Origin of the sequence: Alloscardovia theropitheci (assembly GCF_004332295.1) — a bacterium.
Classification (GTDB): domain Bacteria; phylum Actinomycetota; class Actinomycetes; order Actinomycetales; family Bifidobacteriaceae; genus Alloscardovia; species Alloscardovia theropitheci.
On record NZ_RXLP01000021.1, the window covers coordinates 1 to 115,343 of the forward strand.

At 44.2% G+C, this 115,343-nt stretch carries 94 protein-coding genes and 6 tRNA genes (1 of these 100 running past the window's edge); 35 read left to right on the forward strand and 65 right to left on the reverse strand.

From position 1 onward, the window contains the following. Window positions 1–41: 41 nt before the first annotated feature. The 15 genes from EJ419_RS05015 to rpmE all read right to left on the reverse strand — a co-directional run bounded on the left by EJ419_RS05015 (window position 42) and on the right by rpmE (window position 13,625). Complete coding sequence (locus EJ419_RS05015) at window positions 42–1,049, reverse strand: hypothetical protein (protein ID WP_131284263.1); 1,008 nt, start codon at window positions 1,047–1,049, stop codon at window positions 42–44. Beyond that, on the reverse strand, window positions 1,024–1,383 hold the full coding sequence (locus EJ419_RS05020; RefSeq protein ID WP_131284265.1) for a WXG100 family type VII secretion target: 360 nt from the start codon (window positions 1,381–1,383) through the stop codon (window positions 1,024–1,026). The genes EJ419_RS05015 and EJ419_RS05020 overlap by 26 nt, the downstream gene beginning before the upstream one ends. Before the next feature lie 2 nt (window positions 1,384–1,385). Continuing rightward, entirely contained in the window at window positions 1,386–1,988 is a 603-nt protein-coding gene (locus tag EJ419_RS05025) for a hypothetical protein (protein ID WP_131284267.1), read from the reverse strand. Between the two features lie 3 nt (window positions 1,989–1,991). Next, complete coding sequence (locus tag EJ419_RS05030) at window positions 1,992–2,285, reverse strand: hypothetical protein (protein WP_131284269.1); 294 nt, start codon at window positions 2,283–2,285, stop codon at window positions 1,992–1,994. A 527-nt stretch (window positions 2,286–2,812) separates the two neighbouring features. Beyond that, a complete protein-coding gene (locus EJ419_RS05035; RefSeq protein WP_131284271.1) occupies window positions 2,813–4,093 on the reverse strand; it encodes an ABC transporter ATP-binding protein in 1,281 nt (426 codons plus the stop codon). Further along, the gene (locus tag EJ419_RS05040; RefSeq protein ID WP_165496241.1) at window positions 4,093–4,929 is read right to left on the reverse strand and encodes an ABC transporter permease; all 837 of its coding nucleotides are present in this window, start codon (window positions 4,927–4,929) and stop codon (window positions 4,093–4,095) included. Before EJ419_RS05040 ends, EJ419_RS05035 begins: the two co-directional genes overlap by 1 nt. Window positions 4,930–5,185: 256 nt before the next feature. Continuing rightward, window positions 5,186–6,712 (reverse strand): IMP dehydrogenase, encoded by a 1,527-nt coding sequence (guaB, locus tag EJ419_RS05045; RefSeq protein WP_131284273.1) that lies wholly within the window; start codon window positions 6,710–6,712, stop codon window positions 5,186–5,188. Window positions 6,713–6,823: 111 nt separating this feature from the next. Further along, a complete protein-coding gene (locus EJ419_RS05050; protein WP_131284275.1) occupies window positions 6,824–7,237 on the reverse strand; it encodes a hypothetical protein in 414 nt (137 codons plus the stop codon). Continuing rightward, entirely contained in the window at window positions 7,234–8,439 is a 1,206-nt protein-coding gene (locus EJ419_RS05055; RefSeq protein ID WP_131284277.1) for a glycosyltransferase family 4 protein, read from the reverse strand. Before EJ419_RS05055 ends, EJ419_RS05050 begins: the two co-directional genes overlap by 4 nt. A gap of 7 nt (window positions 8,440–8,446) precedes the next feature. Further along, window positions 8,447–9,139 (reverse strand): L-threonylcarbamoyladenylate synthase, encoded by a 693-nt coding sequence (locus EJ419_RS05060; protein WP_131284279.1) that lies wholly within the window; start codon window positions 9,137–9,139, stop codon window positions 8,447–8,449. 96 nt (window positions 9,140–9,235) lie between these two features. Next, on the reverse strand, window positions 9,236–10,114 hold the full coding sequence (locus tag EJ419_RS05065; protein ID WP_131284281.1) for a hypothetical protein: 879 nt from the start codon (window positions 10,112–10,114) through the stop codon (window positions 9,236–9,238). Between the two features lie 55 nt (window positions 10,115–10,169). Beyond that, window positions 10,170–11,030, reverse strand: a complete 861-nt coding sequence (locus EJ419_RS05070) for an HAD family hydrolase (RefSeq protein WP_165496242.1) — start codon at window positions 11,028–11,030, stop codon at window positions 10,170–10,172. Between the two features lie 143 nt (window positions 11,031–11,173). Then, window positions 11,174–12,121 carry a peptide chain release factor N(5)-glutamine methyltransferase gene (prmC, locus tag EJ419_RS05075; protein WP_240680346.1) on the reverse strand — a complete coding sequence of 316 codons (948 nt, stop codon included), beginning with the start codon at window positions 12,119–12,121 and terminating at the stop codon, window positions 11,174–11,176. Further along, a complete protein-coding gene (gene prfA, locus EJ419_RS05080; RefSeq protein WP_131284477.1) occupies window positions 12,122–13,189 on the reverse strand; it encodes a peptide chain release factor 1 in 1,068 nt (355 codons plus the stop codon). A 226-nt stretch (window positions 13,190–13,415) separates the two neighbouring features. Beyond that, window positions 13,416–13,625: a 50S ribosomal protein L31 gene (gene rpmE, locus EJ419_RS05085; RefSeq protein WP_131284285.1), complete on the reverse strand. Its 210-nt coding sequence runs from the start codon at window positions 13,623–13,625 to the stop codon at window positions 13,416–13,418. A gap of 350 nt (window positions 13,626–13,975) precedes the next feature. On the opposite strand from rpmE, the gene EJ419_RS05090 reads away from it, so the two are divergent. Beyond that, a complete protein-coding gene (locus EJ419_RS05090; RefSeq protein ID WP_131284287.1) occupies window positions 13,976–14,449 on the forward strand; it encodes a hypothetical protein in 474 nt (157 codons plus the stop codon). 54 nt (window positions 14,450–14,503) lie between these two features. Here EJ419_RS05090 and EJ419_RS05095 read toward each other — a convergent pair. Further along, window positions 14,504–14,580, reverse strand: a tRNA-Met gene (locus EJ419_RS05095). 215 nt (window positions 14,581–14,795) lie between these two features. Next, window positions 14,796–16,454 (reverse strand): peptide ABC transporter substrate-binding protein, encoded by a 1,659-nt coding sequence (locus EJ419_RS05100; protein ID WP_131284289.1) that lies wholly within the window; start codon window positions 16,452–16,454, stop codon window positions 14,796–14,798. Between the two features lie 502 nt (window positions 16,455–16,956). Here EJ419_RS05100 and ettA point away from each other — a divergent pair. Beyond that, complete coding sequence (gene ettA / locus EJ419_RS05105; RefSeq protein ID WP_131284291.1) at window positions 16,957–18,636, forward strand: energy-dependent translational throttle protein EttA; 1,680 nt, start codon at window positions 16,957–16,959, stop codon at window positions 18,634–18,636. A 134-nt stretch (window positions 18,637–18,770) separates the two neighbouring features. On the opposite strand, the gene EJ419_RS05110 is transcribed toward ettA, so the two are convergent. From EJ419_RS05110 to EJ419_RS05130, 5 genes are all read right to left on the reverse strand, one after another. Further along, complete coding sequence (locus EJ419_RS05110) at window positions 18,771–21,896, reverse strand: glycoside hydrolase family 3 N-terminal domain-containing protein (protein ID WP_131284293.1); 3,126 nt, start codon at window positions 21,894–21,896, stop codon at window positions 18,771–18,773. A 79-nt stretch (window positions 21,897–21,975) separates the two neighbouring features. Further along, window positions 21,976–23,373, reverse strand: a complete 1,398-nt coding sequence (locus tag EJ419_RS05115) for a sensor histidine kinase (protein WP_131284295.1) — start codon at window positions 23,371–23,373, stop codon at window positions 21,976–21,978. An 11-nt stretch (window positions 23,374–23,384) separates the two neighbouring features. After that, a complete protein-coding gene (locus EJ419_RS05120) occupies window positions 23,385–24,200 on the reverse strand; it encodes a LytR/AlgR family response regulator transcription factor (protein WP_131284297.1) in 816 nt (271 codons plus the stop codon). A gap of 2 nt (window positions 24,201–24,202) precedes the next feature. Then, complete coding sequence (locus EJ419_RS05125; protein ID WP_131284299.1) at window positions 24,203–25,681, reverse strand: sensor histidine kinase; 1,479 nt, start codon at window positions 25,679–25,681, stop codon at window positions 24,203–24,205. Between the two features lie 40 nt (window positions 25,682–25,721). Next, a complete protein-coding gene (locus EJ419_RS05130; protein WP_131284301.1) occupies window positions 25,722–26,447 on the reverse strand; it encodes a LytR/AlgR family response regulator transcription factor in 726 nt (241 codons plus the stop codon). A 399-nt stretch (window positions 26,448–26,846) separates the two neighbouring features. Between EJ419_RS05130 and EJ419_RS05135 the strand changes: the two genes are divergently transcribed. The 3 genes from EJ419_RS05135 to EJ419_RS05145 all read left to right on the forward strand — a co-directional run bounded on the left by EJ419_RS05135 (window position 26,847) and on the right by EJ419_RS05145 (window position 32,986). Further along, the gene (locus EJ419_RS05135) at window positions 26,847–29,891 is read left to right on the forward strand and encodes a beta-glucosidase (protein ID WP_240680347.1); all 3,045 of its coding nucleotides are present in this window, start codon (window positions 26,847–26,849) and stop codon (window positions 29,889–29,891) included. Window positions 29,892–30,352: 461 nt separating this feature from the next. Beyond that, the gene (locus tag EJ419_RS05140; RefSeq protein ID WP_131284304.1) at window positions 30,353–31,294 is read left to right on the forward strand and encodes an acyl-CoA thioesterase; all 942 of its coding nucleotides are present in this window, start codon (window positions 30,353–30,355) and stop codon (window positions 31,292–31,294) included. Between the two features lie 171 nt (window positions 31,295–31,465). Further along, a complete protein-coding gene (locus tag EJ419_RS05145; protein WP_131284307.1) occupies window positions 31,466–32,986 on the forward strand; it encodes an alpha-N-arabinofuranosidase in 1,521 nt (506 codons plus the stop codon). A gap of 110 nt (window positions 32,987–33,096) precedes the next feature. On the opposite strand, the gene EJ419_RS05150 is transcribed toward EJ419_RS05145, so the two are convergent. From EJ419_RS05150 to EJ419_RS05200, 11 genes are all read right to left on the reverse strand, one after another. Then, window positions 33,097–34,020: a hypothetical protein gene (locus EJ419_RS05150; protein WP_131284311.1), complete on the reverse strand. Its 924-nt coding sequence runs from the start codon at window positions 34,018–34,020 to the stop codon at window positions 33,097–33,099. Beyond that, window positions 34,020–34,478: a DUF3180 domain-containing protein gene (locus EJ419_RS05155; protein ID WP_240680350.1), complete on the reverse strand. Its 459-nt coding sequence runs from the start codon at window positions 34,476–34,478 to the stop codon at window positions 34,020–34,022. The genes EJ419_RS05150 and EJ419_RS05155 overlap by 1 nt, the downstream gene beginning before the upstream one ends. Continuing rightward, complete coding sequence (folK, locus tag EJ419_RS05160; RefSeq protein WP_131284315.1) at window positions 34,478–35,503, reverse strand: 2-amino-4-hydroxy-6-hydroxymethyldihydropteridine diphosphokinase; 1,026 nt, start codon at window positions 35,501–35,503, stop codon at window positions 34,478–34,480. The genes EJ419_RS05155 and folK overlap by 1 nt, the downstream gene beginning before the upstream one ends. 3 nt (window positions 35,504–35,506) lie before the next feature. Then, window positions 35,507–36,469: a dihydropteroate synthase gene (gene folP / locus EJ419_RS05165; RefSeq protein ID WP_131284317.1), complete on the reverse strand. Its 963-nt coding sequence runs from the start codon at window positions 36,467–36,469 to the stop codon at window positions 35,507–35,509. Between the two features lie 89 nt (window positions 36,470–36,558). Next, the gene (gene folE, locus EJ419_RS05170) at window positions 36,559–37,137 is read right to left on the reverse strand and encodes a GTP cyclohydrolase I FolE (RefSeq protein WP_131284319.1); all 579 of its coding nucleotides are present in this window, start codon (window positions 37,135–37,137) and stop codon (window positions 36,559–36,561) included. 5 nt (window positions 37,138–37,142) lie between these two features. Next, the gene (gene ftsH, locus EJ419_RS05175) at window positions 37,143–39,419 is read right to left on the reverse strand and encodes an ATP-dependent zinc metalloprotease FtsH (RefSeq protein WP_131284321.1); all 2,277 of its coding nucleotides are present in this window, start codon (window positions 39,417–39,419) and stop codon (window positions 37,143–37,145) included. Between the two features lie 9 nt (window positions 39,420–39,428). Next, window positions 39,429–39,986, reverse strand: a complete 558-nt coding sequence (gene hpt / locus EJ419_RS05180; protein ID WP_131284323.1) for a hypoxanthine phosphoribosyltransferase — start codon at window positions 39,984–39,986, stop codon at window positions 39,429–39,431. Further along, window positions 39,973–41,073 carry a tRNA lysidine(34) synthetase TilS gene (gene tilS / locus EJ419_RS05185; protein ID WP_131284325.1) on the reverse strand — a complete coding sequence of 367 codons (1,101 nt, stop codon included), beginning with the start codon at window positions 41,071–41,073 and terminating at the stop codon, window positions 39,973–39,975. Before tilS ends, hpt begins: the two co-directional genes overlap by 14 nt. Continuing rightward, window positions 41,074–42,519 carry a D-alanyl-D-alanine carboxypeptidase/D-alanyl-D-alanine endopeptidase gene (gene dacB, locus EJ419_RS05190; protein WP_131284327.1) on the reverse strand — a complete coding sequence of 482 codons (1,446 nt, stop codon included), beginning with the start codon at window positions 42,517–42,519 and terminating at the stop codon, window positions 41,074–41,076. A 180-nt stretch (window positions 42,520–42,699) separates the two neighbouring features. Continuing rightward, window positions 42,700–43,983 carry a glycosyltransferase family 2 protein gene (locus tag EJ419_RS05195; RefSeq protein WP_131284329.1) on the reverse strand — a complete coding sequence of 428 codons (1,284 nt, stop codon included), beginning with the start codon at window positions 43,981–43,983 and terminating at the stop codon, window positions 42,700–42,702. A gap of 13 nt (window positions 43,984–43,996) precedes the next feature. Beyond that, window positions 43,997–45,589: an AI-2E family transporter gene (locus tag EJ419_RS05200; RefSeq protein ID WP_165496245.1), complete on the reverse strand. Its 1,593-nt coding sequence runs from the start codon at window positions 45,587–45,589 to the stop codon at window positions 43,997–43,999. Window positions 45,590–45,720: 131 nt separating this feature from the next. Between EJ419_RS05200 and EJ419_RS05205 the strand changes: the two genes are divergently transcribed. Together EJ419_RS05205 and EJ419_RS05210 are read left to right on the forward strand one after the other, a co-directional pair. Beyond that, window positions 45,721–46,581, forward strand: coding sequence for a glycosyltransferase family 2 protein (locus tag EJ419_RS05205; RefSeq protein ID WP_131284333.1), 861 nt, complete (start codon window positions 45,721–45,723; stop codon window positions 46,579–46,581). Between the two features lie 68 nt (window positions 46,582–46,649). Further along, on the forward strand, window positions 46,650–47,810 hold the full coding sequence (locus EJ419_RS05210; RefSeq protein WP_131284335.1) for a hypothetical protein: 1,161 nt from the start codon (window positions 46,650–46,652) through the stop codon (window positions 47,808–47,810). 144 nt (window positions 47,811–47,954) lie between these two features. Here EJ419_RS05210 and EJ419_RS05215 read toward each other — a convergent pair. Both EJ419_RS05215 and trmB read right to left on the reverse strand, forming a co-directional pair. After that, window positions 47,955–48,026 (reverse strand) — tRNA-Glu (locus tag EJ419_RS05215). A gap of 122 nt (window positions 48,027–48,148) precedes the next feature. Then, window positions 48,149–49,054, reverse strand: coding sequence for a tRNA (guanosine(46)-N7)-methyltransferase TrmB (trmB, locus tag EJ419_RS05220; protein ID WP_131284337.1), 906 nt, complete (start codon window positions 49,052–49,054; stop codon window positions 48,149–48,151). A gap of 152 nt (window positions 49,055–49,206) precedes the next feature. Between trmB and galE the strand changes: the two genes are divergently transcribed. The 4 genes from galE to EJ419_RS05240 all read left to right on the forward strand — a co-directional run bounded on the left by galE (window position 49,207) and on the right by EJ419_RS05240 (window position 52,271). Next, window positions 49,207–50,217 (forward strand): UDP-glucose 4-epimerase GalE, encoded by a 1,011-nt coding sequence (gene galE / locus EJ419_RS05225; RefSeq protein ID WP_131284339.1) that lies wholly within the window; start codon window positions 49,207–49,209, stop codon window positions 50,215–50,217. A gap of 278 nt (window positions 50,218–50,495) precedes the next feature. Further along, window positions 50,496–50,569: transfer RNA gene (locus EJ419_RS05230), tRNA-Asp, on the forward strand. A gap of 48 nt (window positions 50,570–50,617) precedes the next feature. Then, window positions 50,618–50,693 (forward strand) — tRNA-Phe (locus EJ419_RS05235). A 426-nt stretch (window positions 50,694–51,119) separates the two neighbouring features. Continuing rightward, on the forward strand, window positions 51,120–52,271 hold the full coding sequence (locus tag EJ419_RS05240) for a substrate-binding domain-containing protein (protein WP_131284341.1): 1,152 nt from the start codon (window positions 51,120–51,122) through the stop codon (window positions 52,269–52,271). Window positions 52,272–52,407: 136 nt separating this feature from the next. On the opposite strand, the gene EJ419_RS05245 is transcribed toward EJ419_RS05240, so the two are convergent. The 3 genes from EJ419_RS05245 to EJ419_RS05255 form a co-directional block, all read right to left on the reverse strand. Further along, window positions 52,408–52,911 (reverse strand): low molecular weight protein-tyrosine-phosphatase, encoded by a 504-nt coding sequence (locus tag EJ419_RS05245; protein WP_131284344.1) that lies wholly within the window; start codon window positions 52,909–52,911, stop codon window positions 52,408–52,410. Then, complete coding sequence (locus EJ419_RS05250) at window positions 52,911–53,606, reverse strand: dihydrofolate reductase (RefSeq protein WP_131284345.1); 696 nt, start codon at window positions 53,604–53,606, stop codon at window positions 52,911–52,913. Before EJ419_RS05250 ends, EJ419_RS05245 begins: the two co-directional genes overlap by 1 nt. Window positions 53,607–53,737: 131 nt before the next feature. Then, window positions 53,738–54,610 (reverse strand): thymidylate synthase, encoded by an 873-nt coding sequence (locus EJ419_RS05255; protein ID WP_131284347.1) that lies wholly within the window; start codon window positions 54,608–54,610, stop codon window positions 53,738–53,740. A gap of 411 nt (window positions 54,611–55,021) precedes the next feature. On the opposite strand from EJ419_RS05255, the gene EJ419_RS05260 reads away from it, so the two are divergent. Beyond that, on the forward strand, window positions 55,022–55,441 hold the full coding sequence (locus EJ419_RS05260; protein WP_131284349.1) for an OsmC family protein: 420 nt from the start codon (window positions 55,022–55,024) through the stop codon (window positions 55,439–55,441). A 211-nt stretch (window positions 55,442–55,652) separates the two neighbouring features. On the opposite strand, the gene EJ419_RS05265 is transcribed toward EJ419_RS05260, so the two are convergent. Both EJ419_RS05265 and EJ419_RS05270 read right to left on the reverse strand, forming a co-directional pair. Further along, window positions 55,653–56,693 (reverse strand): universal stress protein, encoded by a 1,041-nt coding sequence (locus tag EJ419_RS05265; protein ID WP_131284351.1) that lies wholly within the window; start codon window positions 56,691–56,693, stop codon window positions 55,653–55,655. Window positions 56,694–56,881: 188 nt separating this feature from the next. Continuing rightward, window positions 56,882–57,727 carry a CHAP domain-containing protein gene (locus EJ419_RS05270; protein WP_131284353.1) on the reverse strand — a complete coding sequence of 282 codons (846 nt, stop codon included), beginning with the start codon at window positions 57,725–57,727 and terminating at the stop codon, window positions 56,882–56,884. Window positions 57,728–58,074: 347 nt separating this feature from the next. Here EJ419_RS05270 and serC point away from each other — a divergent pair, with 347 nt between their 5' ends. Next, complete coding sequence (serC, locus tag EJ419_RS05275; RefSeq protein WP_131284355.1) at window positions 58,075–59,244, forward strand: phosphoserine transaminase; 1,170 nt, start codon at window positions 58,075–58,077, stop codon at window positions 59,242–59,244. 67 nt (window positions 59,245–59,311) lie between these two features. After that, window positions 59,312–59,575 (forward strand): DUF2530 domain-containing protein, encoded by a 264-nt coding sequence (locus EJ419_RS05280; protein ID WP_131284357.1) that lies wholly within the window; start codon window positions 59,312–59,314, stop codon window positions 59,573–59,575. Window positions 59,576–59,869: 294 nt separating this feature from the next. On the opposite strand, the gene EJ419_RS05285 is transcribed toward EJ419_RS05280, so the two are convergent. Continuing rightward, window positions 59,870–61,192 (reverse strand): sensor histidine kinase, encoded by a 1,323-nt coding sequence (locus EJ419_RS05285; protein ID WP_131284359.1) that lies wholly within the window; start codon window positions 61,190–61,192, stop codon window positions 59,870–59,872. A 148-nt stretch (window positions 61,193–61,340) separates the two neighbouring features. Between EJ419_RS05285 and phoU the strand changes: the two genes are divergently transcribed. After that, window positions 61,341–62,027 (forward strand): phosphate signaling complex protein PhoU, encoded by a 687-nt coding sequence (phoU, locus tag EJ419_RS05290; protein ID WP_131284361.1) that lies wholly within the window; start codon window positions 61,341–61,343, stop codon window positions 62,025–62,027. 426 nt (window positions 62,028–62,453) lie between these two features. On the opposite strand, the gene EJ419_RS05295 is transcribed toward phoU, so the two are convergent. Then, window positions 62,454–64,193, reverse strand: coding sequence for a DEAD/DEAH box helicase (locus tag EJ419_RS05295; protein ID WP_131284363.1), 1,740 nt, complete (start codon window positions 64,191–64,193; stop codon window positions 62,454–62,456). Window positions 64,194–64,792: 599 nt separating this feature from the next. Between EJ419_RS05295 and EJ419_RS05300 the strand changes: the two genes are divergently transcribed. The 3 genes from EJ419_RS05300 to EJ419_RS05310 all read left to right on the forward strand — a co-directional run bounded on the left by EJ419_RS05300 (window position 64,793) and on the right by EJ419_RS05310 (window position 69,724). Further along, window positions 64,793–66,466, forward strand: coding sequence for a hypothetical protein (locus EJ419_RS05300; RefSeq protein WP_131284365.1), 1,674 nt, complete (start codon window positions 64,793–64,795; stop codon window positions 66,464–66,466). Between the two features lie 301 nt (window positions 66,467–66,767). Beyond that, window positions 66,768–67,472 carry a hypothetical protein gene (locus EJ419_RS05305; RefSeq protein WP_131284367.1) on the forward strand — a complete coding sequence of 235 codons (705 nt, stop codon included), beginning with the start codon at window positions 66,768–66,770 and terminating at the stop codon, window positions 67,470–67,472. 68 nt (window positions 67,473–67,540) lie between these two features. Further along, a complete protein-coding gene (locus tag EJ419_RS05310; protein ID WP_131284369.1) occupies window positions 67,541–69,724 on the forward strand; it encodes a MucBP domain-containing protein in 2,184 nt (727 codons plus the stop codon). Window positions 69,725–70,085: 361 nt separating this feature from the next. Here the strand turns inward: EJ419_RS05310 and EJ419_RS05315 are convergent, their stop codons facing one another. The 4 genes from EJ419_RS05315 to EJ419_RS05330 all read right to left on the reverse strand — a co-directional run bounded on the left by EJ419_RS05315 (window position 70,086) and on the right by EJ419_RS05330 (window position 73,944). Next, a complete protein-coding gene (locus tag EJ419_RS05315) occupies window positions 70,086–70,823 on the reverse strand; it encodes a phosphoglyceromutase (RefSeq protein WP_131284371.1) in 738 nt (245 codons plus the stop codon). Between the two features lie 10 nt (window positions 70,824–70,833). Next, window positions 70,834–71,787 carry a 1,4-dihydroxy-2-naphthoate octaprenyltransferase gene (menA, locus tag EJ419_RS05320; protein ID WP_131284373.1) on the reverse strand — a complete coding sequence of 318 codons (954 nt, stop codon included), beginning with the start codon at window positions 71,785–71,787 and terminating at the stop codon, window positions 70,834–70,836. Window positions 71,788–71,933: 146 nt separating this feature from the next. Further along, a complete protein-coding gene (gene lysS, locus EJ419_RS05325; RefSeq protein WP_131284375.1) occupies window positions 71,934–73,598 on the reverse strand; it encodes a lysine--tRNA ligase in 1,665 nt (554 codons plus the stop codon). Between the two features lie 272 nt (window positions 73,599–73,870). After that, window positions 73,871–73,944 (reverse strand) — tRNA-Arg (locus EJ419_RS05330). Window positions 73,945–74,281: 337 nt separating this feature from the next. Here EJ419_RS05330 and EJ419_RS05335 point away from each other — a divergent pair. Further along, complete coding sequence (locus EJ419_RS05335) at window positions 74,282–74,917, forward strand: CYTH domain-containing protein (RefSeq protein WP_131284377.1); 636 nt, start codon at window positions 74,282–74,284, stop codon at window positions 74,915–74,917. A gap of 235 nt (window positions 74,918–75,152) precedes the next feature. Here EJ419_RS05335 and EJ419_RS05340 read toward each other — a convergent pair whose 3' ends face one another. The 3 genes from EJ419_RS05340 to EJ419_RS05350 all read right to left on the reverse strand — a co-directional run bounded on the left by EJ419_RS05340 (window position 75,153) and on the right by EJ419_RS05350 (window position 78,619). After that, complete coding sequence (locus EJ419_RS05340) at window positions 75,153–76,118, reverse strand: co-chaperone YbbN (RefSeq protein WP_131284379.1); 966 nt, start codon at window positions 76,116–76,118, stop codon at window positions 75,153–75,155. 127 nt (window positions 76,119–76,245) lie between these two features. Continuing rightward, on the reverse strand, window positions 76,246–77,244 hold the full coding sequence (locus EJ419_RS05345; RefSeq protein WP_131284381.1) for a DUF8094 domain-containing protein: 999 nt from the start codon (window positions 77,242–77,244) through the stop codon (window positions 76,246–76,248). A gap of 4 nt (window positions 77,245–77,248) precedes the next feature. Next, on the reverse strand, window positions 77,249–78,619 hold the full coding sequence (locus EJ419_RS05350) for a hypothetical protein (RefSeq protein ID WP_131284383.1): 1,371 nt from the start codon (window positions 78,617–78,619) through the stop codon (window positions 77,249–77,251). A gap of 71 nt (window positions 78,620–78,690) precedes the next feature. Here EJ419_RS05350 and EJ419_RS05355 point away from each other — a divergent pair, with 71 nt between their 5' ends. Then, window positions 78,691–79,677 carry an FKBP-type peptidyl-prolyl cis-trans isomerase gene (locus tag EJ419_RS05355; RefSeq protein WP_131284385.1) on the forward strand — a complete coding sequence of 329 codons (987 nt, stop codon included), beginning with the start codon at window positions 78,691–78,693 and terminating at the stop codon, window positions 79,675–79,677. A 199-nt stretch (window positions 79,678–79,876) separates the two neighbouring features. On the opposite strand, the gene nrdH is transcribed toward EJ419_RS05355, so the two are convergent. Together nrdH and nucS are read right to left on the reverse strand one after the other, a co-directional pair. Next, complete coding sequence (gene nrdH / locus EJ419_RS05360) at window positions 79,877–80,110, reverse strand: glutaredoxin-like protein NrdH (protein ID WP_131284387.1); 234 nt, start codon at window positions 80,108–80,110, stop codon at window positions 79,877–79,879. A gap of 234 nt (window positions 80,111–80,344) precedes the next feature. Further along, a complete protein-coding gene (nucS, locus tag EJ419_RS05365) occupies window positions 80,345–81,064 on the reverse strand; it encodes an endonuclease NucS (RefSeq protein ID WP_131284389.1) in 720 nt (239 codons plus the stop codon). Window positions 81,065–81,416: 352 nt separating this feature from the next. Between nucS and EJ419_RS05370 the strand changes: the two genes are divergently transcribed. After that, a complete protein-coding gene (locus EJ419_RS05370; RefSeq protein WP_131284391.1) occupies window positions 81,417–82,586 on the forward strand; it encodes a hypothetical protein in 1,170 nt (389 codons plus the stop codon). Between the two features lie 495 nt (window positions 82,587–83,081). Here the strand turns inward: EJ419_RS05370 and EJ419_RS05375 are convergent, their stop codons facing one another. From EJ419_RS05375 to EJ419_RS05415, 9 genes are all read right to left on the reverse strand, one after another. Beyond that, complete coding sequence (locus tag EJ419_RS05375) at window positions 83,082–83,372, reverse strand: F0F1 ATP synthase subunit epsilon (protein WP_131284393.1); 291 nt, start codon at window positions 83,370–83,372, stop codon at window positions 83,082–83,084. Then, window positions 83,372–84,826, reverse strand: a complete 1,455-nt coding sequence (gene atpD, locus EJ419_RS05380; RefSeq protein WP_131284395.1) for a F0F1 ATP synthase subunit beta — start codon at window positions 84,824–84,826, stop codon at window positions 83,372–83,374. Before atpD ends, EJ419_RS05375 begins: the two co-directional genes overlap by 1 nt. An 11-nt stretch (window positions 84,827–84,837) precedes the next feature. Continuing rightward, entirely contained in the window at window positions 84,838–85,785 is a 948-nt protein-coding gene (locus tag EJ419_RS05385; protein ID WP_131284398.1) for a F0F1 ATP synthase subunit gamma, read from the reverse strand. Next, window positions 85,785–87,431: a F0F1 ATP synthase subunit alpha gene (gene atpA, locus EJ419_RS05390; protein ID WP_131284401.1), complete on the reverse strand. Its 1,647-nt coding sequence runs from the start codon at window positions 87,429–87,431 to the stop codon at window positions 85,785–85,787. Before atpA ends, EJ419_RS05385 begins: the two co-directional genes overlap by 1 nt. 123 nt (window positions 87,432–87,554) lie before the next feature. Next, a complete protein-coding gene (locus EJ419_RS05395) occupies window positions 87,555–88,373 on the reverse strand; it encodes a F0F1 ATP synthase subunit delta (RefSeq protein WP_131284403.1) in 819 nt (272 codons plus the stop codon). A gap of 12 nt (window positions 88,374–88,385) precedes the next feature. Next, entirely contained in the window at window positions 88,386–88,904 is a 519-nt protein-coding gene (locus tag EJ419_RS05400; RefSeq protein WP_131284405.1) for a F0F1 ATP synthase subunit B, read from the reverse strand. Between the two features lie 91 nt (window positions 88,905–88,995). Continuing rightward, window positions 88,996–89,226 (reverse strand): ATP synthase F0 subunit C, encoded by a 231-nt coding sequence (atpE, locus tag EJ419_RS05405; protein ID WP_131284407.1) that lies wholly within the window; start codon window positions 89,224–89,226, stop codon window positions 88,996–88,998. A 104-nt stretch (window positions 89,227–89,330) separates the two neighbouring features. Then, window positions 89,331–90,176 carry a F0F1 ATP synthase subunit A gene (gene atpB / locus EJ419_RS05410; RefSeq protein ID WP_131284409.1) on the reverse strand — a complete coding sequence of 282 codons (846 nt, stop codon included), beginning with the start codon at window positions 90,174–90,176 and terminating at the stop codon, window positions 89,331–89,333. A gap of 322 nt (window positions 90,177–90,498) precedes the next feature. Continuing rightward, window positions 90,499–91,536, reverse strand: a complete 1,038-nt coding sequence (locus EJ419_RS05415) for a homoserine O-succinyltransferase (protein ID WP_131284411.1) — start codon at window positions 91,534–91,536, stop codon at window positions 90,499–90,501. Between the two features lie 977 nt (window positions 91,537–92,513). Here EJ419_RS05415 and EJ419_RS05420 point away from each other — a divergent pair. The 4 genes from EJ419_RS05420 (at window position 92,514) to EJ419_RS05435 (ending at window position 97,205) form a co-directional block, all read left to right on the forward strand. Continuing rightward, window positions 92,514–93,797 (forward strand): ABC transporter substrate-binding protein, encoded by a 1,284-nt coding sequence (locus EJ419_RS05420; protein ID WP_205668829.1) that lies wholly within the window; start codon window positions 92,514–92,516, stop codon window positions 93,795–93,797. A 6-nt stretch (window positions 93,798–93,803) separates the two neighbouring features. Next, the gene (locus EJ419_RS05425) at window positions 93,804–94,751 is read left to right on the forward strand and encodes a carbohydrate ABC transporter permease (RefSeq protein ID WP_131284413.1); all 948 of its coding nucleotides are present in this window, start codon (window positions 93,804–93,806) and stop codon (window positions 94,749–94,751) included. Beyond that, window positions 94,751–95,701, forward strand: coding sequence for a carbohydrate ABC transporter permease (locus EJ419_RS05430; protein ID WP_131284415.1), 951 nt, complete (start codon window positions 94,751–94,753; stop codon window positions 95,699–95,701). Before EJ419_RS05425 ends, EJ419_RS05430 begins: the two co-directional genes overlap by 1 nt. Before the next feature lie 292 nt (window positions 95,702–95,993). Next, the gene (locus EJ419_RS05435; protein ID WP_165496246.1) at window positions 95,994–97,205 is read left to right on the forward strand and encodes a Fic family protein; all 1,212 of its coding nucleotides are present in this window, start codon (window positions 95,994–95,996) and stop codon (window positions 97,203–97,205) included. Window positions 97,206–97,288: 83 nt separating this feature from the next. On the opposite strand, the gene EJ419_RS05440 is transcribed toward EJ419_RS05435, so the two are convergent. The 4 genes from EJ419_RS05440 to EJ419_RS05455 all read right to left on the reverse strand — a co-directional run bounded on the left by EJ419_RS05440 (window position 97,289) and on the right by EJ419_RS05455 (window position 103,340). After that, entirely contained in the window at window positions 97,289–98,206 is a 918-nt protein-coding gene (locus tag EJ419_RS05440; RefSeq protein ID WP_131284419.1) for an ROK family protein, read from the reverse strand. 451 nt (window positions 98,207–98,657) lie between these two features. Continuing rightward, the gene (locus EJ419_RS05445) at window positions 98,658–101,111 is read right to left on the reverse strand and encodes a glycoside hydrolase family 2 protein (RefSeq protein ID WP_131284421.1); all 2,454 of its coding nucleotides are present in this window, start codon (window positions 101,109–101,111) and stop codon (window positions 98,658–98,660) included. A 48-nt stretch (window positions 101,112–101,159) separates the two neighbouring features. After that, window positions 101,160–102,038, reverse strand: coding sequence for a glycoside hydrolase family 43 protein (locus tag EJ419_RS05450; RefSeq protein ID WP_131284423.1), 879 nt, complete (start codon window positions 102,036–102,038; stop codon window positions 101,160–101,162). A gap of 114 nt (window positions 102,039–102,152) precedes the next feature. Continuing rightward, window positions 102,153–103,340 (reverse strand): MFS transporter, encoded by a 1,188-nt coding sequence (locus EJ419_RS05455; RefSeq protein WP_131284425.1) that lies wholly within the window; start codon window positions 103,338–103,340, stop codon window positions 102,153–102,155. 120 nt (window positions 103,341–103,460) lie between these two features. On the opposite strand from EJ419_RS05455, the gene EJ419_RS05460 reads away from it, so the two are divergent. The 4 genes from EJ419_RS05460 to EJ419_RS05475 all read left to right on the forward strand — a co-directional run bounded on the left by EJ419_RS05460 (window position 103,461) and on the right by EJ419_RS05475 (window position 107,508). Beyond that, window positions 103,461–104,480 (forward strand): helix-turn-helix transcriptional regulator, encoded by a 1,020-nt coding sequence (locus tag EJ419_RS05460; RefSeq protein WP_205668830.1) that lies wholly within the window; start codon window positions 103,461–103,463, stop codon window positions 104,478–104,480. A 117-nt stretch (window positions 104,481–104,597) separates the two neighbouring features. Continuing rightward, window positions 104,598–104,674: transfer RNA gene (locus tag EJ419_RS05465), tRNA-Met, on the forward strand. A 178-nt stretch (window positions 104,675–104,852) separates the two neighbouring features. Continuing rightward, on the forward strand, window positions 104,853–106,673 hold the full coding sequence (locus EJ419_RS08395) for a hypothetical protein (protein ID WP_205668831.1): 1,821 nt from the start codon (window positions 104,853–104,855) through the stop codon (window positions 106,671–106,673). A gap of 112 nt (window positions 106,674–106,785) precedes the next feature. Further along, a complete protein-coding gene (locus EJ419_RS05475; protein ID WP_131284429.1) occupies window positions 106,786–107,508 on the forward strand; it encodes a hypothetical protein in 723 nt (240 codons plus the stop codon). A 70-nt stretch (window positions 107,509–107,578) separates the two neighbouring features. Here the strand turns inward: EJ419_RS05475 and EJ419_RS05480 are convergent, their stop codons facing one another. Then, window positions 107,579–109,372, reverse strand: a complete 1,794-nt coding sequence (locus tag EJ419_RS05480; RefSeq protein WP_131284431.1) for a hypothetical protein — start codon at window positions 109,370–109,372, stop codon at window positions 107,579–107,581. Window positions 109,373–109,818: 446 nt separating this feature from the next. On the opposite strand from EJ419_RS05480, the gene EJ419_RS05485 reads away from it, so the two are divergent. The 6 genes in view from EJ419_RS05485 to EJ419_RS05510 are tightly spaced (at most 23 nt apart) and all read left to right on the forward strand, a layout consistent with a single transcriptional unit that may run on beyond the window. Further along, window positions 109,819–110,415, forward strand: coding sequence for a ParA family protein (locus tag EJ419_RS05485; RefSeq protein ID WP_131284433.1), 597 nt, complete (start codon window positions 109,819–109,821; stop codon window positions 110,413–110,415). 4 nt (window positions 110,416–110,419) lie between these two features. After that, window positions 110,420–111,397 carry a ParB/RepB/Spo0J family partition protein gene (locus EJ419_RS05490; RefSeq protein WP_131284435.1) on the forward strand — a complete coding sequence of 326 codons (978 nt, stop codon included), beginning with the start codon at window positions 110,420–110,422 and terminating at the stop codon, window positions 111,395–111,397. Next, the gene (locus EJ419_RS05495) at window positions 111,394–112,209 is read left to right on the forward strand and encodes a hypothetical protein (RefSeq protein ID WP_131284437.1); all 816 of its coding nucleotides are present in this window, start codon (window positions 111,394–111,396) and stop codon (window positions 112,207–112,209) included. Before EJ419_RS05490 ends, EJ419_RS05495 begins: the two co-directional genes overlap by 4 nt. Window positions 112,210–112,212: 3 nt before the next feature. Then, window positions 112,213–113,829, forward strand: a complete 1,617-nt coding sequence (locus EJ419_RS05500) for a hypothetical protein (RefSeq protein WP_131284439.1) — start codon at window positions 112,213–112,215, stop codon at window positions 113,827–113,829. A gap of 23 nt (window positions 113,830–113,852) precedes the next feature. Next, entirely contained in the window at window positions 113,853–115,175 is a 1,323-nt protein-coding gene (locus EJ419_RS05505; protein ID WP_131284441.1) for a hypothetical protein, read from the forward strand. 18 nt (window positions 115,176–115,193) lie between these two features. Continuing rightward, window positions 115,194–115,343, forward strand: the beginning of a protein-coding gene (locus tag EJ419_RS05510) for an aggregation-promoting factor C-terminal-like domain-containing protein (protein ID WP_240680348.1). Its footprint extends 975 nt past the window's final position; only the first 150 of its 1,125 coding nucleotides appear in the window; the start codon lies at window positions 115,194–115,196; its stop codon lies beyond the right edge, outside the window.

A 115,343-nucleotide genomic window follows, 5' to 3' on the forward strand; every position in this document is an offset into this window, starting at 1 on the left:
CCATCTACACCATCAGCCATATCCACGCTCAAACTCTCATCTCACTTACCCCGGAAGAATTCAATAATCTTCTTCGGCCCATCATACAATTTCGAATACCCTTCACTACTCGCCTTCATCCACGTACTACCCGCAATATTCATCATAGTTTTAACACCCGATGACGTAGTATCCTTATCCTCATAATTGTTCCGAACTAACCCATAAAAATTCTTCCCATTCTTCACTCCCTCCTTAACAAGACTTGTCGTATCTTTAACCACAATCTCCGTAGTCATAGTCGTAAAATCAGTCTTATGCTTGACAATGCCAGGAAGATATAAATCCTTCACATAATTCTTCGCATTCGTCTTCATAAAAGTACCCCACGATACAGAACCCTCGCTCTTGCCTAATACCAAAGCCATCTTTCCACCAGCCTTAGCAACAGACTTTGCACTTTTTATGGAAGACAACGCCTTACCAAACGGAACAAAGGCAAGTGCAGTTTCTGCTACACTAAACGCGAGATCTACGTTGTCTTTTTCTCCAACATGTGTTCCTGCCCATGTGTCGGCAAGGGATATCAAACTAGTCGCCAACAAAATACCCGCAATCAGTAAACCACCGCCACTCAAACAAATAGCAGCAAGACCCGCTACAAAACCCACAATCTCAGCAATCTTGACCACACCACGCCACACATCAGAATAAAACCATTTCTCGAAAAACCCAACCTGCAAATCACCCGTATCCTGAGCAGAAGAAATCTTCGACGCCGCACTATCAGCAGCCTGCACATACAAACCATGATGCGTATCAATAGTACGCTTCGCAGTCTCTAACTCAGAAGAAGCAGAAGACAACTGAGCCTTAAAACTATCCAACTGCCCCTGAGCAGTACTCAACGCCGAAGAAGCTTGAGACTGCTGATACTCCTTACTTGTATCATTATCAGGCAACGCGTTAGCAGAGCGAACACCAGCATTCGCTTGAGACACAGCCTGATTCGCCCGAGAAATCTTACCATTAAGATCACTAATACTATCCCTTAGCCGCCACAGCATCACGCAAAGCAGCATCAGCCTTAACCTGATTCTCGCCCACAGAAGTAGCAAAAGAATCCAACTCTGTCTTCACCGTCCGAAGACTAGTAGCAAGCTTCGAAACCTTAGACGCAAAATCATCATACTTACTATGAAACTCATCAGCGCCTTTACCCGTCCAAATCGCACCATCAGCAGACGAACTCGCCACCTGACCAAGAAGCTCAGACAACTTATCAAAATTCTGAGCATTCACACCAAACTTCGACGCCAAAGCCGCAATAGACTCACTATCACCAGGCACCTGATCACCATCATAACCAACCTTGAACCAATCAGTCACATCAGGACGCACCATACCTACTCCTCCACACTCTCTTGAACATCAAGAGTTGACGTAATCAACTCAAACAACTCACACAAAGGCAAAGCCTCACCAACATTAGGGGTCATAAAATTAAGACCAAAAGCACACGTCTGAAGAGGGAAAATTGTCCTCATCATAATAACTTCGGTATTTTGTTCACCAGCATCTTGAGACAAAAATTCCCTCGCCACACAGCGCACGCCTTTGCCGATATTATCCTGCTGAATTATCGCAATATCAGGAAGCTCAGGACGCTCAGGCTCTACCCTATTGAAAGCATCATAAAGCGTATCAAGTACAGTACTATCAGCTTCCACCGGTGGCAGAGGCATAATCTGAACCTGCATCAACGCTATAACAGGTTTATCGTCAGCTTGTTCAAAATAACTGGCAACATGCCTAATACCTACAGAGCGCGCATGCTGAAGCTGACTATGCCAAAATGAATAAATCTTAGCCCTGTTTTTAGCTAAAGCAGGAATAGTAGAAATAAGATTATCCGTATTTTTACGAGCAACTTCACTAATGTTATCATCTGTGAGCTCGAACTGATTCCATTGCTCAGGAAGAGTCAACGCATATTGTACAGAGCCCATAAACTACCCCTCTGAACCATCATCGCGTATAGCAGACTGCATCTGATCATCAGCATCCGTCGTGCTCGTCAACGCATTCTCGATTGCTGTTTGCATTCCTTCTACGCCTTTAACAATACGAGTCTTATGTGATTTAACACCAAACAAAAAATCTGTCACAGCCTTTTCGACCTTGGCATTGTCTATCTTACCTTCGCTAACATCAATATCAGCCATCGCTTCAAGATCGCTTTTAGCATTCGCAATCTTATCCTTCAAAGAAGTCAACTGATCATGATCAACAATAAAATCACTCATCCCGATGTTCTCTCCCATATGTGGAACAGTTTTTCTATCTAAAAATACAATATCGCATAACTCATACTTTCCTCTGGCAACTACAACTGCTGCAGTCACATGCAATTACACAACTACCCCATTGTTAGAGATAACACATTTCCTTATACGAAACATCAATTATCGACTTTTACGTTCAGTATTTGATTGTGATGCCGCATTCAACATGTCCCATGCATAGAACGACATCGGAAAACCACACGAGGCAAATCCCTATTCACAACAACCATGCGCATTGCTGTCATCAACTATCATCTTTACAGCACGACTATCCATATAAAAAGAAATCATCGTCAGACTATCAGTGTGCTGTGATACATCATAATCTAAAGCAGCATGACCCTTCGTCCACGGATTTCGCTTATATCACATCTAGCTCTTATATATTTTCAAATTCCTCTCATAATGACATTCGCATAATATAAGGTCTCGTACAATTCGTGAGAATGAACTGCACGAGACCTCTTAATGCTTAGTAGAATTGTCTCTTATTCAACCGTTACTGCATCGGCATCCACAGGTGTAATCGTCAATGCACGATCGCTAAGCAAAGCGAAATCGCGATTTCGCTTATCTCGAATAGCAAAATCACATGCTCTATCATCGATTGCTACTCCCACCGCGTCTGTAGCGTGAGGATTCGTTGCACTTGGAGTTCGCAATGATGTATAAATACGGAATTCCCCATTATTAAATAGATTCAGCGGAAGCTCGAACTGGACTGTATGATGCCCATGTTGGTTCATCTTAAAAGTCTTTGAACCAGTATCATACGTAATTCCACCGCGTCGCAAATCATGAACTGCTATTGCCAGATAGAAATCACCAGGTTCGTCATACTGATATTCAACTTCGAATTTGAATGATTCATTACTTGTTAAAAGTGGCGACGATACAGCCGTAGTGCGCAGGATCGGGCACTTCTCGTTCAATCCATTTGGATATCCACCGTTTTCCGCACGCTGCCTTTCAGTAGCACGTTTCTCAGCGCGAAGATTCTCCATGGTATATTGTTCTGAGACGGATTCTGGATCGCCAATAGCTATAACTTCACCGTGTGAAATCATCATGGCTCGAGTGCAGTAACGTTTTACCGAATTCATATCGTGCGTTACCAAAACAACTGTCTTAGATGGATCTTTCTTGATTTCTGTAAAGAAGTCGTCACACTTACGCTGGAATGCTTCATCACCTACTGCAAGCACCTCATCTAGCACAAGAATATCCCCCTGTGCTTTAATTGCCACAGAAAAAGCTAAGCGTACTTGCATACCGGAAGAATAATTCTTGAGTTTTTGGTCCATAAACTCTTCAAGTTCAGCAAATTCGACGATGTCGTCATACATATCATCGACTTCTTCTTTACTAAAGCCAAGTAATGAGCCGTTAAGATATATATTTTCTCGTCCCGTAAGTTCTGGATTAAAACCAACCCCAAGTTCGATAAATGGTACAAGCTTGCCAGATACCTCAATTGATCCATTTTCCGGGTAATAAATTTGTGAAATGAGCTTGAGCAGTGTTGATTTTCCACCACCATTTCGTCCGACGATACCGAAGAATTCACCTTGATGTACTTCAAAATTAATATCTTTGAGTACATCTTGGCGCTTATAACCCTTTATACCCTTAGTCCAGTTGATAAATGCCTGTTTAAGTCCCGTAGCTTGCTCGGTTGGCAACTTGAAGTATTTAGAAACATGCTGAGCTTTGAGCACAACTGGACGTTCTGCGTAGCTATTTTTCTTTTCGATAATGGAGTCTGTCATTACATCACCTCAGCAAACTTACGACTATGCTTGCGGAACACATGTACTCCTAACCAGAGTACAAAAACGGCCAAAACAACTGGGAAAAGCTGGATAATAGGATTACTAAATGTATTCCAAATCGTTGGCTGTGTTGCAGGTGCAACCAAATTATGGCGTATATCTTGGATAGTTTGAGCGAATGGATTAAGAAGCTCTAAACGCGCTAAGGAGGCGATAGTGCCACCACGATTCGTCACATATGTCAATGGATAAATAATTGGCATCGCATAGAATATGATCTGCGCAAGCACTTCCCAAATATGAGCGATATCTCTAAAATACACGTAAATAGTAGCCATAAGAAGTGTGAGCCCCAGTGTAAAAGCATATAGCTCAATAATATTCAGGGGAACGAGCACTACTCGCCACGTAAACTCTACTCGTGCAACCAGAGCAAACACGAGTACTACTACCAAGTTAATAGCATAACTAATCATTGCTCCGACAGTAGCTGATACAACCACGATATAGTTCGGGAAATGAATTTTTCGTAGGAGATCACCACGATCCACAATCGCACGTAACCCGATTCCGATCGATTCCGTAACGAATTGCCATGAGCTAATTCCAAGCAAAAGAACCACCGGATAAGTTGGCGTTCCATCAGACATACGCAAAAAACGCCCAAAAACGATATACATCACGCAAAAAAGCATGAGCGGTTTGAGTACAGACCAAGCTACCCCGAGGATAGATCCCTGATAGCGTAACTTGAAATCTGTTTGAACTAAGCCTTTTAGAACCGTCCACGCATAACCATATCGGTTAGCGATATTGCGCAAAAAATTTTTCACTTTATCCCCGAATCATCGTAATCAACACAATGAAGCATACCAAAGAACTCGTGATAAGGATTTATCTACAGTTCATCTTCAAATAATTTTCCCAATAATAAACTATTTTAATCAATATAAGGAATAATTGCTGTCCTCACACATAATTGCGCCCACCTGCATAATACAGATGAGCGCAATTCAAATAATCCTCTCGCGGCTCTTTTAAACACATTATGAATGTGTCAAAGCCTAAATGAAGCTTATATCTGAGTATTTACTCATGGAATCCAGAGTAATTTGGAGCTTCCTTTGTCATAACGATGTCATGCGGATGTGATTCGCGAAGAGCAGCATCCGTAATACGAATGAACTTGCCCTTTTCCTGAAGTTCAGGAATGGTACGAGCACCCGTATAGAACATCGACTGGTGCAAACCGCCTACCAATTCATACAAAACATAGTTGAGTGGTCCGCGGTATGGTACTTCACCTTCAACGCCTTCCGGTACAACCTTATCGCTAGAAGTAACATCAGCCTGGAAGTAACGATCCTTTGAGTAGCTCTTCTTTCCACGTGGAGCCATAGCTCCCATAGAGCCCATTCCACGATAGACCTTATACTGCTTGCCGTGCAACAGTACCTTCTCGCCTGGCGCTTCTTCAGTTCCTGCAAGCAAGCCACCAAGCATAACGGTCGATGCGCCTGCGACAAGTGCCTTAGCGATATCACCGGAGTAATGAATACCACCATCTGCAACAACAGGAATTCCAGCTTCACGAGCTGCCAACGATGCTTCGTATACTGCAGTAAGCTGAGGAACGCCTACGCCTGCGACAACTCGGGTCGTGCAGATAGAACCAGGGCCTACGCCTACCTTCACTGCATCAACACCAGCATCAATCAATGCCTGAGCGCCTTCACGCGTAGCAATATTTCCGCCGATAATGTCGATATTCTTAAAAGCTGGGTCTGCCTTCAAACGCTTAATCATATCAAGCATGAGCTTTGCATGTCCATGTGCAGTATCAACGACAAGCACATCAACGCCAGCATCTGCCAATGCTACACAGCGCTGCCAAGCGTCACCGAAGAAACCTACAGCTGCAGCTACACGCAAACGACCTTGATCATCCTTAGTAGCATCTGGATACTGCTCAGTCTTTACGAAGTCCTTAACAGTAATCAAACCAGTCAATTTACCAGCTTCATCAACCAAAGGAAGCTTCTCAACCTTGTACTGAGCAAGAAGCTTATGAGCATCCTCCTTAGAGATATTCGATGGACCAGTGATGAGCCCTTCGCTGGTCATAACATCTTTAACACGCAAAGTATCAAACTCTGCTGGATCTACAAAACGCATATCGCGGTTTGTCACGATGCCAAGTAAACGGCCATCATGGTCTACTACTGGAAGGCCAGATACTCGATACTGTCCGCACAAGCGATCGAGATCTGTAAGAGTTGCATCTGGATGAACGGTAACAGGATCGGAAATCATGCCAGATTCAGAACGCTTCACAGTATCAACCTGCTGAGCCTGATCTTCGATGCTTAAATTACGGTGAATAACACCGATACCACCGTTACGAGCCATCGCAATAGCCATTTCTGCCTCAGTTACTGTGTCCATTGCAGCAGACAAAACTGGAGACTTCATAGTGATATTACGAGTCAAATATGTCGTGGTATCTACTTCAGACGGGATAACATCTGTTTCGTTTGGAAGAAGCAATACGTCGTCATATGCAAGACCAAGCTTCTCGAATGGATTAGGAAGTGGTTTATATGTTTCTTGAGCCATATCACTACTGTATTCATCAGAGGCGACTTTATAGCCCAGCTAAGAGTGTTACGCTCTATGCCCAATTTCTGCCGTGTCTAAGCTACAGCTACAGTATGTTTAACTGTATGTTTATAGAACACGTGCAAGTGCGCTAATAATGACATTTTTTATCGTAAAAATAGCAACGCTAAATACCAAAACTAAGCAAAATACAGCCGTATTACGTGGCACAAAGGTAAGAAGAATTGCGCCCAATACGATAACAAACAAAATCTTCAATCCCCATAATTGAAGCATCCCGACAAGATAGCTATTTGCCTTAAGACCCAATTTATCGAGAATCATCGCAATCAAAGGATTAATTTCACTAAAGCAAACACCCAAAACCCACGCACTGATAACTGAAAAAATGCCTACTACATTTGCATACGAAAAGCCGGCAATAAGAGCGATAAAAAGAACAATAACATCAACAATTGCTGTCACCCACAATGATCGCGCAAAAGCGCCTCCGATGGTATATCGTGAACGTAAATCACTCATCTCGTAACGCTCCCCCTGCTGTTATCACTATTGTCGTCATTAAATTGCACTTCATCCTTCATAGTCTGCTGGGATTGTGATTCCGGCTCTATGTCCTGTTCCTGCTGGCGAATTTCCGCTAATCGTGTGCGATAGTATGGCAACATAGTAAACACCGTCAAAACTATTGCTCCTGCGACAAATCCCATGAATACATATCGCATTCTAAAGAAAAGCAGCAGCACTGATGAAAAGGAAATCAGTGCAGCCCACATCCATAAAATAATCACTGCACCACGAACAGAATGTCCAATGCGAAGCATTCTATGATGCAAATGCATTCTATCCGGGTGCATAGGAGATAGACCTTTGCTCACGCGACGCACAATTGCCAAAATCATATCGAGTACAGGTAAGAAAAGAACGAGAATCGGCAACAAAATCGGGATGAATACTGGCAGATAAACATTGACATGATGAGCATTGGGATCAAGGCGACCAGTCATAACAATAGAAGCACAAGTCACCATATAGCCCAAAAGCATGGAGCCAGTATCACCCATGAAAATGCTAGCCGGATGCCAATTATGAAGCAAGAATCCCACGCACACACCGACTATAACAACGTCGATAATAATAGCTACGGAAGCAAAATTTGCTGTTGAGCGTGCGAGCATATATGAGTAGATAGCAAACGCAATACCGCCGATACCTACGATTCCAGCTGCTAAACCGTCCAATCCGTCCACAAAATTAACAGCATTAATCGAAGCAACAAGCAGGAATGCCGATATGGCAATCGACCAGCTTGTAGAAATCGAATACAGATTTCCTAGTGGCAACGACACTATTTGAATACCACCCCATGATACAAGAAGTGAAATAAGAAGTTGACCTGACATCTTGAGCATCCAGTCGAGATCCCACAAATCATCGGTGATGCCCACCAAGCAAATAAGTATTGCTCCTATCATAACTACCCACAATTGTTGGGTTTCTATGAATAAGTTTTCAACCCATGGAGTACGACTAGCAAAGAGAAAAGCAACTATAACCCCGATAAGCATTGCCAAACCACCAATACGCGGGGTGGGCACTGTATGCACATCGCGCGCACGAACCTCGCCCACTGCGCCTATACGAAAAGCGAGTTGACGAATGACAGGAGTCATTAGCCATGTGACAGCTCCTGCTATAGCGGCGATGAATATATACACTCTCATAGTGACTCTATGCTAACACAGCCCTAATTCTATCGGAACTCACAACTCCCTCTCGCAGAATTAATAACTGTTCAGTTTCATTATCCCATGCAACGACTGTACTTGCCACAGGACCTGGCGTCGATCCTCCATCAAGATAAAGGCTCACGCTGTCTCCCAGCTGTTTGTATGCATCTTGCACAGTAGCTGGGGAGTCCATTCCACTCAAATTAGCACTGGACGCTGCAAGTGGGCCTGTTTGTTCAAGAATTTTCAACGCAATATCACTACTTGGCAGACGTATCCCTTGCGTTACACGTCCATCCTTTTCTTGACGTACAGTAGCAAGCACAGGGCTACGTGATGTCCCATACTCTTGTTGGGCATCTTGGAAAGACTCTGCCGGAGCAGTTTTAATGTCAACGATAATACTGACAGCACCAGGCATAAATTCTTTCTCAACAGGTACAAGTTTAGCCGGTACCTGCACGCCAAATTTTTTAGTGTCCTCCATACGAGCTGCGAGAATTTGCATTGTTTTTTCATGAGGACGATGCTTCACAGAAAAAATCTTTTCTACTGCCTGCGCATTTGTCGGATCTGCTACAACGCCATAAACCGTATCCGTAGGAATGACAACTACTTCCCCAGCTTGTATAAGAGAAACTGCAAGAGCAATAGTTTCGTCATTTACTGGCTGAATTCCATATTTCTTTGTCATATTCTCTGCTTTCTGTCTGATGCCTATTTGATGCATCTGCTCATCATCGCATTCAACGGTTACGCTTATCATGCGATCTCGCCACTCACGCTTAGATTATCGTACAAACCACGTCATAATCACTGCACGGACTATCACTGCTAAAAGAAGCGCTAGAGGATACGCCCACCACACCATTGCTTGATTGAATCGTCTTGACAGCACTTGCATCTTTTTACTGCGTACAGCATTGTTACGTGTATCGGTCACGCCACCATATTTCTTCGACGAAGAACCGTTATACTCATTAACCACATCCATCCGATGAACGAGCCATGAACCAACTAATGGAGTTATTCCACAAGCTACACTTCCAGCAACTATCATTAGTGAACGATTAAGAGTAAACATTTTTAACGATAATTCGTATTCGGGCGGCCACATGAGGAAAATTAAACTCATAATAACAATGCTGATAAGTACTCGAAAAGTGATTGCCCACACAAGCGCGCCAATAATAATTAGAATTCGTGATGTAATTTGCGAGCGCATACTATATGTCGACAATGCATCCCAACCAGTTATGGCAACTACTGTTATTACCAATCCCCACACAGGATTTTGCCTGTCAAAATTCCACCATTGTCCCGACCACGCATAATCGTATAACGGTTCACATAGGAGTGCAAAAATCGTTAACACGACAAGGTAACGTCCGAGGACACTGTAATACGACAGTGATTTTCTACCCTGACCTTGATTTGTCAGCGATATGGAACGAATTGCACGAACTCGTTGAAAAAGTAGCCAACCCGCTAATGGTACCGCCATCCATGAAAGCACTTCAAGTATGGTTGATGTATAAAAAAGAATGTCAAAAGTTGATGTTGCCAACCCATCCGGATCAGGCGCAATCCCTGCACCTACAATAGATAAAACAGTGCACACGCATATCCAGATAACCACAGTTCGACGTGTTACTCGCATTCTTTTCACGCACTAATCTTATGCATGAGCGCCGACTCAACATTGATGGCGACAACATTGATTCTTAAGAATTCTGACGAGTTCGTTTTTTAGATTTTGCCGGAACGATTTTAGCATCCGTCCCCGTCCCCTGAATTTTTACTTCATCTTTGCATAGCCATGACAGAACTGCATCGTAATCCGGACCTTCAACATTGAGAATTGCGTCAGGACATGTAGCCGGATCTCCAGGTACAGAAAGAGGGGTATGCAAATAAATCGCATCAATTCCAGCACCTCGAGCACCACGGATATCGCATCCAATTTCATTACCCAAATACACCACATGCGAACGCTCAGTGCCACATTCTTCTAATGCCATATTGAAGAAGCGCTTATCAGGCTTCTTCAGTCCATACGTTGACGACAGGAAAATCTTATCAAAGCATTCCGTTAGGTGATGAGCCTTCAAATCATACAATGTATACGATTCTTGCGCATTCGATACAAGAATTGGGCGAATACCCTTACGCCTGCATACCGCCAAAAACTCTCTAGCATGTGGATATGGCTCCAGATAATCCGTACTCACGCGGTGGAAATACGTTGCGGTGTCATATGCTGTGCTTTCATATACATGCGCCCCACCAATTTCATACAGCAAGTGCCATACCGGTACAAAATCGATTTCAACAAACTGTCCGCGTTCCTCTCGCCCGATAATAAGCGCTTTAGTCATTGCATCGTTATATGCATTAAAAAGTTCTTCACCATCACTAAAGTGCGTGCCGCGTTTGTTCATGTATTCGCACATGTCATCCCACACCTGTGGGTTGTTTTCATCCGTATGGATGTCGAAAATAGTTCCATAGAGATCGCAGAAAATCTCTGTGTATAGTCGTGATACAGTAACCATAACCCTCATCGCCTTCGATGTATAAACCATCTTTCTACTATCATACTCCTTAAACCGCGAAGACATACAGATAGTAGATATAGATAATCAACACAATTGACTAAAGCAACTACTGAGAACAATCACTCTCCAATGCACAGAGTCTCATACAGGACAATTATTTGACGGCACGATTATTTGGTGACACAGAGGAAACGATCTTTCCCAGCAAAATCTTGACGCGTATATGCAGTACTAAATCCAACTGCTTGAGCAAATTCTCGTGTATCATCACCCTGTTTCCAGTCGTGTTCCATTAATAATAGACCGCCTGTTTTTAGCAATGCGTATGCACGTTTGATAATTTCTCGAGGAATACGCATACCGTCAAGGCTAGCTCCATACAAGGCAAGCTGTGGATCAAATTCTCGAGCTTCAATCTGCTGTGGAATATCCTTTTCTGGAATATAAGGAGGATTGCTCATTACAATATCAATGCTCGCATCTAACTCATCGAGAGTTTGAGGATCGGTCGCATCGCCACATAGCAACTGATAATTGTCAATTCCCAATTGTTGAGCATTCATGGTCGCATAAGCATATGCGTCCCGAGAAATCTCTACAGCCCATACTGTACTAGTTGGTATCTCTTGAGCAGCCGAAAGCCCCAATGCTCCCGATCCTGCACATAAATCAACAATCCGAGGAGATTCAATTTTCTGTCGTCGAATAAAGTCGAGAGATTCATCGATGATAAGTTCAGTCTCAGGACGAGGAATAAACACACCGGGACCAACTTTTAAATCAAGAAAACGAAATGGAGCATGCCCCACAATATGTTGTAAGGGTTCACGTTTGGCTCGTCGATCTAACCATGAGATAAATCGCTCGCGTTGCTCTAACGTGGCTATCTGTTCAAACGTTTTACCGAGCAGCGCAGCAGCTTGAATATCTGCTACTGATTTGTCACATGACTCAGCCAGTAGCATTGACACCTCGTGAGCTATAACCATTTTTTGCTGTTCAGGATTAACAATATCATCGCTTACACCAGCACGATATAGCACGAGTGCGCACTGCGCAATTACAGCGCGCACAGAGAGAGCTGAATCAATTCTATTCTCAGGAAATTCAGGCGTCACTTATGCTTCACCATTTTGGCTAGCTAAGCGTTCTGCCTCATCAGCTTGAATATCAGAATCAATAACTGCTTGAAGATCACCATCAAGAACTGCATCCAAATTATAAGCCTTGTAGTTTGTTCGGTGATCTACAATTCGATTTTCTGGGAAATTATACGTACGAATACGTTCCGAACGATCCAAAGTACGTACCTGAGAATGACGCATATCTGCCGCAGCAGCCGCTTCTTCTTCGTGCTTCATAGCAAGCAAACGCGATTTCAAAACTCGCAAAGCCGCTGCACGATTTTGAATCTGCGACTTCTCATCCTGCATAGAAACAACGATGCCCGTAGGAATATGAGTCATACGAACAGCCGAGTACGTAGTATTCACAGATTGCCCACCAGGTCCCGAAGACATGAAGATATCAATCTTCAAATCCTTCTGATCAATTTCAATCTCATCATTGTCATCTTCTGCTTCAGGGAATACGATAACGCCTGCTGCAGAGGTCTGGATACGACCTTGAGATTCAGTTACTGGGATACGCTGTACGCGATGCACTCCACCCTCGTACTTGAGGCTCGCCCATACGCCATCAGCAGGAGCCACAGTACCCTTGGAGCGAAATGCAATCTGCACATCCTTGATACCACCAAGCTCCGTACCATTTTGAGACTGAACTTCGTAAGTCCAACCGCGCTTTTCTGCATAACGCATATACATACGCAGCAAATCACCCGCGAAGAGTGCTGCTTCTTCTCCACCAGCACCAGCTTTAATTTCCATAATAGTATCGGAAGCATCATCTGGATCGCGAGGAATCAATGCTACACGCAACTTTTCCTCGGCTTCAGGAAGCTCGGACTGAAGACGAGCAGCTTCTTGCGCAAATTCTGGATCTTCATCAGCAAGTTCCTGAGCAGCCTCAAGATTATCAATAATATCTAAGTACTGTTGGTATACAGATACGATCTGGCCAAGCTCAGCGTGGCGACGACCAAGCTTACGAATCTTATCTGGATCGGATGCCACATCAGGTTGGCTCATCTGAGTTTCGATATCGTTGTATTCCTCAAGCGCCATTTGTGCTGCTGGGAATTGATTAGCAGATGCCACTGGTGTGCACCTTCCTACTAAGTTTACGTATAAATTTATGTGTATAAAACTGTATAAAACTGTGTAAGTTAAAACCTAAGGTCTAATTCTAATTAAACTCACATATAAAAACGCCAGCCGACGCTTAGAATCACACAACCACATCCCTTTGGATGTCTTGTACAACAATGCATCAGTTGGCGTTTGAGAAGAGCTAGTTCTTCTTTCCGTAACGAGCTTCGAAACGAGCCACGCGACCACCAGTATCAAGAATTTTCTGCTTACCAGTGTAGAAAGGATGGCAGTTTGAGCAAACGTCAGCGGTGATGTGACCGCTCTTTACGGTAGAACGAGTAACGAAAGTGTTGCCGCAAGAGCAAACAACTTCAGTTACTACATATTCAGGATGAATACCCTGCTTCATAGTTATCTCCTAGGTAATTAAGGAACCCGGGTCGCAAAACCTTGTGTCTTACGTGAACCGGTGAACCGAGATTATTATACGTAAAATAGCAGACGAGTTCGCTTTATGCAATTCATAGCATAATTTTGCTGTGGGATGACTGCATATACAAGTGTCCGGCAATTTACCTATACGGTTCGAGATTATTTACGGCATGGCAGATTTGCCCTGTACATAAAATAAGAGTATATATATACAACTTTATTTATCAACGCACGATAAATAAATACCGATAAATACTGACAAAGACTTGAAACTACGAAACCGTGTTTTGAGTCGAGAGAAGGTTCACGAAGGTTAGGAGTCATATCATGACACTACGTAGTTCAAAGACTCGCACGCATCTTTTACCTAGGCTATCCTACGCCACACTTCTTGTAGCATGGGTAAGTATCTATGCGATAACCTCAATTCAGCACCATCTACCACTTGCCAGTTCGCGTGCCTTATCGTCATACTTATGGACACTTATCCTAGTAATTTGTGTCACTGTTTGTATGGTTCTTTCAAGCGTATTCATGGCTAGCGCACCTACTATAAGCACGCGCAAGAAAATGACTTTTATAACCTTCATCCTTATTCACTTGTGTTCTTTCTTCAGCCTTGTTCTTATCAATGAACCAAGTATCCCCATATTCCAAGTTGGACTATTCCTAGTCAGCAGTATTGTCCTCATTGCTCTTGGAATTAGTGCTGTTTATAGGGAATGGAAAGTTCTACATCATGCGGGGAGCCAATCAAAGCTTGCAATTTCTTCAGAAGATTCTAGGAAAGAGGAATCTTAGCATTTTGAGCACAATGAAATGCACGAAACCGCACATACGAATCAGAAGAAAGAATGGTAGGGCCACAGGGACTTGAACCCTGGACATAACGATTATGAGTCGTCCGCTCTAACCGACTGAGCTATGGCCCCATCCTCGTAACGTGCGCCATCAGCAGAGGGTCAAAGCCATGCGTGATGAAGTTACGTGTTTTAGTGTAGCAAAAATATGAGAAAAGAGCGGCAGCGTTTCGGCTACCGCTTCTCTTTTTCTTCTTCAAGCTCAATCGCGAGAGTTGTAGATTGAAGATCTTCAGCTCATTTTGCGTTTAATCTAAGCCTAAGTTCACACTTCGGAGTGTCCTTCTTTAGCGTGTCTTTTCCAACTCATAATACGAAGGCAAACCCATATAGTTGAATTTAACGGTCTTCATCTTCTGAGTCGCCCCTGCAGAAACATTGTCATACCACAATGGAATTACTGGAAGATCCTTAAGCAACAATTCTTCTGACTGCTGATATGTCTTAATCGCATCATCTAAATTAGTTTCAGATGCTGCCTGATCCATAAAACCATCAAACTCAGATGACTTATAATCACCATTATTTAAGCCCTTGCCATCAGCAGATGCAGAATCATATGCTTGGAAGAGGTATCCTTCAGGGTGTGGATAATCCGACTGCAGGCCGGAACGGAATGCGCCATTAATCTGACGCTTATTAACCGCACTGGAGAATTCACTATTAGTTGCATATTCATTCCCCTGAGCCTCGATACCCAAAGAGTTGGAAATAGAATTTGCTACAGCATCAACCCATGCCTTATATGGACCATCAGCATTATAAGCAATGGTAAATGTACCACTCCATGGAGAGATAGCATTCGCCTGTTCCCACAATTGTTTTGCCTTTTGAGCATCATATTTCAAAACGTCATTGCCCGACAGTGTCTTTGAATATCCAGCGATAACTGGAGCCAAGAAATCAGTTGCTGGAGTTGCTGCACCACTTAAAATCTTATCAATGACATTTTCTCGATCAATTGCATAGGAAATTGCCTGACGTCGTAGCGCCCCCTCTTCTCCCGAGAAATGTTCGAGATTCTGTGGAATAGTGATGGACTTAAATGCTGACGAGCTATCAGAGAATGCCTGAATGCTACTATCATTCTTAAATGTTGACAATGCAGACGTCGGAATAGCATCAAGCACATCCAAGTTTCCACTTTGCAAATCTGAGTAAGCTGTATCCAAAGAATCATAAACCACGTAGTCAATTCCTGCGTTCTTAGGAGTACGAACACCCGAATATTGGTCATTCTTCTTCAGCTTGATATCCTTGTTAACATTCCATTCCTGCAAGACATATGGACCATTCGAAACGGTCGGGTTCTTACCAAAACCATGAATATCATCATATGCTACAGATGGAATTGGTAGGAATGCTACATCCCCTACCTTGTAAGAGAAGGAAGAGTCAGGGGCATTCAATGTCACTTCAAGAGTTTTATCATCAACGACACGAAGTCCCGAAAGCTGAGCATTAGGGTCGACGCCTTCGACCTGAAGATCATCATATCCCTTGATAGTCGAGAAAATCGAAGCTCCTACCTGAGCATTTGTCACGTTTGCTGCATATGACCATGCACGTGCATACGTATTGGCTGTGATGGCCTCACCATTAGAAAACTTTAAACCATCTTTGAGCTTGATTGTATACACGGACGCATCATCATTTGGTGTAATGGATTCAGCTTCATCCATAACCAGCTCACCCTTATTAGTAAAAGTAACCAGGCCATCAAAAAGCTGGGTTGCAATCTTCCAACTTGCAGTATCAGAAACGTTACCCGGCAAAAGTTCGCCAGTTGGTTCCACGCTATTTACTGTGATAACTGCATCTTTATCTACACCATTATTAGAATTACTTGCTGTCGAACCGCATGCCGCAAGAGCGAATGCCAACGTACCAGCAATGCCAGCTATCGCCCATTTCTTGATACGGCTTAATGTGGTTTTCACAACCATATTTTTCCTCTCGATAATTCTCATATTCTCACGCATAATTTTACGTACTACAAATTTTAATAAATATGACCCGTCATTCATTCCAGAAAATTTATAAAATTGCCCTCGGCATAATAGTCGTTAGCTATAGCTAGTTATCACGAACAATACTTATCTTAGTTTGTCAAACTATTATTCGAGATTACATTACATCAGCAGTTTGCTCTGACAATGTTAGACATTGTATTGCAACATATTGCAATATCCAGCGACACATTAATTTAATTTCATATAGTTCAGCTCGTGCACCGTTTGTGCAAAACATCACGCCCATGCCCGTGCCCTTGTCACTATAACTTGCCACTATCGCTTACCGTTATCGTTATCACTGTCGTTCACATATGCGAAAATTATATGGATTATGCGCGGTTTACACATATCAAAACTATCTTTTTGCATTTGCGTATTTACTTGCGCGCACATATGAATTCAATTGAATGAACGACTGAATGAATAGGACAACATGGCTGAGTTTATTTATCAGATGATTAACGCTCGCAAAGCTTTCGGCGATCGCGTCATCCTCGATAACGTTACTTTGAGCTTCTTGCCAGGCGCAAAGATTGGTGTCGTAGGGCCTAACGGTATGGGTAAGTCTACCCTGCTCAAGATTATGGCTGGCACTACTGAGCTTTCAAATGGCGAAGCCGGACTTACACCAGGGTACACGGTTGGCATTTTGCAGCAAGAACCACCTCTCGACGAGGACAAGACGGTTATTGAGAACGTCCGTCTCGCATACGGTGATTTGTACGCCAAGATTAAGCGCTTCAACGAAATCGGCATCGAAATGGCTGAGCCAGATGCAGATTTCGACGCTTTAATGGCTGAAATGGGTGCACTGCAGGAAGAGATTGATGCTAAGAATGCATGGGATTTGGATAACCAAATTGAACAAGCAATGGATGCTCTTCAATGCCCTGATCCTGATTCTCCTGTATCCGTCCTTTCTGGTGGCGAGCGTCGACGTGTAGCTTTGTGTAAGCTCCTGCTTGAAGCACCAGATTTGCTCTTACTTGATGAGCCTACTAACCATTTGGATGCAGAATCCATCTTATGGCTCGAGCAGTTCTTGCATAACTATCCAGGCGCAGTTTTGGCTGTAACCCACGATCGTTACTTCCTTGATAATGTAGCGGAATGGATTTGCGAAGTTGACCGTGGACAGCTCTTCCCGTATAAGGGTAATTACACCACTTATTTGGAGACTAAAGCGAAGCGTCTTGAGGTTCAAGGTCAAAAGGACGCGAAACTTGCTAAGCGTTTGAAGAGTGAACTCGAATGGGTTCGCACCTCCCCTAAGGGTCGTCAGGCGAAGAATAAGGCTCGTTTGGAACGTTATGACCAAATGGAACAAGAAGCACGAAACTCTAAGAAGCTTGACTTCTCTGAGATTCAGATCCCACCTGGGCCACGTTTGGGTTCTACAGTTTTGGAAGCAAACCATATCCACAAGGCTTTTGGCGACCGAGTACTTATCGACGATTTGAGCTTTACATTACCTCGTAACGGTATCGTTGGCGTCATCGGTCCTAACGGCGTGGGTAAATCTACGCTCTTCAAGACAATCGTGGGCTTGGAAGAACTCACCAGTGGTGAACTCAAGATTGGCGAAACCGTTTCAATCTCTTATGTCGATCAGAACCGTGCTGGTCTTGATCCTAATAAGAACTTGTGGGAAGCAGTTTCCGACGGTCTTGATTACATCGAAGTCGGTGGCGTGGAAGTTCCAACGCGCGCATATGTCGCAAGCTTTGGCTTTAAGGGATCTGATCAGCAAAAGCTTACCGGTGTTCTCTCTGGTGGCGAACGTAATCGCTTGAACCTGGCACTCACCTTGAAGCAAGGCGGAAACCTCTTGCTCCTTGATGAGCCTACAAACGATTTGGACGTAGAAACTCTTGAAAGTCTAGAGAATGCTCTTGAAGCATTCCCGGGATGCGCAGTAGTTGTCTCCCACGACCGTTGGTTCCTTGACCGCGTAGCGACGCATATCCTCGCTTGGGAAGGCGATGATGATAATCCTGCTCGTTGGTTCTGGTTCGAAGGTAACTTCCAGGCATACCAAGAGAATAAGATTGAGCGATTAGGTGAAGAAGCATCTAAACCTCATCGTATCCATCGCAAACTCACTCGTGCTTAAGAGTATCTATATGCTCTAATCTATATAGCCCGTATATTAGATTGCAATAAATAATGCTTGAGGTCTTGTGACACTATATTCGCAAGACCTCAAGCATTATTTACTTACTAGCTAGATAATACTTTCTTAACGATTCACTGCCGAGCCGACTGTCGTGCTGCCCTACGCGCATTCTTTCGCTCTAGACGACGTTCGCGCTTTGCAAGCTTTCGAGCATTGACTCTATCTACAGTCTTTGGCAAATGTCGCCAAACACTCAAGAAGAGTAATAATGCAGCTAGCAGATACAAGATGGTGCGAATTGTTATGAACATAATCGCCATACCATTTGTATTCTTAAATACAGAGCCTTCCATAGCACCATTCATCGCACGCGAATTCGCGACCGTGTACAGGTAACGATGCGCCGCAGCACGTGCATATGGATACACTTGCGGATCCGATACGTTGAAGCTGCGACCGGTTGGATCTTTAGCGTTCAGAAGTTTAATATCTCCACCAGCTTCAATCATCTGCGTATTATCCATGAAAACGCCTGTATTAGCATTATCAGTGATAATTGCACCATTGAAGCCCCACTCAGTTCTTGCAACTCCAGTGATGAGGTTATAGCTGCCACCTGTCCACGTTGCTCCGATGCGATTAAATGATGTCATAATACCGCGAGTGGCACGCATACTACGCTCAGCAATCTTCCCGTTATCTACATACTTAACCGTATTGGTCAATTTAAGATTATCTTCAAATGGCTTGAGATAAATCTCACGCGCAGACTGCTCATTAAGCCAAGTAGCGATTGACATCTGACCGTTACGATCACCTCGGTGATTTTCCTGGTCATTGAACGCGAAGTGCTTGATATAGGTATAAATGCCTTTATCGGTAAGCGCTTGGATTTCTGGCTGAGACATGAGAGAAGTCAAGACCGCATCTTCTGAATAGTATTCACCATTTCGGCCAGAGAAAGGTGTGCGATGAATATTCATGGATGGAGCGTACAATCCAGCAGCCTTGTCGAGCAATGCTTCATCTGCACGCAACTTGCCAAATTCTTGGGCGAGCTCAGTATTGTACGTCTGAGCCAGAGTCATGATATTTGGATAGGTGAAGCGAATTGCTCCATATACCCAAGAGCTCGCAGAATCAGCTTCGTAGTTAAAAGGCATATTAATGGACTCGATTGCGCTTACACCGTATCCAGAGTTACCGATTAACTCCTTATATTCCGATTCGGTAAGTTGATCAAGAAGATCATTCCACGCCTTATCATCAAATTCAAGACCACGCATCTGAATCAAGGTCTTACCATTTTTCTTGCCAAAGACTGGCTGGGCTGACGTAAGCTTATCAGCATCCGTAATTCCAGAAGAGTAGCTCTTAAGCTTGTCAAGCAAGGACGATGAAGCTTTCTTTGAATAGGTGTACGATTTTCCATCAGTTCCGTTAATTTCGTTGCCCCATGTAGAAATCTTAGTTTGAGCTCCATCATCCCCCACAGCGCCATCATGGGTAGGGAATGTGCCAGTCCAATCGGAACGAGTTAAATACGTGACATCTCCAACTGCATCGTCAAACTTGTTCGTTACCTTTTCGCCAGTAAGTTGATCTGTCGAGTATGTCGTGGTATCCACACTGGTGTTTGCAGGAGTATACACTGCTACAGCAGAAGAATCGCCTTGCTCAGTCATGCCATCTGACGTGGTACGCCCAGCATGCGCCAAGAAGTTATTCGTAGCTGTGTGTGCATTTGAAGCATCAGTAAAGAGATAATCTCCTGCATCCAAGATATATGTACGAGCACCACGTGCATCGTAGGCCTTCATTAATTCCTTAGAAATGGTCAGAGAAAGTGTTTCAGATTCTCCAGGCTTGAGCTCTTTGCTTTTTGCAATTACAACTAACTGTGTTGCTGATTTTTCAACACCGTTTGCCTTATCATAGTCAGTGTATGGCGATTGCATATACACTTGAGCTACATCTTTACCGGAAACATCGCCTGTATTAGTAATCGTCACATGTGCAGTGAGATTCTTATCATCACCTTGTTCGAGAGTAAAGTTACTGTGGTTGAATGTAGTGTAGCTAAGACCATAGCCAAAAGGATATACGACTTGTTGATTATAGTCGTAGTCGCCTGCATTGCCCTGTCCAGAAACCTTATCAAAATATCGCGTTTCGTAGTAGCGATATCCTACGTAGATTCCTTCTTTATACGACACATAGTTGTAATTGGTAAATTTGCCGTTCTTATCGACATACTCGAAATCACCAAAATTCTGTGCAGCTGGAGACTGTAACGCATTCGCTTCAAACGTATCTACTGTCTTTCCAGAGGGGTTAATCTGACCAGAAAATACTTTTCCTACGCCATTATTTAGGCTTTGGGCCAACACGACAGATTTAATATGAGGATAGTCTTTAATCCAATCAAGTTGCAAAGCAGCGTTGGACTTGACAAGAACAGTTACAGAATCAAAATTATCATTGAGATATTGCAGAAGTTCGCGTTCTGTCGTATCAGGCTCAAGGTATGAACGCTTCTTATCCGTGTCGTTATCCGCATGGTTATACATAGAGCGAGGCATGTCTCGTCCTTCTCCCGCTACACGCGACCATACGAATATCGGCATAGTACCTTGTGCAGATTTAAGCAGCCCATCCTTTTTCTGCATAACGCTCAGTGGAACTTCATTAATACGAAAATCTTCAGCGTCGCCGAATTCAACAGACCCTGCTGCTAAGCCGTACCCCTTTGTCTCGTCAGAATTATAGTAATTCCATAAAATGTCATTAACGCTTATGCCTGCATTCTCAAAAATATTTTTAAGTGAATTTCCTGAGCCTCCAAGCAAACCACCAGCAGCACTCATCATGGCACTTCCCGAAGCCTGGCGAGTCCCAGAGTTGATCGAAAAGAAACTAACCGTAGTTCCTTTCTTGATTGGCAGTGTCGAATCGTCATTTTTTAGCAGAACGGTACCTTCACCAGTTATCCGATTGGCAAGGTCTTGTTCAGCAGCTTTGATATTTTCGCGAGTATGCTCAGGCTTGTAATAGTTAAGATCCAAGCCTTGAGTTTTTGCATGTGCATTATCAATAGACGAACTATAAAGTCCCAGCAAGCTTCCAATCATTTTATTGCTCTGGAAATTCGCCATAACTGTCGCCCCTCCAGCGAAAGCTGCAGCCACGACAACGGATACTGTAGTTTTTACTACTCGTCCTACGCGCCACTTAACGCGAGAATTGTGTGTACTCATTCTCTCCTCCTTGAAGTTGAGTATTCTTCAATTCTCATGCACAAGAGCTTATTAGGTTGAAATTTTGCCTCAATCGTAATTAACTTTCCGTAAGCGGTATCGGAATAAGAACGGTCATGTCAAATAGCTGATTATCAACTTTTATAGACATACGACCATGATATTTTCTTACGATATAGCGAACCGAGCGCAAGCCAAATCCATGCTCATATTGATTATTTCGTTTACTTTGTGGAAGACCATCTTTAAGACTCAATGTTCCTTCGTAATAATTTGTTTCACGGAGTATAACCATTCCTGCGTCTTCATATATGGAAAACGAGATTGTACGACTCTGTTCTCCTCCCTGTATAGATTCCACTGCATCGATAGCATTATCAGCGATATTTCCAACGAGAGAATATATATCCGCGTCCTCCATGAAAGAAAGAACACTACCATCTACTATGCATTGCAGATTAATATTTCTACGCGCACAGTACAGACTTTTCTCATTTATAATAGCGTCAATTGCTTGGTTTCCTGTATGATATATGGAATCGTATGCCGTGATGGTTTCTACTATTTGCTGGTGGGTGGCAGGAGAATTCTTCCAACTGCTGTCATGCGATTCATCATAGTTCAAAAATTTTTTCATATCATGCATTTTCATATTAATAATGTCACGATACTCTTGACTTATCTCATAATGTTTTTGCTGGCGGTACGTAATATCACGCATTACTTCAACTTCGTGTATCAAACGATCTCGCGATGAAGAGATAAGCAAAATAATTAATGCCATAGCAGTGCATAATGCTTCGTACATAAAAAGAGTAATGGATAACTGTACACCCTTATCAGTGCCCCCATCACTGTATAGGTTGATAACAATCCACGCCATTTGGCTCGAAAAAATAACAAAACACAATATAAGTATGGATGCACCAACCCACGCTTTCCTATTGTGGATAGCTTCATCACTGACATATGTTTTCCGTCCTACGAAATACCACATGAGGATACCGAGAACAGCATAAATGACAAAGATGAACAATCTTTTCAGTGGTGAGAGCGCGAAACTTGACGTATAGCTATCCCGATACACATATATCACAGCTATTTGTCCTAGTACTGCGCTGATATGCTCTGCTGCATACCCAATAGCTACTGTAACCAGAATTGTAAGAAGAGATGATGTCGTCAGCGCATAAAGACCAAGGATAATAATTGTAATTTGTACAAACAATGGGAAATAGCTCTGTCGAACTATCTGATTATCCATGATGTCATATAGTACTGGACCATTGATCACAGTAGTACCAGCCAAAAAGCAACCAAACAATACCCATCGTATGGGATACTGTGCGAAAGAACGCCATTGAAGAGAGCGCGAAAAGATACAAATATACGCAACAAGATAAATCGCATATGTTTCAGGAAAAGATGGTGTCACGAAGGAACCTGGCCATAGGAAATTCCATATTTGTGTTAGCATTTGTTCCTCCTCTATCTACGTGATTTCACTGCAAAAAGAGCATCATATACTTCACTCTTTTTACGTCGACTGACTTTAAAGGACATGATGTCATTCTCAGACGCATTCTTCTCCTGTACCTCATCGGTGGTCTTATAAAAGGCATCCTGAGGCAGGCGTATGAATAGCTCGCTGTCATTAAAACCTGCCACATATCGCATATTGACAAGTGAATCTCGATTGCATTGCACGAAATATGAATCTTTCAGTTGTTCACAAAAAGTTCGTAGCTTCCCCCATGTAGTCAAAAGTTGACCATCTCGAAGATGAACATCAATCAAATGATCACGCACTTGTATAAATATGATGTCACTCGAAGGAACAAAGGATACCCCATCACGTGTAGCAACTGTCAGAGTAATTCCACGTAAATTGAAGTCAATATTTGCTATAGCTCGTTTCATAAACATAGCAAAGGTCGCATAATCATATGGCTTTACCACATATCCGATGGCATTTACTTGGTATCCTTGAGCAGCGAGCTGAGATACTTTCGTCGTGAAAAGAATTGGTATATCAGCATGAGAATCACTTTGTTCACGAAATTGCGCTGCAGCATTCATACCATTAATAGAATCCTGCCCATACGGCATATCAATATCCATGATGATGAGATCAAAATCTTGCGAGCGCGATGCATCCAAGAATTTCTGCGCATACTCGAAGCGTTCAATTGCTAGTTCGCCGAAGCGTTCGTGTATATTTTCTTGCTCACAAAAACGATTTATTGCATGAATCGCGTATTGCGCTTCACTCAACGTATCTTCTACAAGTGCTATACGTAGCATAATCAATTATTATCTTCCTGATTATCGTGAGCAAAGCCTGCTGGTATCGGAAGAACTATTCGAATTTCGAAGATATGTTTATCGTTGTCATCGCTGACAGAAATCTTCCCACCATATTCTTGAGTTACGGCAGCTAGCGATTTCATCCCGTAACCGTGGAATCGTTTATCAGTTTTTGTGCTGACAGGAAGACCAGTGGCTTGAAGAATAGTAATTTTATCCACATAGTAATTTGACGATTCTACGACAGCATATCCGTTACGTGCTTGGGCGTTAAGCTCTATGACTCGTTGAGATTGATCAAGCTTTGCATTTTCTACGGCTTCAATAGCGTTATCAATAATATTTCCGAAAATTGCAGCCACCTGCGAAGGCGAGAGAAAGCCAAAACTTTTCCCGTCCACAATCGCGTTAAAAGCTATACCCCGACTCGAGCAATAAAGACTCTTTTCTGTTAGCACCGCATCTATGAGTTCATTACCCGTATGGTATATGGAATCATAAACTTTTATAGCGTTCTCAAGATCTCGCATCGATGCCACTGATTCCGGTGGAATATTCAATGCTTTGGCTAATTCTTGAGATTCTTCGAGTTGCAAAATAGTGGCACGTACTGACGCTAAACTTTTACGCACATCATGGAATTTTGCATTAACAAGTTCCATATTTTCCAAACTCATATCATAATGTTGCATTTTTGCTTCGTTGAGATGCATAAGCATATCAATTTCATTAATAAGACGGTCTTGTGTCGACACAAGAAGAAGAACAACCATTCCCAGCAAAGTACACAAGAAATCAAGAAGGCGAAATGTTATATCAACTGAAAGTGGTAACACAGTTACTCTATTCTCTGTAGTCAAAACCATATTAAACACAATGGCAAAAATGAGAACAATAATACTTAAAGCTATCCAACGTTTTGATTGCTTTATTGCATCAATATGAATATGGAAACGTGGCGATAACCAGATATAAGCTGCTACATACGTGGCAACGACTACGCACTCACGCGCAATCAACATTGCGACACCATTATCACTGATAAGTTGTCCGTTAGTAAGTAAAACCGTCACACTTGCTGAAAGCGTATAAGCAAGATGCTGCAACCCATAGCCCATAGAAGTTATAACAATAGCTTCACTATAAGAGACGTCGTACAACCGATGTACGAAGAACACGAATGAGCTTGCGAATAATAAGTAAAGCAAGGACATAACTGGGAAAAATAATATTTCAAAGAGCCCCGGTAGGAAAACTAACTTTGCCACTCCTATCAGCACTGCCACGTAGATAGCAACAAGTGCAGCAAATATCGCAACTGCACCAATTCGCGACTTTCTATTTACTCGGCGAGGATTACATCGTGCAACAATGAGCATAGCGAAAAGCACCTCAAGAGGGAATAAGAAAAACGCGTATTCTGATGCACCCATGCGCGAATCAGGTATAACCGTATAATCCAAACCTAGAATCCACATACTCGTCCTTTACCGACGTAACTAAATAGCGCCAATGGGATTATGCGCGCGAATGAAAGTCCAGAAGTTTTTGAAAGACTTCCCGCTTCTTCGATCGCGATACGTGGAAAATTTCACCTCGTATCTCGATATCTGCTTTGACCGTGTCAATTTTATTGACGTACGCACAGTTAATCATGACAAAACGGCTAATCTGTACAAAATTATGTTCGTCGAGTTCTTTCGCTGCTGCTGTCAAGCTTTTCCATGCTGTATATGTTCCATTGGTCGTGTGATAAAACAGCATATGAGATCTAACATCAAGATAAACAATATCCGCTGTATTAATAAAAACCGTCCCGGCTGTTGATTCGATTGTAATACGTGACGTATCTCGCGAATTCATAATTCGCTTAACTTTGCGCCATGCCAGTTCATACTCAGACTGGGAAATCGGTTTCACGAGATAGCCAGTTGCATCAACCGTATAACCAGCCACAGCATACTGAGCCATACGTGTTGTAAAAATAATTATCGTACGATTATCTACTTCCCGGATCTTGCGAGCAGTTTCCATCCCATCTATCCCAGGCATTTCAATATCAAGAAAAATAACATCGTAATCATGACCATGCGGATACTTCTCAAGAAATTCGCTACCTGATGAGAATTCCTGTATAGCAACACTGCCATATTTGTGCGTGGCTTCATCTTTATATGTCTTTTCGACGAGCGCACGAGTTTGTTCGCGTTCTATAGCTACATCGTCAATGATGGCGATACGCATGTACTCTCCTTATTTTTTACTCTCCAAAACATATATTACCCAACACCACGCCGTATTATTGTGCCCTACGTGCAATTTTTATTTTTAGCGCAACTCTACACCTTCCATCACCGCATTTTGTAAAGAAATACCAAATATGTATCATATAGCTATAACCATAGATATGCTATCGCAAATTACCATTCGTGAACTGCATCGCACCACTCACGTGAAATTGACTCGGTAATAATTTCATTCTTCTAATCTAAAAATGTCTCATGGTATGACCATGTCTTTGCGCGTAGCAGAGCTTTGGCATTCATACTACGAGTAAAGAAAGAATATGAGGTTTTCGTCTCAAAGCAATGTGAACGAAGATCCTAAGTTTCTGTAGAGAAAACGAGAGTCAAAGGAGAACTCATGGCAGACAATGTAGCTGCACCTCTCGGTAATGCTTCCGCCAATACCGAGATGCCTGACGCTCACACTAAGCGCGCTCGCAAAAACGAGAAGAAAAAGCGCTTACCAATGAGAAACGGCATTTTCTTGGGTATTTGGATACCAATCACTACAATAATTGCAGCAATCGCCACAATCGCTTTTATCGGCGGTAATTTTGCAAGTGGTGCATTAGATGCAATGCAAGGTGGCGGTACATTTAGCCCAGTTAACGGCGATAATGCCCGTAACGTTGATCTTAATTTCTACCCAAAGAGATACAAGAATCTTGATGAAGCTATTGAGGCTTCCGGAAAGGTAACTCAAAAAATCGCTGATGAAGGTATGGTTTTGCTCAAGAATGATGGTGCATTACCTATGACTTCACTGGGGAAGGTCACTCTTCTTGGTCGTGGTGCTGCCGATCCATTGTACGGTGGAACAGGTTCAGGCCATACCGATACATCCCGCGCTATCAATATCAAGCAAGGTCTAGAAAAAGCTGGTTTCACTGTTAACGACACCGTCTATCAGCAGCTTGATAAGTTCGCTAAGGATCATCCAGCAGAAAAAGACGGTCGTATTAAGATTAGCTTCGGGCTTAATGGCGGTTCCACATATCACATTGGTGAGATGCCAGTATCGAACTACACAGATGCGCAAAAGGCTTCTTTCGCACAGTACAATGATGCAGCAATTGTTGTTATCGGCCGTACAGGTGGCGAGGGCGAGGATCTCATTACAGATATGAAGAAGTGGGATGACAACTATACTCCTGGACAGCATTCTCTCGAGCTTAACAAGGACGAGAAGGATCAGATTGCTCTTGCAAAGGAAAACTTCAAGAAGGTTATTGTTATCGTAAATTCATCTCAGCCTATTGAGATGGGTGAACTTCAAGACGATCCTCAGATTAACGCTATCGTTAACTCTGGTACTCCTGGTGCAACCGGTTTCCTGCCCCTCGGACAAATTCTTGCCGGTCAATTAAATCCTTCCGGTCACACTGTCGATACGTGGGCACGCGATTTTACTAAGGATCCAACCTTCGTTAATATCGGTTCTCATCAGTATTCAAACGTTGACAAGGTCAAGGGATACTTCGTCAATTACGAAGAAGGCATTTACTCTGGATATCGTTACTATGAAACAGCTGCTGCTGAAAACTTCATCAACTATGATGATGCAGTTGTATATCCATTTGGGTACGGCCTCTCCTATACCAATTTCGAATGGAGCAACCCATCTTATAGTGTCGACTCTGATAAGGGCACAATTACAGCTTCTGTAACCGTAACAAATACCGGTAATATTGCTGGCAAGGATGTTGTAGAGCTCTTCTACAGCGCACCTTATACTCGCGGTGGCATCGAAAAGTCCGCTGTCGACCTTGGCGAATTTGCTAAGACGAAGATGCTTGAGCCTGGACAGTCTGAAACAGTAAGCGCAACAATCAACATCGAAGATATGGCTTCTTACGATTATCGCAATGCAAAGGCTTATGTCCTCGAAGCAGGAGACTATACGCTCTCTCTTCGTACTGATTCGCATCATGTAAAGTCTGGCGTTGACACATTTACTTATAACGTTCCAACTACCATCACATACAGTGGTGAGAATCACCGTAAGAGCGATAAGTCCGAAGTTACTAACCGTTTCGACGAGCTCAACGAAGCTTTCGAATCCGGCAAGAAGACATTGATGAGTCGTACTGATTTCGCTGGCACTTTCCCTCAGGCTCCAGATGATGCAGATCGTACCGCTTCTGAAGAAATCGTCAAGAAGTTGTCTAATTACGCAACGAATGTTGAAAATTCTGAATATCAGAAGGCTGAAGAGCAGGCAACTGGCCAGAAGATTACCGCTCCTACTACTGGAGCAAAGAACGACATTCAGCTTTCCCAGCTTCGTGGTTTGTCGTATGACGACCCTCAGTGGGATAAGTTCCTCGATCAGATGACTGTAAATGAAATGGTAGATCTTATCGACGATGGCGCATACGCTACTGACGCTATTACACGCTTGGGTAAGCCTCGCACCATCGATCTTGATGGTCCTGCAGGATTTAGCTCCTTCATTAGTAGTGTTCACGGATCTGCATTCCCTACTGAAACATTGATTGCTTCTACATGGAACCGCGATCTTGCAGCCGATATGGGCGATGCTCTTGGAGAAGAAGCTCTTCAACTCGGTGTAACCGGTTGGTATGGCCCAGCAGTTAATATCCATCGCAGCCCATTCGCAGGTCGAAACTTTGAGTACTACTCCGAAGACCCAACTTTGTCCGGTAAGTTTGCTGCTCAAGCAGTGAGCGCTGCTATGAATCGTGGTGTCGTTGTCTTCTTGAAGCACTATGCACTTAACGATCAAGAGCAAAACCGCCAGGCTAACGGTCTCGATACTTGGGCAGATGAGCAAACAATTCGCGAAGTCTATCTCAAGCCATTTGAAATCGCAGCAAAGGAATCCCATGCTACCTACAAGTATCAGGATTCTAAGGGCGAAATTAAGACAAGTGAAATTGGTCTGAACGGTATCATGAGCGCATACAACCGTATTGGTGGCACATGGGCTGGTGGCAACTACGCATTGCAAACATCCATCTTGCGTGGCGAATGGGGCTTCCAGGGCTCAGTTATCACCGACTTCGCAACCATGGCTTCTCCTTACATGGTTCCTATGCAAGGCGTTGCTGGCGGTTCAGATATCCAGTTGACATGGCGTATCTTCGAGCAATTCAAGGATACCAACAATCCAACTGCTATCTACTTCCTACGCAAGGCTGCTCACAACGTCATGTACTCCATGGCAAACTCCAATGCACTCAATGGCTATGCTTACGGAGCTGGCACTCGCTGGACTCCTCCAGTATGGCGCTGGATTCAGTGGGGTGCAACTGCTGTTCTTACGATCCTTGTAATTTTGCTGATTGTCTGGATGGTACTGAGAGTGCGCCGAGTCAGCCCAATTCGCAAGGCTTGGCGTGAGGAACAGAAAGCTCTCAAGGCTGCAGCTAAGCAGAAGTAGCTCATGTCAAACACCAGTGAGAGAAGAATAAGAGTCTTAAGAAATTTGTCAAAGAATTTCACTATATAGTCTCATCTCACACACAGGGCGATCCTTGAACGAGGGTCGCCCTACTTTTATTTGGTGATACCGTAAGCTCTTCACTGCTGTACATATATACGACATTTATGCATAGCACACATATCTTCTCAGCATTTTCCCAGCTTTCTTCTGGGGTGTTATTCAGGTTCGTGCAGTTATATGTAAATCAACGCGAAAGACACCGCACAGGAACTACATAGACGCTGAGCTGGAAGCCTAACGCATATAACTTAACCCTTTCTTCTCTTTCTCTCTTTTGACCCGCTTACTTATATGTAAGCGGGTTTCTCTTTCCCCGATTATGCTTCACATGTAACTCTTCCTCTGCAAAATTTTGAACTCATATCCTGCTAGTTACTTAGTTTGGGTAAAATAGCTATATGACTACACAGGGTTCAACAAAATCACAACATTTCGACCGCAGCATCACCCCTATCGAAAGAATCGTGGACGTTCTTTCTCTTCGAGATGTACGGACCGAAGGAAACCACACATATATCGAGGGCGATTCGATGTATTTTCCAACGGGACGCGTCTATGGCGGCCAAGTTATCGCACAATCAGTAATTGCAGCAAGCAAAACTGTGCAAGGCCGTTTACCTCATTCTTTACATGGTTACTTCATTAGCGCCGGAGACATTCAGCAAGATGTACTTTTTGACGTTGAGAATCTTCGCGATGGTCGTTCTTTTTCAAGCCGACGTGTCAATGTTACTCAAGATGAGGGCTCTATTTTAACGTCTATCGCAAGTTTCCAGACGCCTGGCCAGTCCGGTATTGATTTTGCTGATCCAATGCCCGACGATGTCCCTTCTCCATCTACATTGACGAGCGCAAAAGAGCTGATGACACCCTATGCTGAGCATTCTGCTTTCGCTCATTACTATGCACATCAATCCCCTTTCGATATTCGACATGTAACGACCACCGTAATGCTCGGATCATCACGCCATGACGACGAAGCAGCACAGCAAGATAATGGATCACAAATGGTGTGGATGAAAATTGACGGTCATATTAATGCTGATCAGACTATGCATCGCGCGCTCCTTGCTCTAGGCTGTGACCAAATTATGATGGAGCCTATTATTCGTCGTGCTGGCATTAATTTCGCTACACCAGGTATGAGTTATGCGAGCCTCGACCATTCCATGTGGTGGTACCGCGATATTGATATGAATCAATGGCATCTGTACGTTCAGGACACTCCTACCGCAGCACATGGTCGTGGATTGAGTCAAGCAAAGGTCTACGATTCACAAGGAAATCTCGTTGCAGCAATGGCACAGGAAGCAATGGTTCGTATACCTCAAATTAGCTAAATTTTCTCCCGCTATCACATCTCAGTAGCTTTCTAAGTAACTTCATACTGTAGAACCATATAGCCATGAAATTATGTTCTCTTCCCCTTGTGGCCTTGAATTGTGAACGATAACATTTGATATACTGTCTACTAGACGATATCGCATTTATCGCACATTCAAGGAGGAATCATGACAGTTTTTATCGATTCAGATAATACAATCGGTACTATCAGCCCAAAGTTACATGGTCAGTTTATCGAATTTCTAGGTTCGTGCATTTATGACGGAATTTGGGTAGGAGAAGACTCAGATATCCCTAACACACGAGGATATAGAAATGATGTCCTTGATGTCTTAAAACAATTACATCCTCCAGTTTTGCGCTGGCCTGGCGGTTGCTATGCAGACACATATCATTGGCGAGATGGGATAGGCCCTCGCGAGAATCGTCCAATCACTTTTAACGAAAATTTTGGAACTTTTGAACGAGAAGATAATCAGTTTGGCACTGATGAATTTCTTCAATTATGCGAACTCATCGGCGCCGAACCGTGGATTAATATCAACCTCATGTCAGGCACAATCCAAGAGATGCGCGATTGGATGGAATACTGTAATCGAGCAGAAGACACTGAGCTGTCGCGTCTTCGAGCTCGCAACGGACATCCTGAACCATATAACGTGAAATATTGGGGAATCGGTAACGAAGTTTGGGCAGGCGGCGGGAATATGACTGCACGCATGTATATGGACAAGTACCGCCAATTTGCCAGTTCCATGCCAAAATTCACCTCATCCATTTTCGAGCAATCGCCGATATACGCTATCGCTAGCGGACCAGATACAAACAAACCTCGCGAAAGTGTTAAATGGACCGAAGACATCTTTGCAGAACTATCCCAGTATCGACAGCCACCAATTCATGGCTACGATATGCATTTTTATAATTGGAATATTTCCGATCCTGAAGATACGCCAACTGACTTTACGCAAGAAGGATGGAATCGAGTTATTCATGGCTGCTTGGAATTAGAAGATATTATTCAAACACAATCACAGCTCGTCAACTCCGGACTCAAGTACATCCCTCAGCCTGAAGGATTCTGGGATAGTAAGCTTGAGCATGTCGATTTAATTATCGGCGAATGGGGTAACTGGCATTACAGCGCTTTCAACGCGCGTCCTGCTCTCCAACAGCAAGTCTCTATGCGAGATGCCATTACTACAGCTCTCACACTTGATTTATTGCAACGAAACTGCGATAAAATTTCAATGGCTTGTAATGCTCAAACTGTCAACGTCCTTAACTCTCTTGTACTCACTGATGGTAAAGACATGGTAATTACACCAAATTACGATGTCTTCATGATGTATCAGCCACATCAAAATGCGACAGCTCTCAACGTTCCCCGTCAAGATAGCCAGTCGGGAGCATATATCTTTGCGTCTCAAAAGGACAATCGAATTACGATCAACATTACAAACGCCTCTATGGATGCAGCTAAGGACGTCAATGTCGTCTTTGCTAATGATGTAGAAATTATGGGTATGAAGCGACTAGAATCTGACGATCCTCATACATGTAACACTTTTGATGATCCAGATGCTATTCGCGCGTATACCGTTAACGATGAATTCAATGACGGAATGGAATTTAATTTCCACGTTCCAGCGGCGTCCATTACCGTAATTTCAGCGCGTATTTTGTAATAACCACATATATCGTAAAGATGGTCGCGTAGCTACATACCGAATGAGAATCATTCTCATAAGCTACACGACCATCTTTATTACTGAATTTATTACTGAATACGAATGATTTATGCGTCTTTTCTTTCCAAGACATTGGCCAGATGCAATACGCTACCTGTAGATACCGCTGGCATATACGATGGATCGTCCTCATCCAGTGCCGGATTTGGAACTATATACGCTTCGACTAATGTATCGCGCGAAATCTCATCAGTGTTACCAGCTACTTGTCTCATCCACTCAATAAAACTGGAATCTGTCGGGAAGACGAGCATATTCGAATCCCCCAGAAGACTTGCAAGCTCACCATACGTCGGGTAATCGCAATTCATGGTAACGGCATTTTCCATCTGCTGAACTAGCGACAATATTTTTCCGTCTGAAGTGGTATCGCGCATATACGTCCACAAAGCTTCTAAGGAACGGATGGCTACGAATGGTTCTTTACGAGGATTTGAGCGCGAATACACGCGCGTAACGAACCATGCATCAGGATGAGCGCTGCGATCCTTAAAAGGCTGATTTTTCTTCCAATTATGACTTTTGCGCACATCAGTAATCGGTTCAGTCAATGCCCCTGTAACTGTAGTATATGCATGCCGCGATATCTTTTCCCACAAATGACGCGCATCTTTAAATCGACGTGCGTTACCTGAGCCATCTGCCGCAGCACGTGCAGCACGTTGTGCGAGTGACCGCACACTTACAGTTGTATACTCTGATGTTTTCCCCTCTGAGCGAGTTGCATCAGTATGAGAAAGAAGTTCCACATCCTGCGCAGTTGCCTGCTCTTCAATAAGGGATAAAATATCAATAAAAAGATTACGTTTGTTATTAATGAAACGATCAGTACCGAGTGGATATTGCTCATTTACCGCGTAGCTATGAACAAATTCCCACACCGGAGTACGCTTTCCTGCTGGAATCACGCAAACCCATAACTCGACTGAGCGAGAATCATTGTTGTACACTCGAAGTTCAAAATGTGGCATTATTCTTCCTTTTCACCTGTTGGCGGCATAAGGCACCAGAATTCGCTTAATATCCCTAATCCTAAGTCTATGAGACATGCGATTGCAGCTACAGCTGTCTGCCAAGAAACGGTCGTAAAATAGGCCACTTCGGTGTGTTGAATAGCAATAACAAATATCCCTGCATACCATCCTGCAAGAGCTGACGCCGCTAGAGCGAGCGACTGGGCAAAAATTAATGTGTTAACGCTACGCTCGGGAGCCATCTTATGAATCTTGCCATCAGCAAATCTCTTCACCTGCCATGCCGACCATGCGACAACTAGCCCAACTCCCACGATAGATGCACTCAGATACCACGGTGCAGATACCATAGCACTCGAGTGTCGAGAAGTCCATGAAGCACTAATCAGCCCGACAAGGAAACCAATAATTCCAAAAGCGAAGTAGTACCATGCCGGAGTACGTTTTGCCTTCATCACATACCTCCTAGAATCCATTGTGCTGATATCAGTTCAACGAAATCACGGTCTGGAGCTTTATCAAGAAGCTCACAAACGCGTCCACCTCTCCTATTATCCGTTGTGACAATCTGCGCATCAGGATTGATGTCCATCCAAGGTTTCAAGACGAACGCTCTTTGCCACGCACGAGGATGTGGCAAAGTTAATTCAGGATCGTCACTTACCTGACCATCAAAATCAATAATATCAATATCCAATGGGCGAGATCCCCAATGCACCTGACGTGTTCTGCCATGCGCCGCCTCAATCATCTGAATAGCATGAAGGAGCTGCAATGGTTCCATCTGTGTAGTAATTTCAACCACAGCATTTTTGAAATCAGGCATATCTTGATCTACACCCCATGGCTTTGTGCTATATAAAGCTGAAATCCCCGTCACTTGGTTACCCGGCAAACTATCTAAAGATACTATGGCTGAGCGCATAGTTTGCTCAACGTCACCAATATTTCCTCCTAAGGCAAGTACGACCTTGTAAAGCGAATGCTTTTGACGACTGGTGTTACCCTCCGAATTCCCAAATTCTTCGGAATTTTCTGCATGTAAAGTCTCTCGCTGTTGAGCAGTATATAAAGAAGCAGCACTCGGCTTTCGAGATTGTGCCCCTTGCTCTTCCTCGTAATCGCTTTGCATACGTTCAATAGTTACACTCACATCTGCGAAATCATGATCAATAGGAGCATGTGGCTTATGCACGGTGACAATTGTTTTCTTCACTCTCCACGAGAGCAGAATACTGTCAGCAATACGTTGAGCTAATCGTTCGATAAGATCGCAATGCTCACCCTGAATAATAGATACAATTCGATCTGCAATCTGAGCATAACTGACGGTATCTGCTAAATCATCACTACGAGATGCATCTGATAAATCTACGTATAAAACAGCATCAACGACAAACTGTTGTGGCTCTTTGTGCTCAAAATCGAGCACTCCGTGAGTACCTAAAGCGCTAATTCCTGTCAGGGTAATGTAATCCATTGTTTAGCTCTCAATCACTGTCGTATGGCTGTTATTACTATCATCGCTGTTATTAGGCACGATTGTATCGGATTCATCATTATGTTCTAAAGAAAGAACATCATTATAGCCGCGAGATGCAATCACAGCTTGAACTGCAGCACGATTTCTTTCTACATTATGCACTCTCACTGCCCATGCGTTCTGTTGCGCTGCAATTACGCTTAACGCAGCTGTCATATCATCACGTGTTTCTTCATTGTCGTCAAGACCAGCCTCATGAACGAGACCCGCCACAAATCGCTTCCTCGATGCTCCAATGAGTACCGGGTACCCCATGTGTGTAAACAACTGGGTATGCATAAGCAACGGAAGATTGTGATCAATAGTAGGTTTAGAAAATCCGAGCCCTGGATCAATGATAATCTGTTGAGGCTTTACTCCGTGAGATAAAACAGCTTCAACTTGTGCTTTGAGCTCATCATATGTGTCTCGTACAACCCCATTGACATAGTACGTTGTATCTCGTTCTGAATCCTTACCTAACCAAGCCCGCCAATGCTGAACAATATACAGACAATCTGATTGTGCAACCACATCAGCCATCTGAGAATCAAGCTGTCCGCCTGATACATCATTAATTATGTGTGCTCCACATTCTAGAGCAGCTTGTGCAACAGAAGCACGTGTAGTATCAATACTTAACGCTACTTCAGGGAAAGCTTCGTGCAATAATTTCACTGCGGTGACTATACGTTTACGTTCTATTTCTTCCAGAACACGAATCGCTCCAGGACGCGTAGACTCAGCGCCGATGTCGATGATGTCAGCGCCTTCACTAATCATCCGTTTCGCGTGAGCAAACGCCTGGTGTGGATCGAGATAACGTCCTCCATCTGAGAAGGAATCCTCAGTAATGTTGAGCACTCCCATGATAAGAGTGCGCTCTGAACTTGTCAGACGCTTCAGCACGTCTTGCCGGCTCATTCTCACTTCCTCCTTGCAGTGTACCTTACAGAAACATATCTACCTGCATATCGAGGCTTAGCACGGATATTTGTAATGTTCTATATGAACTATCGCTGCTGCAAAATTAATTGCATTGCTTCAGCACGGGTAGCACTATCTCTCATCGCACCCCGGACTGCTGATGTTAGGGTACGCGCCTGCGACTTTTTGACACCACGCATTGACATGCATAGATGCTCGCAATCAGTCACGACGATAACACCTTTGGCGTGGATTTCATGCACCAACGCATCAGCAATTTGTTGCGTAAGTCGCTCTTGCACCTGAGGACGGCGTGCAAACACCTCGACAAGGCGAGCGAGTTTAGATAAACCTACTACTTCATTCTTTGCGGGAATATAACCAATATGTGCTACACCATGGAAAGGTAGTAAGTGATGTTCGCATACTGAATACAGCTCAATGTCGCGCACAAGAACCATTTCTTCTGTATCTACAGAGAAATGCTTTTCAAGAACATCATGCGGATTCTGATGCAATCCAGCGAAGAGCTCTCGACCTGCCCGAGCGATGCGATCAGGAGTATCAAGAAGACCTTCACGGTTCGGATCTTCACCTATAGATTCCAAGAAGAGGCGTACGGCTTGACGTACGCCTTCTTCATTGTATGAACTGTCGTTATTCATAAAGCTTACTCAACTTCATTAGAATCAGTAGTTGCAGCTTCTCCACCAGCCTCGTTCGGCACATCGTTTGTCTCAATAACAGCCGGAGACTGAGCCGAAGCTAGAGTCCCATCAGATGCGACTTCAGAAGTACCATCCAGCTGGGAAACAACTTCAGTACCATCAGAATCGACTTCAAGTGATTCCTCGTGAGCTCCTGAAGTTGCGTCAACTGCTACTGAGCTACGTAGATTCTTCGGAATTTCTACTGGAGGTATAGTAGATACTTTTCGATTCGGAGCCGATAGCCATTGGGAACGCTCTGGTGCCTTCTTCAATGGAGCAAAGATCTCAGCAAGTTCTTTTGCGTCGAGAGTTTCCTTCTCAAGCAGCTGACGGACTAACTCATCAAGAACGTCACGATTGTTCATAACGATCTCATATGCCTCTTCATGTGCAGTTTCCACAAGCTTGAGTACTTCATCATCGATTATTTCAGCCGTACGATCTGAGTACTTTCGTGGCTGCAAACCATCAAGACCGCCATCATTGGATTCATCATTCCACTTGATTGCGCCGAGTTTATCAGAGAAACCAAATTCTACAACCATACGGCGGGCGATATTTGTAGCCTTTTCGATATCGTTCGACGCACCAGTAGTTGGATCATGGAATACTACTTCCTCAGCTACACGTCCACCCATTGCATAGGCCATCTGATCAAGAAGCTCGTTACGAGACTGACTAAAGCGATCTTCTGTCGGCATAACAGCCGTGTAGCCTAATGCGCGACCGCGTGGAAGAATCGTTACCTTTGTAACTGGATCTGTATGGTGCAGAGCTGCTGCAACCATTGCGTGTCCGCCTTCATGATACGCAGTATTACGTAATTCTTCAAGAGCCATTCCGTTGCTACGACGGCGAGGACCGCTCATCACACGATCTACTGCTTCATCAATTGCTCGTGCATCGATCAAATCCGCATCTTCACGTGCGGTGAGTAAAGCAGCTTCATTCAATACGTTCGCTAAATCAGCACCTGTAAAGCCTGGTGTAAGCACAGCAATACGATGCAAATCAACATCAGGAGCAAATGGTTTACCCTTAGCATGAACCTTAAGGATATCCTCACGACCCTTCAAATCTGGTGCTTCTACTGCAACCTGGCGATCAAAACGACCAGGTCGAGTCAATGCAGAATCAAGCACATCAGGACGGTTTGTCGCTGCGATAATAATGATATTCGTATCGGTATCGAAACCATCCATTTCGACGAGCAATGCATTCAATGTCTGCTCACCAGCGCCACTTCCATTTGCTGCAGCAGAAGAACGCCTACGTCCCATCGCATCGATTTCGTCGATGAAGATAATTGCTGGTGAATTCTTCTTTGCTTCTTCGAACAGCTCACGTACGCGAGACGCACCCAAACCAACAAAGACTTCTTCAAAGTCTGAACCTGCCATGGAGTAGAACGGTACTCCTGCTTCACCTGCAATTGCACGTGCTATCAAAGTCTTACCCGTTCCCGGAGGACCATAAAGCAAAAGACCATGAGGTATGCGTGCACCAAGCTTGCGATACTTGGTTGGATCTTTCAAGAAGTCCTTAATTTCTTCAACTTCGGTAACCGCAGCTTCTTCACCAGCCACATCAGCAAACTTAGTCTTAGGAATATCAGCTTCTTGGAGGCGCTTATTTCGATTACCTCCTGGAAGGCCGAGCATACCGCCGGATCCATCTCCCAGTCGTGACATGACCCACCACATCATACCGAAAAGAAGCAAAATTGGAAGTAATGAGGACAGAATACCAATCCAAGGATTGCTGAACTGGATATTGACGTTATACCCATTCTTGATTTTCGCTGTCTTAAGTAACTTATTTAAGTCAGCACCTTGCGCGGAAGAGTAGTAGAACTGTACCTTTTTACCGTAGTTCTTTTCACGCGCGTTCTTGTCCTTAGAGTCCTTTTTCTTGAAATCATCTTTCAAAGTCAAGCGGACAGATTGATAATTATCTGTTATTTCGACGTACTCAGCTTTGCCTTTTTGAATAAGGGCAAAGCCATCCTTTGTATCGATCGCCTGAGAATCAGAACGATTGACAAAGAAGAAAACGCTGAGCAACAACGCAGCAAGAACAACAACCCACAACCATGGACGCCTCCACCAGCGTGGAGAATCTGGCTGGTTACCGTCAGAATTGTTCATATTGTTACGTGTTTTATCGTCGCTATTCTTATCTCGCGAATCACGATTATCGCGCGAATCACGTGGCGCGAATGGATTTATATCTGCCATAAATCTGCCTTACTTACCCTCATAAACTTCAGGTCTCAACACAGCGATTGAGTCAAGGTTGCGATACTTTTCGTCATAATCTAAACCGAATCCAACTACGAACTCGTCCGGAATCGTAAAACCTGAGTATTTCACATCAACGTGAGCAGTTCGACGAGCTGGCTTTTCAAGCAATGCAAATACCTCTACAGAAGCCGCTCCACGGTTCTTTAACTCATCGACAAGCCATGCCAAAGTCAAACCCGAATCGATAATGTCTTCGACAATCAATACGTGACGACCTTTAACATCAGTAGACAAATCTTGTCGCACTGTAATAGTTCCTGTAGATTGAGTTCCAGCTCCGTACGATGATAAGCTCATGAAATCAATTTCCGCAGGAATACTCACTGCTTGAGCGAATGCTGCCATAGTATTGACAGCACCCTTGAGTACAGCAACAAGCAAAGGATCCTTACCTGCATAATCCTTCGAAACGATAGCCGCTACCTCATGAATTTTGCTGTCGAGCTCTTCACGGGAAATAAGCTCGTGGTCAATATCTTCACGTACATCAGAAATTTGCATATTCCCTATCTTTCCATAACTGAATGACGTTATACAGCTTATTCGCTCTCAGAGTTGAAGAAATGTATACCTCTTTCTTCTTCTGTTCGCTATTACTAAGTTCAATAATCGCAAAAATCATAGAGCGAGTTGGAGTTATATTTATATTTTCTAAGAAACGCGCGATAACCCGTCGTTGTACTGCCGGTGCGAAAGCGTGCAATGCACGAATTTTAATTTCTTCATTGCCATTCTTCTCTCGCACTATACTTGTGTATGCATCATCAACAGCATTCTCAATAATTTCTAAATCTTCGCGAGCAAATTGAGAACCTATGCTCAAGATGCTTCGAATGTCACGATCAGCGACACGGTTTATCAGTGGAATTACATCATGACGTATCCGAGATCTAAGCGGATAGTCTTGCGCCAATTCCCCCTCAACGTCATCTCCGTTAGTAGGATCATCCCAATACTTAAGATTAAGTTCATCACAAATCTGCGTTGTTTGCTCACGTGACATACTTAAGAATGGACGAACTACAGGAATTCCGTCAAAATAAGTAACCGGAGAAATACCCGACAGAGCATCAATATGCGCGCTGCGAATGAGCTGGATCATTATAGTTTCTGCGACATCGTCTTGCGTATGAGCAACGAGTACCGCTATTGCTCCTAATTTTTTCGCTTCGCTCACAAGAGCCGCATAACGAGCATCACGCGCATCTGATTCAACTCCTGAGCGCGTTTTCTCAACCGTTACATCCACTACTCGTACCGGACTTAATCCTAGCTCTTCGCAGCGTTCAGCCGCTTGACGCGCAACCAAATCCGAATTCTCTTGCAACTGATGGTTTATGATGAGAGCGCCCACTTTATATTCAGCATCGCCATATCTGACAGCCTGGTTTGCACATGCGCGCTGAGCAACCGCAGCCAATGCAAGAGAATCTCTTCCCCCCGAGCATGCAATAAGAATTAAAGGTCGGGAGGAAGGCTGTGTATTATTGTCGCTCGTGTCAGCACTGCCTTCTTGGACTTCTGTAATTGATTGAACTGAATCACGTACAAGCTTTTGGGCATGATGTAAAAGTTCCGACTGAATCATTTATAAATCCACCAATCTCGATGCAAAATAATCAATCGCAGATTTACCAGTTGCCATGTCATCACCGTTAACAACTATTGCAAAAATTAGCGTACCTCCATTGGTGCGTGACACATTTCCTGCTAGAGAAGTTACGTTACCGAGAGTGCCCGTTTTAGCGCGTACAAGTCCTCTCGCTTGAGCACCGAAATCTCGAGCTCTGAGGGTTCCGCTTAATTGTGAAATAGGCATTCCCGTTGCTGCAGCCCACGTCGAATTATTCGAGTCTCGCGTATTCAGATAAGCACTCTGAACGTGTATAAGTGTACGTGCGGTTACAGCCGAACCAGGGGCAAGGCCTGAAGTATCTGACATAACCAGACCCTGAGTATCAATCCCCTGCCGTTTCACTATATCGATAACGGCTTGAGTAGACCCGTTCAGAGAATTATCTTGTCCCGTTCGTATAGCAAGGAGTCTGCCCAATAATTGAGCAAGAGAATTATCTGAATTTGTCAGCATGATCTGAACAATTTGCCACATAGGAGCGGACTTTACAGTGGCTATTTCAAATGAATCAGCACTTGCTGCAGATTGAGCAATTGTTGAATTTTCGACAGTGATTCCACGTTCTTCAAGAAGGCTTACAAACGTTTGTGCTACGTCGTGTGCTGGACGAGCACTTCTTTGAGGTGACCATTGCCCCTCACCATCAGGGTCATGCCCATCATCACTACCCCATGCTCGCGCTTCATCAATCGCCATGGACGTTGTTTCGATTTCATTTGTATAGTTTTCATTGACATCTGATGATGCATCCAACTGACGCGGCAATGTATCGTTGTTAAACAATGAATTATCGTATTGGAAGTTAACTTCGGAAATATTACGTTTTTTTAGAGCCTGAGCAGTTTGATCTGCTAAAGTCGATAAACCAGCACGCCCATTAACATGGTGTGCATCACTATTGCCTCTGCCCAAGAGAATATCTCCGCCGCCAACGAGAGTAAGAGTGCGCGATGTCGCCTCCAACTTAACTGTCGTATCTAAAGTCTCTTGACTATCGAATGTAACGCTTGCAGCTAAAGCAGTCAGTGTTTTCAATGTTGAAGCTGGTTCAAATGCTTGCTTTTCATCGTGTGAGGCAATAATGTCACCGTTCGCTTGTGCGATGATTATTCCAGCATTATTTCCATTACCAATTCGAGCAACCGTTTCAGCAATCACAGAACGCGCATGTTCTTTATCTATTTTTTTATCCTGAACATTTTCGATAGTTCGTCCATTAAAATTTTGAAGATGCGAATATGGTTGGAGTGCAGCAATACGACCTTGATTAAAAGTCCGTCTTAATACTGATAACCCGCCAGATACCATTGCATTGGCATCAGCGAAAGCATATCCCGCACTTAGCGCTACCACGACTATTGCGGTAATACTTATAGTAATGAATCGACGTTTATGCATACTCTTAAGCTTTGTTTCTCAGTACTTTCTTTCTTCTCAGTGCTTTCTTTAGCGCTATCGTATAGAGCCCTGCAATTGTATACAGTACACAGCCTTCTCGGCTAGTATCTCATAGTTCATAACTATAACAATGAAGTCTCCATAACTACGATTTTGCCATTCTAAAGAAAACACAAAAATCTAAGAATTCGCATGTGAACTTGAGCTTGTATGAGCCATAATGTGCTCTGCTGCTTCACCACCCGAATGAGCAATCGGCTTCCACTGAGATTTTGCAAAAATGGCAACAAATGAAATAGGAACATAGCTTGCCATATAAATCGGGAAGCTGAGGCTATAAGCGATAAGTTCACGTACTGAAACGTTGAGTTTGTCCCGCTCAGCAAATCCCGAAATAGCTGCCAGAAGCATCATACCTACAATTGCCCAGAGTATCGACTGTAACCAGCTTCCTGCAGAGTTAAGAATCGAATACCATGAGATGAATCCAAGCGCTGCATAAATAATTCCTAAGATAAATCGGAACACAGAAATCACCATAAACGGGCACACCATAAGAGTGACGTCAACTGCTGAGAAATCTCTCTCTTTAATAGCCCACTGAGCCATAACTTTTCCATAGTATCTAAAGACTTGAAGGAAGCCTTTAGACCAACGTACACGCTGATTCCAGCTCGTTTTAAAATCAACAGGCTGCTCATCAAAGAACATTGCCGAGCCACAAAATCCGATGCGATCTCCGTGCAAAATGCAATCCATAGTAAATTCCATATCTTCAGTAAGAAGATGGAATTTCCATCCATCATTTCGCTCCATGATACGACGCGAAAACATGAATCCGGTACCTCCCACGTGGCATGAGGTTCCAAGAGCTGCACGAGTCGTATTAAGGAATCGGGATTCTCGAACAAACCATAGAGCCGCTCCAGAAGAAATCCAGTTTTCTGCCAAATTTACAGAATTACGATAACTCGTTAGTGCCTCGAATCCAGCTTGACGAGCTTTATTCATTTCCGCAATATAATTCTTGTCGAGCAAATTATCAGCATCAAAAATGAAGAAAGCATCGTATTTTTTCGAATCGCCCGTTGCCATCATCGTCTGCAACAAGTATTGCAAAGCATAGCCTTTGCCAACTTGTTCTTTATTAAAACGTTCAATGACATGGCAACCAAGATCACGAGCGACTTGCGCGGTCTTATCCGTGCAATTATCCGCGACAATCCATATATCTATGAGCTCGCTAGGGTATGTTTGCTTCTGGATAGAGCGAATGAGGTTCCCAATAACTTTCTCTTCGTTACGAGCAGAAATCAAAACAGCGTAATTGCGATCTTGAGGTACATCAGGATAAGTTGTCTGCTTGGCAAACATCCCTACTATCATCACCAGCGCTTGGTAAATCATCGTAATGAAACCTAAAACCGTGATGATGACGTCAAGGAATGCAAGTAAACCATTCATGCCCATTCACCTCTTAATTCTCAGCTGAGTTATCGTCAGACGCCGTTGAATCATCAATATGCGCTACTTGAATTTCGGTTTCCTCATTATTATAGTCACGCTTCTCGCTCTTACCAGAGTCCTCTTGATTCTCGGATTCGATATGTTTACGAGGGCGAGCAGGTTTCGCTGGCTTAATAGCTGCTGAAGATGATTTGCGCTCATTCTCTCTACTATTAATCGTATTATCCTCCGATTCACCGTTACCATCGCGTTGTTGTGCAGCTTCGGCAAGATATTCTCGAACACTCTTATCATTTTGTGGTAGCGAACCAGTCCCTTCAACAGACTCTCTAAAACGAATCAGATCTTCAGCAGTAACATGTTGATTATCAATTTTTGCCGATCGCATAGGGACCATCATCGTCTCAGATATCTTCTCACCTGCAGCTTGCACGCTTCGCGCAATAACTGATTCCTTACGAGGCTTAGGATCATCTAATAACTCAGAGTCAACGAGATCGTAGCGCTTTAGATAAGTGCTGAGAAGAGCCTGAATACTTGCGATAATTGGCAATGCTAAGAAACCACCCAAAGCTCCCCATTCTGCCGAGAACGCAAAGACACCGAGCAATGCTATAGCAGGATTGAGATCCATCGTTGAACGAGTAATCATCGGACTGAGTAAGTTATTTTCAATTTGCTGATACACAATAATGAAGATAACGATGTAGATAGCTGGACGAATACCATTAGTTCCCCACGCAAAGATAGCTGGAAGTGCTCCACCTAAATACGTTCCAATCATTGGAACGAACTGTGAAATCAAGCCACATGCAAGTGCTAATGGTAACCAGTTTGGTACGTTCAAAATAATCATGAATACCGATAAGCAGACGGCATTAACGACAGCACATACAATGCGCGAATAGAGGAATCCTGAAATCTGATCTTGAACTACAGTCCATGTTACTAAGAAACGTTTTTGTGAATTCTCTGGTAAGTAGTGGCATATAACTTTACGCATATTTGGACCGTACGCGCTCATATAATACGTCACCAAAACAATCGTCAATAAATCAAGAAGCGAACTAAATGCAGAACCCGCTGTAGTTAATGCCTGCCCAGCAAATGCACCGATGCTATCAGTACGAATTGATGAGAGCAGGGATGTGCCTAAATCATTTATGCGTGGAAGAGTGTAATTAAACTGACTCTGAACAAAATCACTTACTTGCGTATATAGCTCAGGAAGGCCCGAAATAATCGATACTATTTGACGAATCATCAAATTACCGAAAACAGCTATAAAAGCAGCAATAAGAATAAATAGGAAAAGAAGAGTAAGCCCAGCAGAAACGTTGCGCTTCCATCCTTTAGAGATGAGCCAACGTACAATTGGTTCTATAGCAAAAGCAATAAATAACGAAATAATGATATTAAGAATAACGCTTTGCAAATTATCGAATGCGGTCCATGCAAAGTATCCAAGGACGACTGCAATAAATGCATATAACAAAGCGCGTGTATACCACTCAGGAGGACGACGACTATCGCCCTTACGAGGGAAAATCGAGGCTAAATCTGCTACTTCTTCTTGTTTTCTCTCTGGAGTCATAGTGTTCATTATTCCACCTGCCCACAACCTCATTATTCCAAATTACGGCCCGACTGCTTACTACATTCATAATTCTTTCATATCGTTACTCTTTAAAAGCTTTGGTGCTCCTTATAGAACCCATTAGATAAACTGGCATTATGACTTCAGTTTCTATTGTTATTCCAACATGGAATGAATCACGGCGCGTACTCGATTGTCTGCGCAATGCAACTACTCAAACCGTTCAGGCGCATGAGATTATCGTAGTGGACAATAACTCAACTGATAACACTCGCTCAATCGTTCAGAATTTCATTGATTCACATCCTGGGACGAATGTTGTCTTAACACAGCAAACTGCTGCTCAGGGTTTAATTCCAACCCGCAATTTTGGACTCGACTTGGCGACAGGTGACATAGTTGCTCGCTTTGATGCTGATTGTATGATTAAGCCAAATTGGGTAGAAGCAGTCACTCTTTTCTTCGATTCACATCCTCATATTGCAGGAATTACAGGCCCTGTATGCTATTACGATATGCCTCTTCCTCCTGTCGGCCAATTTTTTGATGGGCTTGTACGTGAAAAGCAGTATAGCGCTGACGGAATGCCCCTTTTATTTGGCTCGAATATGGCAATGCGACGTGAGGCATGGGAAGCTATACGCCCTGTTGTTTGTGATGATGTGGAAGACGTTTTCCACGAGGACATTGATTGCAGTTTGCATTTATTTGAACAAGGGTTTAAGACGCAATACTGCACTGCAATGGTAACTGGGGCAAGCGCTCGTCGTATGGGTACAAAGCATGATTCCTTCAAGAATTATATGAAGCGTTTCCAAACGACTTTTGACGCACATCCGGGACATACGCGCGATGGTTATCCTGAACGCACACTGCTACGTTTATACCCTCTTCTCAACTCTATGTATCATGTTTATGGCGCGTGGTGCTCTATTTTCAAGATAGATACAGCAGAACGTTTATGGAGTAGCTATCGCAAACGCGTTCATCTTAATTAATGTACTACTTAATTAATGTACTACGGCTTTACTCAGAATAAATTGAAAACACATCACGAAAGGTAAATATGACTGACAACATCCCAATGAATGATGCTCAACAGACACCATATACACCACAATCTACCGCTCCAGCTTCTACTCCTAGCGAAGGTACAGCTCAGGTTCCACCTCAAACTTCTGCTCCACAGCCTCTTAGTCCACAAGATTGGCACAATCAATTCGTTGCGCTCAACGGTCGCGCTCCTTCAGCTGAAGAATACAATGCCGCCGTATCCCGTGGCGAGATCCGAGACTATGCACAGAGCGCATCTGCGGCTAACCCGCTTCCTTTTGACACGAATCAGATGAATGAAACAATGAACACTGCGGTCAATAACGCTAAATTATTTGCTGATGAAGCACTCAGCGATGTCAAGAACTTCAAAAATCTTTCATCGCAAAACCGTCAAGACGTTCTCATTCTTGGTTCAGCACTCGGCGCGATTATTGCTCTTATCAGCATCTTCTTGCCATTAGTTACGTTCCATTCTTTCGCTGGTAGCCAGTCCCTCTCCGTCCTTGACATACTCTTTAACAGCTCGACTTCGCGTTTTTCAGATACCACTATCATGGTTGTCCTCTCCATCGTGGTTATTATTCTTACGGCCGTCTTAAAAGTTCAGAAGAAAACAAACTTGCGAAATCCGATTATGGGCCTGTCTCTCGTTGCAGGTTTGGTAGCTATTGAAATGATTATCGGCGTTTCAAGAAATTTCAGTACAGATGGAAGCGACTTCGTTCAGTCTTCTTTGAACATCGGCTATTATCTTCTGCTTATCGGTGCAATCGTCATGGTTGCAACAAGCGTTGCTGCAATTGTATTCTGGCTTAAGGATCGCAATGCTACAACAGTTCCAACAATTGCACCAAATCCTAATGTGCCTGTTACTCCTAATGCTCCTGCTGCCCCTTCAGCTCCTCTAGGACAAACTCCAGTAAACCCTGCTGAAGCACAGAATCCATCTAACGCATCTGCTCCTATGCCTGCACCTATGCAAGCACCAGTATCTCAGACTACACAGTTTACAAATTCTCAACCTACGCAATCCGTTATGAATACCCCAGTTTCTCAGCCTGCTGGACCTACTCAGGCTCAGTGGCTAGAAGCATTCCAGCACAATAACGGACGTGTTCCTACCCAAGAAGAATTTAATGCAGCTCTAGCACGTGGGGAATTCGTACTCTAATTTCGTCCTTGACAGCGGGAATTAAACAGAGCATCACAAGCTTGATGCAAGAGAGCGGTTCAAGAATCATTTGAACCGCTCTCGTTATATCAATCTATAAGTTCATGCATAACAAAAAAGCTCCAGAAATCTGGAGCTGTATCGTACCCCCGGAGAGAATCGAACTCTCGTTGTCAGAGTGAAAGTCTGATGTCCTAACCATTAGACGACGGGGGCGGACTTGATATATATTAACGAACGCCTTCCTAGAATGCAAGTGCAAACCTATTCGGCGTGTCTTCCTTATATCAAGCTAAAACTTGCAAGTCTTTCTCTATAATGTTTTCTTCTATCAGCATTTATTGACGTCGATACGTGAAATCATGAATCGTTCTTCCAGCTTTAAGCCCCTTATTCTCAAAGTTTGTAAGAACGCGTTCGCTAAAACGTTCTGATTCCATGAAATCTGCATGAGGCAATAGTTCAGCTTCCTGTGCATTGCCCTTACTTACATGTTCAGTTGCCAAACTCACCACAACGTCGCCCTCATTTATGAAGTCATCACGTCTATCCATAACTTCATGTACATGCAATGCGTAGTCATCAATGTCCGTTGCTATACGCCACACACCATTTTCCACAAGCGCATTATGAATTGCTCTCGCTAGACCATCTTGAACAATTCGACGCTTATGATGCTTAGTCTTCGGCCACGGGTCCGGGAAAAACGTCCACACTTCGTCAACTACTCCATCCTTGAAAGCCTGCAGCAATTCAGGTGCATTTACCTGAACCATACGCAGATTTCTAAGCTCTTCCTTACCGGCTTTAAGCAACGCATGTGCCACACCTGGGGTATACACCTCAATGCCTATAAAATTATCTTGTGGATTATTGCGAGCAGCAGCTATGATGTTCTCGCCTTGGCCCGTACCAATTTCGACAATGATACGGCCTTCTTCTCGAAATCCTTCACCCCACTTATCCTTCAGCATCTGGCGCGTAATAATAAGCTGAGAATCCACACCTAATTCATTATGCGATCCTTCAAATCTGAGCATGTACTCATCAGAGTATTCGTTCCACGCACGTTCCATACGTCCCTCCAAACGAGTCGATCTACGCACATATGAAACTACTGAACGGTGATGTTGTGATTGCGGCTGTTTCCCATCTAACTGTTGGCTAGCCAATTGTTCGCCGACCATTTGTTCGCCGGCCATTTCCTTACCGCTCGAACGGGCATTTATTGGTTGTTCTTCCATCTCAATAAACCTTCACATTAATTACTTCATTATTGCTTCTTAGACAAGCATAATATATGGATAGCGCGCTATAATAAAAGTGTCACAAATGAACAATGGCGCACAAAAGTGCACATATGTGATTATTCAAGATCAATGATTTAAGGAGAATCATGACCGTTCTTGTAACAGGTGGCTGCGGTTACATCGGTGCTCACGTTGTACACGCTCTTCACGAAGCAGGTAAAAAAGTTGTTGTAGTAGATGATTTAAGTTACGGCAAGCCAACCCGCATCGAAGGCGCACGCTTATACGGCATGGATGTTTCTGCAGCAGGTGCAGATGAGCGACTAGCTCAGATTATGCGAGACGAAGACGTTGACGCAGTAATACATTTTGCCGCAAGGAAGCAAGTTGGCGAATCCGTCGAAAAGCCACTATGGTACTACCGCCAAAATATCAATGGCTTGCTTAACGTACTTGAAGCTATGAAAAATAGCGACGCAAAGAAACTCGTTTTCTCTAGCTCAGCCGCAACGTATGGCGTGCCGCCCGTCGACGTCGTACCAGAAGATGTGCAACCTATGGTACCAATCAATCCATATGGCCAGACAAAGCTCTTCGGAGAATGGATGGGACGCGCTGCAGCTCACGCATATGGAATTCGCTTCTGCGCATTGCGTTACTTCAACGTAGCAGGATGCGGCCCAGTTGAGCTTGAAGATCCAGCCATTCTCAATCTCGTACCTATGGTGCTTGACCGACTTCAGCGCGGTTTAGCTCCAGCTATTTTCGGCGATGACTATCCTACTGAAGATGGCACATGCGTACGCGATTATATTCACGTCTCAGACCTCGCTGACGCACACATCGCAGCAATGAATTACCTTGACCGCGATGAACGAAAGTACGACGCTTTTAATGTAGGAACAGGAACCGGAACCTCAGTGCGTCAAATCGTTGACGAAATTAAGCGCGTATCAGGTTTACCTTTCGTAGAAACGATAATGCCACGCCGTGCTGGCGACCCTCCACATCTTATCGGCTCCCCTGAGCGCATCAACACCGAGATGGGATGGCACGCACAGTACGACGTAAAGGATATCGTCGAATCAGCGTGGAACGCATGGCAAGCTAATCCAAACCATCATATCGACGTTGAAACATGGTCGCAGAAGAACTAGTTGATACATGTTTCATATAAAGTCAGACATGAGCTTAACGATAGTTAAAAGGTAACCAACTGAAAGTTAAATATTAGAAATCACACTGAAAGTATCTTTTAGAAACTCTCAGTAACGTGCGAGAATCTAGTAATTAATCTTCCTTAGACACTCCGAACGCTCATATGACACGCCGTAAAACCTTAGAAATCAAGCGGTTTCTAAGGTTTTTTCTTTTTTCAAGTTGCGCATCGTCAAAAAGCTCTGTATATTTATCTCTTGGTTGCTAAAGCAATCGTGGCTCCGTAGCTCAGTTGGTTAGAGCGCCGCCCTGTCACGGCGGAGGTCGCCGGTTCAAGTCCGGTCGGAGTCGCTGGAATATAGCCCGGTCTTTCCGGGTTTTATTTTTCCAACATAATTTGGCTCTGTAGCTCAGTTGGTAGAGCGTGCGACTGAAAATCGTAAGGTCACCGGATCGACGCCGGTCGGAGCCACCACTTAGACCCTCCATTGTGAGGGTCTTTTTGTTTTTCACTATCCGCCCCCCCTATTCTCCAAACATGGCACTCAGAAGGACATCCCAGGTTAGAAGGCGGGCTAAGGGTTAATGGTCAGAAGTAGACCTTACATACACAGCAAAAACCTCCCTAGAAATCTTTTTTGCATTTCTTCCCATTTATTCCATCCTAATGAATAATTACATTGCCTCCAGATGGGCAAATATGCAAAAAAATGAATCCCGCCCGTTACAGAAACTTCTTCACCTCTATCCCCCAGCACAAGTCCGATATACGACACGAAACACATCTTCACAGTTAGTTCATTCGTTTAACTAACATGTGATATACTTCACATAGATATCGTCAACAAATCAAAATCGATATCCATCGCCAGAAAGTTAATGACGACTTAAGGGAGAAAAAATGAATATCACGAAGAAAGCGCTGACCATTGTAGCCACAGCATCTCTTCTCTTCGGGTTGGCAGCTTGCTCCTCCACCCGTGGCTCAAGTTCCTCATCTTCATCCTCTATCGAAAAAGGCGCAACTATAGGAATCTCCATGCCTACAAAATCGATGGAACGTTGGAATAAAGATGGTCGTAACCTTAAAACAAAACTTGAGAAAGCTGGTTACAAAGTAATCCTTTCCTACGCAGACGATAAGCCTTCTCAGCAGAATTCTGACATTGAAAATATGGTCAACAATAACGCCAAAGTAATCGTAGTTGCCGCTAAAGATGGTACCTCTGTGGGACCTGCAGTTGAGAAAGCTCATGAATCTGGCGCAAAGGTAATTGCATACGACCGACTAATTATGAATACTAAAGCAGTTGATTATTACGCTACGTTCCAGCTTGAGCAGGTCGGCACACTGCAAGCGCGCTACATTATCGACAAGCTCGGTCTTGAGAAGGGAGCTACAGGCCCATTCAACATCGAAGTATTCACTGGATCTCCAGATGATAATAATGCAAAATACTTCTTCAAAGGCGCTTGGGATTTACTTCAGCCATACTTTAAGAGCGGCGTATTACGTAGCATTTCTAAGCATGGTGGCGGTGTCGATGGTAATTTCTCCGTCGACAAGTGGCAATCCATCTCTGTAATGTCTTGGAAAACCGCTCAAACTCAGACAGATATGGAATCTATTCTCGACTCAAGTTATGCACATGGTGAGAAACTTGATGCCGTCCTCACACCAAATGATGACCTCGCACAGGGTGTAATTAATGCCATCCAGACAAAACGTCCGGATATGAAGCCAGGAACGGATTCTTGGCCGGTTATCACGGGACAAGATGCTAATGAAATCGCGATTTCAAACATTCATCAAGATTTGCAAAGCATGACTGTTTTCAAGGACGTTGCTAAGCTTGCTGATGCCGTCTATACGATGGTTGTCGAAATTGCTCAGGGCAAAGAGGTTTCTGGCATTAATAGTCAAATGGATAATGGTGTCATCCAAGTACCATCAAAACTCCTCGATCCGCTGACCTTGGATAAAAATAATCTTGATGAAGTCGTCAAATCTGGTTTTATCCCTGAAAGTCGATTTAAGGAATTAACTAAATAAAGCTTAGCTTTCACGCTGATAGCAATTAATGCATAAAACAGCCGCTCCTCACACATTGCAAGAAGCGGCTGTTATTCTGTCTAATTTCATTAATTTATCTGAATAATTAACGAGTTAGTGGAGAAAGTTTAGCACATTACTCATCCAACTGGGTACTCACCCAATCAACTATATAAGGCGCGACTTCTTCGATCTGATCAAGCGCAATTTCGAAATCTTCTGGACCTCCATACCAAGGATCAACCAAGTCGATGCTCGATTCAGTACTCGCATTAACTGCCGGAAGCTGAGGGTCAAAGCTACGATACATATGCACCTGTGCTGCATCACTTGCCGGAATTTGGCGCAATAAAGCAATCTTATGTGATGCAGTCATTGGCAAGAATAGATCAGTTTCATCAATTTCATCGCGCGTAATTCGATGTGCAAAATGATGAGCTGGCAATTCGTAGCCGCGAGCTCTCAGAGCACGTTGTGCTCGTCGGTCAATAGGATTTCCATGTTCCTCAGACGATACTGCAGAAGATTTCACCTCTACGCGATCAGCAAGCCCTGCATCCTCAACATATTTACGCAAGACAATCTCAGCCATTGGCGAGCGGCAAATATTACCTGTGCACACTGTCATAATGGTGTACATTAAGCTCTCCTTAACACCCTAAAGCGGTAACGCTTGATTTCGTTTTTTGTATCCTTTGGAGCGGTCCAGTCGCGTATAATCTCTTCAGACCATAAACTATTCTCATCATCAACGTGAACGAGTGGAGCAAAGGCATCCGCTTCTACATGAATATCTAGATCAGTAATGTAGACTTCATCAGCGCGATTAATAGCTTCAGAATAAATCTGTGCGCCGCCGATAATCCAAATTTCATCGCGTCGTACACCATCATCAGGAATAGCAGGTTGCGAAGCTAGTTCGATAGCATCATTAAGAGATGAAACTACAGTTGCCCCTTTAGCTACATAATCTGGATTATGCGAAATTACGTAGTTATCACGATTAGACAATGGCCTAAACTTTTCTGATAATGATTCCCATGTTTTACGCCCCATAATAACTGGGTGCGTAATTGTGTGATCCTTGAATGCCTTCATATCTTCACTCAGATGCCATGGCATCGTGCCGTTTAAGCCCAGAGCTCCAGGATTTCCTTCACGATCGTATGCTTGCGCCCAAATAAGTTTGATAAGTGGTTCAGCAGAATGCGTTGATTCTTCAATGATGTCGTCATCCCACTGCTCATCGGCGTCTTCCCTAAATCGACGGAAGTTATGCCCGGCCGATGCGGGCTGAGGTTGGTGGTAGCCACTGCGACTACTATCGTTCTCCATATCAGTTATCTCCTTATATAAAAGTCAATATCATTTATACTAACAAACAAAGTGGGCAAACGAACTTTGGTATAATCGTTTGCCCACATCAAGTGACTCATAATCACATGACTATACAACTAGTACATATCTCACACAGCAACTGGAGCTTTAATAGTTGGGTGATACTGATAATTTTCAATTACGAAATCACTATATTGGTATTCCTCTAAGGAATTTGCTTTTTCAAGCTTCAACTGTGGATAAGGATAAGGCTTACGACCAAGCTGTTCTAAGACCTGCTCCATATGATTATCATAAATATGGCAATCACCACCAGTCCACACAAATTCTCCCGGCTCAAGACCTGCCTGCTGAGCCATCATCAAAGTGAGCAAAGAATATGAAGCAATATTGAAAGGAACGCCCAAGAACATATCTGCTGAACGCTGATAAAGCTGGCATGAGAGCTTGCCATCAGCGACATAGAATTGGAATAACGAGTGGCATGGAGGCAAAGCCATATTCTCTACCTCGGCAGGGTTCCACGCCGTAACAATCATACGGCGAGAATCAGGATTATTCTTAAGCATATCAAGCACCTGAGCAATCTGATCTATAGTATGCTCAGGATCGTCTTGAGTTGGAGCTGGCCAACTACGCCACTGAACACCATATACCGGCCCTAAATCGCCGTTCTCATCTGCCCACTCGTCCCAAATATGAACATTATTTTCCTGGAGCCACTTAATATTGTGCGAACCCTTAAGGAACCAGAGCAATTCGTATGCGATACCTTTGAAGAACACACGTTTAGTCGTTAGAAGTGGGAATGATTCGCTCAGATCAAAACGCATCTGACGACCGAAAACGGATACAGTTCCCGTTCCTGTTCGATCCGATTTCAGCGTTCCATTAAGCAAAATATCTCGAACTGTATCCTCATACGGCATAGGAATATCAGTTTCAGGACGCGCTGGAATGCGAGCGCGAATATCATCAAGTTCTTGCTGTGTAAGTGCCATACGTATGACATTAGCACGGTCACACACCTGTTTTGCGCATAGCATGACTTTATGTTCTTTTCGAGCGATAACTCAAACGCCTAGACAGCCCTTGCAACATATGATATCTCTATACAAAATATTGATAATCATCGCGTTCCACGTGAAACATACTTCCTTCAACGTACATATTCCAGAGCCTTTTGCGTCAGCACATCCTGTTTCAGCCTGCGCATTCTTCTGCTCTACTTATCAAAATCACTCCAAAACGTTCTCAGCCGAGTCCTCTACTACACGATTTGGTTGCTATACAATACAAATCCACTCACGCTACGAGCGAATTTTGCTACATAAATAAATAACGGTGGGAATACTCATACTCCTCGTTGTATTGTAAGAGATGATAATACTTCTTCAAATTAAGGAGACACCATGGCACGTTTATGGGTTGAGCGTAATAAGGAAGACGGCTCATGGGATGCTTTCAGCGATGATGGTGCCCATATCAAGTTTGGTCGCGGCTCAGATCCAGGCGTTTTCTCACCTGGCGATTTAAGTAAAATCGCTCTCGCTGCTTGCGCGGCATTGTCTAGCCAGTTCGCTGTTGAATCAGCATTAGGCGAAGGCAACGGAGCACGAATTGTTGTAGATGCAAATTACGACGACGAAACCGATAGCTATCTTAGCTTTAACGAGCAGGTTGTAGTTGATGCAATGGAAGCAGGTTTGGACGAGGCAGCGGCTCAAAAGCTAGCTGAACGCGTCCGTCGCCATATTGAAAAGGGCTGCACGGTCATGCATACTTATGTCAAGGAAACACCTGTACGTATGGATGTAGACATTCGTCACTAATTTTCGCAGTTATATGTAAAAGATTCGGGTGGTTGTATACATTTTATTTGTATACAACCACCCGAATCTTTCTAATTATTACTCTATTCCCTGTTCTCTGGAAAAGCCAAATTCGTCGATATATGTTTCCACATATATATCTCTACGACTTTCTAGTCTTTCTCGACTTCCTCGACTTTATGCCATATCCATTTTGTCTTATGATAATTTTTTACGATGGGTCAATTGTTTCTTCCAAATTCTTTAATTCAGAAGGTTCAGCTTGTTCCACAGTAATTGATTCCACACCCGTAATATCACTCAATGGCTTAGTTGCAACTTCATCCGGCGAGTCTGGAATAGTATTTAGCTCGCTTTCTGCTGCCTGCACATAGCGGCGTGGAACCACGTAAACAGGTTTATCTGAATGTTGCAGAAGAGCTTGACTTACCGAGCCAAACAAAAGACCAGTAAGACCACCACGCCCGCGAGAGCCTACTACGACGATATCATTTTCAGGTAACGCTGCTTCCAAAGCATGCACCGATGTACCCACTGCTACTTGCTCATCAATAACCAGGCTTGGATACTTCACACGAAGCGGAGCTAAGCGCGTATGCAAATCATCAGCGTAAGATTCGAGGACACTCCTCATTTCTGTATCATCTAAGTTACTAAGAGGCGGCACTGCGCTAATAACTTTAAGCTGAGCACCCCAACTATCAGCAAATTCTGCAGCAATTTCAAGTGCCTTAAGTCCCCATTTTGACTCATCAGAATTAACAACGACATGAGTTATCTCGTTATTCAGATGAACTTTATTGCCATCATCATCAGTATATGGGACAACAACAATTGGGCAATACGCGTATGCAGGTAAGCTAGACGACGTCGTTCCAAGAAGACGCTCGGCCAGACCTCCCTTACCACGATTGCCAATAACTACTAAATTATAATTACGCGATAATTCAATAAAAACAGCAGATGGTTCACCCGTTACGATGAGGGTTGTTGCTTCTACGCCTTGTCTTGTCGCAATTGCCTTTGCTCTGCCTAAAATTTCTTGAGCATCAAGACGCGAAGCAGCATCATCTCCCGATGCAGTAAACGTATTATCGAAAGACACAGCAGCATAGCTTGGTAAAGTGTACGCACTGACTATATGTAAGGTTAACCCTGCATGATGTGCATAATTAGCCGCCCACCATACTGCCTTATACGCCGCCTCAGAACCATCGACGCCTACGAGAATTGCCTTTTCATACCGTGCCATGGAACACCTCCTTGTTAGTTCCTGTACTCACATTGTAGCGCGAAATTACTCAGCAAGGAAAGGCATGTCTTAACTCACAGATTCTGTGATACCGCATAGACCTACGTGGCACCAATTGACATCACATGATGAAATAAAAAGTGGAGTGGGCAGTATAGTCCACTCCACAAAGAGCACTATATAAAATCTTACTCGTGAATGAATTCAAAGCGAGAAGCGTTGGAAATCGTTCGCGAGAAAATCTTTCCACCTGTACCGGCATTAGATTCGGAAGTTACAATAGAGCCATCATCGTTAACTTTTTCAACGATTGCAACGTGACCATAGTATGCAACAGCGCCTTCTTGACCTGGCTGGAATACTACTACATCGCCAACCTGAGGCTTGTTATCAACTGAATAGCCAAGCTTACGAGCTGAATTTGCCCACTGAGCACCATTTCCAAAGTATGAACCTACTGGAAGTCCCAGCTGATGACGACGCGTATACGCCCACCATGTGCACTGTGAGAATTCATATGCAAGGCCTACGTCCCCAGTCGGATGATCAATTGCAGTCAAATTATTCACATCAATGGCTGTAGCACCATCTTCAACATTCCACGCAACTGCATCCGAAGTCTTCACCGAAGCAGTTTCTACGCCAGGTTGAATTTCATCTTTACTTGTACGTTCTGACGAACGCGACACAGTCGACCGTGCTGTAGAATCAGTCGTTGTCGCATGCGTATCAGCAGCTGCAGCAACCGCAACGGTACGATCAAAAAGATTAGAATTCATGCCCGCAGCAGTAGCAGCTACTGCTGTACCCACTGTGCCAAGGAGCAGAGTAATAGCGCCTGACATAGTGAAACGATTCTTACGCGCATGAGCACGTTCGTAAGCACGTCTTTCACGACGAGTGCGCGGCATTGCGTTAACCTCACGAGCAACGGCTTCATGCAAAGTTTCCGTAGCGAGCGTAGAAGTGAGAGCACTTGCGTGCTTTGCAGTGCGCTTGTTGACAGAAGCCGCCTTGTGCGCTGCATGTTTCATAAAAATCACTCCTCATTTTTTACTCGGACTCGCACCATTTTAGCCTCAACTCTGTATGTATGCAAGGTGAAACAATTTTTCTCACCTTGTCTAGACGATACGCTTCCTCTACAAATCGTTGATATTTCAGGGAAATTATTTATCATAATTTTGTTTGTTCACAAGAAAATTTTCACATATGCACGCGTAGATGCTCGTGTACTCGTTGCGCTTTAGTCACCGCTTCATCATATACAGTCATTTGCGATTATGTGCAATTTTTTGAAGAATTTCCACGAGGAATGAGTTTTCTTCTCACGATGCGTACATTCAGCCATCTTGCAAAAATTTCACGTTATATTTGAAGTATGACTGAAAATATGCCACTTCTTGATATTTCCATGCTCCCTGCTGATGGCCGATTCGGCTCAGGCCCAAGTAAAATTCGCGATGCTCAGCTGGAATTTTTAGCCGATACTGGTTCCCAGCTTATGGGTACATCACACAGACAAAAGCCCATTAAAGACTTAGTAGGCGAAATTCAAGATGGAATTCGCACTCTTTATAACCTTCCAGATGATTATGAAGTTGTCCTCGGTAATGGCGGCGCAACCGCATTTTGGGATATAGCATGTGCATGTCTTATTGAAAGAAAAGCTGCGTTTGCGACGTATGGATCTTTTAGCGAAAAATTTGCGAACAGTGCAAAAAACTGTCCATTCCTTGACGAACCAGTAATTTATAGTGCTGACTTCGGCAACTACTGCTTACCGTCTGCTAGCTCGGATATCGACACTTATGCTTGGACTCATAATGAAACGTCTACGGGCGTACTCGCTCCTGTTCACCGTATCGAGGGAGCAAACGATGACGCATTAATGATTGTTGACGGAACATCAGCAGCTGGTGGCACGAAAATTAATCCTTGTGAGATTGATGTCTATTACTTCTCTCCGCAAAAAGCCTTTGGATCCGATGGCGGATTATGGATTGCGCTTGCTTCTGCACGTGCGATTGAACGGGCACAACGTATCGAGTCCTATGCATTATCTCATCCAGAGCAGGGACGCTGGATCCCATCATTCCTATCATTTACACACGCCGTCACGAATTCACGCAAGCACCAGACCCTCAACACCCCCGCTATCGCCACACTTATCATGTTGAAAAATCAGATTGATTGGCTCATGAAGAACGGCGGTCTCGATTGGGCACAGGCTCGTTGCGCTCAATCGGCTGAAGTCATCTATCAATGGGCACAAAACGTCGAATACGCTGAGCCTTTTGTCTCTAAGAAGTCAGCGCGCTCCACAGTCGTGGTTACGGTTGATCTCGATGAGAGTATCAGCGCGCAGGAAGTCATCTCAGCTTTGCGCGCTAACGGGATAGTAGACGTGGCCGGCTATCGAGCATTGGGTCGCAATCAGCTACGAATCGGAGTTTTCCCATCAGTAGATACTCAAGACGTAATCGCTTTAACACAATGCATTGATGCAATTGTCACTGCATTGAAAGATGAGAACAATGCTCTCAACTAAGCTCGTATCTTTGCTTCCATCTTTCTTAAGGAGCTCATCGTCTTGACGAAGTTTTAATCTTATCAATATGAAGATTGCACCTATTTTTGACCCTGAAAAGCGTCGCGAAACCCCCCAAGCCGAGCAAGTTGATCTTCATATTATTTTCCTCATTGGTACCATTTTCTGGCTGATTTTGGCTATTATTTTTGGAAGCTTCTTCCTTATACAAGGTATCTACGGCGATCGTTTCATGATTTGCATATGGGGAATTATCATCGGTGTTTTGGGACTAATTTGGGAGCTATACAACCGTCACCTATACCGGTTGGTAGCTCTTATGCAGCAATAAATTTCGCAAATACTGTATTCTCGGCCGCGCAAAATTTTGCGCTACTTCAGCCTATACGATTACTACATCAGCGCATGAAAAGGCTATAAAATTCGACGCCACTAAACGCTATGCACAAGATAAAACCAAAGTTACCTGCGATTGAAAAGTACTCACTGGAAACCGCAAACCATCCATCAATCCAACTTACTTAGCAGCCGCTGTTCGCTGATCACATTGGAAGCCCATATTTGAAGCCCAAAATTTACTGATTTTCCTGTGCGGTAAATATTGTGCAGTAGGTATTACCGCAATTTACTGAGCAAGTGGTAAGAACAAGCTAAACGTACTCCCCTTGCCTGGAGCACTCCACACCGTCACAGTTCCATGATGGGTCAAAGCCACGTGCTTGACAATGGACAATCCAAGACCTACCGAATCATCCGAATCATATGGCTGCTGCGATCCACGATAAAAACGCTCGAATATGTGCGATTGTTCGTCTTGTGGGATTCCAACTCCTGTATCGATGACTCGGATTACCGCAAATTTATCATCATGAGCTTTATCTACTACCACGGTCACCACTGCATTATCGTTTGAATAATGAATAGCATTCGCAACGAGTTTATCGACTGCTGCACGAATTTGCACGGCACTTGCATTCACCATAATGTTTTGTGCACATCGTGTATGGATACGCACACCTCGATATGGCTTAATATCTGATATTACAGAAATTACAAGTTCACCCAAATCAAGTCGATTTTCAGGACTTGGCATGACTTTTTCTTGCGCTTGAATAAGTAGCAGTAAGTCAGATACCAGCTTATTTAAGTGCCCCGCCTGAGTGGCGATAATCTTACCATCACGTGATATCGCTTCAGCTGACGTAAAGTTCTTCCAACGATTTCCGATAGCTTCCATCTGCTGTGTCGGTTTGATAAGCTGTTCAGCTACATTTACCACAAAATCGTCACGCGTTTGAGCGAAACGTTTTTGCTCACTATTATCGCGAATAAGAACCAAAATCATATGATCACTTATTGCGCTTACTGAAACAGCCAACCAATGTGGTCGCTCGACAGTTTTCGTAGCAAATTTATCATTATCACGAATTTGACTGGAATCACTACTAGCCGTATTACCTATTTCATCGCCGAATTCGTTATCTTCGTCAATCACAGTCGCAGTGTGCGTGACGATATCAAAGCTCTGACGACCCTGCCCTTGTCGAACGCGATGAATGGCATCAAGAATTTCTTCATTTATTATTTCGTCATTATCGACAATATTCCACCGATAAGCAGATGCAGATGCCCGCTCAACTTCATCATCAGCGCTCACCACTATTGTCGCAGCTTCAAGCTGAGAAAGAACACGAATAGTTGTAAGATCAAGTTCGTCGTCATCATCATCGTCGTCATCATCATCCACATCAAGACGCTGACGTATACGCCTTCTACGTCGATACTTCATACGCCATTGCATTGATTTCATTGTCCGCCAAAAACTCTTATTATGAGCAATCACTGGCGAGATTAATCGCCATAGAAACGAAAGAATCCACCCTACAAAAATCACCGTCATAACGATGATTATGATGAGCGAGACAACAGAGGTAACGTCAAACTGCATATGACTATTGTGTCATACGCATGGCATAGGAGGCTACACATGCGATCACATATGCGCTCTATGCTGAGCGCCACATAGCAAAGACACGCTAAAGACACGGGCATACTCTAAAATTGGAATACCACATTTAGAACCAGCAGGAGGTCACATGCGCACCCTTTTCAACGAAGAATTGCAACAAGTCGCTGATGATTTGGTTACACTAGCGAGCGCAGTGAATGTCGCTGTGCAGAATGCAGGAAAAGCTTTATTTGACTGTGATATTGAGATTGCACAGTCAGTCATTGATAATGATAAAAAAATTGATTCTTTAGAGCATTCCATCAATAATCATTGCGTGACTCTTTTAGCTAAGCAGAGTCCAGTTGCAACTGATTTGCGCATCGTTGTGTCCGCCATGAGTGTTGCCTCTTTGCTAGAGCGAATGGGCGATTTAGCACGACATATCGCTGAAATTGCACGTACTACTTTCCCTGATTCCCCACTTGCTCCTCAAGTTGAGGAAGTTTTCCACAAGATGCAGTCCTTTACGCAGGAAACTACGGAAAAACTTGTTCGCATCCTTGGCGATCAGGATGAAAAAGCCGCACAAGATCTTATTATCCGTGATGATGAGATGGATAAATTATTCGAATCGGTTTATACCATCGCTCGCTCAGATGAATGGAATGCCACTACAGAGCAAACTATTGATACTGTTCTTTTGAGCCGTTACTATGAACGTATCGGCGACCATTCCGTCTCTATCGCACGACGTATGGTGTACACCGTTTCAGGATTCGATCCGTCAAAAGATCCAACTCATTTCATTGGTGTAGACAAAGATGGCGACTAATTAGGACTCAATACAATATATATGTATTGGTTCTCGATTTAATCACGCGATTTGCGTACACAATTTAAGCAGTTGATTTAACTAGTCGAATTAACAAGTCGAATTAACAAGTCGAATTAACAAGTCGAATTAACAAGTCGAATTAACAAGTCGATTGAAGTACGCGCAGATACCATGTCATAATTTAAATGCTTACGAATTAACACTGTGGGCGGTAAATATACGAAGTGTATATTTACCGCCCACAGTTTTTCGTCATGATTGCTTGAGTTACTGTTGCTTTCGTCGCAAATGTTTTAGCTTCACATTATTTCAGCTACACGTTATTTCTAGTGCAGAGCATCCGGCTCATATCCCGTTAGCACTTACTTCACCTCGCATAGCTGTCTATCTTATTTGACGAACTTCAGCTTTTCCTTTTAGAGGCTACTTTCGCTTAAAAGCCAATTCAAGACCTAACTTCTTGCCCTTGAATTTTGTTTTCTTGAGCGATTTAAGAACGACAGAAGACATCTTTTGAGGTAATTCTACATAACTCGAAGTGTCATTAAGCTCAATAGCTCCAATTGATTTGCCTGGAATATGCGCTTCAGATGAAATAATACGAACTACATCATTTGGACGTAAACCATGTTTCTTACCAAGACTGAGCTTGAACCGTACCATTCCTTCTTCGACCTCTTCGAGGTGCAGATTATGCTTACGATCTCGCCTCTTTTTATGAGAAGGTCGCTCGCCAGCAAGCTCACCAGAGAATTCATCATTCCATGCGCGCTTGTCACGCTTCTTGTGGCCACGCTTATCACCGCGTTCATTATCAGCATCAGATTGCATAGTCAATGTATCTTCGCCGTTCGAATTTTGAGCGGAAGTATCACTCGCATTATCAAGAGCTTGCTTTAAGAAAGCTGCAGCAATATCCATCGCCGTATAATCTGACGTATTAATTTGATTGTCAATAACATCAATCATTTCGCGCAATCCGCCATTATCGATAATGGTCGAAATGTCATCCATAATTTTCTCAGTTTTCACAGCCTGTACATCGGCCAAAGTTGGAATCTGCTGAGCAACGATTTTAGTTTTGCAGTACTTTTGAATATCACGTAATTTATATACTTCTTTTCCGCGAACAAAGCTAAACGCGCGGCCAGCACGACCAGCACGACCAGTTCTACCGATACGATGCACGTAGTACTCAACTTCACGTGGAATATCGTAATTAAATACAGCTTCTACATCGTCAACGTCAATTCCGCGAGCCGCCACATCCGTTGCAATGAGAATATCCGTCTTACCTGAGCGGAATTTTTTCATTACTCTATCGCGGGCAGACTGCTTCATATCGCCATGCAATCCCTCAGCCATATATCCACGAGCTTGCAAAACCTCAGCTAACTGGTCAACCATCGCCTTCGTATTGCAGAAGACAAGGGAAAGCTTAGGATTATAAAAATCAATCAATCGAGTCAAAACATCCGTCTTATCTTTACGGCGAACGTCATAATAATACTGATCAATATTCGGTACTGTTAGTTCCGTCTGAGCGACTTGAACAAGCTGCGCATCCTTTTGATATTTTGTTGTAATATCCATAATTGGCTGCGCCATAGTTGCAGAAAACAGAACCACTTGCCTATCAGCAGTTGGCATCTGATCAAGAATCGACTCGATGTCTTCACGAAAGCCCATATTGAGCATCTCATCAGCTTCATCCAAGACGATAGTATGAATGCTTTCAGTTTTAATCGTATGGCGTCGCAAATGATCCATGACTCGACCAGGAGTACCAATGATAATTTGTACTCCGTCCTTGAGTCCACGAATCTGACGTGCCATATCTGCACCACCATATACAGGCAGAATTTTCACACCGTGCATATACTTAGACAAACGATGGAGTTCCTCCGCTGACTGGATTGCCAATTCACGCGTCGGATCCAAAATTAATACTTGAGTATCATAATTCTTCGGATCAACTTTTTCCAACACTGGAATACCAAACGATGCCGTTTTTCCAGTACCTGTTTGAGCTTGGCCAATCATATCTTTGCCGCTCATAACAACAGGAATCGCTGCAGCTTGAATCGGAGAAGCTTCCTCAAAGCCCATATCCTTAACTGCGCGCAAAATAGGCGTACTTAGTCCCAACTCGTCAAATTTCATAATTTTTCAAACTTTCTGCGCACTCTCATACGTGCTGAAACCCAAAACATTCATACGCAAACGTATGAGACCGTGTACAGCGTGCGAGAAAGCGCAATTCTATCTGCTTTAAAACTTGCTTCATTTGAGTGCACTCATAAATCCTTAGATAGATTTATAAATATTTCGCCGTTTGTGAGCAGATACCCGTCAATCAATATTCTTCGATAATTTTTGCGCGCTCAATTACTACTGTAAATATTTCTACTGTAACTTTATGCATTATTTATATACATGAGTCATGTACGTGAACGAGGATGCGCAAATTAACCATTGCTCAGTTTATCAGCGAGCCTGTTCAATTGGGCGAGTCGCGAATATTGCGAGCTTGTGCGTATCGAATTGCGAGCTTCTGCGTATCACATCAGTCAGTATTTTAAAGTCAACGTACCGTGTACACAGTAGTTACATTATGAACGCAGTTTACATGTCGATGATATTTTATAGAGATTATCGCTCATGCTGACTTTATACACTTAATTCGATATAATTGTGTGTAATGCTTAGGCACAAGGTCTGTGCATTACAGCAGTGTTATGAGAAATGAGTAAGAAGGTACTATGCCTAATTCTATTAATATAAAGAAAATAAGCGGCAAACTTGCACTTGTTGCCACAAGCGCACTTGTAACTGTCGCAATGCTCGGTTCTGGAGTACTTACTGCACATGCAGAAGAGGGATTTATCCCACGTGCTGATTTGCCTGCTAAGACTCAGACAGTAATCGACGGGCTTCACATCGGCCAAAGTGGTGGCACACTCGTAGATGCTACGCAAGAGCCTAACCCAGCTATGTCTGATGCCAACGGTGCTAGCTTGGTAGATACACCAATTCCTGGTGCAGCAGCTGGGCGCACTCCAATTACGGATGCAGATTGGTATACCACGAATTATGTGCCTCTTAACTGGTTCCAAAATCAGGCATTTACTGATGCAGCTTCGGGCACAAACATTGGTCAGACGATTAATGCAAATTATTATGTTCGCGTTTCAGTAAATCGCGACCCATCGAACACCACCATGCGCGTACAGCTCATGCAGACTAATAATGCAACGCCTTTGGAATCTTTGGATTTGACTGCAGCAGCACCAACCGGTCAGTTCACCACATTCTCCAACCAGTGGGCTCAGGTTCGAATGGGTGTCCGCCCTGCAGAAACAAATACTCCTATCACTGTTACTTACGACCGTGGTCCTGCTAATGCAAATAACTACGGCACGATTTATCTGCGTTGGAGTCGTGAAGCAGCAGCAAATAACAATCCTTACGAAGTTAATAACGTACAGGTTCGCACCCCGTTGCTCGCAAATACTTTGTACAAGACTGTTGACGGTCAAACTACATTGGCTTCTTATTCCACTCTCGCTGGCCAAAACCAGATTGCTACGACTTCGGATAAGCGTGAATTTGCTGGATACCGCTATGTACGTTCGGTAACTAACCGACAGGCAAATATTGAAGGTTACACCATCGGACAGGATTACCTTGATGCAAGTTCAAGCAGCCGACACGTCAAGCGCATTAAGCGAGTCATCAACGCTCAGGGTGATGTAGTTAAGACATTGTATGTACAAGATCCAACATATACAGGAACCCCTAACTATGATGATGCAAGCACCACAGGCTTCGTGAAGATTCTCGAGACAAATCAAATGGCACCAGGTACCGTAAACACCAACCTCACCATTGATACTTCTGCCTTGATGTCTAACGGACAGCCATTCTTCACAGCTGAGACAGCCGCTGCGGTAACCGCAACCGCTTCTTTGCCAAGCTCTGGCGAAATCGTTGATGCCCAGAATAGAACAACTGATGATGTCAATGCTGTTCATGTTTACGGCACTACTGATCCAACGACTCAGCTGTACAACACTCCACAGGTAAGCATTGCCTTCAATGGGCAAAATCCTACTGTTGCTCCTACATTCCTTTCTGGAAATGGTAAGAGCATGTATGTTACCTACATCGCTCTGGACGCTGCTGGCCCACAGGTGACGAGCATTTCTATCCAAATGTGGAATGAGCTCGTTCCTCAGACTCAAACAATTCACTACTATGAGCCAATTGTTCCTGAGAAGCCTGTAGTCCCAGTTACACCACAAACACCAAAGAAGAAGACTCCTAAGAAGCTTGCAGCAACAGGCGCTAATGTCATGACACTTTCAGTAATTACTCTGGCTGTTGTCATGCTTGGTGCTGGTGTAGTTGCATACTCCCGTATGCGCAAGCACTAAGCTCATTAGCGAAGCCTATTAGTAAAAGTCACAAGGAATCTATACAAAGTTCCTAACGGTAATGGGGGCTGGATATAACCATATGGTTGTATCCAGCCCCATGTTATCTCTCTAAATAATAAATTATATGTAGTTTTCAATAATTTTTAGCAACTATTTCTTTATTTCATCGTATTTATTAACAATTTTTTCCTTTTCTTATACATGTCATTCGCTATACTGATATAGCAATTTTCATGTTCTCTATACATGAATTAGGTTATACACACTGAGATTATAAGAAAGAAGAAAAGGTAGTTCTATGCCTATCTCCAATTTCTCGAGAGATAATAAGCTCGTGCGAAAAATTGCATTAGCTGCTACGAGTGCGCTCGTAACAGTAGGAATGCTCAGCACAGGCGTGCTTTCAGCACAAGCTGACACACTCATCACCGATGCTAATTTGCCAGCACAAACAAAGACAGCTGTCGCAAACTTAAAGATTGCCCAAGGTGCTGGTACTCTTGTCGACACCACAGACCAGCCTTCTCCAGCCATGACCGATGCTAACGGAGCTGCAGCAGTTGACAGTGCAGTTCCAGCAGGTATGGCTGCTACGACTGACACGGATTGGTTTACTTCGAACTATATGCCATTGAATTGGTTCGAAAATCAGGAAGTTCATGAAACTACTGGTAACGCATTCATTGGTCAAACTATTGCACAGGATTACTATGTGCGCGTTTCTGTAAATCGCGATAAGTCCAATAAGAACATGCTTGTTGAACTTATGCGTAAGAACAACAACACACCGTTGGAATCTTTGACTTTGACCCCTACTGCAAAAACAGGTCAGTTCACAACTTTCTCAACCATGTGGCCACAGCAGGTAACAGTTGGTAGCCGTTCCGCAGTAAATAACACTCCAATTAGTGTCGAATACAATACTGACGGCGCAAATGCAAGCGCTACGGCACTATCTATCTTCGTTGGGGAAACCAAGGTGCTGCAGGTGCTTATGAGGTAAATAACGCACAGATTCAAACTCCTCAGCTCTCTACGACTTTCTATAAGGTAGATGGAACGAACACTACTTTGGCTACATATTCTGTTCTTGCAGGACCTGGCCAGAGCACTACCCCATCAAATGTACGTGAGTTCCTAGGCTACAAGTATGTACGCACAGGTACAGCTGGCGATTTCACAATCGGTACAGATTATCTCGATAAGGCTTCAGCAGCCATGCACGTCAAAATTTTGAAGCGTGTCACTAAGGCTGACGGTAGTGTTGTTAAGACTTTGCTTGTTGCTGATCCTACATACACCGGAACTCCAAACTATACGGATGCAAGCACCACAGGCTTCGTAAAGGTACTTGAGACCAATGAAATGCCTATCGGCACAGTAAATACCAATACTACTTTGAACACCTCTGCTACTACATCTGATGGCCGTTCCTTGTATGTAGATAATCCAGGTTCTCCTGCACAGGTATCCGCAACCGCAGCTCTTCCTACTTCTGGTCAGGGCGATGACGATCATAACCACGTTCGTGTTTATGGAACAGATGACGCCGCTGGTGTGGCAAACAGTCCACAGATTTATCTTGGATTCAATGGTGCTAACCCAACTGTTGCTCCTACATTCCTTCGTGGTGATGCCAAGAGCATTTACGTAACATATCAGACCAGCCCAACGGATTCTGCTACTAACGTTTCTATTCAGTTGTGGAATGATCTTGTTCGCCAGACTCAGACTACATACTATTATGCAGCTGCTACTGGTAATGTAGTTGTTCACTACGTCGACGAAGATGGCAACATCATTAAGAACCCAGTAAACGATGAAACAAACGCTCCAGTAAATCAGTCCTATGATACTGAGGATAAGCGTGAGACAAGCATCACCTTCAACGGTGAGACCTATGATTACGTTCGTCCACAAGCAAACAACACCACAGGCAAGGTAGTTGAAGGAACTACAGATGTTACTTACATCTATAAGAAGCGTGTTCCAGCAAAGGGATCCGTTGTCGTTCACTACGTCGATGAAGATGACAATGTTATTAAGGACCCTGTAAACGACGAAACAGATGTCAACGTTGGCACGCACTACGACACCGAAGTAGATAACCGTCCACAAACCATCACCAAGGATGGCAAGACCTACACTCTCGTACGTTCCAAGGAAAACAACACAACTGGTTCCGTCGTAGAAGGCACCACACACGTCACCTACGTTTACAAGCTCGTCACAGGTAATGTAGTTGTTCACTATGTCGACGAAGATGACAACGTCATCAAGAACCCAGTAAACGATGAAACAAACGCTCCAACCGGTACAAATTACGATACCGAGGATAAGCGCGAAACAAGCATCACCTTCAACGGTGAGACCTATGATTACGTTCGCCCACAAGCAAACAACACCACAGGTACAGTCGTAGAAGGCACAACTGACGTCACTTACATCTACAAGAAGCGTGTCCCAGCAAAGGGATCCGTTATCGTTCATTACGTAGACGAAGATGACAATGTCATCAAGAACCCAGTAAACGATGAAACAAACGTCAATGTTGGTACACACTACGACACCGAGGATAAGCGCGAAACAACCATTACATTTAATGGCGAAACATACACATATGTTCGTCCTCAGAGCAACAACACTAATGGCTCTGTTGTAGAAGGTACTACTGACGTCACTTACATCTACAGGAAGCAGACAGTTACACCACCTGCTCCTTCAACTGGTAATGTCATCGTTCACTATGTAGACGAAGATGGTAACGTCATTAAGAACCCTGAGAATGATGAAACAAACACACCAGTTGGAACCAACTACAACACCGACGATCACAAGCACAATACCATTACCAAGGACGGCACGACGTACACCTTCGTAAAGTCTAAGGAAAATAACACTACTGGTACTGTAACCAATGGAACTATTAACGTTACTTACATCTACCGTAAGGACACACCAAATACTCCAGTTGTTCCTACGAATCCACAGGATAAGGTAACTACCATTTGGATTACGACTACTGGTAAGGTATTGCGTCCACGCGAGGATGGCACTCAGCCACGTCGCAACTTCAACGATTACCGTTACGTACGTACAGAAACCGATAGCAAGGGTAACACAACTCATATCTATGAGCCTGTATCAACTCTTGCTCGTACCGGTGCGAATGTCGCAACGATGGCTGCAATTGCAGTAGCTATTACCGTAATCGGCGCTGGTGTTGTATTCTTCGCACGTCGCCGCAAGCACTAAGCTGCGATGCACTATGAATTGTGCATTATCGTCTATTAGATGATAATGCACAATTTCCATAAGAATACACTGTGAGGCGGGTATCTTCTCTTAGAAGGGAAGATACCCGCCTCACGTTATCTATTTTCTCGCTATCTATATTGATTTTTGCATCTAATCCCATTTCAAAGGATTGAATTGAACGAACAGACCGTATAAACGGGACAAAATGCAAAAAACGTATTTTATTTCCCCACCACACTCGACGCTGGGCAATATAAAAGTGTTGGGCTCTATCTGATTTTAGTCAGATAGAGCCCAACACTATAAACCTTGAAGTAACTACAAAGTTAAGGTATTACCTTATCAATAGTTACCTGAATTACTTACCCTGGTTTGCTACAGCTGCGGCACCAGCTGCTGCTGCTTCTGGATCAAGGTATTCACCGCGTGGCTTGATTGGCTTGAAGTTTTCGTCCAATTCATAGAGAAGTGGGATAGCCGTTGGAATGTTAACCTTAGCAATCTCTTCTTCGCTCAAACCATCAAGCATCTTTACGATTGCACGCAAAGAATTGCCGTGAGCAGCGATAAGAACAGTCTTGCCTGCTTCAAGCTGTGGCTTGATAACTTCTTCCCAGTATGGTGTTACACGAGTTACAACATTAGAAAGTGCCTCGGTCTCTGGAACATCTGCACCTACGTAACGTGGGTCATTATTCTGAGAATACTCATCATTTGGATCGATTTCTGGTGGTGGAGTGCCGTAAGAACGACGCCAAATCATGAACTTCTCATCACCATACTCTTCACGAATTTCGGTCTTGTTCTTGCCCTGAAGAGCGCCGTAATGACGTTCGTTAAGACGCCAGCTACGCTCAACTGGAATCCACAAACGATCTGCAGAGTCCAAAGCGATATTTGCTGTGTTAATTGCACGACGGAGCAAAGAAGTGAAAACGATATCTGGAAGTACGTTCTTCTCCTTGAGAAGTTCGCCTCCGCGCTTTGCTTCTTCCACACCCTGCTCGGTCAGAGGTACATCAACCCAGCCAGTGAACTGATTTGTTTTATTCCATGCGCTCTGTCCATGACGGAGCAATACTAACTTGTAAGTCATAGCTTCTAGTTTAAAGCGCGTTGGCGACTACAAAAACGACAATGTAGTGAAGCATGAGAAGAATCATTAATCCATTCACTCCCATAAACGCATTCTTATACAAAGCAGGACGATTATCCGCACGAAAGATATTAATAATTATCCACGCACTTAGGGCTATCGCGCATCCGAAAATTACCGTATAAATCACCATAATCCAAGCCGCAGTTTGACCATTTACTCCCATAATTGCGCCAATTATTTGACACAAACTCATCCCCCAAATAATTGTTAGAGTTATGATTAATAGTCTGCGAGCAATGTCACGTCCCCATCTCACTACGATAGTTATTTTCCCACCAGAAGCATCACTATACTGATCGCGCATATTATTAATAAGTAATACTGCCGCCGCTATGAGGCCACATTGTATTCCCGACAGAATAGCCCAAGGCCCTAGATGACGGATAATCATATACTCGACGCTCCATACAACTACAGGACCAAAAAATATAAAAGCGAGCAATTCGCCGAGACCAAGAGCACTAAACCACGTAGAGTATGCCAGCGCTACTATCGAGCATATAATTCCTACAACGATGAGCCAATACTGCCTACTGATATTTACAGCCGCCACACCTGCCACAACGCCTATGCATAAGGCACCAAGCGATGCTTTAAGTGCTACTAAAGCGCCAGAATCAACGGAATTAAGACGCACAGGAGACGTATCAGATCTGTTCGCATCTACCCCTCGAATTCCATCGAAATAATCGTTAAAGAAATTAGCACAAATCTGTAAACTCAGCGCCACAATGATGCTCAGAAATATCAACAAAATCCATCGTGAACTTCGGCTGTATATGGAAAGTGGCGCGAAAAATGAATCCATTCCTGCACATAGCGAAGCAATAATAATTGGACATACAGAAAGAGCCCACGTGAGCGGCCTAGATCCTTGAAGAATCAGTTTAGCTTTACTCATGTGAGCTCCCCTCGCATCGTCATCTAATTTTGGACACTATGCGAAAGCACTATTAGTATGTAAACACCTGACCATAGCTTCGGCGCTTATGGATGCATATATACGCTACGCATATTGTCATTTGTTTATATACTACCAGCATTATTTTAGTTATTTATTGGTTTTACCAATGGGAAAGTAATCGTCTCACGTATGGTTGCACCAGTCAAAGCGATAAGAAGTCGGTCAAGCCCCATACCCATACCGCCAGCAGGAGGCATACCAACGCCCAATGCTTCGATGAAGTCCTCATCAATATCCATTGCTTCGTCGTCACCTGCCATCGCCATCTTTGCCTGCTCAACAAAACGTTCGCGTTGGACAACAGGATCATTAAGCTCAGAATAAGCTGTTCCCAATTCGAAACCACGGATATACAAATCCCACTTTTCAACCTGCCCCGGCTTAGTACGGTGAGATTTCGTCAATGGAGAAGTTTCTACAGGGAAGTCACGTACGAAAGTTGGCTCCCACAACTGATGCGGATCTTCAGTGTAGAAATGATCCCACAGATTCTCGATGAGTTTACCGTGATTCTCTACTTTTTCACGTTCAACGCCCAATTTATCAGCAAATTGGCCTAATACCTCTACTGAGGTCTGAGGAGTTACTTCCTCGCCAAGCTTCTGTGACAAAGATTCATACATATCAAGCTGACGCCACTGACCGCCCAAATCGTATTCTGTGCCATCAGCCAATGTAACTACAGTAGAACCGAACGTATCGATAGCGGCCTGCTGAATAAGCGACTGCGTAAGCTCTGCCATCGTGTCATATGTTCCATATGCTTCATACGCCTCAATTGTTGTAAATTCAGGGGCATGAGTACCATCGGCACCTTCATTACGGAATGCACGGTTAATTTCAAATACTCGGTCAATTCCACCGACAAGCATACGCTTCAAGAACAATTCAGGCGCGATACGCAAGAAAAGATCCATATTGAAAGCATTAATATGTGTGGTAAATGGACGAGCTGCTGCTCCACCTCGGATAGCCTGAAGCATTGGCGTTTCCGCTTCCATGTATCCGCGAGCATCAAAGCTACGACGCAATGACGATACGACAGATGCACGGTTACGTACCATCTTGCGCATTTTGTCATCTACAATCATACCCAAGTACGGTTTACGAGTACGCTGTTCCTCATTGAGTTCCTTATGTAATGCAGGAAGAGGACGCAACGATTTCGAGGCAATTTTCCATTCACTAGCAAAAATGGATAATTCACCGGTCTTTGAAGCAATTACACGACCCTTGATAAAGAGGAAATCTCCCAAATCAACGAGTTGCTTGAATTCCTTCAAACTGTCTGCGCCAATTTCTTTCTTTGAAAGCATCCCCTGAATTGGTGTGCCATCCCCAGCAGCTAGCTGTACGAAACACAATCCGCCGCCGTTTCGTAGGAAAATCACGCGTCCTGCGAGCGCGACTACGTCATCCGTCTCTTGTCCCGCTTCCAGTTTGCCGTCATACTGTTCGCGAACTTGCTCGATTGTATGTGTAATAGGCAATTCAGCAGGGTATGGATCGACGCCATTCTTCATCATTAACGAACGTTTTGCCACGCGCATCTGAACTTGCTCTGGATGCGCATGCGAACCAAATTCATCGTTAGAAGGGTCAATTGCTTCATCCAAAGTAGCATCATTATTGATACGCTCAGCAATAGCAGCATCCTGATTCAAAAGCAATTCAGCTCTTTCGATGGTGCTCAAAGCTGCAGGAGCTTCGTTCTCCTGGTTTTCGTTTTCTTCAATCACATCAGTCATAATTTCTCGCGCTTCAGTAGGTGGAAATAAGAAATCTTCTAATAGATAAGGGTACTAAAAACGTTGTACACGTGCGCTGTGGTATTTTTATCTCTGGATATGTCGTACACAGTACAAAAAACACTAGCGAATGCGCACGTTGAGTAAGTCGAGAATACCTTGAACACGAAGCTGAAATGATAAATACAATAACTGTAATAAATGTGATAAATATGCTAAATATGCTGAGCAGCAAAAATATGGGAGAAGTAAGAGCGCCCAAGACGAAAAAGTGGGCCTGGAGGGATTCGAACCCTTGACCTTCTGTACCGGAAACAGATGCTCTAATCCGCTGAGCTACAGACCCATTGCTTTTAGTGTAGCAAGGGCGCCGACTTAACACTCTATTTCGACACAAACTCGCGTTTACACATAATTGATAATTCCTCTTCGATACCGCCCTATTCGATGTTGCCTATCAAGTTTTCGACATTTTGCTAGTATTCCCCGCTATATCCAATCCACATTGTGCAGGACACAATACAATATCGCGAATATTTCCACTTTTCCACTTTTCCACTTTCCCTATTCCCGTTATTTTCCACACACTATATACACTGTTCTATATGTGAGGTAAATCAATGCTACTGACATGGAATTTTCAACCCTTCTCAGCTAAAATTATTATCAGTTAAGGAGGCCGAATGCTAGGAAAGCCAGCTGACCATTTCGAATACGAGCGTCGTTTTTATTGCAACGATGTTCCTGAGTATGTTCTAACTAATGAATCTCCTACTCTCATAGTGCAAAGTTATTTCGTGCACTCGGATAACTACGCTTTACGCATTCGGTTGCAGGCAAAAAATATCAACCTCGACATGAGTGCCGATACCGATGCAATCTCTGTGCTCGCTCGTTACCGAGATAGTTTTACTACGGCTTTTCTCACCGCGAAGGGACCTTCTGTTGGCGGTACGCGATATGAACTTGAAAATGATATTGACCCCGACATTGCAGCTGAACTAGTCTTTCGTGGAGGCAAGGCTATCGTCAAGAATCGCTATAACGCATGGCTTGGTGAGGATGGATGGAATATTGACATTTTTGGAGCGGATAATTATCCACTCATTATTGCAGAGGTTGAGAGGCATAATCCCGTAACGAATCTTGTCATCCCTCAATTCTGTGCAACGGAAATAACCGACCAAGCTCGTTTTTCAAATGACGGTTTAGCAACGAAACCATTTAGCGAATGGGCTGACGATTATCGAGATGAGCTCGCAAAGATTGGGCCGCTATTCCTAGACAGCTTTGGCCCTAATCGACATACAGAAGATTAATTACTGACACAAGCGTTTTCATTTCTATCCAGTGTCCCCTTTTCATCCCCGGATTTCTCACGTGTAGGTAGGAAAGTTGTGGCGTCGATTTGCGCTATAAAACTTTTTTGCATTCCATCCCACTTTTGCGTTCTATTTATACGAGAAAAATAACGAAAACGGGAAGAAATGCAAAAAAGTTTTATAACTGCAGCATCCACAAATTTTAATACTTGGGAAGCCTGTGGCCTCGGCCTCAGTACATTACAGTCATCAAGCGCTGTCGCGCAGCCTTGACTCGAGGATCCGCAGCATCTGGAATAGCGAAATATTCCACTAAACGTTCGCGTACAGCAGGCAAATCATCACGATGTGTCGGAATGAAATCAAGTAACCGTCCGAAAGCATCACTGATTTGTCCACCAATCATATCAATGTCTGCGACATCAAGCTGAGCTTGAAGATCATCTGGATTATCAGCCGCTGCAGCACGTACAATTCGCACGTCGGAATTTCCATTACGCGCCAAAAGCAAGCATTTAGCACGCTCTCGTGCCGCAATGGTATCGTGCGGATCATGCTCCACCAAAGCAGCATATTCTTGAGCTGCTTGAGCGTATTGACCCGCGAGCGCCAACGCATGCGCAGACTCATGTCCAGCAGGAATTACTTCTTCAGTTGCTGCCGCACTGTTATCAGATGACACATCATCTGTATCTGCCTCTCCAATGAAAGGAGCCGTGCCCGTCACACCCGACTGCTGGGCCATTGCGATTATTTGTGGAAGTAGCGTTTCTTGAAGCTGCTGTAACTCTGTCGGCGTTGGCATTCCCTGCATAAGCGGAATAGGTCGACCCGCGACAAGTCCGTACAAAGCTGGAACGCCTTGTACACGCAATGCTTGTACTATTTGAGGATTTGCGTTTCCGTCAATGCGCGCCAATTGCATTTGGCCGTCAAGACTGGAAACCATATCTGCAAGCGAACGTGCGATGTCAAAGAAACGTTGATCATCTTGTAGCCATACCAGCAAAAGAATAGGGAATGTAGATGATGAATTAATCATCGATTCGAAATTATTCTCATTAACGTCGATGACATAGCCGCCTGCTGCCGGAGCTCCACCTTCTTGCCCCATGGAAGCTTCGGCTTTATGCTTAAGGGATTCGAGATCAACTGCCCCTGCTAATGAAAAACTTGGACGATATCCTTCTTGTGCCATAATTTTACGATTCTCGTGTGATGCGGACATAAAGTTCGTTATCGCGTTCATTCAAGTGTATCCAACGCTGAATCGCGTATAACGAACTTTGTTCTTACTTCTTTATTCTTTTCTTTATACCTAATGTTTACCTAGCTACAACTGAAATTGGCTGTCGTTCTGCGCCAACTGCACGAATTTGCGTATCCGAACCGGAAGCAGGAATATACAATGCCACTTCATTTATGTAAGTAACTTCCAAAGTACTGGTTGTTTCAGCATTACCAAAAAGCGCTACTTCACTTTCTGAAGCTGGCAACGATTTTCGGTTATTTCCAGCGGTTCGAGTCCATACTGAGGTAATCTGAGCAACAGCTAAGACACCCCCATCAGCTGTGTGAAGCACCTTAATATTCTTGGTATCAGCTGTGTACTTCTGAGTTTGAGTACCCTCGTTTTGAGTAATTGCGCTTTGTACACTTTGAGTTAAGGTGATAAGTTGCTGGCGGAAAGCATCATCTGCATAATCTTTCGCATACTTGCTAGATGAACCATTTTCCAGAACATCTGCATACTGTTCGACAGCTTGAGCAGGAGTTACCTTAAGCCCTGATGTTGTTGCATTACCTTGAGCGCTTCCAATAGTCGATACGTTGAATCGTGGCATTTGCACACCAGAGAAAAGTCGAACTAATCCCCAAATCTTGTAGTTGCTCGTAGCGTTATCTTGGTTGAGAACCAATAAACGTTGGGATTGTTGCTGGTCTGTTACTGTCGTAATTGCAAACAAATTGCGTGGCCAGCTCTTCGATGTAGATACAACGCTCTGACTTAATGAATCTGGGATTGTTGCGCTCGAGTCTAATTTGTTATTCGCTTGGGCAATCTTTAGTTGGCTTTCACGCACACTCAACGCAGGACCAGACATACGGGCAGAAAGAGCATTTGTATCGCGTGCGCTATCTGCCTCATTAATTGTGTCAAGAATATTCTTACGAATCCTCTGCTCCTGGTCTGCAGTCACGACAGGTGAATTATCAGGGTCGGATGCCGCTTGAGGAGATGGGGTACACGCTGCGATTGAAATAGCAGTTACGAGAGCTGCCGATGCAGCCGTTAATCGAATTAAAGTATGACGAATGTTCACGAGTCTACTCCTCTTCTGCTGAGTTTTCATCGTTTCCCGGCATGAACTTACTCAGGTCTGAATTATCAGAGTCTAAAGTATTAGAATTCATAATCTGACTATTCGATGAATTTTCAGCGTTTCCACGGTCTTCAATTGCCAAGCGTGCAAGATATTCAAGTAATTCTTCTCCTGACAATCCTGAACCTGTATTGGAATCAGAATTCGTTTGAGTATCCTGTGCAGCAATTGGACGATTAATAACTGATGGAGACCATGCATTATCGGTAGTGTCTGCACCTGTTGATGCCACAAGATTTACCGAACTAGGATCTACAACAATTGGTTTCGACTTCTCTTCCTCATTCTCATTCGCTGTACCTGAACGGTCTTCTTGATTCTTTCCAAACAGATTCGAGAAGAAACCACCTTGACGAGTACGATGAGTAATCCCTGACTTGCTCTTTTTCTGATATGGGACATATGGCGCATCAACACCCGGGATAGGCTCATTGTCCCCTCTTAAAGCTGCCTGTGAAGCACGCAATGCTTCACGCTTAGCTTGGCGTCGTTTCGATCCAAATGGATCTTCGCCCGCTAGCCATGTAAAGGACAAGGCAGACATAACAGCGAATACGACCATCCATGCAAACCATGGCAAGGACGTATTCGGCATATTCTGACGCGTCCAATTCATACGCACAGAAGCAACACCACTCGGGCTATAGATAACAATCTTTTGATTTGCTTGAGCTCCTACAACGCGCAAAGTTGCAGTACGCTCAGCACAGTTAGATTGTGACCATAAATCTGACTCACTCATATCGACAGCATTTCGTACAGCGCGTCCAGAACGCTCAACTGTCCCTGTTGCTAGACCGGTCCACGAACTCAAGCCACGAATCGTCGTATATTCTACAGCTTGACCGCGCATCCACGCATCCACATCAGTAGTGCTTCCTACAGCTACGCACATCATGCGGTTGGCAGAATTCTCATCTCCTGTCACTGCAGCAGAACGTTGTGCAGCGGTCTCACGAATAGTAGCTGTGACTGCGACATTGTCCGCTACAAGATTGGCTACACCCGCATCAACCACTACATAATTAGAATTTGTATTGGCACTTGCGGAAACAACCTGCGCTGGGCGCAAAACTGTCAAATTCAAAATCGCCATGACGAGCGCTACTACCGTAAGTACAGCAAAAACTGGCATAACAATCACGCGCATCACCTTGCTGCGCGACCATGATTTCTTCATGTCAGGCTCCTTACCTTCGGCCTGTTCACGAACTTCTGACTGCTGATCAGGTAAACTAAATTCGCCGGATGCTCCTGCATTTTCCCCAGCATCAACCTGTGTATTCTCAGAAGATGAGTCCATATTTTCATTCATAACCACACCATTTTACATGGTAGAGTGCGAAAATGCCATTTTTTGACGTCCTTATTCACTAAGATAGCATTATGCAATTTAATTCACGTAATATTTTACGTAGCGTTGCAGCAGTGATTGCTAGCGCTACTCTGTTGATTTCTGCGGGAGCATGCGGTTCTTCCCAATCCTCATCCTCTTCTGACGGAATTACTTTCTCACAAATGACCGGCGTTTCCGCTAAGGGCAAACTCGGTGAAAAACCAACCATTACATTCAAAACGCCTTTCGAAGTAAAGAATAACTCATACCAAGTTGTTCAAAAGGGAGACGGCGCTTCCTTCAAAGATGGACAAAAATTGTGCATTCAGCAAATCGTTTTTGATCCAAAAACAGGCAAAGAAGTAAACTCCACTTGGGAAAGCCAGCCTGATTGCACCGCTACCTTCTCACAGCAGAGCATGCAAGCAAGTTTCTATAATCTTTTCAAGACATTGAAAATTAATTCCACTGTGGTTATGGGAATTACATCGAATAATTCTTCCGATTCGCAGACTGCACAAAATTCGCAACAATCTTCTGAAGCTGTAACTGCTTACCTTATGGCTCTCACCATTGTCAGTGCTCAAACGATTCCTACAAAAGCAGAAGGTAAAAAGGTAGACAATATCGATTCTAGTCTTCCAAAGATTACCCTAGCTAAGAACGGTGAACCAAGCATTAACGCTAACGATTTGAAGAATTATAAGTCGGATGGTTCTCTCAAAGTTCAGACTCTTATAGAAGGCAATGGTAACACTCTGACTGAAAACAGCACAGTAACCGTACAGTACACAGGCTGGGTTCTTGGAGGAGATGCAGCCAAGCCATTTGATAGCTCATGGTCACGAGGAACTCCTGCAACGTTCAACCTTCAGCAAGTCGTCAAGGGGTGGACTCAAGGCTTGACAGGACAAAAGGTCGGTTCTCAGGTTCTTATTATTATTCCGCCTGATTTGGGTTATGGAAGCACAGCACAAAATAATATCCCAGCGAACTCAACACTTGTTTTCGTAGTAGATATTTTGGCAGCTCAGTAGTGGTGCGTTGCTTCGTCATGAAGCACTAAGAATTATCACTACCGTGATGAGCTTTTATGAGCTTTTCGAGCCACAACCTTATGTATGTGACAAAGGTTGTGGCTCGTATTTGTTCTCGACGAAACTCTAAAACGCGAAAGAGGTCCACATTTGACGTGGGCCTCTTTCATATAGAGAAGTATTGTATTAAAGCATTACTTTATGCATTAATTGTCTGTGCTACCTTCTTGAGCAAATCTGGTCGGTAACCACTCCATGTCTCATCATCAGTTACCACAATTGGAGCCTGCACAAATCCAGCAGCCTTAAAGCGTTCCAATGCTTGCTGATCCTGTTCCAAGTTAATTTCAGTGTATTCTACACCGAGCTTTGCAAGCTGTCGCTTAGTTGCATTGCACTGAACGCAGTGGCTCTTCGAATAAACAGTAACCATTTTAAGACCTCTAAATATTCTCTTTTCTCATGCGAGTTAGCAACTCGCTTTCACGAACTAATTGACTAGCTTAATGGTTACGAAACTTTTTTGCAAAATACTAGACACGCGATATTTCTCCTTATAAAACCACTATATATCGTGTTTTTGTGGCATTCATCACACATGTATTTTGCAAAAGTTTTGTGTTGCCATTTAGGGTATGTAACGATATTTCACCGGTTCGAAATTGTCTCAGAACAGCATTAATTCGTCAGATTCTGTACCCTTCATATCGTCATAGTCAAGAATTAAGCATTCAAATCCACGGTCATGTGCAAGCGTACGAGCCTGCGGAGTGATACTTTGTGCTGCGAAGATTCCACGTACAGGAGCAAGCAACGAATCGCGATTAAGCAGCTCACAATATCTTGTCAGCTGCTCTACACCGTCGATACCACCATGACGCTTAATTTCAATCGCAACGTGAGTTCCTTCTCCATCAACTGCCATAATATCTACTGGGCCGATTGCCGTAGGATACTCGCGGCGAACTAAACGCATTCCTTCCCCGGCACGCTCTATTTGCTCTGCTAAATACTTTTGCAGGTGCGCTTCAACCCCGTCCTTATCAAGGCCTGGATCTTCTCCAAGCTCGAAAGTGGAATCAGAATGTACTTCCCATAAGGCAATTGTTAAGATATCATCCGATTTATCAGCACTCACTTGAAGGTATAGCGGCACATCGGCGTATCCCATGGATGCGGAGACGTTATCATATCGCGTGCTTTCATGATTGATTTCGCGAAGAGTGCATGGAGCCGCCATCCAATTAAGCGGCTTATACGATCCCAATTCTGAAAAGATAAGACACGATTGATCAGCCTTAATCATAATCACACGCTTTGCACGAGGGAGTGAAGCATTTAGTCGCCCCGAGTATTGCGCTGAACAGTCCGCTACGATAATTCTCATGCGCTCTAGATTATGACGATGCACGAACATTGGAAAAAATGATTTTTTGCACTTTATCCCATTTCTGGTATATCCTTTCTATTTGCGGATGTACAAAGTGGGATAATTTGCAAAAATTTTGAAATATACGCAGATGCAAAAACCTCTCAGGCAGGAAAACCCTTTTCTTTTCCTTTCCTTCTTCCCTTTCCTTTTTTTGCATTCATACCCATTCAAAGTTACCTATACCACATAAATCTCATCGGAAATGGGATGCCATGCAAAATATACTATCAGCCCTACAGTTATCCACATTCGTTCACAATAATTTTTAAAGTTGGCTATAAGGCTTTCACTCAACCACAATTATTGTATGAACCTTTCATTGCCTTGCCCAGAATTACATCGCTTCCACGACCGAAATTTACAGCGTCAGGCTGCGCGTAAATGGAGAAGAGGGCTATTCGAACAGCCCATCCCAGGATACTTTATTGAGAGTAGACGTTGGAATTCGCTCTCTCGAAACAATCAATTCATTATGCGCATCTCTGCAATCGCAAAGGAACACCCACACTGGCCTCTTGCTACGGTCTCAGCAGCTGCTATTTTGGGCGCTTCAGCAAGGAATTCCCGACTCTATGACTTTGTCCATTTCGCAACAGATTCTCATACCTCAACAAGGAAACGCACAATTTTACCCGTTCGTTTTCACTATATTAAGGATTCTCGATGCGAGAAAGTTAGGAACGGGGTTCCACATGATACGCACAATCTTCAGATTGGCAACGCGACATGTAATCAGATGAATAAGTATATTCCTATTACCGAGTCTATCGGACTATTCAATGGGTATCTTGTGACGTCGCCTATCCAAACAATTTTCGATTGTCTTCGAATGCTCCCCTTCGAAGACGCTCTCATTATCTGTGATAAGTTAGCTAAGAAATTTTCAATTACTTATAAGCAAATGCTAAATTTCACTTTAGGTAGACACCGTTGTTGGAAATCAATAATTGCGGGTTTTAAAGAACAATTCGTAGACCCAAAATCAGAAAACGGTGGCGAATCTTTTTGTCGTGCTCGAATGATTCGAGCGGGTATTTCTATCCCTCTGCTTCAGGTTGAAATTCCAAACCCGCTTCATTCTCTTGGTAAACGCATAGGCTCATCATTCCAAAATACGAGAATGATCCGACCAGACTATGTTTGGAATGTTCCGTCTCATGTAGGAGACTTCACTTCGATTGCCGCCGAATTAGATGGTAAACAAAAATACATTAACTCTAATTTGCTACAGCAGTCGCATTCATCCTCTACCACAGACATTATCTTGAGGGAGAAAGATAGAGAAACGGCATTAAATCTTTCCGGGTTCAAAGTTGTTCGATTTCAATTTGAGGAAGCATTGGCTAATCATGGTGCAATTATGATAGAAAAATTACGCTTAGCAGGCGTACCGTTTGTTGATACATGGCAGAAACGCAAACGTCAGCGCCTACTCGCAAGAATTCTTGGAGATAAGACTCTTCATAAACTTCAATGAAGTTCGCCTCCAGGTACATTACACAGCATTCAGCTTCATTAACTCTCGGATTCGTGTATTCGCATATTCGCCGTTATCCACTTCAAATGCCTGTTCATATTCTTGACTACTAGAATATGTACGGATATTTCTAATTCAAAACTGCCAATAGCATAAGACAAGCATACTCTGTAAGTCTGACTCATGCATGTGGACAAGGGATCATAAATATTTTTTGCATTATTTCCCACTTCGGAAAGCTTTTATCTATTTTCAGACCGCATAAACAGGAATAAATGCAAAAAAATCTTTTTTATGAAAGCTCAATCCACGTACCTCCCAGAAAAACAAACGGGTCTGTGGTGTATATTTTAACACCACAAACCCGTCTACCCTATTTTTGCTAGCCTCAGCAATATAAGCGAGAGTCAGATTCAGCACATTAAGCGAATAAACTAACGTTGCCACATACCAGCTCAGCCGTATATGTTAGATTTAGCCTTCAAACGTCTATTTCTATTGCTCATTTTCGTCATCATTACCAAGGCATTTATCAACACCAATGGTCAACGAGTTGTTTTCGAATGAGACGAAACCTCCAACAACTTTAAACGCCTTACGAGACTCATCCTCAGTAGTAATCTGAACGTTTCCCTCGCCAACAAGAGCGAGGATTGGTTCATGATCAGCGAGGATTCCCATGTAGCCTTCCAATGTAGGGACGACAACGGACGACGCACGACCAGACCACAAAGGTCGATCTTCAGCAACTACGTTTACATCAATAATGCGCTTTTCCCCAGCCATTATGCGAGATCCTTTTGCATATCATGCCACTTGCGTTCGAGATCTTCAATGCCACCAATGCCGGAGAATGCCTGCTCTGGAATGTTGTCATACACACCATCGCAAATACGCTTAAATGCCTCAACGGTTTCTTCAGCAGGTACATAAGAACCTGGACGACCTGTGAACTTTTCTGCAACATAGAAGTTTTGACCAAGGAACTGTTCGATACGACGTGCACGAGCAACAGTTGTCTTATCTTCTTCAGAAAGTTCATCGATACCAATCAAAGCGATGATATCTTGAAGTTCCTTATTGCGCTGCAAAATCGCCTTAACCCGGTTCGCGGTCTCATAATGTGCTTGACCAACGTAGCGTGGATCCAAAATTCGCGAGGTGGAGCTCAGCGGATCAACTGCAGGATAAATACCCTTCGCAGCGATGTCACGAGCGAGCTCGGTCGTCGCATCCAAATGCGCGAACGTCGTCGCTGGAGCAGGATCGGTGTAGTCATCCGCTGGCACATAAATTGCCTGCAACGAGGTAATCGAATGGCCCCTAGTTGAGGTGATTCGCTCCTGCAATGCACCCATTTCATCAGCCAAATTAGGCTGGTAGCCTACAGCCGATGGCATACGTCCAAGCAATGTAGACACCTCAGAACCTGCCTGAGTGAATCGGAAGATATTATCAATGAAGAGCAACACGTCCTGATTCTGTACATCGCGGAAGTATTCTGCCATGGTCAATGCAGTCAGTGGCACACGAAGACGGGTACCTGGCTGCTCATCCATCTGACCAAAGACGAGAGCAGTCTTTTCGAGAACGCCCGCCTCTTCCATTTCGCCGATCAGATCGTTACCCTCACGCGTACGCTCACCAACACCGGCGAATACAGATACACCACCGTGGTTCTGTGCTACACGCTGAATCATTTCCTGAATCAAAACGGTTTTGCCAACGCCTGCACCACCGAAAAGACCAATCTTTCCACCCTGTACATAAGGGGTGAGCAAATCGATCACCTTAATACCGGTTTCGAACATCTCGGTCTTGGACTCAAGCTGATCGAATGGTGGGGCGCTGCGGTGAATTGACCAGCGTTCCTTAATATCAATGACTTCACCAGGAGCAGCGTTCAAGATGTTACCGGTAACATCAAATACGTGTCCCTTAGTTACATCACCTACTGGAACCTCAATTGGGCCGCCAGTATCTGTAACGAGAGATCCACGTACTAAACCATCAGTTGGCTTCAAGGCTACAGCACGGACGATGGAATCACCCAAATGCTGTTCAACTTCCAAAGTAATAGTAGTTGAGTTAGAGCCTTCTTCACCTTGAACACCATCGATAGTTGTTGTCAAAGCGTTGTAAATCTCTGGCAAGTGTCCAAATGGGAACTCAATATCAATAACTGAGCCCTGGACTCGAATAATACGGCCTTGTGCAGGTGCGTTTGTTTCTTCTGCCATGTAGCGGCCTCCTATTCTTCCTCGTTATTCAGTGCATCAGCACTGCCGACAATTTCGGTAAGTTCCTGAGTAATTGAAGCCTGGCGAGTAGCATTAAGCTTTCGCGTTAATTCCTCTACGAGGCTTCGTGCGTTATCCGTTGCAGTGTGCATTGCATTCTGACGGCTTGCAGTCTCTGAAGCCGCAGCCGTAAGCAAACATTCATGGATGCGAGACTGTACGTACTTTGGCAGAATATGATCAAGTACTTCTTCTGCATTTGGTTCAAAGCTATACAGTGGATATGAATCATGCCCGAAAGTCGTCACCGGAGCTGATGATTTCTTGGTCTTATCTGCAACGCCTTCATATGAATCATCGACAAGTTCGACTTCAACTGGGAGCATGCGGATGATTCGCACCTTCTGAGTCACCATATTAATGAACTCAGTAAAGACGATATAAAACTCGTTTACACCGCCTTCTTTTGCAGGCTTCATGTAAGCGTTGTATAGTGTATCACTAATTTTTTCAGCAATTTCGACGCCTGGAGCATCGGTATTGCCTTCCCAAGTAGCAGCTACATCACGACCACGATACTTGTAGTACGATACGCCACGACGACCGTATACGAACAGTTCCGGTTTCTTTCCTTGCTCATCAAGGCGATTAAGGAGAGCCTCGGTTTCGCGAATAATAGATGAGGTGTATGCGCCAGCCATGCCTCGATCTGAGGTCAAAGCTAACACAGCAACACGGTCATTATCCTCGTGCTTGCCCGTTATAGGGTGATCAAGCACCGTATGCGAAGCCATTGATTTCACAGCATGGAAAATCGCATCCGAATATGGCTTCGCTGCGAGGGCAACATCTCGTGCCTTAGCAATGCGCGAAGACGCAATCATCTCCTGAGCGTTGAAGATTTTCTCCAACGACTCAGTTGATGCAATGCGTGATTTAAATGCGAGCTGGGAAGCCATTACTTATCAGATTCCTTTGCTCTACGGGCTACGAGCTTCTCCTGCTCAACCTCAGCAGGCACGAAGCCAGGATCTGCAGTATGGTCAATCAAAGGAGTGCCATCAACCTTGACATAGGTGTCACGGTATGCATCTACAGCATCATTGAGCTTAGCTTCTGTCTCAGCAGTAAAATCGCCCGTTTCACGGATAACATCGAGAATATCGGTGTTATGTGCAACGTAATCAAGCAATCCCTTTTCAAATGGAAGAACGTCTGCTATCTCAAGATCGTCAAGCTTTCCATGGGTACCTGTCCATACGGACACAACTTCCTGCTCAGATGAGTATGGCGTGTACTGTGGCTGCTTGAGCAATTCGGTCAAACGAGCACCACGAGTCAACTGTGCCTTTGATGCTGCATCCAAATCGGAAGCGAACATAGCAAAGGATTCCAAGGAACGATACTGAGCCAAGGAAATCTTCAAGGTACCAGATACCTTCTTCAAAGCCTTAGTCTGAGCTGCACCACCTACACGAGATACAGAGATACCTACGTCAACTGCAGGACGCTGGTTTGCATTGAACAAATCAGACTGCAAGAAGATCTGACCATCGGTAATAGAAATTACGTTGGTTGGGATATAGGCTGACACATCGTTTGCCTTAGTTTCGATAATTGGCAAGCCAGTCATAGAACCGCCACCGAGATCGTCAGAAACCTTGGCACAACGTTCAAGCAAGCGAGAGTGCAAGTAGAAGACGTCGCCAGGATAAGCTTCACGCCCTGGTGGACGACGAAGAAGCAAGGAAATTGAACGATATGCTTCTGCCTGCTTGCTCAAATCATCAAATACGATAAGAACGTGCTTGCCGTTATACATCCAGTGCTGACCGATTGCAGAACCGGTGTATGGTGCAATGTACTTAAAGCCTGCAGAATCGGATGCTGGTGAAGCAACGATAGTTGTATACTCCATCGCTCCGGCGTCTTCCAAAGCACCACGTACGGAAGCAATCGTGGAACCCTTCTGTCCAATAGCTACGTAGATGCAACGTACCTGCTTCGTTGGATCGCCGGACTCCCAATTTGCCTTCTGATTAATGATGGTATCGATAGCAATTGCCGTCTTACCAGTTTGGCGATCACCAATGATGAGCTGACGCTGACCACGACCAATAGGGGTCATAGCATCAATTGCCTTAATACCTGTAGCCATTGGCTCATCAACTGGATGACGATGCATAACATCTGGAGCCTGTGCTTCCAAGATACGACGGCCTTCACTTGGAATCTCACCAAGTCCATCAATTGGTCGGCCCAATGGATCTACAACGCGTCCCAAGTAGCCGTCGCCTACAGGTACAGAAAGAACTTCACCCGTACGACGAACTTCTTGACCTTCTTCAATGCCTTCGAAATCACCGAGGACAACCACACCGATCTCTCGTGGGTCCAAGTTGAATGCCAGTCCCAAAGTTCCATCCGCAAATGTCAAAAGCTCATTTGCCATGCAGCCTGGAAGGCCTTCAACGTGGGCGATACCATCGCCTGCCGTCTTGACATAACCAACTTCTTGAGTTGGAGTGTTGGACGGAGTGTAGGACTCGACGAATTCGTCTAATGCGTGACGAATCGCGGCGGGATCAATGGTCAAATCTGCCATTTTCACTCCTTATATTGTTCTTTTTAGCGTTTCTCGTTGATGTGTTCACTTTAACGTTCGCGAATTCGATTGAGCTTAAGCTTTTCATTTTAGTCTTCAATCTTTCGCTATACGTCGTGGAAATTATCCGAGAGTACGCTGCAAAGTCTGTAATTGCGCTACCACAGTAGTGTCTGTAACCTGTGGTCCGTGCTGGATACGCATACCTCCAAGTACCTTTGGGTCAACTATGGAGTTGATGTACACTGAGGTACCAAGTTTCTTCGAGTATGCAGCATTAATTCGTGCGCGTTGCTCATCGGTCAACGGTACTGCCGTTGTTACTGTTACAACGCGGTCACCTTCATGGGCAGAAATACGTTCTGTGAGCCAATTGAGCGCAGACAAGAAACGACGTCGTCGTGGTTGATGAGCCACATGGTCGATGAGGAATTTTGTCAGCGGGTTGAGTTCATCCGTACGTATTACGGCATCAAGCAACCGTGCACGAGCATCCCAGGACGCACGAGTATCGGAAAGACCTGCCAATACTTCTGGAAGATTGAGCAGTGCGGAATGGACTCGTGAAAGTTCAGCAGAAACTTGGGAAGTAACTCCCCTCGCATCCGCTGCATAAAATACAGCATCTACTGCTATATCTTCTGTCGAATTCACGATATGAATTGCTTTACTCCAACGTTTTCCTGCAAGAGAGCACACAATCTGTTCTGTCAGCGGATCGACTCTGCCTTCGATAAGTTTGTGAGCTAAAGCTACACGATCTTCTGGCGTACGACCAGGATCAGTGATAACTCGTTGCAGTCGTTGATTGGAATCCAACACCGCTGTAATATCAAGGAGCTGACGTGCAATTTCTAAAGCATGTTCGCCTTGAACCTGAAGAAGTCGCGCGAATTCCTCGCGTGTACGTCTCTCAGATGCTAATGATGCTTCTCCGTGCATGTGTCACCTCCTTTAATGTTCAAGCTCGCTAATAGCATCGTCAATCATCGAAGACTGAACATCGCTATTTTTCAGCTTTTCTCCCAAAATCTTTCCAGCAAGCGCAGTAGCAATCGCACCTACTTCACCCTTAAGGCTTACCAATGCCTGAGAGCGCTGAGCTTCGATTGTCTTTTGAGCAGATGCTGTTACTTGCGCAGCTTCTGCCTCAGCACGTTTCTTGGCATCAGCAATGATATTGGAAGCTTCGCCACGAGCATCTTCGCGAATCTTAGATGCCTCTGTACGAGCACTTCTGAGCTGATCTTCATACTGCTTCTTCAATTCTTCAGCCTCTGCTTGTGCTTTAGCAGCACGATCGAAGCCACCTTGAATTCTGTCAGCACGCTCATCAAAAATCTTGGTAAAGCGTGGCATGAAGAAGAAATAGAAAAATACTGCCAGGATAACGAGGATAACAGCAGACCAAATAAGGTCATAGGTTTCAGGCAAGAATAGTGCTATACCGTTTACTTCTTCCGCTAAAAGCATGCTTCCCCTTTCCTTACGATGTAATATTTCGGTTTATGATGCTGATTTATTATCAGTAGCTTTTGTAGTGTGAATTGTTAATGAACTACGTTTAGCGAGCCATCATGAATGCTACGAAGCCGAGCAATGCCAAAACTTCGATAATTGCCAAACCGATGTACATGATTACGTTAAGCTTGCCGGAAGCTTCTGGCTGGCGTGCGGTAGATTCAAGAGCCTTACCGAACATAATTCCAAGACCAATTGCTGGGCCAAGAGCAGCGATACCGTAACCGAGAACGGAAATGTTACCAGCAACTTCAGCGAGAGTTACGAAATCCATGATTGTCCTTTCGTTTTATTTTTTGCGTGAACTAGTCTGCGTTGTTATCAATTGCTATCAATAGAAAGAAACGAGTTCACAAGTCTTTATCTCTTCCCTGTTTTCTATTCTTCACCAAGGCTTTGGTTAATATAAACGCAGGAAAGAATACAGAAGATAAACGCCTGCAAGGCAGCGACGAATATCTCAAATCCAGTCAAAGCAAAACCGCCAAGGAACCAAACAGCTCCCACAGCTTTCATAGCAGTGCTTTGTAGTTCAATTAAATAATAGTTCGACATTGCAAGAGTAATTGCCACGAGTAAGTGACCTGAAAGCATATTTGCAAAAAGTCGAAGAGTTAATGAAAATGGTCGAATCAGAATGATTTCAAGCAGCTGAATCGGCGTAAGCAAAATATATACAGGCCATGGCACACCAGCTGGGAAAAGTTCCTCTTTTAAGAAGCCCCCCAAGCCATGTGCACTAATACCTGCAGCCCAGTACTGAACAAGAGTCCATAGCGCGAAAACTAACGGCATTGCAATAGTTGCCGTTGCTGCGATGTTTGCTCCTGGAATGACACCACACAGGTTAAAGACCAAAATGGTCATAAACATAGTGGTAATCATCGGTACATACTTCTTACCGCGAAGCTCTCCAAGAATTTGATACACGATATTGTCGCGCACAAAACCGAGAACCCATTCGACAGCGCCTTGCCAACGACCCGGAATCACTTTTGCACGAGCAGCTGTAATGCCGAGAACAAGAAGGATTACAACAGTAGCAACCATGCGAACAAGCATAATGCGGTTAATCGCAAATGGTGTACCAGCAAAAATAATCTCAGGAGGCAAGAAATCATTGAGCGACGGAAGCTCTGGCCCATTATCAGCCAGAATCTTAGAGGACAGCGATGCATAGCCGCTTGGCGCAAGGCTTGACGCTGCACTAACTAAAATATTCATCTTTCGTCTCCTCTGTGCATAGTTCTATGCAAACTTAACTTAGCTTACTCCGTCAAAAGACATATTCGCTATTTTGCGAAACACTATGTGAGATTTTCAGGCGTAAGTTGAAGCTTTACTCAAACGTATACATACACATATTCTAATCGTAGTGACGCGACCTTTTCGCCGTTTCAACGCTTGATTATCGGTAGTTATGAGACGGTTTCAAGAAAGTTTTGAGATAACCGCATTAACGACTTTCGCCGAGAAACTCTTCTTTATCTATTCATGCGTTTACTGTCACAATATCGCCACTTAACAACCGGCGATTCCCTTCCAATTATCTTGTTTCTCGTACTCCATATGTCGTGCCGATAAATGGTACAAATGAATCAGCTCGAGCAGGAGCAGGTTCATGCTTAATATTACGGTCAGTACCAAGTTTTCCTTCAGCCTTAAGACCTGGAATTTCATCCAACACGTACGGTGTAGTCTGGTACACCCAGTTGAGCCAATTTCGCCATAATAAATTCGCATGCGCACGCCATGAGAAGAGTGGTGCAAGTGAAGGATCATCATGTGGATAGTAATTTGAAGGGAATGGAACGTTTTCAAGTCCACGTTTCATATCGCGTTCATATTCACTCGCAAGAGTGTCTCGCACGTATTCCCAATGTCCCAAAATAAACACTTCAGAAAAATCGCGTGTAGCTATTAACCCTGAACCAGCCTGCTCACCTCGTGTAAGAACTTGTAAATTATCGTTTGCAGCAATTTGTTCTTCATCCATGCTGGCAACGCGCGAATGAGGTTGAAGGCAAATCTCATCGAAACCATTGGTTAGGAAATTATATTCATCTTGAAGCCACTGCTCGAAGACACCAAAAATTTTATGGTCTTCGACATGCTTGTCAATCCCATATCGGTAATGTAATCCTGCCATAGCTCCCCAGCACAGATAGACTGTGGAGAATACGTGAGTTTGAGCCCAGTCGATAATTGTCTTAAGCTCATCCCAGTAATCGACTTCTTCAAATTCCAAATGCTCTACCGGAGCACCTGTAATAACGAATCCGTCATAATAATTATCTTTCAGTGATTCAAAAGTCTCATAGAACTTGATGAGATGGTCTTCACTCGTGTGTGTAGCCGCATGCGAGCTTACACGCATAAAATCAACGTCAAGCTGAAGTGGCGATTTAGACATCAATCGTAGGATCTGAGTTTCCGTTTCAATCTTTTTCGGCATCAAATTTAAGATGCAAATGTGTAATGGTCTCACGCGCTGTTCTTGAGCATCGCGAGAACTCATAGCAAAAATTCGTTCATCGTCGAGAATCTTTTGTGCTGGTAGACCTTCTGGAAACTTAATTGGCATATATCTATTATGCGATATGCACACAACTTCAGGCGCTAGAATTTGCGGCATATTCTGCTGCTCATAGCCATCAGCAAGTGAGCAGCAGAATACATACAGTTAGTTTCTTACTTTTGTCGTTTCTTTTTTCAATTTTTCGAGAGGAAAAACTGACACGAATAATGACAAGAGTGTCAACGCAATGAGAGCATTAAAACCAATCTCCGGCGAGAAAAGATTAAAAATTGTAGCGCTAATAAGAACGATTAGTAGCGCAATGAGTGCATAGTGTACAAAAATAAATATTCGCGAATACTGCTGGTAGACATATCCAAAAAGTAGTCCCCATATACCAAGCACGCATATTAGGCATAAGCGCAATAGATTAGATGATATGGGCACGATCAACCCGATACATGACAGCGCAACTCCGATGCCAGAATATACATATTGTCCCATTTTATTTGTGATTAGTTTACGCATTTTGTCTCCTTTAGAATTTGCTACACTGCACTTTTCTATCTGCTTTATTTCGCGCATATAGTACTGATTCTTAGAAATAACAATCTCAGGAATTGTTGCTTCAAAGATAATTCCTCCTCGCTTAATGACGTACGTGTATCACGCTCATTGAGCATAAATCGATAATCCTCTGCGATGAAAACATATTCATCATCCTTATGGGCTAGTTCGCCGTTGATAGTTTTTCCCTGAGCTGCGTAAGATTTTGTAGGAAATAATTTTGTAATAATTAAACAAATTATTATCAATAACAATAAGTCATTTTTTTAGCCAACAACATTGTTGAATCCTTTCTTTATACGATATCTTATCGCCATTTCGCGTGATATTCATCATTAAACATCACTTTATTATTTTATCACTTTCCTTCATGAAACACCACAATAATCAACTATCACAAATGAGCAATTAAGAGTATAGTCAGCAATTGTAGGAGGGATGAAAACGGTTACGTTTTCGTCAACGAAGGAGTGATTATGATACACATGAATCTCCTTAGATTGAAAAAAATCACTACACGATTTACTGCTACTGTGGCAACGGTTGCATTGTCAGCGGCAGCTCTAAGTGCATGTGGTAGCACAAATTCAAACGTTGTTACCCTTGATTTCTTCCAATTTAAGTCAGAAGCGGCTTCGTGGTTCACGCAAAAGGCGCGTGAATTCGAAAAGCTTCACCCAAATATTCGTATTAATGTCAATAACACAGCAAATGCGCAAACGGACATGCGCACTCGCTTAGTCAAAGGACACGTGCCTGACGTCATTACTCTTAATGGCGATATTAGCTACGGAATGTTTGCAGCTACGGGCGTCTACCATAATTGGGAGGGCGATCCGATTACTGAAAAACTTAATTCTGGAATGCTCCAAATAGCTCGTGACCTTGTGCAGACGTCCAAGCAATCCGAGAAGAAGCTTTACGCTTTGCCGTATGCAGGAAATGCATCCGGTTACATTATTAACCGCGATTTGTGGACTCAAGCAGGGCTTGATCCTGATAATCCACCACAGACGTGGGATGATTTTATTTCAGCATTAAAGCAAATCCAAGATGCTGGCATCACGCCAGTAGAAGCATCATGGGCTGATACATGGACGTTGCAAGCACCTCTGGGATCATTAACAGGCACCCTTGTACCACTGAGCGAATACACCAAGCTCAAAACGGGGGAAACTAGTTTTGCGAAGTTATGGACAGATGTGGCACATAAAGAGGTAGAGCTGTATAAGTATGCCCAGAAGAATAAAGGCATTACCTATCAGCAGGCTACTCAGGACTTTGCAAACGGTAAAGCTGCTATGTTGCCTCTTGGAACGTACGCTATACCGCAAGTTACCTCAGTTAACCCAGATATCAAACTTACTTTTGCCAACATGCCTGCATCAAACGATGCCGATGCTCAAAAGCTCACCGCGGGCGATGATGTCGTTTTGACGATGAGTGCTACAACCCATCACGAGAAGGAAGCTCGACAGTTCATCGAGTTCCTTCTCGAAGAAGAAAACGTGATGCAGTATGCGAAGGATAATTACGCTTTTACACCTTTGAGGGAAACTGAAGCAGGAGCTGACCCTATTAAGTCAGTTCTACCGTTCTTCCGATCAAACCGCATCGTTGACTTCTCGGATCATCAAATTCCATCATCAGTTGATCTTGCTGGATATTTGCAAGGACTTGTTACGACAGGAAATGTCGATCAATTCATTTCCAACATGCAAAATTCATACGACAAAGTACAAGCACGAACTTTTGATTAAGGAGGTATGAGCATGGCAACAACATCACAGACATCACATGCATCACGTAATGATGCACACAATTTTGCACACAAAGCGAAGCTTTCTCAGCCTCGTCGAAAGGTTGATCGCGCATACTACTGGATGACCGTTCCAGCAGCAATTATTTTCGCATTCTTCCTCTATGTGCCATTTATCCAAGGAATTATGTATTCATTTACGAATTCCCAAGGATTTGGCTCATTTAGGTGGATTGGGCTCAGTAATTATTTGGCATTGTTCCAAGATGAACGCGTATGGCATGCATATGGTTTTACCATTTTTATTGCAGTTATCATCGCAATTTTGGTTAATCTGATTGCAATGTTCCTGGCGGTTTTGCTTAATTCACGTATCGCATTTAAGGGCGGCTTTAGAGCAATCTTCTTCATCCCTTATACTCTGGCTATTTTGATTATCGGTTACGTCTTCCGCTATATCTTCATGAACCCATTGCCAGCATTAGGCCAAGCTTTGGGAATTGATTGGCTCAGCGAGTCTATGCTCACGAATGCACAGCTCGCATGGATTCCTATCGTTTTCGTTTCCGTATGGCAGTCTGTAGCATACAATACTTTGCTGTATTTAGCGGGCTTGCAGACCATTGATCAGGAAGTCTATGAGGCAGCAGAAATCGATGGTGCAAACGCGTGGCAAGGATTCTGGAGAATTACTTTCCCTCTGCTTGGACCATTTGTCACCATTAATGCAGTTCTCTCACTCAAGGGTGCGCTTGGCGCCTTCGATCAGATTGTGGCATTAACGGGTGGCGGGCCTTCAGAGGCAACCGAAACCGTATCTTATTTGATTTATGCCAATGGTATGACGGGTGGCGAATACGCTTATCAGACAGCAAACGCAGTCGTGTACTTCATCTTGCTGGCAATCATTGGTTTCATTCAGCTAAAGTTCTTCTCGAATAGGGAGCAGATCTGATGAGCAATACACAAAATTCTTCAAAAGATTCTTCACAGACGATGGAAAGTAATCCTCGTAGCCCTATGGGAGCAATGGGTCGCCAAGGACGCAACTCTCTTAACGCATCCTCAAATGGTCAAAAACTCCGCCTTTCCAAGCAAAATCGCGTGAGCTGGCCACTGACCGTTCTTACCGCCGTATTGTCCCTTACAGTGCTTGTTCCACTGTATTTCGCATTCGTATCCTCTTTAAAGACCAATGCAACTATTGGCGGATTAGAGCTTCCACAAATTTGGAATTGGGATAATTATGCGAAAGCATGGGACTTGGTAAATTATCCACGAGCCGTATGGAATACGCTAATTATTACTGTGTGCGCAACTATTTTGACTCTTTTGTCGAACACATTTGTCGCATATGCTGTGGCGCGCAATATAGATAAACCATTCTTCCGCTTCATGTATTACTTCTTTGTAGCGGCAATGTTCGTACCATTTACTGTCATCATGTTGCCATTGGCGCAAGAAATCGGTTGGCTCCATTTAGATAATCAACTTGGCTTGATTATCTTGTATGTCGTCCTTGGTCTTGGAACGAATTTGTTTATCGGAATCGGTTTCATTCGTTCTATCCCAGAATCGCTTGAGGAGGCAGCGCGCATCGATGGAGCGTCTACATGGCGAGTATTTTGGCGCATTATTTTCCCTCTCATGGGACCAATTAATGCAACAATCGCCGTCATGACAGTACTGTGGGTGTGGAATGATTTCATGCTCCCATTGATTATCTTGACCGATCAATCAAACGCAACTTTGCAGCTGTCACAGTACGTCTTCTCCTCGCAGTTTACGATGAATTATCCTGTAGCATTTGCCTCATATTTGATGGCGATGGCTCCAGTGCTTATCGTTTACATCTTCGCTCAACGTTGGGTTGTATCCGGTGTTATGCGCGGTGCCGTGAAGTAGGGAGATTAACAGTACATTTGACAACTTCTTGGGGGTGGTTTCTCACGTTTTCTTGTGAGAAACCACCCCCAAGTCGATTCGTCTAAATATACATTTCAACCTAAATGACATCTTTGAGATGAATATATACTCATTTTTGGAATGCTATTATGCTTTTTAGAGGTAAAAAGCATAATAGCATTCATTTTTTGAGGTATTTTTGTCGCATAAAGTGCTTTTTTGACCAAAATGTAACTTTAGGCTATACTTTCTATCACTATTCGTCCCCCAATAATCGCATAAAGGAGCAATGATGTCATATAGAACTATTCGTCAGACACTTGCTATGAACGCATCATCATTGCCACCAGCAGATCAAGCGAAAAAGGAATACGACTCACGTTTTAATGGTTACGCATCATTTGCTAGCGGAGTAACTTTGGGCGATTTCGAAGTTTTTGCTATTGGCACAAAGGAACTGCAAGCATTAGATGTGAGACTATCAAAAAACGATTCTGAAATAAACAAATTATGGAACATACTACAAGAAGCAGCTAAGACATCCTATATTCGCGACCTTGTAGGTAACGAACTCAAATCATCCAATGAAATCGAAGGCGTACATAGTACTCGTCAAGAGATTAGCAATGCCATAAATGCAGCACAAAATGATAATACTCACACCCGTTTAAGCGAATTTGCGCATCTCCTTCTCAACCTTTCGAGCGCGGGAATCGAGCTTCCCCATTCATTGGAAGAAATCCGTGAGATTTACGATAGTGTGACGAGTGGCGAAATTTCCACTACCGATTTACCAGATGGCGAGCTTTTCAGAGCGCAACCTGTGCACATCTTCAACGGTTCAGGCAAAAAAGTGCATTCAGGAATTTCGCCTGAAACTCAGATTCAGGCGAAACTTACGCAATGGCTTTCACTGATTCACCAAGAGGATATCCCACCTATCATTCATATCGCGATGAGCCATTATATCTTTGAATATATTCATCCTTTTTACGATGGAAACGGTCGTACAGGTCGCTATTTGCTTGCTCTACATATGAGCAAGAAATTCTCTATCACTACCGCATTATCGTTAAGCACAGTGATATCTGATGCAAAAGGACAATATGCCAAAGTTTTCGATGAGACAGAGCATATCCTTAATTGTCAAGATGCGACTTCTTTCTGTCTTAAAATAGGAGAATTCATTGCAACAGCACAGGAAAACATCATTACGATTCTACGTGAAAAGGTCGCTGTTCTTGCAGATATAGAATTACGTTTCCTAAATCTTGACCTTAGCCTTGATAGCGAGACCATCTTGTCTCTCTTGATGCAGGAGCAGCTTTTCAATGAGTACTTCACTGGTTTTACACGTAAAGAGTTACAAGAGCATATGGAAATTGGATCACGAAAGTTGATGTCCATTCTTGAGCCTCTCGTCGAGCAGGGGTACATCATCACTCATGGGTCGAGACCGATTTACTATTTAGCAAATAGTGAGCTCATTGACGTTCAGATTTAAGTTATAGATTTTCAGTGTTATCTCGGCGGTAGCATCTTGCTACCGCCGAGATAACAGCTATTAATTCTAACAATTTATGCACACTACTTCGCTAATATCGCCGCAATTCCTGCCCCAATTGCTCCGACCGGAACATCCGGGGAAATGAGAGTTAACCTTGAAGGAATGTCTAACGTCGTCAGGAAATGACTCGACGTTGCGCGTCTGCTCAGCTCAGCTACGATTAGTCTGCGCAAAGGTTGCCCAGCCTTCGCAAGACCTCCTCCAATAAGAATTTTGGCAGGATCGTATGCTTGTGCAGTTATCTGGATTGCATCAACCATTGCGTGGATAACCATGGTTAAGATCTCACGCGCATCCTTTTCGCCGCATTGAGCAGCATAGATAAGGTTTTGCATCGTTGCGGGATTGTCCGTTTGCCACAGTCTGGCAATTGCTCCACCCGATGCAACAGTTTCCAAGCATCCTCTTTGTCCGCATGCGCACAGGAAGCGGTTAGGGTCGACCGGTATATGTCCGATTTCTCCCAAACTACCTGTTGATCCATGTAATATCCGACCATTACGAATGACCCCAGCGGAAAGACCACTACCGAAATTCATAAAAGCAATAGTTTGGTCTTCTGGAACCGTGCTCTCCGACACTATGGTTGCTCCCATAGCTGCAGCATTCACATCGTTTTCGACATGAATATCGAGATTTAATTGAGAACGTAATTGTTTCTCTAATTCGAGCTCAGTTATATTCAAATTCACTACATCTCGAATAATTCCCCGACGTGAATCTACTTGCCCAGGAATGCCTACGCCGATAAGGTCGATGTCCGAGTTTTGACTTCTCGCGATGAGAAATCTCACGACCGATACGATATCTTCAATCACGCAGTCCGCACCAGCGCGTGTGGGTATAGAGCGAGAGCAATACACATTGCCTCGCGCATCCACTAGAACGCCGTCTATCTTCGTTGTGCCGACATCAATGCCGACATAAGTCTTGCCCATAAGTCATCCTTCCTCGCATGACCCACATACCCTCTTCATCGTTTTTAGTTATGCTTTCGATAGTTGATTCGGAGAGTCTGCTACTCTGGTTGCTTTGTGTATGATTAACCTGCACAACCCCATACAACGCCTGAGCAATAATTTCTCTTACAGATATCTGTATAATTCTTCAACGAATCAGAAAGTATTCCTGAATCAAGTATAGTCCTTATTCGTAGAAAAAACTAGCGTTCACACATATAAGGGTGCATTAGAGAAAGAAATATTAAAATCACTGAGAGATAACAACGTTCGCATGGAACATTGAGTCTCAACATGTGGTTTTTGCTGTTCTTTTACGTCCATAGGATGAAATCAGTTTGAAGTCTTACCCTTAACAAAGATATCGGTCCTGCCTATTTCAAGTATATAAACAAACAGAACCGCATCTTTGAGATATAAGATAGATACTTTATTCCATAACTACTTCTAGCTCAACAGCAGCAGGCAGCAGACCTGCGCTAGCAACAGTAACTGTAACTATTCCACTTTCGACACTATCCGGCCTGACAACTGCGAGCGCCCTGCCCCGAAATGTTCGACACATTCCTACATCAAATCGTTCGTCAATTGCCGGATTCGCGCTGCCGAGAGCTTGTAAGCACCCTGCACCGCTAACTGTTACCGATACTTCGCAGTCATTATCAGTGATAACAGTTCCATTATCATCACATAATTCAATAGATACGAAACTTAATTCATCATCCTTGTGAGACAGATGAATACGATCTGCCACTATCCGAATACTCGAAACCTTCCCTGCACTACGAAGTTCATACCGTTCAGCTCGATTCCCATTTCGAATGGCATATGCTTCCAGCAAACCTGGTTTATATTCAATATCAAATAGCGCAAGACATTTCTTAGTATCTCCGGTGCTCTTCTTCCCAAGCGAAACTCCGTTCAGCATAAGTTCAACTTCCGGGGCATCTGAGTAAACCTCAACTTGAATTTTCCTACCTTCATACCCGGACCATGTCCACGAACTAATACTATCGCTCCAGCTCCACGGACTTCTATGCCCCTCAACGCCATAATGTTCAGGAGAAATCACAGCTATGTATGGTTCGTTTCTCAAACCAAAAATGATTTCTCGATAGAAAGACATCGGACGGCGCATACCGGTGATATCTAAATCTCCTACCCATGCATATCGCCAGGGGAATCCTGAAACAATTCCGTAACGCGGTACAGTATCATCAGGATAGCTAACGCGCCCTACTCCTGCTTCGCCCAGATAATCATATCCAGTCCAGGTAAAGTCTCCAATCACATGACTATAATTCTCAACCTTTTCCCATAAATCATCTATCTGCGATGGGTAAGTCTCAGATCCTACGATGACTCGTTGCGGGAAACGCGTTCTGTCTAATTCATAACGTCCTTGTGCATAATTGAATCCGGCCACATCCATATAGTCGAATCCTTCTTCAGTCATCACGGACGTAGACTCAGATGTAGCAATGTCACCCAGCATTCCATCAAGAGCTGCCATATTGCCATTAATACCTTTGCCTGTCTCAGCTTCATCCTCTTCTGGATTTGCCAAGACCGAAACCATCGTATTTACAGCACTCATAACATACCGAGAAGAATCTAACGAACGCACTTTTTGCGCGATTTTACGTCCCCATATAGCCCCGAAATTATTTCCACTCTCTGCCAACTCATTGCCAATGGAGTACAAGATAACACTTGGGTGATTGTAATCTTTCGCAATCATAGATTCGATATCTTTTTCCCACCACTGTGGCATATCAAGTGAATAATCACGCTCGGTTTTGGTAGATGTCCACATATCAAATGCTTCATCCATTACAAGCATTCCCAATCGATCGCATGCGTCAAGCATGGCACGGCTAGCCGGCTGATGAGAGCTTCGTATCGCATTAAACCCTGCTGCTTTGAGCTGTTCAATACGGCGTTCCTCAGCTCTGCCAAAAGTTGCCGCTCCCAAAATTCCATTATCATGATGAACACATGCACCACGAAGTTTTATTGGCTGCGAGTTGATGCGCAGGCCCTTCCGAGGACTTAACGAAAGTGTACGAATGCCGAATGCTACCTTAGTCACAGCATCCTTGAGAGGGCGATTTCCATCCGTGTCATCAATTTCTATTATCTGATATTCAAGACTATAAAGTGACGGATTTTCCACGCTCCATAATTGAGGATCATCCACGTATAATCTCTGACGAACTTCAATCTCACCATTTCCTTCGATTGTTATTGGTGAAGAGTGAGAAGCAACTATTTCACCAGCAGAGTTACAAATTTTTGTCATAACTCGTTTGCGCTCGAAAGAACGTGAATTATTCTCTACTCGGACACAAAACTCAATCGTCGCGCTCTCTTCATCAAGTTCACGTGTTGTAATTCGCTCAGAGTTTGGAATAGCATGAATTAGAGAATCAACATATAAAGTCGCAGGGCGGTAGATTCCAGCGCCTGAATACCAACGCGAATCATCACCCGCCATCGCACATACTTTGATGATATTCGTCTCACCATACTTGAGATACGGATTAAGGTTGATTTGAATTTCTGAATATCCGTTTGGACGATTAGCTACGAAAGCTCCATTCACATAGACGCGAGCACGACTATAGATGCCTTCAAACAATAAAGTAATGGACTTATCTATCCACGAAGTAGGAACATCAAATTCCTTTTTATACTCCACAATCACGTCAGGATAATAACCGCTAGATGCACCTGATGGTGCATGCGGATCTCGATCCAACTCAATCATTGCATCATGAGGAAGTCTTACCTCCTTATACGAACCGCCCATTCCTGTCATCTCGTTGAAAAGATTAGACTTTGGACGCACTTTCCATCCTGTATTAAATGCATGAGCTGTCATAACAAACCTCTTTCAATGATGACAAAACTTCTTTACTCGCCATTGCTCTCAAACGAGTGCAATATCTAACTTTCCATCGACTTCCGTTAGAGGAGCAAAGAATGGATGCTCGTGATAGAAATCATTCGGAGCATGCATAACATAAAAAATATTGCCCTCATAATCCTTTAGGACCATTCCATGGCCACCATTTTCTACCACACTTTCATTATCATGTGACCAAGTTCCTGTGATACTGCCGTTATCAGAACGAGCCACACCAACGCTATACCCCTGCGACCCCCAACTCGACCACAACATGATAAGTTCATTATTATTGCAACGATACAAAAATGGGCCATCAGAAAAGTAAGCATCCCCATCAATGCCAAACTCGGCTTTTGCAAAAGGAACCGACGAATTCCAAGCCGCATCACATGCTCGGAATAATACAAAAGGTTCGCCTTTTATTCCAGAAAAATCATCTTTAATTTCACAAGCACACATATCACCCTCTGGCACATCTTCTAATGTATGCGAATAAACTACATATAAACGTCCATCCTCTTCGTAGATGGTGCCATCAATACATGCTTCATGATTAGGCGTTAGTTTCGCTAAATAAGAGAACGGGCCTGTTGGATGATCTGAAACGAATGCATACACACCTTTTTTCCTACCATCAGATGATCCTAAAGTACTGACAAGATAGAATTTCCCATTACGTTCATAGCATTCAGGAGCCCAATAGTTTTGATCAGCCCAAAAATCGTCTGATTTATCGAAGATAGAAATTGGTTCCGACCAATTGACTAAATCATCACTAATATACACGTCCCAACCATTCATAGCTCCCCAACAGGATGCGCTACGAGTGCCATACATATAATATTTTCCAGCACTTGTCATAATGAATGGATCTCGAATATTTATTTCCTGATTTTTCATGATATCTCCTGTGAAACAGACCAAATAATACGCTTAAGTAACACTATTTTTCTAAAAATTATTGGACGATGTAAGGGCAGCAACGAATGGAGATACATTACTGCCCACGTCTTGCTACTTGGTTAACCCGATTGCCTTTTCAAATCCCTTCTTTTGGAAGTTCGTCATTATTAGAACAGCAACTGTTACTGCTGCTAATACTGCACACACTGCCAATGCACCTGTAGCACGAGAGCCAAAGAAGGAATTGATTCCATTGACAATATATGGGCTTACAAAACCGCCAAGAGAATTAAAGATATTTAGTACAGCCATAGCTAGTGGGATAAAGACTGGTTGCACAAGCACAGTCATCATAAATGGCGCCGATGCAAAGTAGAAACTCATTGCTGCATTAATAAGGAACGAAGCAACAGCCTGTGCCCATACCACTGGAACAAATGCACCAATCGTTAAGCCGACTGTAATCATGGTGAAAGTTATAATAAGCATATAATTACGACTCTTCTTCGCAATTGCTCCTACTCCAAGACCTGCAAGCAATCCACCAATCTGGCCGACAGTGGAAATAATTCCTGAGACATCGCTTCCACCCAGATTATTTTGATGAATAATAAGCGAATAATTAACGTTGTATGCACTGCATACCAGCATGAACATGAAACCTATAATTCCCAAAATAATAACAGTAGGATTGAGCACTTCTTTAATGCCCTCACGAGTATTAGCTCGATGGTTATTCTCATTATTCTTGTGCGATGGAAGCGTGAATAGAGCAAGAATAAATACGACAATTGCTGCAGCGTAAACTAAGTACGCGCTAAACCATGATGATGTTCCCAGCTTTCCCGCAAGAAGACTAAAGACCATCATACCTACGCTCGCAAATACAGTTTGCAGACCCAACATTCCTTGACGCTGCTCTACTGGGAAATTCTCCGCAATTAAAGCTGGGAGAATATTGCTCAAAGTTCCCGTACCCACACCGACAAGACCAGCGAAGACCACTAAAACCCATACATCAAAATGAATGAGGTACGGTAGAAGACCGAAAACAGCGATAAGTCCTACTCCACCTAGAGCAATACTCTTTGTCGAAATATTCATAGCAAGTCGACCTACAGCAATGGCAGCGAATAACGCAGTCAAATTTGAGATCGAGATAATGAGTTGAATACTATTAAGCTCTTTACCGCTAAAAGCCGCAACTATTAACCCCATAATTGGAGAAATAAATAGCGACGCAAGGTTAAGCGTTGCGATAGAAAGAATTCCTATACGTGCAGATAATGACTGTTTCATTACGCACTCCTTAAAATCCACTTTGATTCGTTATTACAATTTCATAATAATTGTTGAAACGAAAGGATATTATGCGTATTAGTTACCAAAAACTGCTCTATTATGACCTATACTGGGGTTATGAAATACAAGGACGGTTCACTTCCACAACTTCCTACGCTTGATATCAAACGAATCGATTCACAAAAGATAGATGACATCAAACTCTACGTTGATTTCATAAATATCGGCGACAATGATATTAGAATTTCACGCACACGCGCGCAAAATGCCGTACACGCTTCCTTTAAGAACCTGACACGCGTTGTGGGAGATATTGATTCATCAGAAAATTTTGCTATCCTGACACATCGCCCCGAACATGTATCACACTTGCATTATCACGATCATTTTGAACTCACTTATGTTTCTGATGGATCAATGTTATTAATCACCGAAAATAATACTTATGTATTAGAAGAGGGAGACTGTATCCTCGTACCACCCAACACCGCGCACGCTCTTGCTCCAATTGAAAACGAAGGACACTATCCTCTGGAAATTGATTTTCTTATAAAAAATGAGTTCCTCGAAGCCATTAAAAGCTTAAACATCTACGAAGAAATCACCCCTCTACACGATTCCACCGAATGTCTTCTCATCGAGGAGCCCTCTTTTGCTCACCAACTAGACCGAATCATTACTACGTATAGCGCATGCTCATATCATGTCAACTTTTCTGTGCTTGGCGCCATACTATCTGCGTTTCATTCATACAACATCATCATGAATCAGCATCAAACTATTCCTGCTTTACAAACTCGTATAAACACAATTATTGAGCACAATCTCACAGATGTAACAATCCCTCATATTGCTAGTGAACTTGGTTATAGCATTGGCTATCTATCGCGCAAAGTTAAAAAGGAAATCGGCACAACAGTAGGAAAGATGATTATAGATGCGCGCCTTGATGCAGCACAGGATTATTTATCGCGTACCTCTTATTCCATTGAGCGAATTGCCGAGCTTATCGGATACGACAGTGTAAGTTACTTGTACAAAATATTTTATGAACGCTTTCATCAAACTCCTGCACAATACCGATCTTTATTCGCCATTGACCACGAAGCAGCAACTCTATTAGAGGAAAATCACTAGGAATTACGCGCTAAATTTATCGCACTCCCACTACGCAACACACCGCACAATCCGCTATCACTTGACACACTTTCGAAAATGTGTAAACTTGATAAAGCTGTCTTTAAGATAAGCCGACGCGGGGTGGAGCAGCTCGGTAGCTCGCTGGGCTCATAACCCAGAGGTCCATGGTTCAAATCCATGCCCCGCTACCATGTAACCCGTGGATTCTATGGAGGAGTCCACGGGTTTTTTCGTGTTCTTCCTCAGCACTAGTTTTATTTTTTATTGGATTGCCCTGAACTGGGTGGTTGGATAAAAAATAAGACCCCAACCTCAGCATAAGTTGGAGTCTTAGTGTTCTTTCTTACAGCAAGTAAGAAAGGAACCAAATTGAACACTTCAAGTGTATCATCAGTTTCGACTTCTAGCAATGATCTCGTGTCGTTTACTCTTCCTGAGTCTACTTTCGCCTTGGATACGGTTAAGCGTGATGAGATTCGCGGTTTAACGATTGAGGAGCAGCAGCGCTGGGCGTCTACGGTGACGAATCATACGCGCGACTTGCTTATTATCCTTGAGGACAGTGTTGAGGCAGCAAATAATAACTTGGCTGCATTCTGCATGAGCTTAAACGAAGCTATATCTGGTGAGGCGTGGCAAATCCTTGGCTATACCACAATCCAAGATTACGTCCAAACCGAATACAGCCTCGACAAGCTGGGCAAGAATCGCGCTGTGCGCGGCCAAGTAGCCAACGTACTTAAGACGACAGGTGGATTTAGCAACCGCGTCATCGCTAGCGTCATGCACGTCTCTTATCAGACAATCAATAATGACATTAAGCAAAATGCTGTGCAACTGACAAATAATTTGTCAGTTGCACAGTCCTCAACTTCTGGTCACGATAAGAAAAATGACCAGAAGTCGCCTTCGAAATCTCTGGGGTTTGATGGTAAGTATAGGAGTGAGAAGCGTGATGAGGGGTCGAAAGTTCGTGATTTTCTTGAGTTTTCGTTTTTGATTGATGTGAAGCATATGTCGTATCGTCAGGTGGAGGCTGTTACGGGTGTGCCGTTTAAGACGGTGGATGCGACCCTTGGGTTGGATCATGTGGATAATAATTTTCATCGTGCGGTCACGCGTAAGTTTATACAAGCACGTCAGTATGTTTTAGCGCATCCACACGCGTCGATGGGTGTTGTGGCGACTGAGTGTGGGCTTACTCCTGATGGGTTGGAGTGGTTGTTGTCGGAACAGGGGTGGCTTCACTCTCGTCGCCATGAGCATGGTACTTATAACCCGGTGAAGAGTGTGGTGGCGTGTGTGGTGTTTGAACCTAGCATGGAGTATTGGGTTAAGCACCCGTATGAGGCGGCAGGTAGTTTGCAGCTTAATGATGATGCTCATACGCCTATTACCGTCTCTGACTTGGGGGTATTTATTGGCCGTAAGCAGGCTACAGTGTCGTATCATTTGGACATGTGGCGCAAAGAGATAGCGCACCGTTTAGAAGTCGATGCGGCGAATGTTGCTCAAAAACAATTGTTAGAGTTAGAAACCGCGCGCAAACCTCGCCAAACCCACTCTATTGCAACTATTCCACTTCCATCGGAGACTGCCGCTCAAGCAGGTATCAGCATGGATACCACACCAGAGGCCACTGATGTGGCAGAGCATACTCAATCCCATGTTGACGTGACATCGATGAGTTCTAATGAGCTTATGGATGTTCAGGATAAGGGTGCGGGCTGGCAGGTGGTTAGTCGTGACGCGTTTTATGCAATGGCTTCTCCTCATCGTGTGGGTGTGATGTGGGATGAGAAGGTACGCGACCAGCCACGTACATTACAGATGATGGTGTCCGATGTCGAGAGTGTGGCTCGTTCTCTGGCCACGGGTGGCTCTACGGGTGTCGAGGTGAGTAAAGACGATGCGAAAAAGTTTGTTGACATGTCTGCTGCGTTCACGAAGCTTGCCTCGACTTATGCTCTGCTGGTGTCGCGTCGTAGCGAGTTTTTGACTAACGCGTCCTTAGAACAGAAGAAAACACTTATTCAGAGAGTGGATGAGTGTCTAGAGAATTTGACTTTGTTGTCTCAAGCTCTGCACGATCCGGGTAGCGTGCGCTCTATTAGCGCGTCCGATTCTGCTACCGATACGGATGAAGATGAGTGGGACGAACTCGAAGATCTCATGGGAAGCAACTGGTAATGAAAATGCTGCTTATAGGATTAATGGTAGGTATGAAAAGGCCACGACGCCTTTCCAGAACATTAATTCTATTTGTTATTGCTGTAAAAAGAAGTAAGGTTTGGGAGTCACCGTGGCTGATATGAATACTAACACGAATACTACTGGTTTGTCTAGTAGTGATACAGAGTTTGTTTCGCGTGCTTTGTGGCAGATGGGTTTGCTGTCTCATTGCTACAGGTGGCAGTCTACTACGGGTGAGAATGCTTCAACATTGTTATCCATGGTGTTTAACCGTGTGTTGACTCTTATTACTCCTGAAGATATGGATGAGGTTCGTCGTGGGTTTTCACCCACGGGCACTAATTTCCAAGCATGGGTGTTAACCATTGCACGCAATATTGTTCACGAGGTTCAGCGCGATGTATTAACTATGGGTACGGGTCGTAATAGTTCCCTGTCGTTTGCATCATTGGATAGTATTCCAGGTGCTGGTGATGTGCTGATTACCCGGTTGGAGTCTTTAGCTTCTCATGGTAGAGAGCATGATGATTTGGTAGCGTTGCTTGCCCACGAGTTGACCGTGAGTCGTTCTGATTCTCTTATTGATCAAACTCAATCATGGTTGGACACTATCGGTGAGGCGTATAAAAAGTATTATTCAGCACGTGAATGGTCTCGTCTTGTCCGGTTAATGCAAACATACCAAAACAAGCCGATGATGGACACGGTGAAAACGTGTATTACGACATGTTTTCATTCCCACGTGGTCAGCGAAACTCAGCTTCAAGCATTGCATACTACGTATGTGAGTGAGAGTCAACGGTTGAAGTTACAGCGTACTCATCATATGTAGTGTACACTTGATTAGTGTAGAACAAGTAAGGGTAAGGGCAAGGATGCTTTTACCCTTCATTTTTTGTGTTTTATGCGGTCAGTTTAAGCAGCATGCTTCGCGCGACTGTGTAGTCGGGTTGGTTACCTTTTCGTGGGTATCGACTAGCAAGGAGGTCGGTGAGGGTGTGCGCGTAGCGTGCGTGTTTGCGTCCTGTTTTCTCATGGTGTTTCTTGGTTAAGTGTGTGGTTTCTTGGTGCCACCATGCCCATAAGAGACGTTCTAACTCGTATATGTGAGCACGTGTTCTGACTGTTCCTACGCACTGGTGGTTGTCTGCGATATTGTCCAGCATTTCTAACCGGTCGTCCTGGCTCATGGTCATGGTGTGGGTGACGAGTTTATTGCCGGGTTTTATTCCTATTCCGTGGCTGGTGCACGCGTCGTGTGCGGCGGTGGTAAGCCATGTGGTCAGGTTGTGGAGCAGGATGTTTTTTATGGTGTCGAGAGTAGCGGTAGTGGGGGCGTATTTACTTGTGTCAAGGTTATAGCGTGTATTGCCCTCTAGGCTAGTGTTTGCAGTGTTTTTAATGATGGTGTAGGTGTGGGCTATACGACCGTGGGCAGGCGTGGTTAGATCGATAATATGCTGGGCGATGAGTCTGTGGAGGCTGTTGGCTGCGGCTTGGCGGCTTATTCCACAGGTTAGGGCGATGCGCCTGGTGTCTGCTTGGATGGTGAGCCTGTTAGCTTTTAGGCACCAGAGGCTGAGTGTGTTGATGACGCGTTGGTCTGTTGCTTGCCCTGTGGTGGTGATGTCACGATTCATGTTCCAGTTATACAGGTGGTCGATTGCCATGATGGTGTCCTGGTAGCGGCAGGTAAACTCGCTGTCATGTCCCGCGTATAAGCGGTGACTGGTGGCGATGGTGGTGACGGCTTTTTTCCACATGCGTGCTATGACAAGCCTCATACTGTTTATACCTGTTGTTGGGCGGGTGCTTCGTGTTCCGTCCGTGTTTTTGCGGGTGAACGCGTGGATGAGACTGTCTGTCTCCTGGTGCTCTGTGATATAGGTGAGGGTGTGAGTGTAGGTCCAGTGTGCTTTGACCATGCCCAGGATTATTTGATATAGGCGTGCGGACGTGTCCGTGTGTGCAGTTACGGGGGTGCGTAGTAGCATCATGATGTAGCGTGACAGTGGGCGTAGAGTACCTGGTAGGTATGGCATGCCTGTCTCGTCAAGACGCACACTCCCCTCGTTGAGTGTAGGTTGTTCTACGGGTGTTGTGATGGTGTCTGCTTTTTCTTGCACTTTCTCCAACAGGGTTTCAATTTGAGACTCTGTTGTTGACGGGTATAAAAGAGTATGAATGGATCCGCTGATGGGTGTGCTTGTGCCACTGGTGTGGTGGGGCGAGTATGGTGGGCGTACGCACCCGGTTGCCGGGTTGGTCAACGGGGTCGGGTCAACACTGGCATACGCGTGGTGCATAAGTAGGGCGAGATGGCGTACGAGAGTAGCGTTTATGTTGTCCTTGCAGGCGATCCAGATATGGTATCCCCCGTTATCAGAGGAGTGGCACACCAAATACTCAATGTGTGTTTCGTCGAGGAGGCGTGTAATGTCCTGTAAGTTCTTGTCGACGAGGGTTTGACTGTTGTCCTCGTCTGTTGTGTGGTGGTCGAGGTCGAATACGATATACTGATACGCGCCCTGGTAGGCTAAATAGAGTGCCCACGGGGTGCCCGGTTGCACGCGTGTTAACGCAGTGTCGCGTGTGTCGTTGAGGATACGCCCGTTTGCCGCGCGCTTGTATACGCGCACACTATCCCTGAGGCTTATCTCGTGGGTGAGCGTCCACGCGTCCATCACCTCTACCATGATTTACCACCTTCCTTACTTGTCGTATCGATATCGATACACGGATATGTGTCGATATTTTTGTCTTCTACTAGTAATGACGTGAAGAAAAACAGTTCATCAATATCGATGGATTTATGCAACGTTTTTGACGCACTTTTCCACCCCACAACACCATATAAAGCTCTTCACAAGATGGGTTACTACTATATGTACGGCGTGTCGTGTTGTGCGCGTGATGAGGGGGGGTCATCGATATCGATGGAATGATTTGGAGGGTGTCATTACTTAATAGAACCCCCTGTTCTCCCCTTATTTTTCTAAGGATAAGGAGAACAGGGGCGGATACTAGGTCAATAAAAAGTTTATGAAAAACACGGTTTGTGTGTTTCATCGATATCGATGAAATGCATACGACCACTTCTGGTCACAGTGACCAGATGAGCGTGTATGGAAGGGAGTTTGGTATGAAGATTGCGATTGCTAACGCGAAGGGTGGGGTGGGTAAAACCACGAGTGCATTGTTTTTAGCGTCTGCTGCCGCGTTGCGTGGAATAAAAACGCGGGTGTGGGATGCGGATGTTCAAGCCTCAGCGTCGTTGTGGGCGGATAAGGCGATAGAGATTGGACAGGATTTACCGTTCGAGGTACAAGCCGCAAACAAATCTACGCTCATGAAGCCAACCGATGCGGATGAGCTGGTGTTTATTGATACTCCTCCGGCAGGTGATGTGATGCTGCACGCGTTAAGCGTCGCGGATGTGGTGATTGTGCCGATGAGTGACACGTCGATGGATTATCAACAAACATGGATCACCATGCGTAACATTCCTGACACAACACCCAAATTTATATTGCTCACTCGTGCTGAGGAGACGACGAACGCGTTTAAGAGTCTGATTCGCGCGTTAGATGAGCAACAATTGCCTCGGTTTAGTGCGGTGGTTAGGAAGCGTCAAGCGTTAAAACTCGCGGTAGGGACCAATCCTAGAAAATTGTATGAGTATGGAGACGTCCTGACCGAATTATTGTCGAGTGTTCGCCGTGCTGAGGGTGAGGAGTAAGAGTATGGGACAGGGTTTTGATCCGTTTACTCCCACCACACGCAGCGTAATGAGCGATGGGAAGACGAGTATTTTCTCGGACAAGGCGCGCGCTAATCTGCCGGAGAAATGGGCGCAGCGTGTTCAAGACATGAGTCTGGTGGCGCTTGTTCCGTTTAAAGATCACCCGTTTAAAGTGGTTGATGATGAGGCTATGGCGTCTTTGACCGCATCCATTGAAAGGGATGGTATTCATACTCCCCTTCTGGTGCGTAAAACAGGTGATGGTCGTTTCGAGATTCTCTCGGGACATCGGCGTTTTCATGCTGCTCACTTGTTGGGACTGACCACGGTGCCGGTGATTGTGCTTAATGTGGATGATGATCAAGCCACGATTATCATGGTCGACGCGAACTTGAATCGTCCTAAACTGCTTATCTCGGAGCAGGCCAAGAGTATGAAGCAACGCTACGATGCGTTGAAACACCAAGGAGCCCGCCATGGTGTTGATGGTATTACCACCGCGCAGAAACTTGCTGTTAAGTATGCGAAGAGTGAGGCAACCATTCGCCGCCTAGTCACACTAGGTTCTCTGCCGGATGTGATTTTAGACCTGGTGGACGTGAAAAGGATTAGTGAGGCGACAGCGCGCACGATGACCTCGTTTACTACTCGAGAACTCACCACCATCGGTGAGTATATGAGAAGCCACCCCAAGGTCAAACTTACCGGGGAGCTTGTTGCCGAGCTTTCCACGCATGGCATGGATTATTACCCGTTGAACGAGGCGGCGTTAAACCGGCTCTTCACACATACGAGTGAGAAGAAACTTCCGGACATGCCATCTGTCAAGGTTACGATTCCGCGTGACCTCTTACCTAATGATGTGCTTTCCCCTGACCAAGTTACCCGATACGTGCTGAGTGCACTCAAGCACTATCAGAAAACAGGAAATCCAGTAAATTCAGCAGAAGACATGACTAATCAAGGAGTTGTATTGTGACCAGTGGAGCTTTGTATACGTTATTGGTGTGGTGTACACCGATTGCAGCGTTCGCGTCTGCTTTGCTGTTGTTTGCTTCGTATTATGTCAGTTTTGCCGCGCATTCGACGATGCGGCGGCGTCTGGCGTATACGGGGTTGTGGATAGCAGGTATCGCGCAATGCGTTACACCTATCGCACTGGTGTCAAACCTAGATGTGGCTATCCCGTTGGTTGCTCATCATGCGCAGGCGATGATTATTATGATGGCGTGTAACGCGGTGAGTTTTTTTGTTTTCACTCTCCACGCAGCGTTATTGTTACGTCCGCGTTATGAGGATAATCCCGCGTACGCGTATTACTCGATGCTGCCCTGGGAGCTTAAACGTTTCGTGGATGATCTCACCCATCGTATTCCCGTGCGCGATGATTATGAAGAACTGCGTCATGAGGGGATGAATGATTTTATGACTCACGCCATGATTGAGTCATACCGTTTCGTCAAACCAGATCGTCATAACTGTTTCGACGGGTTCATTAAAGGTGCTGCCTGGGCGTCGGGCGTGTGTGATTTGTTGCCTGATGAGGTGGAATGGCTTCGTAGTCAGCATGCTGATATTGAGGCGACGCAAAAGGCATTGTATCTTTTGTTCGCGTACCGTTCCTACTCTCTCATGCCTCATGAGGAACCCTATCCAGATCTGAACCCTCACCCTAATCCTGTCATCCCTCGTGAAGACGAGTCCGAACTCAGTGAGGATGAGAAAGAAGTTCTGCATTACCTGCTCCACTTCACCGACCACCTGCGCAAAAACGAACTTGACAAGGGGTAACACATGTATGGATCTCACCCCACACCACACACTCCAGCCGAGACAGCAAGCACGCCCCTGCCCGAAGAAGTATCCAGTCAGGGCGCAAGCACACCACCTCCACGGGTTTTAACGCGTAAAGAATTGAAGGCTTTGCAAGCCCAAGCCCTGCGTGACCTGATCAGTCAAGACATGGGACTCACCCCACCAGAGGAAAACCCACCCACCACTGGTAGGTTACATCTTCTCACTCGTTTCCTCCAGACGAAACACCGCGATACAGTGAGCGACGATTGGCGTACTGAGAGTGTAACCTCACCAGAGGTCACGCCTGCACCGTCTATCCCCCATGTCACATCAGGAGCGTCTTCACAGGTCGTCGTGGACTCTCCAGATACGGGTGAGGAGGAGGATTCTTTCAACGAACTCTCCGACTACTTTACCCACAGTGATCCACTCCCACAAACACCACCCATTGATACAACTGATATACCAGTGGTAGACACTGAGCAAACTACCCAGATTGCTCCGCGCATCCATCCTGTAGTCGAATCTGAGAGTATACCTGAGAATAATCCAATGGGGAATGGGTCACCTGTTTTTGCTGATGACCTACCAGCCCCCACCGCTATTGTTTCTTCAGGTGAGGGTGAGACCACTTCTGGTCACGATGATCACACGTCGGTGGATAGTCCGGGCATGTATCCTGTGTCGTTGCCACTCGTATACGCGCCACTGCCCTCACCTACTGGTCATCCGCATCGTAGGCCGTCAGTGAAGCAACTGTTGGTTGTTCTTCTTCCTGTTCTTATTCTTGGCTTATGCGGAATGGTTGCTCTTCCTGTGTATATGAGTCACGTGCACTCCTCGTGTCGCACCTCGTGGCAGGCGTATAAGACTGCTTATGACCGGTATGCGCGTGTGTATGAGGATGGGATGCGTGTGCTCTCTTCTACACACCATGACATGGTAGATAACCCTCAAACTCTCACCGTTCTTCAGGGTGTGCTCACACGCACCCCACGTGTGATGACACCATCATGTGACGTGTCGCCCACCAGCTTACACACCGCATGGGAATCCACTCGTGTATACGACAGTGAGGCTACTCGTTTGAGTACGCAAGCTAAGAAAATCACAACACACATCAATGCTGTGACAACGAGTGTCGAGTCCAAGAAAATCCTCACCGCGAAAACTACTCTAGAGACCACTATTCGTGAGGCGAAAAACCTCTTAGCCTCCTCAAATGGCACAGTGGCGGATAATGTGACGCGCGACAAGCTCGCCACCCTCATCTCTGAATCTGAGAAAACTGTACACGCTAAAAAACCAACCGTGAAGGATATGACAGCGATGCAATCGCGTTTATCCGATGCGATGAATGCTGTAACGCACAGTGTCCAGGCGAAAGCTGATGCGGAGAGGAAAGCTCAAGAAGAAGCAGACCGTAAGGCTCAAGCACCCGCCCACCAGCAATACTCCCCTTCTGTGCCAACCCCACGCTCAACACCACGGTCTACGCCACGTACGACGCCTCGTCGCAACAATAATGGTGGCTCTAGTGGTGGAGGTGGTGGTGGGAACTCGTGGAGTGTTCCCCAAGATCAGGGGGACGCGTATCTACCAGGACAACTCTAAACCAGGAAAGGATACAAGGTTTTATGATGACACGTTTAGATGAGTATTTATTTCATGCTGACTATCTGTATCAGCAAGTGACAATGAGTGAGCAGTGGCAGGCATTGACCCGTATGACCAGGTTTATGTATGCGCATGATGCGCCCACCATCCTCACCCTTATAGAAAAACTAGATCATCCCCCGTTTTTAGTGTGTTCACCCATGCAAGCGGCAAGCTACAGTTTGCCACAGAACACGTTGAGCGTGCCGGTGATTGTGCCGAGAATTGTCAGGGTTAAGCGCACACGCGACGATCTTGATATGGTGAGCCCACAGTTTGTTATCGACCAGGACACAGCAGCGAGTGATGATCTCACTTTCACGAGTGTAGGTATTACTGATGGTGAGGGTGAGTATCGGCTTATTACCCGCCTTGAATCATCTACGGATAGGATACCGGTTGTTGTGTTATCCCAGGGCAACCAGCTTACGGTGAGCTTGTCAGCGAAGACGCGTGTGCGCGTGAGTGTTACGCCTGTGGCCATGCCGACTCATAATTATGAGATTCAGGTCGAGTCAAAAACCCACGCCTTAACTGTTCCCGTCAAGACACCATTGGTGGGTGTGGTGAACCCGTATAAAGCTATGGTTCAAACACTGGATATCACTGATGGTGGGGTTATTCCCCTTCAGTATGCTACTGACGGTGCCAGTATTCAAGACTGGGTTGCGATACCCACGTCTTTCCCGGTGGAATCGTTTACCGCGCCTACGGGTGAGGATACAGGGATACGGCTTCGCACTCACGCTCACGATAATCCTGACCCGTCTGTGTATCGTCACTACATGCTGTATCTTGCCACCAGGTTGCGCTCTCTTGTGAATACGCATGACTGGCATACCAGTGCGACCAGTGACGACATGATTGTCGTGTCGGGCAAAAAGTGTTCCCTTCCCCGCCCATCAGAGAATACTGTGGTGAGTTTGGTCACGTTATTGTGTACCCTTATTGCCCACGAGCTGACCGATAATCAGGAGACGATGCTGCGTCTTGCTCACGCCGCATCGTCCATGAGCGCATGCGTTCTGGAGATTCCCACACCACGTGTGGATGCGTATCTGATGGCAGATCCCGCTCGACGTCCTGCAAGCCTTGATGAGCTTGATATTGCGCGTCGTATCATGATCAGTCTTCTTCGTCTTGTTGACCCGTCCTTACTGGGATCAGGACACGGCACAAGCCTCGACTATCCCTTCACCCCACTCCAGCATCCTAGAGTGGACACGCGTTTCCTTGATACAAACACCTACCGCCTCCAGATTAGTGAAGGCGTGATCACGTCTATCAACCCATTAACCCTCTAAAAGGACAAGGAGATTAGTGTGAATTCGAACAAAACAACCCTCAGTATCATTCTCGGGATAGTAGTGTTTCTTATCGCTGCAGCCTTGACCCCGATTGTGCTCACCTCGACGATTTTGAATAAGCGTGTCATGTGTCAAGACTCTACCGGGTCGACTACTAGTGTGGCG

Bases quoted from the DNA above. Each gene is read 5' to 3' on its own strand.
- tilS (WP_131284325.1), bottom strand. From the start codon at position 41,073: ATGATTCAGTCGGAACTTTTACATCATGCCCAAAAGCTTGTACGTGAT.
- lysS (WP_131284375.1), bottom strand. From the start codon at position 73,598: ATGACTGATGTGATTGAAGAAAACGAAAACCAGGAGAACGAAGCTCCT.
- EJ419_RS05200 (WP_165496245.1), bottom strand. From the start codon at position 45,589: ATGAACACTATGACTCCAGAGAGAAAACAAGAAGAAGTAGCAGATTTA.
- atpD (WP_131284395.1), bottom strand. From the start codon at position 84,826: ATGGCAGAAGAAACAAACGCACCTGCACAAGGCCGTATTATTCGAGTC.
- ettA (WP_131284291.1), top strand. From the start codon at position 16,957: ATGGCTGAGTTTATTTATCAGATGATTAACGCTCGCAAAGCTTTCGGC.
- folK (WP_131284315.1), bottom strand. From the start codon at position 35,503: ATGGATTACATTACCCTGACAGGAATTAGCGCTTTAGGTACTCACGGA.
- EJ419_RS05050 (WP_131284275.1), bottom strand. From the start codon at position 7,237: ATGAGTGATTTACGTTCACGATATACCATCGGAGGCGCTTTTGCGCGA.
- EJ419_RS05245 (WP_131284344.1), bottom strand. From the start codon at position 52,911: ATGTACACCATTATGACAGTGTGCACAGGTAATATTTGCCGCTCGCCA.
- EJ419_RS05090 (WP_131284287.1), top strand. From the start codon at position 13,976: ATGACACTACGTAGTTCAAAGACTCGCACGCATCTTTTACCTAGGCTA.
- EJ419_RS05115 (WP_131284295.1), bottom strand. From the start codon at position 23,373: ATGCTAACACAAATATGGAATTTCCTATGGCCAGGTTCCTTCGTGACA.
- menA (WP_131284373.1), bottom strand. From the start codon at position 71,787: ATGAGTAAAGCTAAACTGATTCTTCAAGGATCTAGGCCGCTCACGTGG.
- galE (WP_131284339.1), top strand. From the start codon at position 49,207: ATGACCGTTCTTGTAACAGGTGGCTGCGGTTACATCGGTGCTCACGTT.
- EJ419_RS05055 (WP_131284277.1), bottom strand. From the start codon at position 8,439: ATGAGAGTGTATATATTCATCGCCGCTATAGCAGGAGCTGTCACATGG.
- EJ419_RS05110 (WP_131284293.1), bottom strand. From the start codon at position 21,896: ATGAGTACACACAATTCTCGCGTTAAGTGGCGCGTAGGACGAGTAGTA.
- EJ419_RS05455 (WP_131284425.1), bottom strand. From the start codon at position 103,340: ATGAAACAGTCATTATCTGCACGTATAGGAATTCTTTCTATCGCAACG.
- EJ419_RS05125 (WP_131284299.1), bottom strand. From the start codon at position 25,681: ATGTGGATTCTAGGTTTGGATTATACGGTTATACCTGATTCGCGCATG.
- EJ419_RS05060 (WP_131284279.1), bottom strand. From the start codon at position 9,139: ATGACAAAGAAATATGGAATTCAGCCAGTAAATGACGAAACTATTGCT.
- EJ419_RS05155 (WP_240680350.1), bottom strand. From the start codon at position 34,478: ATGAAGGCAAAACGTACTCCGGCATGGTACTACTTCGCTTTTGGAATT.
- EJ419_RS05505 (WP_131284441.1), top strand. From the start codon at position 113,853: ATGATGACACGTTTAGATGAGTATTTATTTCATGCTGACTATCTGTAT.
- prfA (WP_131284477.1), bottom strand. From the start codon at position 13,189: ATGGCGCTTGAGGAATACAACGATATCGAAACTCAGATGAGCCAACCT.
- EJ419_RS05070 (WP_165496242.1), bottom strand. From the start codon at position 11,030: ATGGTTTATACATCGAAGGCGATGAGGGTTATGGTTACTGTATCACGA.
- EJ419_RS05145 (WP_131284307.1), top strand. From the start codon at position 31,466: ATGACAGTTTTTATCGATTCAGATAATACAATCGGTACTATCAGCCCA.
- serC (WP_131284355.1), top strand. From the start codon at position 58,075: ATGACTGAAAATATGCCACTTCTTGATATTTCCATGCTCCCTGCTGAT.
- EJ419_RS05500 (WP_131284439.1), top strand. From the start codon at position 112,213: ATGTATGGATCTCACCCCACACCACACACTCCAGCCGAGACAGCAAGC.
- EJ419_RS05480 (WP_131284431.1), bottom strand. From the start codon at position 109,372: ATGGTAGAGGTGATGGACGCGTGGACGCTCACCCACGAGATAAGCCTC.
- EJ419_RS05395 (WP_131284403.1), bottom strand. From the start codon at position 88,373: ATGCACGGAGAAGCATCATTAGCATCTGAGAGACGTACACGCGAGGAA.
- EJ419_RS05460 (WP_205668830.1), top strand. From the start codon at position 103,461: ATGAAATACAAGGACGGTTCACTTCCACAACTTCCTACGCTTGATATC.
- EJ419_RS05035 (WP_131284271.1), bottom strand. From the start codon at position 4,093: ATGACAGACTCCATTATCGAAAAGAAAAATAGCTACGCAGAACGTCCA.
- EJ419_RS05140 (WP_131284304.1), top strand. From the start codon at position 30,353: ATGACTACACAGGGTTCAACAAAATCACAACATTTCGACCGCAGCATC.
- EJ419_RS05340 (WP_131284379.1), bottom strand. From the start codon at position 76,118: ATGGCACAAGAAGGATATCGTCCAAGTTTTTCATTAGCAGGGGCAGTT.
- EJ419_RS05130 (WP_131284301.1), bottom strand. From the start codon at position 26,447: ATGCGTATCGCCATCATTGACGATGTAGCTATAGAACGCGAACAAACT.
- EJ419_RS05435 (WP_165496246.1), top strand. From the start codon at position 95,994: ATGTCATATAGAACTATTCGTCAGACACTTGCTATGAACGCATCATCA.
- EJ419_RS05445 (WP_131284421.1), bottom strand. From the start codon at position 101,111: ATGACAGCTCATGCATTTAATACAGGATGGAAAGTGCGTCCAAAGTCT.
- EJ419_RS05260 (WP_131284349.1), top strand. From the start codon at position 55,022: ATGGCACGTTTATGGGTTGAGCGTAATAAGGAAGACGGCTCATGGGAT.
- EJ419_RS05150 (WP_131284311.1), bottom strand. From the start codon at position 34,020: ATGCCACATTTTGAACTTCGAGTGTACAACAATGATTCTCGCTCAGTC.
- nucS (WP_131284389.1), bottom strand. From the start codon at position 81,064: ATGAGAATTATCGTAGCGGACTGTTCAGCGCAATACTCGGGGCGACTA.
- EJ419_RS05430 (WP_131284415.1), top strand. From the start codon at position 94,751: ATGAGCAATACACAAAATTCTTCAAAAGATTCTTCACAGACGATGGAA.
- EJ419_RS05255 (WP_131284347.1), bottom strand. From the start codon at position 54,610: ATGGCACTTACACAGCAAGAACTTGATGATATTCGCGCTCGCATTCCA.
- EJ419_RS05425 (WP_131284413.1), top strand. From the start codon at position 93,804: ATGAGCATGGCAACAACATCACAGACATCACATGCATCACGTAATGAT.
- EJ419_RS05240 (WP_131284341.1), top strand. From the start codon at position 51,120: ATGAATATCACGAAGAAAGCGCTGACCATTGTAGCCACAGCATCTCTT.
- EJ419_RS05270 (WP_131284353.1), bottom strand. From the start codon at position 57,727: ATGAAACATGCAGCGCACAAGGCGGCTTCTGTCAACAAGCGCACTGCA.
- atpE (WP_131284407.1), bottom strand. From the start codon at position 89,226: ATGGATTTCGTAACTCTCGCTGAAGTTGCTGGTAACATTTCCGTTCTC.
- EJ419_RS05120 (WP_131284297.1), bottom strand. From the start codon at position 24,200: ATGCTACGTATAGCACTTGTAGAAGATACGTTGAGTGAAGCGCAATAC.
- phoU (WP_131284361.1), top strand. From the start codon at position 61,341: ATGCGCACCCTTTTCAACGAAGAATTGCAACAAGTCGCTGATGATTTG.
- rpmE (WP_131284285.1), bottom strand. From the start codon at position 13,625: ATGAAGCAGGGTATTCATCCTGAATATGTAGTAACTGAAGTTGTTTGC.
- EJ419_RS05440 (WP_131284419.1), bottom strand. From the start codon at position 98,206: ATGGGCAAGACTTATGTCGGCATTGATGTCGGCACAACGAAGATAGAC.
- EJ419_RS05485 (WP_131284433.1), top strand. From the start codon at position 109,819: ATGAAGATTGCGATTGCTAACGCGAAGGGTGGGGTGGGTAAAACCACG.
- EJ419_RS05400 (WP_131284405.1), bottom strand. From the start codon at position 88,904: ATGCTTTTAGCGGAAGAAGTAAACGGTATAGCACTATTCTTGCCTGAA.
- EJ419_RS05265 (WP_131284351.1), bottom strand. From the start codon at position 56,693: ATGGCACGGTATGAAAAGGCAATTCTCGTAGGCGTCGATGGTTCTGAG.
- EJ419_RS05375 (WP_131284393.1), bottom strand. From the start codon at position 83,372: ATGGCTGGGGAAAAGCGCATTATTGATGTAAACGTAGTTGCTGAAGAT.
- EJ419_RS05355 (WP_131284385.1), top strand. From the start codon at position 78,691: ATGCAATTTAATTCACGTAATATTTTACGTAGCGTTGCAGCAGTGATT.
- EJ419_RS05250 (WP_131284345.1), bottom strand. From the start codon at position 53,606: ATGGAGAACGATAGTAGTCGCAGTGGCTACCACCAACCTCAGCCCGCA.
- EJ419_RS05350 (WP_131284383.1), bottom strand. From the start codon at position 78,619: ATGAATGAAAATATGGACTCATCTTCTGAGAATACACAGGTTGATGCT.
- EJ419_RS05370 (WP_131284391.1), top strand. From the start codon at position 81,417: ATGAACCTTTCATTGCCTTGCCCAGAATTACATCGCTTCCACGACCGA.
- EJ419_RS05280 (WP_131284357.1), top strand. From the start codon at position 59,312: ATGAAGATTGCACCTATTTTTGACCCTGAAAAGCGTCGCGAAACCCCC.
- EJ419_RS05135 (WP_240680347.1), top strand. From the start codon at position 26,847: ATGGCAGACAATGTAGCTGCACCTCTCGGTAATGCTTCCGCCAATACC.
- EJ419_RS05295 (WP_131284363.1), bottom strand. From the start codon at position 64,193: ATGAAATTTGACGAGTTGGGACTAAGTACGCCTATTTTGCGCGCAGTT.
- EJ419_RS05335 (WP_131284377.1), top strand. From the start codon at position 74,282: ATGCTAGGAAAGCCAGCTGACCATTTCGAATACGAGCGTCGTTTTTAT.
- EJ419_RS05490 (WP_131284435.1), top strand. From the start codon at position 110,420: ATGGGACAGGGTTTTGATCCGTTTACTCCCACCACACGCAGCGTAATG.
- EJ419_RS05030 (WP_131284269.1), bottom strand. From the start codon at position 2,285: ATGAGTGATTTTATTGTTGATCATGATCAGTTGACTTCTTTGAAGGAT.
- EJ419_RS05020 (WP_131284265.1), bottom strand. From the start codon at position 1,383: ATGGTGCGTCCTGATGTGACTGATTGGTTCAAGGTTGGTTATGATGGT.
- EJ419_RS05285 (WP_131284359.1), bottom strand. From the start codon at position 61,192: ATGCAGTTTGACGTTACCTCTGTTGTCTCGCTCATCATAATCATCGTT.
- atpB (WP_131284409.1), bottom strand. From the start codon at position 90,176: ATGAATATTTTAGTTAGTGCAGCGTCAAGCCTTGCGCCAAGCGGCTAT.
- EJ419_RS05195 (WP_131284329.1), bottom strand. From the start codon at position 43,983: ATGAATGGTTTACTTGCATTCCTTGACGTCATCATCACGGTTTTAGGT.
- hpt (WP_131284323.1), bottom strand. From the start codon at position 39,986: ATGCAAATTTCTGATGTACGTGAAGATATTGACCACGAGCTTATTTCC.
- EJ419_RS05315 (WP_131284371.1), bottom strand. From the start codon at position 70,823: ATGACTTACAAGTTAGTATTGCTCCGTCATGGACAGAGCGCATGGAAT.
- folP (WP_131284317.1), bottom strand. From the start codon at position 36,469: ATGAGCCGGCAAGACGTGCTGAAGCGTCTGACAAGTTCAGAGCGCACT.
- EJ419_RS05210 (WP_131284335.1), top strand. From the start codon at position 46,650: ATGACTGACAACATCCCAATGAATGATGCTCAACAGACACCATATACA.
- guaB (WP_131284273.1), bottom strand. From the start codon at position 6,712: ATGGCTCAAGAAACATATAAACCACTTCCTAATCCATTCGAGAAGCTT.
- atpA (WP_131284401.1), bottom strand. From the start codon at position 87,431: ATGGCAGATTTGACCATTGATCCCGCCGCGATTCGTCACGCATTAGAC.
- EJ419_RS05300 (WP_131284365.1), top strand. From the start codon at position 64,793: ATGCCTAATTCTATTAATATAAAGAAAATAAGCGGCAAACTTGCACTT.
- EJ419_RS05385 (WP_131284398.1), bottom strand. From the start codon at position 85,785: ATGGCTTCCCAGCTCGCATTTAAATCACGCATTGCATCAACTGAGTCG.
- folE (WP_131284319.1), bottom strand. From the start codon at position 37,137: ATGAATAACGACAGTTCATACAATGAAGAAGGCGTACGTCAAGCCGTA.
- EJ419_RS05450 (WP_131284423.1), bottom strand. From the start codon at position 102,038: ATGAAAAATCAGGAAATAAATATTCGAGATCCATTCATTATGACAAGT.
- EJ419_RS05100 (WP_131284289.1), bottom strand. From the start codon at position 16,454: ATGGTTGTGAAAACCACATTAAGCCGTATCAAGAAATGGGCGATAGCT.
- EJ419_RS05025 (WP_131284267.1), bottom strand. From the start codon at position 1,988: ATGGGCTCTGTACAATATGCGTTGACTCTTCCTGAGCAATGGAATCAG.
- trmB (WP_131284337.1), bottom strand. From the start codon at position 49,054: ATGGAAGAACAACCAATAAATGCCCGTTCGAGCGGTAAGGAAATGGCC.
- dacB (WP_131284327.1), bottom strand. From the start codon at position 42,519: ATGCATAAACGTCGATTCATTACTATAAGTATTACCGCAATAGTCGTG.
- EJ419_RS05420 (WP_205668829.1), top strand. From the start codon at position 92,514: ATGATACACATGAATCTCCTTAGATTGAAAAAAATCACTACACGATTT.
- nrdH (WP_131284387.1), bottom strand. From the start codon at position 80,110: ATGGTTACTGTTTATTCGAAGAGCCACTGCGTTCAGTGCAATGCAACT.
- EJ419_RS05205 (WP_131284333.1), top strand. From the start codon at position 45,721: ATGACTTCAGTTTCTATTGTTATTCCAACATGGAATGAATCACGGCGC.
- ftsH (WP_131284321.1), bottom strand. From the start codon at position 39,419: ATGGCAGATATAAATCCATTCGCGCCACGTGATTCGCGCGATAATCGT.
- EJ419_RS05305 (WP_131284367.1), top strand. From the start codon at position 66,768: ATGCCTATCTCCAATTTCTCGAGAGATAATAAGCTCGTGCGAAAAATT.
- EJ419_RS05415 (WP_131284411.1), bottom strand. From the start codon at position 91,536: ATGCCAATTAAGTTTCCAGAAGGTCTACCAGCACAAAAGATTCTCGAC.